80 protein-coding genes, 1 rRNA gene and 1 riboswitch (1 of these 82 cut by a window edge) are annotated in these 109,221 nt (G+C 47.6%); of the genes, 18 read left to right on the top strand and 63 right to left on the bottom strand.

Annotated features, from left to right (window positions below):
• From CXK86_RS26510 to CXK86_RS26475, 8 genes are all read right to left on the bottom strand, one after another.
• A 16S ribosomal RNA gene (locus CXK86_RS26510) occupies positions 1-1,015 on the bottom strand; the annotation flags it as partial.
• A gap of 630 nt (positions 1,016-1,645) precedes the next feature.
• Complete coding sequence (locus CXK86_RS26505) at positions 1,646-2,191, bottom strand: GNAT family N-acetyltransferase (protein WP_076254164.1); 546 nt, start codon at positions 2,189-2,191, stop codon at positions 1,646-1,648.
• A gap of 51 nt (positions 2,192-2,242) precedes the next feature.
• Complete coding sequence (locus CXK86_RS26500) at positions 2,243-3,847, bottom strand: response regulator (protein ID WP_076254166.1); 1,605 nt, start codon at positions 3,845-3,847, stop codon at positions 2,243-2,245.
• Positions 3,844-5,712, bottom strand: coding sequence for a cache domain-containing sensor histidine kinase (locus CXK86_RS26495; protein WP_076254168.1), 1,869 nt, complete (start codon positions 5,710-5,712; stop codon positions 3,844-3,846). The genes CXK86_RS26500 and CXK86_RS26495 overlap by 4 nt, the downstream gene beginning before the upstream one ends.
• 28 nt (positions 5,713-5,740) lie before the next feature.
• Positions 5,741-6,589 (bottom strand): carbohydrate ABC transporter permease, encoded by an 849-nt coding sequence (locus tag CXK86_RS26490; protein WP_076254170.1) that lies wholly within the window; start codon positions 6,587-6,589, stop codon positions 5,741-5,743.
• The gene (locus tag CXK86_RS26485; RefSeq protein ID WP_101314827.1) at positions 6,586-7,536 is read right to left on the bottom strand and encodes a carbohydrate ABC transporter permease; all 951 of its coding nucleotides are present in this window, start codon (positions 7,534-7,536) and stop codon (positions 6,586-6,588) included. The genes CXK86_RS26490 and CXK86_RS26485 overlap by 4 nt, the downstream gene beginning before the upstream one ends.
• 47 nt (positions 7,537-7,583) lie before the next feature.
• The gene (locus CXK86_RS26480) at positions 7,584-8,921 is read right to left on the bottom strand and encodes an ABC transporter substrate-binding protein (protein WP_076254172.1); all 1,338 of its coding nucleotides are present in this window, start codon (positions 8,919-8,921) and stop codon (positions 7,584-7,586) included.
• Positions 8,922-9,183: 262 nt separating this feature from the next.
• On the bottom strand, positions 9,184-11,427 hold the full coding sequence (locus CXK86_RS26475; protein WP_076254174.1) for a glycoside hydrolase family 88/105 protein: 2,244 nt from the start codon (positions 11,425-11,427) through the stop codon (positions 9,184-9,186).
• Between the two features lie 370 nt (positions 11,428-11,797).
• On the opposite strand from CXK86_RS26475, the gene CXK86_RS26470 reads away from it, so the two are divergent.
• Positions 11,798-12,625, top strand: a complete 828-nt coding sequence (locus tag CXK86_RS26470; protein WP_017691152.1) for a methyl-accepting chemotaxis protein — start codon at positions 11,798-11,800, stop codon at positions 12,623-12,625.
• 169 nt (positions 12,626-12,794) lie between these two features.
• On the opposite strand, the gene CXK86_RS26465 is transcribed toward CXK86_RS26470, so the two are convergent.
• On the bottom strand, positions 12,795-13,613 hold the full coding sequence (locus CXK86_RS26465) for an endonuclease/exonuclease/phosphatase family protein (protein ID WP_076254176.1): 819 nt from the start codon (positions 13,611-13,613) through the stop codon (positions 12,795-12,797).
• A gap of 283 nt (positions 13,614-13,896) precedes the next feature.
• Here CXK86_RS26465 and CXK86_RS26460 point away from each other — a divergent pair, with 283 nt between their 5' ends.
• Together CXK86_RS26460 and CXK86_RS26455 are read left to right on the top strand one after the other, a co-directional pair.
• Positions 13,897-15,672 (top strand): SWIM zinc finger family protein, encoded by a 1,776-nt coding sequence (locus CXK86_RS26460; RefSeq protein WP_101314826.1) that lies wholly within the window; start codon positions 13,897-13,899, stop codon positions 15,670-15,672.
• A gap of 5 nt (positions 15,673-15,677) precedes the next feature.
• Positions 15,678-18,698, top strand: coding sequence for a DEAD/DEAH box helicase (locus CXK86_RS26455; RefSeq protein WP_101314830.1), 3,021 nt, complete (start codon positions 15,678-15,680; stop codon positions 18,696-18,698).
• 114 nt (positions 18,699-18,812) lie between these two features.
• Here CXK86_RS26455 and CXK86_RS26450 read toward each other — a convergent pair whose 3' ends face one another.
• A complete protein-coding gene (locus CXK86_RS26450) occupies positions 18,813-19,277 on the bottom strand; it encodes a hypothetical protein (protein ID WP_051450029.1) in 465 nt (154 codons plus the stop codon).
• A 383-nt stretch (positions 19,278-19,660) separates the two neighbouring features.
• Here CXK86_RS26450 and CXK86_RS26445 point away from each other — a divergent pair, with 383 nt between their 5' ends.
• Positions 19,661-20,344 (top strand): type 1 glutamine amidotransferase domain-containing protein, encoded by a 684-nt coding sequence (locus tag CXK86_RS26445; protein WP_076254183.1) that lies wholly within the window; start codon positions 19,661-19,663, stop codon positions 20,342-20,344.
• A gap of 103 nt (positions 20,345-20,447) precedes the next feature.
• Here CXK86_RS26445 and CXK86_RS26440 read toward each other — a convergent pair whose 3' ends face one another.
• The 4 genes from CXK86_RS26440 to CXK86_RS26425 all read right to left on the bottom strand — a co-directional run bounded on the left by CXK86_RS26440 (position 20,448) and on the right by CXK86_RS26425 (position 25,863).
• Positions 20,448-21,407, bottom strand: coding sequence for a 2-keto-3-deoxygluconate permease (locus tag CXK86_RS26440; RefSeq protein ID WP_076254185.1), 960 nt, complete (start codon positions 21,405-21,407; stop codon positions 20,448-20,450).
• A 6-nt stretch (positions 21,408-21,413) separates the two neighbouring features.
• Positions 21,414-22,871, bottom strand: a complete 1,458-nt coding sequence (locus CXK86_RS26435) for a glycoside hydrolase family 1 protein (protein WP_076254188.1) — start codon at positions 22,869-22,871, stop codon at positions 21,414-21,416.
• A 79-nt stretch (positions 22,872-22,950) separates the two neighbouring features.
• Entirely contained in the window at positions 22,951-24,879 is a 1,929-nt protein-coding gene (locus CXK86_RS26430) for a beta-glucoside-specific PTS transporter subunit IIABC (RefSeq protein ID WP_076254191.1), read from the bottom strand.
• A 138-nt stretch (positions 24,880-25,017) separates the two neighbouring features.
• Positions 25,018-25,863 carry a PRD domain-containing protein gene (locus tag CXK86_RS26425; protein ID WP_235200849.1) on the bottom strand — a complete coding sequence of 282 codons (846 nt, stop codon included), beginning with the start codon at positions 25,861-25,863 and terminating at the stop codon, positions 25,018-25,020.
• A 312-nt stretch (positions 25,864-26,175) separates the two neighbouring features.
• On the opposite strand from CXK86_RS26425, the gene udk reads away from it, so the two are divergent.
• The 4 genes from udk to CXK86_RS26405 all read left to right on the top strand — a co-directional run bounded on the left by udk (position 26,176) and on the right by CXK86_RS26405 (position 32,267).
• Positions 26,176-26,808 (top strand): uridine kinase, encoded by a 633-nt coding sequence (gene udk / locus CXK86_RS26420; RefSeq protein ID WP_017691162.1) that lies wholly within the window; start codon positions 26,176-26,178, stop codon positions 26,806-26,808.
• Between the two features lie 110 nt (positions 26,809-26,918).
• Positions 26,919-27,248, top strand: a complete 330-nt coding sequence (gene csaA / locus CXK86_RS26415; protein WP_036674663.1) for a chaperone CsaA — start codon at positions 26,919-26,921, stop codon at positions 27,246-27,248.
• A 356-nt stretch (positions 27,249-27,604) separates the two neighbouring features.
• A complete protein-coding gene (locus CXK86_RS26410; RefSeq protein ID WP_076254194.1) occupies positions 27,605-28,876 on the top strand; it encodes an S-layer homology domain-containing protein in 1,272 nt (423 codons plus the stop codon).
• Positions 28,877-29,324: 448 nt separating this feature from the next.
• Complete coding sequence (locus CXK86_RS26405; RefSeq protein WP_256720196.1) at positions 29,325-32,267, top strand: DUF5704 domain-containing protein; 2,943 nt, start codon at positions 29,325-29,327, stop codon at positions 32,265-32,267.
• A gap of 719 nt (positions 32,268-32,986) precedes the next feature.
• A riboswitch (cobalamin riboswitch) is annotated at positions 32,987-33,179 on the bottom strand.
• Between the two features lie 79 nt (positions 33,180-33,258).
• Here CXK86_RS26405 and CXK86_RS26395 read toward each other — a convergent pair.
• Positions 33,259-34,086, bottom strand: coding sequence for an AraC family transcriptional regulator (locus CXK86_RS26395; RefSeq protein WP_076254197.1), 828 nt, complete (start codon positions 34,084-34,086; stop codon positions 33,259-33,261).
• A 201-nt stretch (positions 34,087-34,287) separates the two neighbouring features.
• On the opposite strand from CXK86_RS26395, the gene melA reads away from it, so the two are divergent.
• Positions 34,288-35,589: an alpha-glucosidase/alpha-galactosidase gene (melA, locus tag CXK86_RS26390; protein ID WP_076254199.1), complete on the top strand. Its 1,302-nt coding sequence runs from the start codon at positions 34,288-34,290 to the stop codon at positions 35,587-35,589.
• Positions 35,590-35,706: 117 nt separating this feature from the next.
• Here melA and CXK86_RS26385 read toward each other — a convergent pair whose 3' ends face one another.
• The 10 genes from CXK86_RS26385 to ytxJ form a co-directional block, all read right to left on the bottom strand.
• Positions 35,707-36,408, bottom strand: a complete 702-nt coding sequence (locus tag CXK86_RS26385) for a response regulator (RefSeq protein ID WP_076254201.1) — start codon at positions 36,406-36,408, stop codon at positions 35,707-35,709.
• A 1-nt stretch (position 36,409) separates the two neighbouring features.
• Positions 36,410-38,011 (bottom strand): ATP-binding protein, encoded by a 1,602-nt coding sequence (locus tag CXK86_RS26380; protein ID WP_257468214.1) that lies wholly within the window; start codon positions 38,009-38,011, stop codon positions 36,410-36,412.
• A gap of 7 nt (positions 38,012-38,018) precedes the next feature.
• Positions 38,019-40,358, bottom strand: a complete 2,340-nt coding sequence (locus CXK86_RS26375) for a histidine kinase (protein ID WP_076254206.1) — start codon at positions 40,356-40,358, stop codon at positions 38,019-38,021.
• Positions 40,359-40,445: 87 nt separating this feature from the next.
• A complete protein-coding gene (gene kdpC / locus CXK86_RS26370; RefSeq protein ID WP_076254208.1) occupies positions 40,446-41,006 on the bottom strand; it encodes a potassium-transporting ATPase subunit KdpC in 561 nt (186 codons plus the stop codon).
• Between the two features lie 61 nt (positions 41,007-41,067).
• Positions 41,068-43,068, bottom strand: coding sequence for a potassium-transporting ATPase subunit KdpB (gene kdpB / locus CXK86_RS26365; protein ID WP_218640809.1), 2,001 nt, complete (start codon positions 43,066-43,068; stop codon positions 41,068-41,070).
• Positions 43,069-43,259: 191 nt separating this feature from the next.
• Positions 43,260-44,939 carry a potassium-transporting ATPase subunit KdpA gene (gene kdpA / locus CXK86_RS26360; protein WP_076254213.1) on the bottom strand — a complete coding sequence of 560 codons (1,680 nt, stop codon included), beginning with the start codon at positions 44,937-44,939 and terminating at the stop codon, positions 43,260-43,262.
• Between the two features lie 59 nt (positions 44,940-44,998).
• On the bottom strand, positions 44,999-45,061 hold the full coding sequence (locus CXK86_RS33080) for a potassium-transporting ATPase subunit F (protein ID WP_353884092.1): 63 nt from the start codon (positions 45,059-45,061) through the stop codon (positions 44,999-45,001).
• Between the two features lie 339 nt (positions 45,062-45,400).
• Positions 45,401-46,597, bottom strand: coding sequence for a spr1629 family repressor/antitoxin (locus CXK86_RS26350; RefSeq protein WP_076254215.1), 1,197 nt, complete (start codon positions 46,595-46,597; stop codon positions 45,401-45,403).
• Between the two features lie 32 nt (positions 46,598-46,629).
• The gene (locus CXK86_RS26345) at positions 46,630-47,388 is read right to left on the bottom strand and encodes a spr1630 family ClpXP-sensitive toxin (protein WP_017691175.1); all 759 of its coding nucleotides are present in this window, start codon (positions 47,386-47,388) and stop codon (positions 46,630-46,632) included.
• A 110-nt stretch (positions 47,389-47,498) separates the two neighbouring features.
• Positions 47,499-48,038, bottom strand: coding sequence for a bacillithiol system redox-active protein YtxJ (ytxJ, locus tag CXK86_RS26340; protein WP_256720198.1), 540 nt, complete (start codon positions 48,036-48,038; stop codon positions 47,499-47,501).
• A 220-nt stretch (positions 48,039-48,258) separates the two neighbouring features.
• Between ytxJ and CXK86_RS26335 the strand changes: the two genes are divergently transcribed.
• The gene (locus tag CXK86_RS26335) at positions 48,259-49,113 is read left to right on the top strand and encodes a hypothetical protein (RefSeq protein WP_076254324.1); all 855 of its coding nucleotides are present in this window, start codon (positions 48,259-48,261) and stop codon (positions 49,111-49,113) included.
• A gap of 116 nt (positions 49,114-49,229) precedes the next feature.
• Here CXK86_RS26335 and CXK86_RS26330 read toward each other — a convergent pair whose 3' ends face one another.
• The 3 genes from CXK86_RS26330 to CXK86_RS26320 form a co-directional block, all read right to left on the bottom strand.
• A complete protein-coding gene (locus CXK86_RS26330) occupies positions 49,230-49,658 on the bottom strand; it encodes a VOC family protein (RefSeq protein ID WP_047841503.1) in 429 nt (142 codons plus the stop codon).
• 167 nt (positions 49,659-49,825) lie between these two features.
• Positions 49,826-50,386, bottom strand: coding sequence for a hypothetical protein (locus CXK86_RS26325; RefSeq protein ID WP_076254218.1), 561 nt, complete (start codon positions 50,384-50,386; stop codon positions 49,826-49,828).
• A 79-nt stretch (positions 50,387-50,465) separates the two neighbouring features.
• The gene (locus CXK86_RS26320; protein ID WP_017691180.1) at positions 50,466-50,693 is read right to left on the bottom strand and encodes a hypothetical protein; all 228 of its coding nucleotides are present in this window, start codon (positions 50,691-50,693) and stop codon (positions 50,466-50,468) included.
• Positions 50,694-50,870: 177 nt separating this feature from the next.
• Between CXK86_RS26320 and CXK86_RS26315 the strand changes: the two genes are divergently transcribed.
• Together CXK86_RS26315 and CXK86_RS26310 are read left to right on the top strand one after the other, a co-directional pair.
• Complete coding sequence (locus CXK86_RS26315; protein ID WP_047841502.1) at positions 50,871-51,746, top strand: CPBP family glutamic-type intramembrane protease; 876 nt, start codon at positions 50,871-50,873, stop codon at positions 51,744-51,746.
• 16 nt (positions 51,747-51,762) lie between these two features.
• Complete coding sequence (locus CXK86_RS26310; protein WP_076254220.1) at positions 51,763-52,524, top strand: MerR family transcriptional regulator; 762 nt, start codon at positions 51,763-51,765, stop codon at positions 52,522-52,524.
• 48 nt (positions 52,525-52,572) lie between these two features.
• Here CXK86_RS26310 and CXK86_RS26305 read toward each other — a convergent pair whose 3' ends face one another.
• From CXK86_RS26305 to CXK86_RS26230, 16 genes are all read right to left on the bottom strand, one after another.
• Positions 52,573-53,445, bottom strand: coding sequence for a sugar phosphate isomerase/epimerase family protein (locus tag CXK86_RS26305; protein ID WP_076254223.1), 873 nt, complete (start codon positions 53,443-53,445; stop codon positions 52,573-52,575).
• Between the two features lie 12 nt (positions 53,446-53,457).
• A complete protein-coding gene (locus CXK86_RS26300; RefSeq protein ID WP_076254225.1) occupies positions 53,458-54,333 on the bottom strand; it encodes a sugar phosphate isomerase/epimerase family protein in 876 nt (291 codons plus the stop codon).
• Between the two features lie 38 nt (positions 54,334-54,371).
• Positions 54,372-57,518 (bottom strand): alpha-mannosidase, encoded by a 3,147-nt coding sequence (locus tag CXK86_RS26295; RefSeq protein ID WP_076254227.1) that lies wholly within the window; start codon positions 57,516-57,518, stop codon positions 54,372-54,374.
• Positions 57,515-59,827: a glycoside hydrolase family 3 N-terminal domain-containing protein gene (locus CXK86_RS26290; RefSeq protein ID WP_076254229.1), complete on the bottom strand. Its 2,313-nt coding sequence runs from the start codon at positions 59,825-59,827 to the stop codon at positions 57,515-57,517. The genes CXK86_RS26295 and CXK86_RS26290 overlap by 4 nt, the downstream gene beginning before the upstream one ends.
• A gap of 45 nt (positions 59,828-59,872) precedes the next feature.
• Positions 59,873-62,092, bottom strand: a complete 2,220-nt coding sequence (locus CXK86_RS26285) for a helix-turn-helix domain-containing protein (protein ID WP_076254232.1) — start codon at positions 62,090-62,092, stop codon at positions 59,873-59,875.
• Positions 62,093-62,271: 179 nt separating this feature from the next.
• Positions 62,272-63,909 carry a type 2 periplasmic-binding domain-containing protein gene (locus CXK86_RS26280; RefSeq protein WP_051447422.1) on the bottom strand — a complete coding sequence of 546 codons (1,638 nt, stop codon included), beginning with the start codon at positions 63,907-63,909 and terminating at the stop codon, positions 62,272-62,274.
• A 129-nt stretch (positions 63,910-64,038) separates the two neighbouring features.
• The gene (locus CXK86_RS26275; RefSeq protein ID WP_083685095.1) at positions 64,039-64,947 is read right to left on the bottom strand and encodes a carbohydrate ABC transporter permease; all 909 of its coding nucleotides are present in this window, start codon (positions 64,945-64,947) and stop codon (positions 64,039-64,041) included.
• Positions 64,948-64,962: 15 nt separating this feature from the next.
• A complete protein-coding gene (locus tag CXK86_RS26270; RefSeq protein ID WP_074093076.1) occupies positions 64,963-65,940 on the bottom strand; it encodes an ABC transporter permease in 978 nt (325 codons plus the stop codon).
• A 314-nt stretch (positions 65,941-66,254) separates the two neighbouring features.
• A complete protein-coding gene (locus CXK86_RS26265; protein WP_076254234.1) occupies positions 66,255-67,667 on the bottom strand; it encodes an alpha-L-fucosidase in 1,413 nt (470 codons plus the stop codon).
• A 1,015-nt stretch (positions 67,668-68,682) separates the two neighbouring features.
• On the bottom strand, positions 68,683-69,741 hold the full coding sequence (locus tag CXK86_RS26260) for a Gfo/Idh/MocA family protein (RefSeq protein WP_076254236.1): 1,059 nt from the start codon (positions 69,739-69,741) through the stop codon (positions 68,683-68,685).
• 250 nt (positions 69,742-69,991) lie between these two features.
• A complete protein-coding gene (locus tag CXK86_RS26255; RefSeq protein ID WP_076254238.1) occupies positions 69,992-70,858 on the bottom strand; it encodes a sugar phosphate isomerase/epimerase family protein in 867 nt (288 codons plus the stop codon).
• A gap of 266 nt (positions 70,859-71,124) precedes the next feature.
• Positions 71,125-72,906, bottom strand: coding sequence for a glycoside hydrolase family 35 protein (locus CXK86_RS26250; RefSeq protein ID WP_076254240.1), 1,782 nt, complete (start codon positions 72,904-72,906; stop codon positions 71,125-71,127).
• A gap of 1 nt (position 72,907) precedes the next feature.
• A complete protein-coding gene (locus tag CXK86_RS26245; protein WP_076254242.1) occupies positions 72,908-74,368 on the bottom strand; it encodes an alpha-L-fucosidase in 1,461 nt (486 codons plus the stop codon).
• 30 nt (positions 74,369-74,398) lie between these two features.
• Positions 74,399-75,163, bottom strand: coding sequence for a copper homeostasis protein CutC (locus CXK86_RS26240; protein ID WP_076254244.1), 765 nt, complete (start codon positions 75,161-75,163; stop codon positions 74,399-74,401).
• Between the two features lie 449 nt (positions 75,164-75,612).
• Entirely contained in the window at positions 75,613-75,804 is a 192-nt protein-coding gene (locus CXK86_RS26235; protein WP_017691199.1) for a hypothetical protein, read from the bottom strand.
• A gap of 189 nt (positions 75,805-75,993) precedes the next feature.
• Positions 75,994-78,777, bottom strand: coding sequence for a glycoside hydrolase family 3 C-terminal domain-containing protein (locus CXK86_RS26230; protein WP_101314823.1), 2,784 nt, complete (start codon positions 78,775-78,777; stop codon positions 75,994-75,996).
• An 830-nt stretch (positions 78,778-79,607) separates the two neighbouring features.
• Here CXK86_RS26230 and CXK86_RS26225 point away from each other — a divergent pair.
• The gene (locus CXK86_RS26225; RefSeq protein WP_076254248.1) at positions 79,608-80,285 is read left to right on the top strand and encodes a PBECR4 domain-containing protein; all 678 of its coding nucleotides are present in this window, start codon (positions 79,608-79,610) and stop codon (positions 80,283-80,285) included.
• Positions 80,286-80,405: 120 nt separating this feature from the next.
• Here the strand turns inward: CXK86_RS26225 and CXK86_RS26220 are convergent, their stop codons facing one another.
• The 7 genes from CXK86_RS26220 to CXK86_RS26190 all read right to left on the bottom strand — a co-directional run bounded on the left by CXK86_RS26220 (position 80,406) and on the right by CXK86_RS26190 (position 86,863).
• A complete protein-coding gene (locus CXK86_RS26220) occupies positions 80,406-81,494 on the bottom strand; it encodes a low temperature requirement protein A (protein ID WP_076254251.1) in 1,089 nt (362 codons plus the stop codon).
• 199 nt (positions 81,495-81,693) lie between these two features.
• Positions 81,694-82,650, bottom strand: coding sequence for a ring-cleaving dioxygenase (locus CXK86_RS26215; RefSeq protein ID WP_076254253.1), 957 nt, complete (start codon positions 82,648-82,650; stop codon positions 81,694-81,696).
• Between the two features lie 86 nt (positions 82,651-82,736).
• A complete protein-coding gene (locus CXK86_RS26210; RefSeq protein WP_076254330.1) occupies positions 82,737-82,964 on the bottom strand; it encodes a DUF896 domain-containing protein in 228 nt (75 codons plus the stop codon).
• 209 nt (positions 82,965-83,173) lie between these two features.
• Complete coding sequence (locus CXK86_RS26205; protein ID WP_076254256.1) at positions 83,174-84,217, bottom strand: SPFH domain-containing protein; 1,044 nt, start codon at positions 84,215-84,217, stop codon at positions 83,174-83,176.
• Positions 84,218-84,293: 76 nt separating this feature from the next.
• Positions 84,294-85,094, bottom strand: a complete 801-nt coding sequence (locus CXK86_RS26200; protein WP_076254258.1) for a TPM domain-containing protein — start codon at positions 85,092-85,094, stop codon at positions 84,294-84,296.
• Entirely contained in the window at positions 85,091-86,122 is a 1,032-nt protein-coding gene (locus CXK86_RS26195) for a TFIIB-type zinc ribbon-containing protein (protein ID WP_047841485.1), read from the bottom strand. The genes CXK86_RS26200 and CXK86_RS26195 overlap by 4 nt, the downstream gene beginning before the upstream one ends.
• Before the next feature lie 36 nt (positions 86,123-86,158).
• Positions 86,159-86,863, bottom strand: coding sequence for a PspA/IM30 family protein (locus CXK86_RS26190; RefSeq protein WP_076254260.1), 705 nt, complete (start codon positions 86,861-86,863; stop codon positions 86,159-86,161).
• Between the two features lie 617 nt (positions 86,864-87,480).
• On the opposite strand from CXK86_RS26190, the gene CXK86_RS26180 reads away from it, so the two are divergent.
• From CXK86_RS26180 to pdxA, 4 genes are all read left to right on the top strand, one after another.
• Positions 87,481-89,163, top strand: a complete 1,683-nt coding sequence (locus CXK86_RS26180; RefSeq protein WP_076254265.1) for a sigma-54-dependent transcriptional regulator — start codon at positions 87,481-87,483, stop codon at positions 89,161-89,163.
• Between the two features lie 166 nt (positions 89,164-89,329).
• Positions 89,330-90,316, top strand: coding sequence for a 2-keto-3-deoxygluconate permease (locus CXK86_RS26175; protein WP_076254267.1), 987 nt, complete (start codon positions 89,330-89,332; stop codon positions 90,314-90,316).
• Between the two features lie 95 nt (positions 90,317-90,411).
• Entirely contained in the window at positions 90,412-91,707 is a 1,296-nt protein-coding gene (locus CXK86_RS26170; protein WP_076254269.1) for a four-carbon acid sugar kinase family protein, read from the top strand.
• Positions 91,704-92,705: a 4-hydroxythreonine-4-phosphate dehydrogenase PdxA gene (gene pdxA / locus CXK86_RS26165; RefSeq protein ID WP_076254271.1), complete on the top strand. Its 1,002-nt coding sequence runs from the start codon at positions 91,704-91,706 to the stop codon at positions 92,703-92,705. The genes CXK86_RS26170 and pdxA overlap by 4 nt, the downstream gene beginning before the upstream one ends.
• Positions 92,706-92,919: 214 nt before the next feature.
• On the opposite strand, the gene CXK86_RS26160 is transcribed toward pdxA, so the two are convergent.
• Complete coding sequence (locus CXK86_RS26160) at positions 92,920-93,843, bottom strand: AraC family transcriptional regulator (RefSeq protein ID WP_076254272.1); 924 nt, start codon at positions 93,841-93,843, stop codon at positions 92,920-92,922.
• 199 nt (positions 93,844-94,042) lie between these two features.
• Between CXK86_RS26160 and CXK86_RS26155 the strand changes: the two genes are divergently transcribed.
• A complete protein-coding gene (locus CXK86_RS26155; protein WP_101314822.1) occupies positions 94,043-97,216 on the top strand; it encodes an alpha-mannosidase in 3,174 nt (1,057 codons plus the stop codon).
• A 117-nt stretch (positions 97,217-97,333) separates the two neighbouring features.
• Here the strand turns inward: CXK86_RS26155 and CXK86_RS26150 are convergent, their stop codons facing one another.
• The 11 genes from CXK86_RS26150 to CXK86_RS26105 form a co-directional block, all read right to left on the bottom strand.
• Positions 97,334-98,188 (bottom strand): aldo/keto reductase, encoded by an 855-nt coding sequence (locus CXK86_RS26150; protein WP_101314821.1) that lies wholly within the window; start codon positions 98,186-98,188, stop codon positions 97,334-97,336.
• Positions 98,189-98,353: 165 nt separating this feature from the next.
• Positions 98,354-99,601 (bottom strand): macrolide family glycosyltransferase, encoded by a 1,248-nt coding sequence (locus CXK86_RS26145; RefSeq protein WP_101314820.1) that lies wholly within the window; start codon positions 99,599-99,601, stop codon positions 98,354-98,356.
• A gap of 181 nt (positions 99,602-99,782) precedes the next feature.
• Positions 99,783-100,232, bottom strand: coding sequence for a hypothetical protein (locus CXK86_RS26140; RefSeq protein WP_047841473.1), 450 nt, complete (start codon positions 100,230-100,232; stop codon positions 99,783-99,785).
• Between the two features lie 382 nt (positions 100,233-100,614).
• Positions 100,615-101,868, bottom strand: a complete 1,254-nt coding sequence (locus tag CXK86_RS26135) for a mechanosensitive ion channel family protein (protein WP_036616263.1) — start codon at positions 101,866-101,868, stop codon at positions 100,615-100,617.
• A 148-nt stretch (positions 101,869-102,016) separates the two neighbouring features.
• Complete coding sequence (locus CXK86_RS26130) at positions 102,017-102,658, bottom strand: polysaccharide deacetylase family protein (RefSeq protein WP_101314819.1); 642 nt, start codon at positions 102,656-102,658, stop codon at positions 102,017-102,019.
• Between the two features lie 45 nt (positions 102,659-102,703).
• Complete coding sequence (locus tag CXK86_RS32785; RefSeq protein ID WP_257468208.1) at positions 102,704-102,829, bottom strand: hypothetical protein; 126 nt, start codon at positions 102,827-102,829, stop codon at positions 102,704-102,706.
• A 26-nt stretch (positions 102,830-102,855) separates the two neighbouring features.
• Positions 102,856-103,731, bottom strand: a complete 876-nt coding sequence (locus tag CXK86_RS26125; protein ID WP_180361873.1) for a carbohydrate ABC transporter permease — start codon at positions 103,729-103,731, stop codon at positions 102,856-102,858.
• A 15-nt stretch (positions 103,732-103,746) separates the two neighbouring features.
• On the bottom strand, positions 103,747-104,616 hold the full coding sequence (locus tag CXK86_RS26120; RefSeq protein ID WP_101314818.1) for a carbohydrate ABC transporter permease: 870 nt from the start codon (positions 104,614-104,616) through the stop codon (positions 103,747-103,749).
• Between the two features lie 141 nt (positions 104,617-104,757).
• Entirely contained in the window at positions 104,758-106,071 is a 1,314-nt protein-coding gene (locus CXK86_RS26115) for an extracellular solute-binding protein (protein WP_101314817.1), read from the bottom strand.
• A gap of 152 nt (positions 106,072-106,223) precedes the next feature.
• Positions 106,224-107,990, bottom strand: a complete 1,767-nt coding sequence (locus CXK86_RS26110) for a response regulator (RefSeq protein ID WP_101314816.1) — start codon at positions 107,988-107,990, stop codon at positions 106,224-106,226.
• Positions 107,981-109,221: the 3' portion of a cache domain-containing sensor histidine kinase gene (locus tag CXK86_RS26105; RefSeq protein WP_101314815.1), read on the bottom strand. 790 nt of this gene lie beyond the right edge of the window; only the last 1,241 of its 2,031 coding nucleotides appear in the window; its start codon lies off the right edge, out of view — the gene reads right to left on this strand; the stop codon is at positions 107,981-107,983. Before CXK86_RS26105 ends, CXK86_RS26110 begins: the two co-directional genes overlap by 10 nt.

The following is a 109,221-nucleotide window of genomic DNA, read 5'->3' as shown; positions in this document are numbered from 1 at the left end:
TCAGAGGGATGTCAAGACCTGGTAAGGTTCTTCGCGTTGCTTCGAATTAAACCACATACTCCACTGCTTGTGCGGGTCCCCGTCAATTCCTTTGAGTTTCAGTCTTGCGACCGTACTCCCCAGGCGGAGTGCTTAATGTGTTAACTTCGGCACCAAGGGTATCGAAACCCCTAACACCTAGCACTCATCGTTTACGGCGTGGACTACCAGGGTATCTAATCCTGTTTGCTCCCCACGCTTTCGCGCCTCAGCGTCAGTTACAGCCCAGAGAGTCGCCTTCGCCACTGGTGTTCCTCCACATATCTACGCATTTCACCGCTACACGTGGAATTCCACTCTCCTCTTCTGCACTCAAGTCACCCAGTTTCCAGTGCGATCCGGGGTTGAGCCCCGGGATTAAACACCAGACTTAAATGACCGCCTGCGCGCGCTTTACGCCCAATAATTCCGGACAACGCTTGCCCCCTACGTATTACCGCGGCTGCTGGCACGTAGTTAGCCGGGGCTTTCTTCTCAGGTACCGTCACCTTGAGAGCAGTTACTCTCCCAAGCGTTCTTCCCTGGCAACAGAGCTTTACGATCCGAAAACCTTCATCACTCACGCGGCATTGCTCCGTCAGGCTTTCGCCCATTGCGGAAGATTCCCTACTGCTGCCTCCCGTAGGAGTCTGGGCCGTGTCTCAGTCCCAGTGTGGCCGATCACCCTCTCAGGTCGGCTACGCATCGTCGCCTTGGTGAGCCGTTACCTCACCAACTAGCTAATGCGCCGCAGGCCCATCCCCAAGTGACAGATTGCTCCGTCTTTCCAGTTCTCTTCAGGCGAAGAAAACAATTATTCGGTATTAGCTACCGTTTCCGGTAGTTGTCCCAAACTTGAGGGCAGGTTGCCTACGTGTTACTCACCCGTCCGCCGCTAACCATCAGAGAAGCAAGCTTCTCTTCAAGTCCGCTCGACTTGCATGTATTAGGCATGCCGCCAGCGTTCGTCCTGAGCCAGGATCAAACTCTCCAATAAAGTATTGAAAAGAGCGATAAGCTCATTTTGAATCTGACGAGATTAAAAATCTCATTTGTGCTCCAGTCGATCCAAGCCAAGGCTTGTCTCAAACTTTTGCGTTCATTCTGCAAGCAGAATGTTTACTCACTCGTTGTTCAGTTTTCAAAGATCAAACTTATTTTGTTACCGAATGTCGTTCTCCTCAGTAACTTTTATATCATAACACTTCCGAACCAACTTAGCAAGCTCTTTTTTTAAGTTTCTTTCGAAGCTTATTTCATTCGCTTGCCGCACCGTGTAAACCGTGTTTTTTGGCCGGAAATAGAATATATCATATACACAACAAAATTACTACTTGTAAAATATCCCATCTGAAAACTGATTATATATTTGATTCAACCTCTTCATAATCTCTTTTCCAATGGCACTATCCTCTTACTATATCCTATATACACTCACCGGTCTAATCTATCTCAATAATTAGGTTGTGAATAGACTCATTCAACATCATTACATTCGTTCTATAAGATAAGAAACATAATACATCTTCTCAATAACACTGCTATCTATTATGTCGGTATCAAATCTAATAATTAAACTCCATAAGCTGTGGGCTTATATAGATTCTGCTTTTCACTTTTTATACTATTAGTCTCTGAACCTGCCCATCACTATCGTGTTGTGATACTGTCCATCCGTGTGTCTACGATCCTTTTTCAAAATACCTTCGATCTCGAAGCCACTCTTTTGGTATAACTCGATTGCCTTTTCATTGGATGCCAGCACGTTCAACGTCATCTTCTCTACACCAGTCTGGTCTGCCCATTCTATCGACTTCTCTAACAAGTTCTTGCCAATCCCATGCCCCCAGAACTCTCGGGCTACACACACGCCGAACTCAACTTTATGGCAAAAGCGCTTCAGCTCTGTACCTTCACATCGGGAGTATCCCACAATCTCACCCGCTACTACAGCAACAAGGAACAGATTCCTTGACTTCTCAGTGTCTAAATGGATGATCCGCCTAAACCCGGCTACGTCAATATACGCTTCACCCTCTTCACGATCCATGTTCTCGGTTTCCCCATCGATTTGTACACGAAGTGAAGACAAGGCCTCAGCATCCTTTTCCTCTGCCGATCTAATGGAGTAAGATAAGCCTTTAATGTAATATTCCTGCTGATCGATCATCATAAGAACCATTCCTCCTCTTCCACTTTATTCAATTACTGTACCTGTATCGCTCTACCCCACCTCAGATGGACTCTTGCCTGTAAGCATTTTGAACACTTGGCTGAAATACGTCGCATTACGGAACCCCGTCATCTCGCTCACCTCATATACCATGTAATGTCCCGACTGCAACAGTTCCAACGCCCTCTGAATCCGGTACCCGTTCAAATAACTGACGAAATTCTCACCGGTCACCCTTTTGAACAGTTGACTCAGATACTTCGGATGTACGAACAGCCCCTTGGCTATCGCTTCAAAACTAATCTCTTCGGCGTAATGAAGCTCTACATACTGTTTCACCTGCTCGATAAGTTTATTGCTTTTCTTCTCGCCCATCTCCTTACGTATCTGTTCCAGCCAGTCGCAGATAATACGATCCATCCAGTTTACCAAATCATGCAACGCATATTTCGATTGAATTTCACGCAGAAAATCACTCATCGCCAGCGGCGGCGTTAACATAGGGTGAAGTCGGTTCCAGCTATGCATCAACGTGTCAAACAGACTGACGGCCACAACCTGTACATCCTGTATCCCAACACATTTCCCCTCTTTCAGCAAAAGGCAAATATGATGCCATACCTCTTCGGCCAGGTCAGGTCGAATATCCGCCCAAGCCTCGTTCCATTGACGAAGCAATAATGAATAATCGGTCACACTTGGTTCTGTTTCCTTTGATGTTTCATAGTGGTAGATACGACTTCCACCTTGGAACTCTGCTGTTTCCACCGCTTCCCTGCTCTCGAGATAGGAATCTATCACCTCACAAGGGTGACTCTTGGATCTTCCGATTCCAGCACTCACTTCAATTTTCAGATACGTAAAGATCTGATCGATCATCCTCTCCACGAGTGGCAGACATTCCTCCAGATGATCTTTATCCCCTAATAGAAGCAACACAAATACCTGATCCGAATAATCAACAATCTCTACCTGACCATTCATGCGCGCCGCTTGCTCCTTCACCGTCTCCTGAATAATATCAGCCGCCCCATAGCGGAGAAGCTGCCAATCCCGTTCTTTCATTCGTGTCAAAAATACGGGGCGATTCAGTTGCAGACTAATGGCGCGTGTCTGGGAGGACATATGAATGCCTATATAGTCCATGCGTTCTTTGGGAAGCTCGTCTGCCCGATATCGCGTAGTCAGCAGTTCGTGAAGAAATTGTTTGCGCAAATACGGAAGTACCCGTCCGACCTCCTGCTTGTACGTCTGCTCCAGTCGCTCATGCCGCTCTCGCACATCTTGTTCCAGTAACACCTCACGCAGCACAGACTCAATCTCCTCAACCTCTGCCGGCTTCAGCAAAAAGTGATTCACCCCCCAGCGCATGGCTGCCCGGGCGTTCTCGAATTCGTCATATCCACTAAGAATGATGATCGGCAAGTGGGGATGATCACGTCGCAACGTCTGTGTGATCTCAAGCCCGGTCATCCCCGGTAGATATACGTCAGTCATAACGACATCTGGATGCATATGGTGAAACAGCTCCAGCGCATCCAAGCCATTGGAAGCAGTGCCTGCAATGCTGAGGCCCAGAGAAGGCCAATCGATATGATCTGTTAATGCCTTTACAATATGAGGATCGTCATCAACAAGCATAATGGTCTTCATCATTTTTCACCGTCCAGCCATAGATTTAATTGCTCGTCGGTCTCAATACGCGGCAGCGTAATGGTCACTTCCACTCCACCTGACTCTCTATCGCTCAGTTGAACGCCATACCTCTTCCCACAATAGAGCTGGATGCGCTGATGTACATTCCGTACACCGATTCCACACGTCTCTTCGAGTTTCCACCCCTCCGGCAAACCCCGACCATTATCCGTGATACGAATGACGATATCCTCATGCGGGCCAACCTCTTCGTGCATATGCACCTGAATTCGAAGTGTGCCTTCTTCAGGGTGCCCGTGCATAACGGCATTTTCGATAAAGGGCTGCAAAATGATCTTGGGAATGTAACAACCGCGAATATGCGGATCGATCTGCTCCTGATATTGAATGGAGAACGGCAGCCGCTCTGACTGGATGTTAACGTAGCAACGGGCATGTTCCAACTCATCACGAACCCTTATAAACAATCTCCCTCCACTCAGTCCGATCCGTAACAACTTACTGAGTTGTACAATCATGCGACTGATATCCTTGGCTTCATAATCAAGTGCGCGCCAGTGAATCATGTCGAGGGTATTGTATAAAAAATGGGGTTTGATCTGGGCCTCAAGCAAGCCCGTCTGGGCTTCACGCTTGGCCCGGCTCTCATCCTTCACCTGTTCCATCAGCGTCGTAAGTTGTGAAGCCATGTGATTGAAGCCATAAGCCAAATGGGCATATTCCTCCGTAAACGAAAGTTGGACCCGGGTATCGAAGTCCCCTTTCTCCAGTTGTCTCATTCGCTTGATTAATTGTCGCAAAGGCCGGATGATCCGCCTTACAAACAGGTACGCCAGCACAGCCGAGCATAATAGTCCCAGCACGGCGATGCCAAGGATCTGCCAGCCCGCTTGTCTGAGCGGAGATAACAGTGTATATACCGGAATAGTCTGTACGAGACGCCACTGAAGCATGGCTGGCCTGGAGTACAGCACCAATTGAGCACCTCCGGGTTGGCCGGAAACTACTTCGTACCCGTCTGCACCATGCTGGACATGTTCCTGAATCCATGCACTATCTATAATAGAAGAAGATGAATTTACAGCTTCACCCGTTTCTTGAATTGTACTTGCTTCATTTCTTCTATCCGCTCGTTCCTTCTCCCCTGCTGGATCAACTCTCCCCATCTGCATTACGACATTACCAGCCGTATCTACCAACAGGACTTTTCCATCAAGCACCATGGGTACATCGGCAAACCTGCGTACGATGTCCGCTCTACTCAGTCGAATGAGCACATAGGCAACCGTCCCTCCACGACTGTCGAAAATCCGTTGGGCGTATCCGACCAGGGATTGGCCCGATTCGTTCTCACGCAGCGGAACCCAAGCGGCATCTGCCTTTTCCAGCGTAGCAAACCAAGAGTCGTGTGCGATGGTGTCCACTGGAAATATGCGATCAGCCATAGTCACTGTCACCTCATTGAAGACATCCGTATACAGTTCGATGGAAGTGATGCCTTCACTCACGACCATGGTATGATCCAGGATTCGAGAGACCTCTCTGCGCTGGTGAATCTGTGCAAGCCTGCCCGTATCAGCCGTTTCGAGCAGACTGGACAGTTCCCGATTGCTTGCCAAAGCATAAGCGGTTCCGGTTACCCCTGTGATGAAATCAAACCCCCGACGTGTGCTCTCGTTCAGAAGAGCCAGACGTGCTTTGCTAATCTCGGCAAATGTGACCGTGGAGAAAGACTGATATGCCAACCAGACAACAACCGAGACAAGCAACAGGTTAAACGCAATAAAGCAAGTCACCATCAACGTGGAGAGCTTGCTTTGCTGCAGCTTTTGATTAATGAATGAAGACCATCTTCCTTTCCCCATGGAAAAATCAACTCGTTTCGTCTTGGAATTACCCTTTGAGCCCAGAGGTCGCGATTCCTTCCACGAAGTACTTTTGACACACAATAAATACAATGAAACATGGCACCAACGACAATACCGACATCGCAAACATCGGACCCCAATCGGATTGAGAGCTGGAATCAAGGAACAGGCGCAGACCCAGCGGCACGGTATATTTGCTCACGTCACTCAAGTAGATCAACTGACTGAAGAAGTCGTCCCATGTCCACAAGAACGTAAAGATCATCGTAGTAACCAGTGCTGGAAAAGCAAGCGGAATGATGATTTTGGTGTAAATTTTCACAGGACCGCATCCATCAATGGTTGCTGCCTCATCCAGCTCTTTGGGCAATCCCCGGAAGAACTGTACCATGAGAAAAATGAAGAAGGCGTCGGTCGCCAGCCATTTTGGCACCACAAGCGGCAGATACGTATTCACCCAGTCCAGGTGGTTGAAGAGAATATACTGCGGGATCAGCGTCACATGATGGGGCAGCATGATCGTCATAAGCATCAGTCCGAAACAGATGGCTTTGAAACGAAAATTCAATCGGGCGAAGGCATACGCCGCCATAGAGCAGGAAATCACATTGCCCAGCACCGCGCCAAGCGATAGAACGACAGAGTTAGTTAGAAACCGGGAGAACGGGTTGCCCTGAATTCCCGACCAGCCATTCATGTAATTTTGCCAATTCCATTCCTGTGGCCAGAACCAGGTCTCTGTAAAGATCATATGTCCCGGTTTGAATGAGCTGCCCAGCATCCAGAGGATCGGGTAGAGCATGACAAAGGCGATGCCTGAGATCAACACATGTTTGCTGACGACCCATGCTGTAGAGTTCCGTTGTCCAATCATGATTTCCCACCATCCTCATAGTGCACCCACAGCTTGCTACTGCGGAATACGAGCAATGTAAATACGCCAATCAGGATGACCAGCACCCAGGCCATCGCAGAAGCATAGCCCATCTGAAAGAATGAAAATCCTTTTTTGTACAGATACAGAGAGTACATTAGGGTTGAGTTCACTGGCCCTCCGCTACCATTACTGATAACAAAAGCCTGCGTGAACGATTGAAAGGATGTAATCAGCTGCATGACAAGATTGAAGAAGATAACGGGTGACAGAATCGGCAACGTTATATAGAAGAATCTCCGCAGGGGACCTGCACCATCTACCGCTGAGGCTTCATCATATTCAGGTGGAATCTGCTTCAAACCTGCCAGGAAAATAATCATGGATGATCCAAACTGCCATACGGATAACAGGACGATGGAGTACAGGGCATACTTCGGATTAGCAACCCAATCGGGCGCCTTAATGCCCACCATGGCAAGCACACTATTGAGTAGCCCGTCCCCACCCAGCATTTTACGCCACAACATTGCAATCGCCACGCTACCTCCAAGCAATGTCGGGATGTAATACACCGTACGGTAAATACCGAGTCCTCGAATCCCTTTGTTCAGCAACATCGCTACAAGCAGCGCGAAAATCAATTTGACCGGTACGGATACAGCGACATACGTGAAGGTGACTTTGAGCGACTGGGTGAACAGTTTATCCGATGTAAACATCGTGGTGTAGTTATCCAGACCGACCCAGGAAGGGGCGGCCAGTATACTGTAATCGGTGAACGAGATGTATAACGATACCAACATTGGACCTAGGGTAAGGAATAACAATCCGACAAGCCATGGGGCGAGAAACAGAAGTGCGACTCCATTATGCGCATATCTCCGTTTGACCCGCCGGGTAGTTACACGCTCGATTCGGGCTTGACTGACCTGTGATGTCGTCATCTTCGCAACCTCCCCGCAGAATTAGAAGTGTGAGACAGTTTCAATCATTATTGACTCGATCCAAGCGTAGCCTTGGCTCCTTCAATAAACTGGGCAATCACATCCGGAGTACTACCTTGACCGAAGGCGATCTGCTCGCTTGCGCTCTTGAAACTTGTGTCCACTTCAGCAAATCCTTGCGGGTATGGCGGGTCAATCTCGCTGGAGTTCTTCGACACAGTATCGATAAATTGGAAAATGGTTTGCTCCGCTTCCGGCAGCGTAGGCTGCATCTGTTCACGAATGCTGGAATTGACTGGCACCCCACGTTCAGAACCAAGAATAGCGGTTGCTTCTGGATCATTGACCATGAAATCGATGAACATGGCAACTTCCTTTGGATGTTTGGTTTTGCCATAACCGGAGAGGAACTGGCCTGGTTTCAGATATTCCCCGATTTGCTTTTCACCTACACCATGCGGAAGCACTTGTATGCCAAGTTTATGATCCTGGTTTTTGTTCACCTGCTGGAATGTCAGCAATTGATTGGACCATGCAAAATCCATGGCGGCTGTGCCCAGTGAGATCGGACGTGTCTCCAGCGCATTGGTTGTGGATGCCGTTATCTCCGCTGTGGTCACTCCACCATTCTCGCGTAGTGCGCTCCACATATCGAACCATTGCTGAAGCTCCTCGCTGGTAGCTGTCATTGTGCCACCGTCGAACAATCCTTTTCCGGATTGCCGAATAAACACTTCAAACATGTTCGTTGTACCGGAAATGTCTGCCGATCCATAGAACCCCTCACCTTTGGCTGCGGCGATCTTGGTCGCAATATCCCCAAAATCCTTCCATGTCCAGCTCTCTTGTGGTTCTTCTATACCTAATTCCTGAAATACGGTGGCGTCATAGATGACACCTGGTGCGTTAACTCCGAGGGTAATTGCATATAATTTATCGTCAATCGAACCGGCTGTAATCATGCTCTGATCATGATCCTCTGTCCGCAGCTCTTTGCTCTCTGCAAACGGAGTCAGGTCAAGCAAGGCACCACGCCGGGCAAAGTCAGTCAAAAAGGCGTAATCCATCTGGATGATATCTGGTGCATTTGAACCGGCTACCTGTGTAGTCAACTTGTCAAAGTAACCATCCCAACCGGAATATTCAGGTTTAATGGTGATTCCCGGATGTTTCTCTTCAAACAATTGGATCACTTTGGTCGTCAGATCATGTCTAGTCTGTGATCCCCACCAGGTCATGCGCAGTTCAACCTTACCTGATGAATCTCCTTCACTTCCACTTGCTTCCCCAGAAGAAGATGTATCGGTGGCCCCTCCAGAACAGGCTGTAGCGAACAATAACAGGGACAGACAGAACAGGGTTACCCACTTTTTTGTAATCATCATAAATGAATTTCCTCCCCTTTTTGCATTTATGGAATCGCTTACAAAACCTATTGTATCGGTCTATTACTGTACATGACATAAACAAAAGTAAGCTTTCCTGTCAAAAAAGTAAGGAGTTACAGGAATCAAAAACCACCAGGAATGATATTCCCGGCGGTGATGATCCCGTCTCAAATATGATTACGGATATACAACCGTATTACGTGGAGCAGAAGACTGTTGTATAGAAACGATAGTATGAAAATCAGACCTCGGTGGTCTGTCAGGAATGTGAGACGGCAGGTGAAGACACCCTGTGTTCAGCCAGATGTTTCTTCATTTTTGCTACTTCAGTTCCTGCCAGCATCATAATGCCTATTCCGTGATTGTCATTGGTAACGGTACGCAAGTCCTGATCATAATACTCTGCCGTAAACGCATATCGTGATCCGCTACACACGCCATGCACACTCCCTTGACGATCAATGGCTTTGCAGATAAGTCCCTTCCAAGCCCGCTCGGCAGCTGTGACGTAAACTTCAGGGTCTTTGAACCAGCCAAAGCGTACACCTCTCGCAAAACCATAGGCAAACATCGCCGTGCAGGAGGCTTCTTCATACGTCTGCGGAACATTCAACACCTGATGCCACAACCCGCTTTCCCCTTGAAGCGCTGCGTACCCCTCACACAGCTCATTGAAGAAATCTATTAAGGCTGGGCGCTCGGGATGCTCTGTTGGCAAAGCTTCCAATACCTCTGTCAAGGAAAACAGTGTCCAGCCATTTCCCCGTCCCCATGGAATCTGCGTTGCCTGTCCGTATTTGAAATCATACACATGGGACATGATCTTGAACTCAGGCATAAACAGATACTTCCGATACAGTGAAAATTGTCTGGCGGCTTCATCCAATGCGGCTGAGTTGCCTGTCACCCGTGCATAACGAACGAGAAACGGCGTGCTCATATAGAGGTCATCTGCCCACATGGTATTCTCGGCATACTCCCCTACACATGTGCGATAAAATGCACCATCCTCCTGCCGTTCCAGGCGGGAAAGCATGAAATCTGCAATCTGTTCAGCAATCGGAAGAAACGTTGGTTCATGACACTCGGAATACGCTTCTAGCATGGCCGAACCAAAAGAACCACAGTTATCCAGCATTTTCAGCATGACCAATTGTTGATTGACTGCCGGGAAACCATACTGCTCCCGATCCCATAAGGAGTATTCATACATCTGGGTACATGCCTGCACATGCTCAGCCGCATAACGTGTAATGTCCGGTCTTTGCAAATAACGCCCCGTCCGTAATAGACCATATACAGTGACACCCAATGGATAATCCCAGCGACCATAATTGGTCACACTGCCCACTGTCCATTTGTTGCTTAACATCGCATTCTCATAATAAGGTCTGATCCAAGCATCCGGTCGATCTAAGCGCCAATACGTCTGTTCTAGACCCGTTTGATACACTCGGTCCGTTCGAGTCAGATCCGCCAAGTCCGGTTCAACCTCCGACTCAAAAGGTCCAACATATAACCAAGACTCTCCATTAGCTCCGTGCACACGCTGAGGAAGTTCCAGTGAGAGCGGCTTACCCGACACGGTTGCGTTCAAATTAAAATGCCAAGGTCCAGCCGTATCGTCATATTCACTTCGGACAAGCAGGTCACTCCGCCCAAAAGAAGCTGGTACATCCACCTCGAACGGACCCGCTTCCTTCACTTGCGCCACAGGCTTGCCGCTAATCCATATACTTAGAGAACCGGAAGATTGACCTGACAATCGCACTGCATTCCCGGTTGAATCGTTATTGTTCAGGTGGGTCCAAGCATAAGCATGCTTACCAGCAAGATTTCCGTATATTCGCTCGAAAGCTGGCTTGGTTTTATCTTCATCAGACCAGCCTGTCTCAGGCAGCCAGTTCAAGCTGACGTCTGATTCTTTTCCAAGCAGGTCCGGTTGTTTACTCGTGGCTGGGTTCGGTTGGGAGAACACCCACCCCGCTTGCCCCTGTCTCTCCTGAAATGGAGCATATACATTCAAAATGCGCACTTTTCCTTCATCTGACCCAAATTGGCAGCCAAATCCGGCAGGGGTGTTTTTCATCTCCAGCCAAATGGTGTTCCAACCAGGCTTGATATCGATGCTGAGCTTCACCGTTGCGTCTGGACTAATCTCATCCATTACGGTAGAGCGATAGACCAACTGCTCATTGAAATAGAAACGAACAGGCCCATAACAGCGGACCAACACGTCCAGATTCCGGTCCTCGTCCCCCCAAACCAATGCAGCTGCGTAGGATATATGGTCTTTAGGTGCATCAGGAAAGCGTTTACTTAAATTCAGATCATAAAGCCCTTTTTCATTTTGCAAAATACCAGACTTCTGGAATACCCGATATACAAAATCAGCCTGTGCATTGGCTCCAATATACCTCTCGGCCAGTACCTTCAACACCTGATCCTGATCTTCTCCAAATCGGTAATACATGCTCTGTGGTTCACTGAAATAGGTCGTCATCGATGGCACACATCCTTCTCCCGTTGAAATAAAGTCTTATATCATAACATTCATACCATCCACACTGGAGCACCAAACTAATATGCAGTAATAAAGTATAGCGCTTAACCTAGGTGGGTAATCCCCTTACCGGGAAATAGGTATGTCCCTTGGTTATCTTCTGAATAGCCGAATAATAATCCCAGTATAACTGACATGTTCGGTGGTGGCTACAGATTTTTGATTACGCTTACAATTATATCGGATTTAGTCGCCTTTTCTCTCTAGGTTAACTTAAATTTAAACAATGGTTTAAAAACGAGAAAACGTTACCGATATAAATACTAGATTGAAAAATTCCACTTTTTGTATCGGGAAGGAAAGATGCACATTGAATACTCTTGAATCTCTGGTAAATGCTATGCCTTTTGTTAGCCAAATGTTCCGTGACGACATATCCATATCCATTAATGATCATGAGAAAGTATTGTATTTTTCCGAAGCAAAAAGTCTGGAGATTGGTGTGAAGGTTGGGGATGAGCTGCATGATGATTATAAACATTTCAAAATGCTGACTAACAGAGATTCCCGTACCGTGGCACGCATGCCTGGTGATCTGCAAGGCAGACCTTTTGATGCCATTCTAATCCCTATTAAAGAGAACGATCAGGTCGTGGGTATATTGGGTGTGAACTACGCACTGGATAGTCACATGACACTGGAAACGCTGATCCGTGAAAATGAAACAACCATTAATGCGCTCGTCGGCGGCATTCAGCAGATTGCGGCACATTCCGAGGAACTCTCCGCGACATCGGAAGAGATTCTGCGCAATTCCAAAAAAGCTTCAGAGAACTCGGTCAGTGTAAGTAAAGTAACAAACGTCATTCGTGAAGTATCGGAACAAACCAATCTGCTTGGACTCAACGCCATGATAGAGGCAGCCCGTGTGGGCGATCAGGGAGCCGGCTTCGGTGTGGTTGCCAGTGAAGTACGTAAGCTGTCAGATCATACGAAGCAAGCAGCAGCTGATATCGAATCATCCCTAGGCAGCGTACAAGATTCCATGAAACATATGGAGCAGGAGATCGGTCAGATTACAACCGCAACAGTGGATCAGGCCAAGCTTGTTACCGAGTTCATGGAAAGTATCGAACAGCTTAGTGAGACAAGCGCGAATCTGAAAAAGTTCGTACATCAGATGCTGGCGCTCGAGTAGTAGGCCAGTTCCACAGTAACAGGAAGAACAAACCATATTACATGTACATAGGAAATCATGTTTGAATGCAAATAAGCCTCCGGCTACACTTCCCTTAACAGGAAGTCAGCGGAGGCTTTGTTTCGTATTTGTGGTGATATCACCTTAATAGTTTATGGTCACACGGCTGTTATATCTCTACAGCGACGCCAAAATGGTCGGACACGACCGGCCCGTTTTTACCGTTCAAGACCACGGTAGAAGATTTAGCCTGAATCGGACGATTGGAGAAAATATAGTCGATCCGAAGATCGCGTTTGTTATCTGCCCAGCCGGCAATGGCCTTCACCACGGTTGCTCCTTCATCCTTTTGCAATGCTGTGGTATACAGGTCATTCCATCCTTTGCTCATCATATAATCATAACCTTCATCACGCACTTCCGCGACATTATTGAAATCACCCATTATATATAACGGCTGGTCCATGTAGGGGGCAAGCTTGCTCTCCGTCAACTCCCACTGTCCCTTGAAAGGTTCCTGCGCATCATCCCACCAGTTATAATGTCCGTTCACAAACCAGGTTGCTTCACCTTGGACGACTGTCTGAATTCCCACAATCTTGCGTGTACGATAGTTGTTATAATCTCGCATGTGGGACACGTATTCCCCAAAAGCCTGCTTAATCGGCGTCCGGCTAAGGATCGCCAGTCCTTCATCGTATTTTTGGAACCCGACATGCGCGGGAATCCACGTCCAGTAATATTGTTCTGTCAGCTGCTGAAGCAGGACGTAGGCATAGTTGTCTTTTTTAATCACTGCATCGGGTTCAGTAGCATAATACATCTTCAGTTCTTCTTCAGAAAGCGCGACTTCCTGCATCGATTGGTTGACCTCCTGCATGGAGATCACATCGAATTGATGTGTATTAATAAAATCAGCCAGCTGACTGATCTTGTTCAGTTGATCCTCTTCCGCCCAAGCGTGTGTGTTTAACGTAAGTATTTTCATATGCTCTCTCCTGTTGTGTGTAATATGGCCGTTTCCCCGGCCTGCATCGTTCCTGAAAGGAATACATACCATAAGCATACACAATATGGTGCAATCATGCATTCCGTCCGCCAGCAGAACCGACGTGTTCATCCTGATTCCAGTTGGTCTAAAATAACTTCAAATTCTTCATAACCCATGCACGGATTGGCTCATAACTGATATGATGGATACAACAAATTTACAACATCACGTCATAGACGTGGTGATTACTGAACCTATGTTTACCCCAGGAGATGGAATGATGAACATACCGAATAACATGAGGATGGATGATGCGCAGTGGCAACAGTTGATCAGGCAGGTTGCAGAGCATTTTAATAACCTGACGATCATGCGCGGATTCCAATATTATAAACAGAAACGTGTCGGACCATTAACCTATTCCGAACAACAAGGGATCTCGGCCGTTGTACAAGGATCGGAAGAGTACGAGGTCACACTAAGCATGCAATCCCTGACTACAAGTCATTGTACCTGCCCGGTGAGTTCCGTATGCAAACATATGACGGCTGTATTAATGAGTTATGCCGAGCAACTGGAGCGACCTGTCCATGCCATTGTGAATGCGCACTCCAGTACTGCACTCAAACAAACGACCAAACCCGTCGGGGCCATGTCCGCAGGAATATCCAGCTATGCAGATGCCGATGAACAACAGGATATGGACATTCCGGACAACCAATACAGCCAGATCAAGGAACGTGCAACAGAGCTTGCTGATCTCGAAATCTCGGAATGGCACGAACTATTCCACTCATGTCTGAGACGGCTGGGTACTGGCACAGCAAGCACATCCTACGTACAGGAAGCAACGGACGAGCTGTATGCCATTAAACCAAGGCTGTCCGCTGCAATGGACCAACTTTTTGAACTACATGTGCAGCTGCACCTCATCCGATTCTGCGTGCCGCCGGCTCGTAATTCAATCACTCATACCCCCGTGTACTTGAGCTACCCTGCCCAGCTCGCGGTGGATGCACTTCAGAAAGACATTGAACGGATCTTTAACCATCCACTAGACCTGTCAGGTCTAAAGGGAAACAAGCTTGAACAACTTTGGAACAGACTGTCTGAAACCTCAGCTTATTTACGTAAACAGATGATGCCTGAGACAGCCAGCATGATGTTCTTCACTCCGATCTATCGACAACTGTGGTTGAACTGGATCGTACCTGAGCTGCAAGGGTCGTGGGACATGTTAGTGTCGGAACAGGCCATCTTAGATGATATAGAACGCAATATAACCGCCGCTTCGTCACCTTCCCAGTCAGGTGGGAGTGTCTTGGGTAGCGCTCAAAATAATGGAAGTAGTAGTGATAGACCAGGCAAAGCCGTAACACTGCCTTTACCACTCATACTCGCGCAGAGCTGGATGCACTTCCATCTGGGGCAAGATGATCAGGCATGGCAGCGACTCATCCATGGAAGCTCGGCCTACGGCTTCCCGCCAGAACAACTGTTGCATTTTCTCCATGTACTCGCAGATTCGGCTGAATGGAAGCGACTTGGGGATTGGTTGGTACAACTTGGCCCCCTTCTGGCGAATCGGCGTAATACACCTTTGAATGATTACATGCATCTATGGGATACGGCCATTCAACATCTGCCCGATGCAGAGAACCGTATGTGGGACACGCTTGTCAGTATGCTTCCCCACTCCCGCCCCGCCTACGAGGATGCTATGCATTCGCGTGGACAGTGGCGCAGATGGATTGATTTTCAGCTGAGTACGGGAACGGAACCTCTCGAATTCCGCGTAGCGATGCTGCAACCAATCGAAAAAGATGCACCTGAGCTGCTGCTTCCCTTCTATCATCAGGCAGTGGAGCGTTATATCGGACACAAAAACAGGGACGGATACAAAGCAGCGGTGAAGCTGTTGAAACGTCTGTCCAAAATCTATAAAAAAATGAAGCAAGAAGCGCACTGGGAGCAATTCATCACCACACTCGCCGTTCGTAACAGTCGGCTGCGCGCCCTGCAGGAAGAGCTTCGGAAAGGTAAACTGATCTCATGAGCTTAATTCATCCTTACACTGAAACGATTGAGGTTCACGTCGCTTTAACCGGATATGGCGATGCTTTGTTTTACGGAGCACTCAACACACACCACTTTGTACCGGGACAGTCGCTTAAGCAGCGATTGTTCGCTTGGCATGCGCCTTCCTTCTACGGGACCGAACTGGAAGTTCGGCAGATTGAGGAGATTGAGCTGGTTGTTCTGCCTGCGGAAGAAGTGATTCCCTTTTTTGCCGAGATGCATACGCTGCTTCATATTGAATGGAAGTGGGACGAACAAGCGGAACATCTGATTCGACTAGCTCCAGCACTGGCATCCTCCATAGAGAAACGAAAATACGTACCTAGCTTCGAGGCATACCGTGCAGGACAGCTTCAGTGGACCTGGGACCCGGATAGCTTGAAAAAGCAGGATCGGGCATCGCTTACCAAAGCGGTTCAGCAAACGGACGAGAGTTATGCCGAAGGACTTGGGGCGGCCTATTCCGCCTTTGTATTCCAGCGCTGGTACAGTTCGGAAGAAGCTGCAACGGATCTGCGGCGTGAATTCCCGCAGTTGTTCCCAGAGCGCGGCACTCTACCCAAGACAGCCGGGATGGATGCTCAGTCCTGGCTCGTATCCATTGGCTGGAAAGCAGATGCCGCACCATTCAGACCCATGCTGCAATTGCAGGAGCCGGACGAGGATGAGCCATCTTGGCGGCTGCGATTGGTGTTGCAGAACAAGCTGGATGCCGCTGTATTGGTGCCCGTCATGCTGGATTCACGGGGCAGACTTGAAGGTGAATGGCCAGAGGTATGGACACCGTTCATTCTGGATCGCTCGGCCGGATGGCTGGATCAGCTGCGTGCACATCTGCCGCGTCTTGGAAGCTCCATTAGTGGTAGGCGGGATGTGCTGAGTGATCCTTTGGGAGATCAGGAAGCCTGGCAGTTCCTGACGCAGGATAGCGGCAGGTTGCTCGCAGCGGGCTGGCAAGTTCTGCTACCTGGTTGGTGGGAAGCAGCCCGTAAGAAGAAACCAAAGCTGCGTGCTAAGGTGCAGCCGGAGGAAGGCAGTGAACGGGGACAGTCGTTCTTTGGACTGGACTCGATTATTCATTTTGACTGGCGAATTGCGATTGGTGACACCGATCTCAGCGAAGATGAGTTCGCCGACCTTGTTGCCCGTAATGAACGACTGGTTCGCTTCCGTGGAGAATGGGTTCCTCTCGACCCCGATCTGCTGGAACAGATACGTCGTGCCATGGGCGGTGTAGATCGGGAACAGGGACTCTCATTCCAGGATATTCTGCACCTGCATCTGCTACACAATGAGCAACGGGAATATCGCAACCAGAAATGGAAGGAAGGACAACAAACCGAGGAAGAGCAGCAACCACAGGATGATCAGAACATTCGGCTGGAAGTAGAACTGAATGAGCACCTGAACCGGGTTATTGCACAACTCGGGGGCGGACAAGGCGGCGCACCTTCCCTGCCCATTCCGACAAGGCTTCATGCCGAGCTGCGATCGTATCAGAAGGAAGGTTTTGCATGGCTTGGTTTCCTGCGCAGATTCGGACTTGGGGCATGTCTTGCCGATGATATGGGTCTCGGGAAAACCATTCAGTTCATCACGTATCTGTTACACATCAAGGATCATGAACCACGCAAGCCGGGACAAGCCCCGGTACTTCTGATCTGCCCAACTTCCGTACTGGGCAACTGGCAAAAGGAAATTAGCCGCTTCGCACCCTCCATTAATGTCAGTCTGCATTATGGCGCACGCCGATTAAGTGGAGAAGAATTCCGGGAGCAGACCGAGCAGGTGGATATTATTATCACGTCCTTTGCTACGGCTACACTGGATCAAGAGATGTTACAAACCTACACCTGGGCATGCATCTGTCTCGATGAAGCGCAGAATATCAAAAACGCCCAGACCAAACAGTCCTTGGCGGTCCGCAGTTTCCCGGCGAAACACCGCATTGCCATGACAGGTACGCCGATCGAGAATAGGTTGTCCGAGCTGTGGTCGATCTATGACTTTATCAATCCAGGATATCTGGGCAACGCCCGGGCATTCCAGACTCGCTTCATCAGTGCCATTGAAAAAGATAAAGATGAGCAGCGCATGCAGGATCTACAGCAATTGGTGAAACCATTCATGCTACGCCGTAAGAAAAAAGATCCCAATATCCAGCTTGATCTGCCGGACAAAAACGAGATGAAAACCTATATTCACCTTACGGGCGAACAAAGTGCATTGTATGACCAGTCCGTACAGGCCCTGATGGATAAAATGAAAGAGCTGGAAGGCATCAAGCGCAAAGGTGCCATTCTATCGGCGTTAACCCAGCTCAAGCAGCTGTGTGACCACCCTCTGCTGTTGACCAAAGAGGCTTTGCCTGAGGAACTGCCTGAAGACGGCGCATTAACATCTGCTTATGACGTGTACAGTCCGCAAGATATGGCGATGCTGATTAGTCGCTCCGCAAAACTGGAACGACTGATGGAACTTGTCCGGGAATTGCGGGACGAAGGCGAGCGATGCCTTATTTTCACCCAATACATCGGTATGGGACAGATGCTGCAACAGGTACTGCGTCAGGAGTTGCAGGAGCCTGTGCTGTATCTGCACGGGGGGACCTCCAAAACGGCACGGGATCGTATGATTGAGGAATTCCAATCCCGTACATTGCCTGAGGATAAGCAACCGTCCGTCTTCATTCTGTCCATCAAGGCAGGCGGTGTGGGATTGAATCTGACCGCAGCCAACCATGTGTTCCATTTTGACCGCTGGTGGAACCCTGCTGTTGAGAATCAAGCCACCGACAGAGCTTATCGGATGGGTCAGACCAAAGATGTTCAGGTGCATAAGTTCATCTCTCTTGGCACATTAGAGGAGCGGATCGACGAGATGTTGGAGAGCAAACAGCAGCTCAGCGATAACATCATCACAAGCTCTGAGAACTGGATTACCGAATTGTCGACGGACGAGTTGCAGGATCTGTTCACTCGGCGTCGTGACTGGTCGGGCTAACTTGGATTAGATGATATATATCATAAAAAAGAGAAACACAAAAAGAGCGAAGTTTCGGAATTTGAATTCCGACTTCGCTCTTTTTGTATTGTTGCAGCAGTTAATCATCCGTTCTTAACGCATGTTACCGATGATGGATGATCTTGAATCCTGCATTTTTTTGACAAAGTTTGTCATGACATCAAACGCTTCATTGCGCTTGTTGGACATGGACTGCAGACGAAGCATGTCCATCTGTTGCGAGTTGCTTGCAGCATCAATTTGACCTTTCAGCTTTTGAACAGCTGCTTCATCCCCGTTTTGCTGGGCGATCTGCAATTGAGAGTTCAAATCCGCGATCTGTTGATTACGGTTCTGTACTTCCTGGATTTGTGTTTGCAATTGCGCATCCAGCAATTTGGCGCGTTCGCTCTGAACCATCATCAAAGCCGTTTCGATATCCATACTGCTAATGTTGATAGGTGTTACGCCAGAGATGTTGGAGACTGAAACTGTGCTCGCTGAAGCTGAAGAGACGATGGATACTGCAGCAACAGCAGCAACCACTGTTGAAGCGAAAAATTTGCCTGAACGTTTCATGAATGTTCCTCCAAGTATATATGTAATTTGTACCAGTTTTTTGTTGGCATCTTCCGCCATTCTAAATCAAAAGAACTAGTTGTACAATCAAATTAACTTCAAATTTGAATTAATTTCGTTTCCCCTTACACACGCCTACCTCCGCTTACAATTTGAGTAAATTAAGCAGGGCATAATAAGTAAAAGTGCATTCTTACAGGCATATTTACTACGACTAGATTGTTCTATACTCCTACGCTTGAAAGTCACATTGGAGATTGACGATACGTTCATGATTTTACTTTAGAACATGGTTATGTTATATTTACTAATAGATTTTACACAATTTAATTTTGTGATATTTAATATAAATTGATGTTATATACTTTACGGGAGGTTTTAATATGAAAAAGATACTGGTTGTTCTAACAAATGTAGATAAGTACGCAACAAAGGACGAGCCTACTGGCTTGTGGCTGAGCGAAGCAACTCATTTTATTGAAGAGTTTGACCATAATGACAATGTTCAGATCGATCTGGTTAGCCCTAAAGGCGGGAACGTACCTCTTGATCCGAAAAGTCTGGGCGACTCTCTGGATGAGAGCACCAAAACCTATTTCGAGAACGAAACGTTCATGAACCAATTGAAAAATACGTTGAAACCTGGCGAAGTGAATGCAAGTGACTACGATGCAATCTACTTCACAGGCGGTCACGGTACGATGTGGGATTTCCCGGATAATGCTGAACTTCAAGAGCTTTCTCGTGAAATCTATGAAAAGGGTGGCGTTGTATCCGGCGTGTGCCACGGAGTTACAGCCCTGTTGAATGTGAAGCTGTCCAACGGCTTGCTTTTGATCAACGACAAAACCGTTTCCGGCTTCACGAATGAAGAAGAAACATTGGCTCAACAAACCGAGTATGTTCCTTTCCTGCTGGAAGATGCTTTGAGAGAACGCGCTGCACAATATGATAAAGCTGCTGCCTTCAATTCCTATGTCACAACAGATGGCCGCGTGGTCACAGGACAGAATCCGCAATCTAGCAAAGCTGTAGCTGAAAGTGTTAAACAACTGCTGGGTCTCTAAAATAAACCGATCGATCCCTCTCCTCCCCCAGGAGATCATATAGATGTACAAAGCAAAACAGCACGTGATCCGTCATAATCTGACAGAACACATGCTGTTTTTTCTAGTGATTTGTTGATGCAGAAGCTTCCGTTGCTGTTCCTCCAGCCAAACGCTTCACGATATAAGGCACGGTCACCGACGTCAGGATCACGGCAAACGCAATCTGAGCGATAGCTGTGTCTACATATGGCGTATACGCCGGATTGAACCCGGCAGCCATCGAAGGCACCACCATGGACAATCCAGCAACCGAACATGTCGCAGCCGCTGCGTAACCTGGTCGTCTTAATATCGTTCGATCGATTCCAATGAGCGGCAACATGCAGATCAGCAAAAATAACACGGTGACCAGCAAGCCGGACAGACTGGACTGAAATGCAATACGCAGATCAATATTGGACCCAAAGCTGGTACCTAGAAAAGGTAGTAGAATCAGTGTTCCCGGAGCGAACATCTTTTGTATGTTGCTATCCAGGTTACCAAGCAGTATCCCGATCAAGAAAGGTACTAGCGTAGCAAGTACACTGAGATAATCGATACCGACGCCACTTGCCGAATTCAATATCATGACCGGAATAACCGGTACGGCGATCAGATTCAGAATGCCAAAAGCAGCACGATCCACATCATCTCCATACGTGTTCATCAAGGCCAGATATAATCCCGGATTACAACTGGTCAGAACGGCAATGAAGGCTACCGCAGAAACTCCCCCGACCCCACTTATGCCAAAAAAGTGTACAAACGCCCATCCGAACAGGCAGCTGATGAGGATGCGTGAAATACAGAGCACCCCTGCTCTCTTCAAAGTCACTAGAAGCTGTGACAAGTTAAGCTGTGTTCCTGATATCAGTAAAATCATACCGATCAGCACCATGGTACCTTTCGATGTGAACAACGCTGTTGTTGGATCTCCGATCTGAAAAAATGATGGAAACACCGTGTTGATGACCGCGGCGGCCAGCATAGGAACAATCAGCAAGCCGCCGGGTATTTTTTGGATACGACCCAAAATGTTCATGGTGCGTTACAGTTCTGCTCCGTTGGTACGGATCACATTCTGATACCAGAAGAAGGAATCCTTACGATATCTTTTCAGCGTACCATTTCCATAGTCATCCTGATCCACGTAGATAAATCCGTACCGTTTGCTCATCTCGGAAGTCCCTGAACTGATCATATCGATGGGTCCCCACATCGTGTATCCCAACACCTCGACCCCATCAGCAATGGCGAGTCCCATCTGTTCGATATGTTTGCTTAGGAAATCAATCCGGTAAGGATCGTTGATCGTTCCGTCTTCATTCAGTTTATCGTAGAAACCTGAGCTATTCTCCAGAATGAAGACAGGTTTTTGATACCGATCATAGACGAGATTAAGCGTATACCGCAGGCCAATCGGATCAATCTGCCACCCCCACTCGTTAGCGGGCAGATGCGGGTTTTTATATACGCTGTGTACATTACCTGCCGTTAGTTCGAGCTGCTCCGTATCACTGCTGGAAATCATCGAGTTGTAATACGACATCCCCACGAAATCAGCCGTGTGTGCACTAATGCTATCCAGATCGCCGTCCTCGATATTCAGCTGGATCTCCTTGTTTTTGAAATACGTTTTACTATAGTAAGGGTACTCGCCTTTATTGAGCACATCGAGATAGAACTGATTTTTCATCTGATCATCCTGTTGCATCTGGAGTGCGTCCTCCGGCTTGCAAGTGTAAGGATACGTTGTAAAATAAGCCACCATACTTCCGATCTGGTTATTCGGATCAATCTCATGTGCCATCTTGGTTGCTCTGGACGCAGCTACAAATTGATGATGCAGCCCCTGGAACAGCATTTCTTCATAATTTGGAGAATCATAATCAATGATTCCCAGCGTTTTGGCCGATGCTTTCACGCTCATGTTGATCTCGTTGAAAGTCACCCAATATTTCACTTTGCCCTTGTAGCGATTGAACAACACATCACAATAGTTCACATACAGATCGATCAGCTTGCGGTTATACCATCCTCCGAACTTGTCCATCAGTACAATTGGCGTATCAAAGTGACTGATGGTGATCAAGGGCTCCATACCCTGTTTTAGACATTCATCAATCACCTGATCATAGAACTCTAGTGCCTTTTCGTTCGGAGCGGCATCGTCGCCACCTGGAAATACTCTGGCCCATGAAATGGAATAACGGAATACTTTGAAACCCATTTCAGCAAACAAGGCGATATCCTCACGGAAGTTATGATAAAAATCGATCCCCCGGCGCTTCGGATATTTCACGGTATCCGGGTCATTCCTGGCCTCTTCAATCATCTCCCAATTCACTCTGATCTGCTTGGTCACTTTGCGGTCGTTCTTCTCGTTAAATTTCATCACTTCAGGGATGGTCAGACTCTTGCCGTCCACATTATAAGCTCCCTCGGCCTGACAGGCAGACAGTGCACCGCCCCATAAAAAATCTTTTGGAAAATTGGAATTCGTCATTTTAGTTTCCTCCTGTTATTACGTGTTATTAAGACCATCTAGCTTGTAACTTGTAGCTTAATGAAAAGATGAGCAGTTCTTACGGAATCAGCTTGATCAAAGGTTCACTCTCCCGGATCGGGCCGCTGGTCGCTGTAGTCAGCACATCTCCGTACTGTTGCATGTTGGTTACCACAATCGATGTAATCGTGTTATATCCTGCTGACGTAATGCCTTCTGGATCAAACTCCACTAATATATCCCCAGCCGTGATTGTCTGTCCTTGTTCGATATGAGCGTTAAAATATTTCCCTTTCAGACTGACGGTATCCACCCCGATATGAATCAGGATCTCGACACCATTCGCAGCTTTCAATCCGATAGCATGTTTGGTACGATATAGTGCTTCGACTACCCCGTCAAATGGAGCATATACCTTGCCATCTGTCGGAACGATTGCAATGCCTTTACCCATCAATTCTTGGGCAAACGCTTGATCCTCCACTTCAGAGATCGGTTTGATCTCCCCTGTCATTGGACTAACGATAAGCATGTCAGAAGACGTGGATGTCAGTGATGATACGGACGCTGTAGTTGCCTCTGTGGCAACGGCTGTTTGATTGCTATTTACTTTATTCGTAGCTTGTTGCTGCGATTTATTTCCATCTGTATCTTCCTTGATGCCAGCCAACAGCGTGAACACAAACCCGAGTACAACGGCGGCAATACAACCAATAACGACATACATGTAACGATCAGAGGAATACGTGCCAATTGCCAATACACCTGGAAGTGAAATTGCATTCGCTGTTGTATGCACCAAGCTGTAGAATCCACCAACTAATCCTCCTGCCAGACAACCTGCGAAAAACGGACGTTTGTATTTTAGCGTTACACCATAGATCGCTGGCTCGGTAATCCCGAACAAAGCGGTGAATCCACTCGAAGCAGCCGCTGATTTCATCGTTTTACTCTTCGTTAGGACAAACACACCGAAGGCCGCTCCAGCCTGAGCCAAATTCGCTGCCAGTGCCGTTGGTAACAGCACGGTTGCACCCAGGGTAGCCACTTGTTGAACCTGAATCGGCATGATGGCATAGTGCATACCAAACATGACCATGATCGGTTTGAAAAATCCAAGAATCGCACCTGCAAGAACACCTGCGGTTGAGAACAATGAGTTAATGCCGTTGGTCAACCAGTCACCGATATATGATCCTACTGGGCCAAGCACGATCAGTTCCACTGGAATCATAATGAACAAAACAATCATTGGGGTAAGCAGGACCTGTAGAAACTTGGGAATCACTCGATTGACGATCGGATACACATAACTCATAATCCATACCGCCAAAATGATTGGAATGACGGAAGAGGAATATTTCATCAACAGAATCGGCATGCCGAGAAAATCAATACTGTTTACACCCGTCTCAGCAATCTGAGCCGCAGCGTTCAAAATGGTTGGGTGCATCAGCCCCGCAGCAAGAGCTACCGCCAAATAGGGATTGGTTTTGAAACGATTTGCTGCACTAACAGCCAGGAAGAATGGCATGAAGTAGAAAATACAATCCCCGATCATGTTAATGATCGTCAGGAAGCCGGAGCCTTCCAGGTAACCCATGGCAGTTATAACGGTAGCCAAACATTTGATCATCCCGCAACCAACAAGTGCTGGCAGAACAGGCGTGAATATACCTGCGATGGTTTCAAGCACTACGTTGACGGGGTTACGTCTCTTTTTCGGTCCACTGTCTGTAGACTCCGTAAGCTCGCCAATCTTGTCAGAAGTTAGATTCTTCACTTCACTGTATACCGCGTCTACTTTGGCACCGATAACAACCTGAACCTGTCCACCGGAATTTTGTGCCTTGAGCACCCCTTCGAGCTGATCCAACGCTTTGAGGTCTGCTTTGTTATCATCCTTTAATACGAATCTCAAACGGGTTGCACAGTGTGTCAGACCCGATATATTTTGCTCGCCGCCAACGAGATCAAGTACGTTTTTAGCCAAGTCTTTGTTGTTCATGACCCTTCTCCTCTACATGAATAAATTGGATATATAAAAAATGACCAAGCCGGGGAATCGTCATTCCCTACGCTTGGTCATGCCTGATCGAATCAGTAACAGTCCAATATGGATTATTCGGTTAGTTTTTCATTAGGTTCATTCCGTTGGTTCATTCGAAATCAATCGTTGGATATGCAGAATCAGATATAATTTTTCATCATCCGAACAGGTCCAGCCGTAATTATTTTTCAGGAAGTCAGCAATCTTCTCCACACAAGCCAGTTCTTTCGGAAACTTCTCCTTCACCATCAGGAACAGAGATTCATTCTCGTCTTTGAGCGATTTACCGCTCATCTGCCTCAGAATGAAATACCGGATATGTGTGGCAAAGCGCATGAAGTGGATGGAATCCTCCTGAAAGTCAATTTTGAGCGCATATTTGATCACGGACAGAATCTCGCCCGTAACTGTGGTCACCTTGGTGGTATCCGTCATCTCTCCCGATCCAACCTGTGCATTAACAAAATGCAGAGCAATCAGTGTTGTTTCGGCTGTTGGCAGAGCGATATCCGTTTTTTCCTGAATCAGCTTCAGCGCAGCCTCCCCCACCCGGGTCTCGTCCGGATAGAGTGTCCGCACTTCCCATTCCAGCGGGTTTTTGATACGGATACCTTCTCTGGTTCGGGTCAATGCAAAACTGATATGGTCGGACAGGGTGAGAAGCAGATTCGGGTTAAATGTTTTATTCAGGATCTGACTGCCCAGCTTGATGACTTCCTCCGCGAGATAAATATCCTCAATCGGAATACTGTTCAGCAGGTCATACATACGGATGTTCTTTGGTGCTACAAATATTTTCTCCACCAAGTCCGTCTCCGTCAGCTCATAGGGCGTTTTCAGAAATCCTACACCCTTGCCTACGACAAAAACCTCTTCGTTATGTTCATTAATAGCGATGGCTACGTTATTGTTTACCTTCTTGATAACCTTCAATGTTCTCACCCCCCAACAAAAATAAAAAAAGACCGAAAGCGATTACAGTAAAGCAATCGAATTCGGTCATGCCTGGTTTCCCCAGTAACAGTCCGTGTTATGAATATAAGTTTATTATAGTGCTGTTTTCGAAAAAGTCAATCATCCAATCTTAGGGAAACATGCCTCTGCAAAGCAGATGAAAAAAACAAAGCGCTGTGGTACAATGAAGGAATTGTGTATTCACAGACAGACATGTGGGTAAAGGTGCTGAATCGATTGTGGATCAGTGCCCTTTATTCATGATTATGCTGCCATTCTAGGGAGGCTTATGGAACAACCATGCTCATTATTGGTATCGCCGGAGGAACCGGCTCCGGTAAAACGACGGTAGCTCGCTCCGTCATAGACCGTCTGGGATCAGGTAAGGTTACGTTTATATCCCAAGACAATTATTACAAAGACCAGTCGCAGCTCACACCTGAGCAACGCCGACTCACCAATTACGATCACCCGTTTGCATTCGATAATGATCTGTTGATTGAGCATCTCACCTTGTTGAAAAAAGGCCAAGCGGCATATGCTCCCGTATATGACTTCACCATAGATAACCGTGCTGCCAATGAGACGGTTGAACTGGCACCGAACCATATTGTCATTGTAGAAGGGTTACATGTGCTGATTGACGAACATCTTCGCAGTCTGATGGACATCAAAGTATTCGTTGATACTGATTCCGATGTGCGGATTCTACGTAGAGTACTACGAGACATTGAAGAACGCGGACGCACGATCCAATCCGTGTACAAACAATATCTCGAAACGGTAAAACCAATGCATGATGCTTTTATCGAGCCATCCAAAAAGTATGCCGATATCATTATTCCAGAAGGCGGACATAATGAAGTAGGTATTCAGATGTTATCCATCCTCACCGAGAAATACCTCACCGGGGAAAATTGGAACGGCGCTTAATTTACTGCAAGCAACACAACTGAAATCCAGATTACGATACAGCGTAATCTGGATTTTTTGTTGATTTTTCATTTATAATAATCCCCATAATTGAAAGGAGATCTCCCCCTATGGCTACTTTTGAAGAGTTCATGCAGCATGACATCCGGGTTGGTACCGTGGTGGAAGCCGAACCATTTCCAAAAGCTCGCATTCCCGCTATCAAAATGACGATCGACTTCGGACCACTTGGCCTGAAACGTTCCAGTGCTCAGATTACCCAGCGATACACGCCTGACATGATCATTGGCAAACAGGTCGTTGCTGTAGTTAATTTTCCACCTCGCCGGATTGCCGGTTTTGTCTCTGAAGTACTTGTGCTGGGCGGCGTGCCTGGTGAAGGCGATGTTGCCTTGCTCACACCGGATAGTCCATTACCTAATGGAACACCGATAGCCTGACTTTATTTTGAGTAAGAAGAATAGGGCTTTTCAAATGTTTGGAAATCGAGTATTCTTGATTTATTGATTATTGAATTGATTATTGAATTGACTATTGATGGAATTACATATGTTGGAGACCTTAAAGCATAAGGCTATGAATCTGCGGGTTCGTGGCCTTTTTTTGTGTTTTTTGAGGAAATATAGGTCTGGAGAAGTAGTAAGGGTTGAGCGGAGAGGAGGAGTTTTGTTGATAAATCATACCAACAGCCTAGTTATACATGGTAGAATATTGATTATTATTACAAATTTAGTATCTAGTAGCCTGAAAAGTACATATCAAGGAGAGAAATTCACAATTGAGAGGAGTAAGATTCATGAAAAAAATGATGATTTCCGGCGTAACGGCATTAGCTTTATTAACAGGGGGTATCGCAGGTTTTGGAGGTGTTGGGAGTTCTGTAGAAGCCGCACAAGCTACAACTAAATTCAAGGACGTTCCAGCTACACACTGGGCATCCGCAGCGATTAATTCAGCCGTGGAACAAGGTTATTTCAAGGGGTATGCCGACGGGACATTTAAACCAAGCTCACCGGTCACCAAAGCTGAAATGGCAAGTATCCTGGGGCGTCTATCCGACCAGCCTAATGCAACGACACAAGAACAAAACAATTTCACGGACATCCCCGAGTGGGCAAAAAGTGGTGTCTCTACTGCTATAGCAAAAGGTTTTATCAACCCTTCTAATTACAAGGGCAAATTGGACGCACAAGGCGCTCTTCAACGAGGCGAAATGGCTACTTGGCTGACGCAAGGACTAACCGTGGTTGATCCTGAGTACAAACAAGCACTCTCTGATGTGACGAACACCGTTGTGCCCGCAAAGGAATATTTCACAGGTAAACTCGCAAGCGCTCAAAAAAATGCAGTAGCCGTTGCCCTGGGAACAGGACTTATGAGTGTGGCAAACGATAAAACATTTGGCGTTGATCGTACCACCACTCGCGCGGAAGTTGCTGTATTGATCGCCCGTTATGCAGCAGTTGCCAAGACAAAACCTGCCGATTTTCAGGGTCTGAACGAACTGCGGGCGGTGGGCTTGACGGGGACGAATTTGGATGTTATTGCGCCTAAGTATCAGAAAGCAGGACCAGAAAAATTTTCTGAATCGTATGATTACAGCAAAGTAACTGGAGATTTCGGGAAAGTTCGTAATCAAGAATTAGTTACAGTAACGAATTATGCAGATCTGAAGGTCAAGAACTGGATCATCGTCAATCCATATGTAAAAGGAACTGAGAGAAGTATCTATTATCCTGTTTTCGTTGATGAAAAAGATAGATTACTAAGAGGCGCTTATTATTCTTTTACAGAGTTTGATATTAGTATTAAGAACTCTATGAATCAACTGCAAGCCGGTAGTCTTATCCATTCCCCAACTATTAATGCTCTAACTTCACCAAGCACCAAAGCTTTTAGCGAGTATGGACCTAAACATATAAATGATTTACTCGGACCCAAAGGCGTGTTTATCGTAAAGAACCCTGTTTACTGGGGCCATGGTCTCTTACATTTTGATAAGTCACTAAATCCTGGAGTACGCCTGACGCTCAAAGATGGAACAAACTATACTGTAGTTCCAAATTAAATTATGAAAAGGGTGTTCCAATGTGCAGTTCTATAAATCATTAAAAAAATTATTAATAGCATATATAACATTGTGTATATTGTTCCAAACCCCTTCAGTTGTTTTTGCTGGAGGGGGGCCTGGAACAAAGCCAGTGTTAGAAGCCTCTCATATAGTCCCTCCATCACCTGCAAAGTCGCAGAAAAAAGTAATCCCCGTTGAGGGCAGTGGAATGTCTAATATCGGTGTTTATGTTTACCAGCTTGATAATTTAAGATGGCGTGTAGATGGAGAGTGCAACGGCCAAACATTAAGCAATAACCCCGATACTAACAAACCAAACTCATCATTAGTCTGCGTAAATCTTTCATTAGATGCACCAAGCTACAAACCCTCTGAGTACTTTGATCATTCCGGTCAGAGGTATTCTAGAAGTGAATTAACTACAATTTCGTTAAAGCCCATGTACATGGATAACACACAATATTACTTACCAGGAAAACCAATCTTGGTTAGTGTGGAATCATTTGACGGTGATACGGTGAAATTTACAACTCAAATCGGAGGTGCGATTGAACCAACAGCCCACAGACCCTATAATCCACCTAAATTCTCTGCCGACTACATATTCAATACGGATATATATTGGCGGGCCTTTGCCGAAATAACCAAAGAGATCAATCTTACCGCTGGCGGGCAACTTAGCTTGAACCAGTCCAAACAACTTAATGCTACGGTCAAGACGAAAACTGGAGATGGAAACTTTGGAGCGGAGACCAATGTAAACACTGGAAGCGGTGGTACAACGACATGGGAATCATCCAATCCTGGTGTTGCTACCGTTAGTAATTCCGGATTAGTCCAAGCTGTCAGTAGGGGAACTACAACCATCACCGTACTGTGGAAGAAAGATGGATTTCAGTTAACTACCACAACAAACATTGGTGTTGAAGAGAACCCAGGTACTGGCGAGGGCGACGGTAACGGGGGCGGTGGTGGAGGTTGCACGCCAACGATTGGACCACCTTCTGCTGGAACCATCATGAGCATGAATGATCTTGATCCAAATGCCAACGGTGTTATAAAGTCAGATAACAGAGATAACGAGACATTCAATGTGTTAAGAGGAATCCCTACTTCCGAGTCACTCTACATAAATGCCTTTGCTGACAATTATCTGTTTAAACAAGCTTGGGCGAAAATGAGCGGTAAAGTTACATACAACTGTAATGTCACAATCTCGTACGACAGAGAGTGGACAGTACCTGGACCAGAGGAATGTGATGATGATGGTTGTACACCAGGGCCACCTGTACCCGCGAACGACACGGTACCCAAGCCATACAACTTCCAGATCACAAGAGACTACTCCTACTGGAAAATTAACAATCTGGAAGTATACAAGATCGCTAAAGCAACCATGAATAATTACGCTTTGCCCGGTGAGACCGTTACGATGAATCCAACAGGATACACACCACCAACACTAGAGTCTAAAAATGATGAAGCCGTAGAAAGCCATGTACGACCAGGACAAACCACTTCAATCTCATATACTCCACCCAAATTAACAGGTGGTTTGAACCAACCTCCCAGTGTGCCTGATGATACATCACGGTTAAAAGGGATAGCTGAATCCAACACACCTCAAAGTAAAGTGAATAATGATTTAGTGAAATTCAACAACACAACCATTATGAATGATGTGGAAGCAACCAAAGATGGCCCAGCGCCATCCAATATTCCTAATCCAACGACGATTGGGCGGGATGTGCTGTACAAACCGGGTAATATGATCAGCAATTCCCTGCTGAATAAAGCAAAAACCACAAGCTCTGGTGAAATCTATTATGATTTGCTACCAGATAACGTGAATGGCGGTTCCAATAAAATATTACCGATTAACGGCATCAACACGGTCACGGTACACACCCCTGTCGTCAACTATGCCTGGGTATCGGATGATCAACCGCATAATCAGAAAACCGTACCGGACCCAACCAGCGCTGCACTCATTCTGGAACGTCCGTTCATTGTGCGAATCCCTACATCGGGACAACACTTGGACGCAGCGAGTTATCCCGGTTATGGAAATCGGGACTATGCCAAATATTTTCGAATCAAACAGGTGCAATTCCCGTTTGATGTCTATAACGCTGACCGGAGTCAGTTTATCCCTGCCAAGACATGGGTTGATATTCCGATCAATCAACTGGATACCACATTCTACCTCCCTGTATGGGTAGACGAAGGCAAGTACCACATTGCATTCCGCAATATTGCAGAGAATGCACCTGCAAACTTTACCGAGCAACAGGATGCCAATACCAATCTGGCATATCATGTCGCAGCAGACACTGTACCGGTAGATGTCATCGGAAGGTTATATGATTTTCACGTCACTGATATCTCTGATTACAACTGGGAAAGTGTATTTCGCAAGCGGTTGGGTAGTCCCGAACCAACGGGCTATAGCTACTGGACCGGGATGAATAGCATTGATGGTGATCCGCGAGGCAACCTGGCTCCATTTGTATTGCCTATTCGACCAGGAAGCCATCCGGTGCAGGGATTCGCTAACGCAACTGTGAAGACAGGGTACCATTTCAAGTTCGATCTGAAGACCAAGGGCAATATGTTTGGCAAACAGGATGGTATTCGAATTACACCCACTTTTGCTTTTGTGAGTAAAGACGGGTCCTCCCGACAAGAAGTGGATCTGTACTACCATCGAGGCCAGGAACGCCTGATCCGTATCGGATCGGTGCAGGATCTGGAGAAACGCTTTGTTGTCCTGAACTCACGTCTTCGAAATGTACCCGGCACAGAGTTAGGCGATACAGCGCGTTACCAGTATACTTATGAACTGTCAGCTGAAGAACGTAATCAGCGTACGTTGGCAGAATATATGGTTCGCTTGGTCGATCAGACTTCTCATCAAAAAACATGGGTAGGTCGTTATGATTGGATGATCCTTTCCGCTCCGATTAGGACACTCATTGGACCTAAAACGGACATTCCTTCTGGGGTCAACGCGGACCGAGCCAATGCAGCAATCCAGCGTTGGTACGGGGAGTACAGCTTGCCAGCCGATGTATATGCTGTACCAAAAGGGACGGATCTCGAACCCCTCGCCCGACAAAATCAGCTGGATGAGAAATCGAAGATTTTTCTAAAGAATGGTTATATCGTAGTCAACTTCAACATGGAGAGCCTGCGGAATGGAAATACAGAGGCGCCCCATCTGCAATACATTCATGCACCACTGATAAATCAATGGCAGATGGAAGGTTTCAACAAAAAGCCAACAGACAGTCAAGGTAGAACCTGGCCGCTGAAGGATGGCGATATTGTCTTTTACCATGCTGATCAGTCTAGCCGGAATGACTTCCAATCCCAAGTACCACACTAGTTTGAATCTCTCATGTCAGTACGACTGGCTAAGCAGATGTAGCCAACTACATGTGGACAGAAGAGTCTATATGCGGAGTACCTCTCCAAAATAGACTGACTGTCTTTATAGCGATAATCACCCACTGAAGCAATCAATAAATATATGATGAAATAGCCATGAAGTGCCAGACTGAGTACTATACAGCCTGCGCAAAACTATGGTGTACTGAATGACATAGGTGCACCGAACCACATACGATAAAGCATTCACAAGTGATTCCGCTGTCACATCCCAACTACACACAACATGCCTGTTATACAACAAAAGGGTTATCCTGAAAGTCATCTATGGACTTCTGGCGTAACCCTTCTTGCATCATTCTCATTTTATAACCTTACTTAGACTATAAAGAAAACCCGCACATCCGTATTATCCTGACAGCCTTTCTCCAGGAGACAGGTAGGTTAGCAGGAACGTCAGGAACGTGATGCCGAACAATAGGACTACCAGTTGTAATAATCGTTTAACGATATATCTGCTCAAGTGCTCTAACGTCCTTCCACAAAACTTTATGTATGTGCCATGATGTTCTTCATCCACAGCTCCCCTGAAAACTTATAAATTCTATCAAAAAAAGCGTCCATCTCCGTGTTACTGGATGAGGACGCCTTAAATAAACAGATTTTCAGAAAAAAATCATGCTCTCTAAACACCTTCCTATCTCCCGTAGGGTACTACTGTGTTTCCTAAACCTGGCAGGTCTCCTGGCTCCAGAATCATCGTCACTTGCAGCCCCTTCCCGGCTTACACCAGTGGATTATCGCTACCTGACTCCTCTGTTACATTGGCGGGACCGCGCCGGTATTACACCAGACTTCCCTATTAAGCTTCCACCCTGACGGGCAAAGCACCAAGTTCTACATATTCAATTACACTTCTGTATCAGTATAGCGGGGGACGACGTTTAATGATCAAAACTTTTCTTTTAAATTTGAAACACTAGATGCGTCTAATCTCGATTTCTCGAACCCTTTGGAGACACACCCGTCACTCGCTTGAACATCTTGGAAAAAAGTAATGGGTCCGTATAGCCGACAGAATGGGCCACTTCACTGACCGACAGCCCTGGATTCTGAAGAAGTTCGGCAGCCCGATTCATACGGTACTCCAGAAAAAAGGACTGTAGCGACATGCCATATCGCTCTTTGAACAATCCCGATAGATACGTGCGATCCAACCCTACAGCTTGGGCAATATCCAGAATGGAGGTTCGCTGGCTGTACCTGTTCTCTATAAACTGCACCGCCTGTCGGATGTACGTCTCTTTGTTCGAAAGAAGCTGTCCTATTTCTTCCTCTACAGGCGAAGAAGAGATTAATTCTGCCATCAAGCGGTACAAGAGACTCTGGTTCAACACATCGCCTCCCGGTCGCGTGGAAGCCTGGACCATCTCCGTATACAACTGTTCCATCGTATTTGTATCATGGGCATCATATATCGGGCGCTCCGGGCTCAATTGGGCACGTTGCATGAATGCTTTGGCTTGTACGCCTTTAAAACCAAACCACGAATACGTCCAGGGCTCCTTCGGATCTGCCTCATAATGAATAAGTGTATCTGGTAGAATCACAAAGCCCTGTCCCTGAGTCAGCTTGTACTCCCGATCCCCCATGTACACGGTGCCCCGTCCTTCATGGATGTAATGCACAATGTAAGAATCACGTACACCGGGTCCCCAATAATGCGCAGGATCACAGGCCTCCCACCCGAAAAACAACAACATCAGCTCCATCTGTGTCCAGCCTGCGGGAACCACATTCATCTCAATGCGACTCATTTTTAGCCCTCCATCCTGACTTCGTTCCGCTTACCTCTTTATTTAATAATTTATATTATAACAGCTAAAATACTTAAATATCAGTTGAAAGCGAAAACAAAAATGGGATTATGCCATGTTTGAAAGGGTTTGAGCCATAGTTATATGTGCCGAATCGGCCTATAGTTGGGGTACAACATTTTTCAGGGAGGCTAAACTTAAATGAATAAAATTACATTTCTCGGTGCAGGCAGCACCGTCTTTGTTAAAAATGTATTGGGTGATGTCATGATGACCGAAGCACTGCAGGATTTTGAACTGGCATTGTTCGATATCGCTGCTGAACGTTTGAGCGATTCAGAGCGTTTGCTGACCAGTCTGGCCCGTTCACTCGGAAGTCGTTGCGTTGTAAACGTATATCATGACCGCAAAGAAGCACTGCGCGGGGCCAAATATGTCATCAACGCCATCCAGGTCGGTGGATATGATCCATGTACCATTACGGACTTCGAGATTCCGAAGAAATACGGACTGCGTCAAACGATTGCAGATACACTCGGTATCGGCGGAATTTTCCGTAATCTTCGTACGATTCCGGTCATGCTGGATTTTGCCCGAGATATGCAGGAAGTATGTCCAGATGCGTGGTTCCTGAACTATACCAACCCAATGGCCGTGCTTACCAACGTCATGAACGTACATGGTGGGATCAAAACCGTAGGATTGTGTCATAGTGTGCAGGTATGTGTACCACATCTGTTTGATGCACTGGGGATCGATCAGACGGGTGTCGTAGCCAAAATTGCAGGCATCAACCACATGGCATGGCTGCTCGAAGTCACAAAAGACGGGCAGGATCTGTACCCCGAGATTAAACGTCTGGCGAAAGAAAAACAGAAGGAACAGCATGACGACATGGTTCGTTATGAACTGATGCAGCGTTTTGGCTATTATGTAACGGAATCCTCCGAGCACAATGCTGAGTACCACCCTTACTTCATCAAACGGAATTACCCGGAGTTGATTGAACGCTTCAACATTCCATTGGATGAGTATCCACGCCGCTGTGTGAACCAGATTGAAGGCTGGAAAGAAATGCGTACCAAGCTGTTTGCCAGCGAAAATATTGAACATACCCGCAGCCGTGAATACGCATCGCATATTATCGAAGCGATGGAGACGAATAACCCGTACAAAATTGGCGGAAACGTTATGAACAACGGACTGATCACCAACCTGCCTCGCGAGGCTTGTGTTGAGGTACCTTGTTTGGTGGATGGATCAGGAATCAGCCCTACGTACATTGGGGATCTGCCTCCACAACTCGCGGCATTGAACCGGACAAACATCAACACGCAACTGCTAACAATTGAAGCGGCAATCACTGGAAAAAAAGAACATATCTATCACGCCGCCATGCTTGATCCACATACAGCTGCGGAGCTGTCTATCGATGACATCGTAGCGATGTGCGATGAGTTGATTGAGGCTCACGGCGACTGGTTGCCAAAATACACGTCATAATACAAAAGCACCGTTTCCTTTGCAGCTAAAGGGGACGGTGTATTGTTCGTTCTATAGCGCTCACCCGCCGAAGCGTACATCACATCATTTATAAGAAACGCCCCGCTCCATTAAACCTTATTCTGCAGGAAGCAAAAAGCGATAACCAATGCCAGGCTCCGTTTGAATATATCGGGGATTCGTCGGATCTTCCTTTAATTTTTTACGCAGATGTCCCACATATACCCGAAGATAATGGCTGTCGGACTCATGATGATGCCCTCCCCATACTTGCTGCAAAAGCTGACGCTGGGTGATGATCTTCCCCGCATTCGAGGCGAGCACCTTCAGCATCTCATATTCCGTCGGGGTTAATTTGACCAAAGTCCCCTCCAGTTCGACCTGCCTTTGGGCCAGGTCAACCGTTAGTGATCCGAAGCGCAGTATTGGCTCATCCGTCGTTTTGGCTACATGACGCAGCGCCACCCGAATACGGGCGACCAACTCACCCATTCCAAATGGTTTGGTCACATAATCATCTGCACCACCATCCAACGCGGCAATTTTGTCTCCCTCCTGATCCTTCGCTGTCAGCACAATAATCGGCACTTGTGACCATTCGCGAATCCGGCGAAGGACCTCCATGCCAGACATGCCTGGTAAACCAAGATCAAGGATGATCAGGTCCGGATGTACAATACTGGCCTGAATAACGCCCTCTTCGCCATCCCCACACTCGTGGAGTTCGAATTGGTGTGCCTGAAGGGTGACCTTGAGCAATTTGCGAATCTGCGGCTCATCATCGATCACCAGTATGCGAGCCCCTAGTGGTGCGTTCATGTTATTCTTCAACCTCTCCTTGTTCTGAATAGGGAAACCGTGGTCCGTGAGCCTCCATGGGGATATCTATGCGCATTCTCGTTCCCCCGCCCGAATTCGGCTCTGCTACTATGGTACCTCCGTGGACTTCCACAATGCCTTTGCAGATCGCCAGACCAAGCCCCGTTCCTGTGACATGCTGAGTAGACTCCGAGCGATAGAACTTATCAAATATACGCAATCTTTCCGCTTCCGGTATACCGATGCCTTGATCAGCAACCATGATCGTCAATTGATTCGGACTTCTATCATTCGCCACAATGATGACAATCTGGGTCTCGTCGGGCGAATATTTGATGGCGTTGCTGACGATATTGACCAGTACCTGCTCCAGCAATACTTCATCTCCGTAAATGAAGGCCGGATCATCAGGCAGTTCAACTTGAATGTTACGATGCGGACTGAATTCCCGAACCTGTGTCAGTACAACGCTGATCATGTCCCCCACTTCACACCATTTCCGATTCAGTTGCAACATGCCGCTCTCCAGCCGAACCATACCCAGCAGATTCGTGACGAGACGATTCATACGCAAAGCTCCATCCCGAATGTTGCCTGTTAATTCTCTCCGATCCTCGGGTGTAAAAAGTATATCATTCTCCAACAATCCCGTAGCCGAGCCGATAATGGCGGTTAGGGGAGTACGCAATTCATGGGAGACAGAATCCAGCAGTGCTGTGCGTATGCGCTCCGATTCAGCAGTGATCTGCGCCAATCGGGCCTCTTCCGCCAGCTTCACTCGGGCAATGGCACCTGCGGCCAGTCCTCCGCATGCTTCCAGCAAACGAAGCTGTTCTTGCTGTTCTTGCTGCTCATGAACCTCACCAACGTCCATGCTCACAGCGAGCACGCCATGAATCTGCTCCTCTGTGCGTAGCGGCACGTAAAGTCCGGGAGATTCCCGTAAAGCGGATGATCCCTTACCTGCGATCTGTCCGTGATTATACACCCATTTGGCAATGGCAATCTCCGACTCTCCATCTCCCCAGCCATCCTTTTCCCCTTCTGATGCGGGTGCAGAAGAGCTTGTAACCAGCAGATCCCCCTGCCCATCCGGAAGATAAACAGCTGCTGGTTTGCCCAAGGTGAGCGAAACCTGGGTTGCAATGTTAACCAGCAACGTATTCAGATCCGTAATGGCTGTCATCTGACGACTCAATGCGTATAGGGAGTTAGTCGTGGCCTCGCGTGCTTTTACCATCTCCAACTGTTGTCGCAATCGACCTGCAAGACTGGCTGTCAGGATCGCCACCGCAAGATATACAACAAAGGAGATGAGATATCTCAAATCCTCAACCGTAAAGCTCAAATATGGCGGGACAAAAAAGAAGTCAAACATAATGACGCTAAAACTCGCGGCATATACAGCTGGCCCCATTCCCCAATACACGGCACTCACCAGGACGGGAAACAGATATATAAGCGCTACATTAACCAAATCACCACTCATGCCGATGGCATGAAGCAGTAAAGTTAGCAGCGTCACCCCGAGGGTCACCCATACATATGCCGGAACCCGTTTCCCGTGGGCTGCCTGCGTTTCTTTTTTTATTTGTTCAGACAATATCCATTCACATCCCGCTCAGTTCATAATCATAATCTGCAACGATTAATACATCCAGATGCCGCGACAAGCGTACAAGTCGGTTGACCACCGACCCTGAGCCGCGATAGCCATTCAGCCACCACACCCGTCTTGCCTGCCCGACCACCAGCTGGGTTGCTCTTGCCTTCGATGCCTTTCTTGCCAAAATCTCAGGTACATCGCGCAGTCTTGGACTGTGATGAATATGAAATTGACCACCAAGCCGAATTGTCAGCTGCTCCAACGCTTCCAGATGGCACTTCACTTCGTCACTCATGGACTCACCGATGTGGATATGATGTACATGCCAGATGGCTTTTAGACGATAAGCCATGCGGAATCCGCGCCGGATCAGCCGCTCGGCATGACGATCACTGCTTACACATACAAAGACCGCTTCCTGTCTGCGCCAAGGTCCTCGAAGTGCAATTTTGGCCTGCTGTGTTTCAAGCCGTTCATCGACATCGTCCGCCAGTTCGCGCAGGGCAAGTTCTCGCAAGGCAATCAGATTGCCAATTTTGAAGAAATTCGCAAGGGCTTGCTCGACCTTGGCAGTTGCATAGATTTTACCCTCCCTCATGCGCTGCCGCAAGGCTTGGGGTGCGACATCAATCAGCTGCACCTCATCCGCCATCTGAATGATCCGATCGGGTACGGTCTCGCGGACACGAACACCTGTAATATGTTCAACGGCATCATTCAGGCTCTCGAGATGTTGTACATTCATTGTAGTAATCACCGAGATGCCTGCATTCAGCAGGAACAGAACATCTTCATAACGCTTTTGCCGAACACTCCCGGGTACATTCGTATGCGCCAGTTCATCCACAAGCACCACTTCTGGGCAAAGATGCAGAATAGCCTCTGTGTCCATCTCTTCCAGATGCGCCCCCTGATAAACGCGTTGCGCGCGAGGGATCACAGACAGGTGGCCCATCTGCTCCACGGTTTCCGCCCGCCCATGGGTCTCCAGCAAGCCGATCTGCACATCGATGCCCTTGCGGAGCAAATCATTGCCTTCCCGCAGCATCATGTAGGTTTTGCCTACACCTGGTGCAGCTCCGATATATATTTTGAATGTGCCGCGCTGAATCTGACCAATCTGTTCCTTCATTTCCTGCTCGCTTAGTCTGCGGTATGTCAGATACTCCACATCGTTAACTTTAGCCGGAACCACACGTTCACCCTCCCGGGCCGCTCGATCAGCAACCAGAAACAGATCGACACCACGTAATCTGCGTAACAGCGAGTTAACAACGGACCCTTGCAACAGTTCCTGCCAGCGTGTACGCCGGGAGTGTCCCATCACAATCCGGGTAATCTGGTGCTCCATGGCGTAACGCGCCAGCGTAGACGGGATGTTACGACGGTTTAATATAGACAGCTCCTCCATATGGCCGCCAAACTTCTCTACCAACTTGATCATATTACGCCGAAATACGATTGCCTCCTTGGTTAATGGATGCTTCATATTCCGGAAAACAACGGCGCACAAATCACCATTCAGCCGTTTGGCAATCTGTTGCCCACGCCGGATATAGATGGAGCCATTCCAATGATATTGCGTGGACACCAGAATCCGTTCCATGATGCCTGTTGTGACGGTAATTCCCATCTCCTCCCGATGCTCACGCAGGGATTCATTCACCCCTTCTGCAACCAATCTCAGGGCCAGTTCGCGCAGAATACCCAGATTGCCTTGACGAAAAACTGCTTCTCCCTCATGCCCCTTCAGATGACCTTCTGCCAGACGGCTCAGTATGGTTTCTGGTGTGACGTCTATCAGCTTCACTTCATCCGCAAGCTCCAATGTATCGGCAGGCACCGTATATTCTGCTGCGATCCCCGTAAGTTGTCGTGCCAGCTCTGTATAGCCTTCCAGCTCATACACATTCACCGTTGTCATGACACTGATGTTGTTTCGGAGCAAAAACTGAATATCCTCCAGCCGGGTAGCATACCGAGCACCTTCTCTGTTGCGATGTGCCAAACCATCCACCAGCACAACCTCCGGATTACGTGCCAATAGTGCATCCAAGTTCAGATCCTTCATCTCTACATCATCACTCTCGCGTAACCAGTGAATGCTTGGAATCCGTTCGAGTGCGCCAAGCTGCTCTACCGTTTCCGGTCTGCGCATCGTGGACACGGCACAGATGACCACATCAATGCCTTGTTGGCGCAACGTGTTCCCTTCCCGCAACATGTGATACGTTTTGCCCGATCCGCTGACTGGGCCGATGTAAATTTTGAGGGTACCCTGCTGCAGCTTCGTAATCATCTTCAACATCTCTTCCGGTGACTTGCGCTTGAAGCTGTCTTCCATCCGTCCCACTCCCCCTTTCCTTTAAAAATATGAAGAAAAAATGGAGAAAGCCCCTCCCGATATATCGAGAGCAGGCTAATATATTCGTTAATTCAGTTCTGCTGTCAGCGCCATATTCAGAGCCGTTACATTCACACGCGGTTCCCCGAATATACCCATTTGCCGACCTTGCATATGCTCATTTACAAGTTGCACAAGCTTCTGTTCACTAAGCCCTGTAGCTTTGCTAATGCGTGGGATCTGTGCCTCAGCGGCTTCGGGAGAGAGATCCGGGTCAAGTCCAGAGCCTGAACCCGTCACAAGATCAGCAGGGATCTGCTTCAATCCCGGATTTTCCTGCCTAAGCTGAGCAATCTTTTCTTTCATCTCGCCGATATACTCCTCCGAGACTACAGCGCGATTGGAACCGGCTGAAGCCGTTGGATCATAATTGGCATTTGATGCCCGGGGCTGGAACAGCCCCGGCGATTGGATTTCCTGCGCCAGCAGGGACGAGCCGATGATTTTCTCGTTTTGCGTAATCAGACTGCCATTCGCCTGCGCAGGAAAGAGAAGCTGGGCTACACCAGTCGTTACAAGCGGGTAGATTAGGCCGCATATCAGCATAAGCACAACGGATAACCGTACGGCGGGCAAGAACATGTTCATACAGATCACTTCCTGAATTCATTAGGATAGAAGGACAATTTTGATAAGCGTTGTTATCTCGTTAAAGAATCCTCGACAGAACCATATCAATCAGCTTAATGCCGATAAAAGGTACAATCACGCCACCTACGCCATAGATGAACACATTGCGGCCAAGCAACCTTTCGGCTGACATCGCCCGATACTTAACCCCTTTCATCGCGATGGGAATAAGCAGCGGAATAATAATGGCGTTGAAGATCAGCGCCGACAGGATCGCGGACTGCGGTGAAGCCAGATTCATAATGTTCAGTGCCTGAAGTTGTGGCATGGCGAGAATAAACATGGCTGGAATGATGGCAAAATATTTCGCGATATCATTGGATATCGAAAAAGTTGTGAGTGCGCCGCGTGTAATCAGCAGCTGCTTGCCAATGGAGACTACCGACAATAATTTGGTCGGGTCGGAGTCCAAATCAATCATGTTGGCCGCTTCTTTGGCCGCCATGGTGCCCGAATTCATCGCCAGGCCCACATCGGCCTGCGCAAGAGCAGGAGCATCGTTGGTACCGTCGCCCGTCATGGCGACGAGCTTGCCCTCCTGCTGCTCTTTTTTGATCGCCGCAATCTTGTCCTCGGGCTTCGCTTCGGCAATAAAATCATCCACACCCGCTTCCAGCGCTATGGTCGCTGCGGTCAGCGGATTGTCGCCTGTACACATAATGGTCTTAATGCCCATGGCGCGCATCTCAGCGAACTTCTCTTTCAGCCCTGGCTTCACAGTGTCTTTCAGATATATCACACCATAGATTCGTTCATCGATGGCCACAGCAAGTGGCGTGCCCCCGGCCTTCGCAATGCGATTTGCAATCTCATCCAGATCACCAGGTATGCGGCCTCCTTCGGAAGCAATATGACGTTTGATCGCATCTACCGCACCTTTGCGGATCTTCATTCCGCTACTCAGGTTCAGACCGGACATCCGGGTCTCTGCCGTGAACTCCACATTTTCCGCATTTGCATACTCCGTCTCAGCCCAGCTCTGGCCTTGTTTGCCTGCCAGTTCCACAACAGAACGTCCTTCCGGGGTCTCATCTCGCACAGAAGCCTGTAAAGCAGCTTGCGTCATCTCTGACAAAGTAATTCCCTGAACGGGAATAAACTCAGATGCCATGCGGTTTCCGTATGTGATCGTTCCTGTTTTGTCCAGAATCAGCGTGTCGATATCCCCAGCTGCTTCCACCGCTTTACCTGACATAGCGAGCACATTGAACTGTGTAACACGGTCCATCCCGGCAATACCAATGGCGGATAACAATCCACCAATTGTGGTTGGGATCAAGCAGACGAGCAGTGCGATCAATGTCGCCAGATCCAGTCGAATACCCAGGTAATTCGCCATCGGAACCATCGATAGAATGACTATTAGAAAGATCAGAGTTAATACGGCGAGCAGGGTTGTCAGCGCTATTTCGTTTGGTGTTTTCTGGCGCTGTGCACCCTCAACCAGAGAGATCATCCGGTCAAGGAATGACTCACCTGGATCGGTCTGAACACGCATGACGATGTAATCGGACACGACGCGGGTACCTCCGGTAACCGAGGAGAAATCGCCTCCTGCCTCCTTGATTACCGGGGCGGATTCTCCCGTAATGGCCGATTCATCAATGGAGGCCAAGCCTTCCATAATCTCACCGTCTGTCGGAATCAGTTCACCGACTTCCACACGGACCATATCACCTTTTTTCAACTGGGTCGAAGACACTTGCCGGATTGTTCCATCCTTCTGCACCAGATTGGCCAGGGTGTCCGACTTCGTCTTACGTAACGTATCCGCCTGAGCCTTACCTCTACCTTCTGCAAGTGCCTCCGCGAAGTTAGCAAACAGCAGCGTGAACAACAAAATGAAAAACACGGCAATGTTGTACCCGCGCCCACCCTCGGATGCGGTGAACAGATCGGGGTTGATGCATAATAAGAGCGTAATGAATGTACCCACCTCGACAATAAACATGACCGGATTTTTGATCATGACCACCGGATTCAGCTTCTTGAACGCATCGAGTGAAGCCTGAAGTATCATATCCTTGTTTAACGACCGTTTCGATCCGGGATCACGTTGAATATTACCGCGGTTGTTATCTGGCTCATTGCCCTTCGTTCTAAACATTTCTGTATCCATGTGTTGCATCCTCTTCTTTCGTTCGACTGCATTCATCGTGTACTGCCACCTCCATACGTTACATCCTTGTGCTGATCCATCTGTCGTATCCCTCATTGAATCATCGCCAGATGCTCTGCAATCGGTCCAAGAGCAAGCGACGGGAAGAATGTGAGTGCACCGACTACAATGATCATCATGACCAAAATGCCAGCAAACAGAGGTGTGTGTGTCCGCAACGTGCCCGTAGTTACAGGCACAACCCGTTTGGTGGCCAGTGAACCCGCAATAGCCAGCATGGCGATCATCGAAACGTACCTTCCCAGCAGCATAACGATACCAATTGCGATGTTGTAAAAGTCTGTATTGGCATTCAGTCCGGCAAAGGCCGATCCATTATTGGCTGCACCCGAGGCAAAAGCATAGAGAACTTCAGTCAGGCCATGCATGCCCCCGTTCGAGATGGACGCAATAGCTTCAGGCCGCATAAGCGCGATTGCCGTTGGCACCAGAATAATCAAAGGATGAATGAGCAAGGCGATGGATGCGAGCTTCACTTCTTTGCCCTCGATTTTTTTGCCCAGAAACTCAGGTGTCCGTCCCACCATTAATCCACAGATAAACACAGCCAGAATCACATACAGCAGTCCGTTGATCAGCCCTACCCCTTTTCCCCCAAACACGTTATTGAGCATCATCTGAGCCAGTGACACCAGACCTCCAAGCGGAGTGAGCGACTCGTGCATATTGTTGACTGAACCTGTTGTAGCCGCCGTCGTGACCGCTGTGAATAAGGCCGACTCCGGTATGCCGAACCTAACCTCTTTCCCCTCCATATTGCCTTGAAGACCTACTACATCCAGCGCGGGTACACCGCGATATTCGGAGACAAATACGGTGGTCAACATCACTAGGAAAAGAAAACTCATCGCCGCGAACAATGCCCAACCCTGCTTCCGGTTATTGACCATCAAACCGAAGGCGTATACCAGTGCCGTTGGCAGCAACATCATACAGACAATATGCACCAGATTGCTCAGGGCCGTCGGATTCTCGAATGGATGTGCAGCATTGGTTCCAAACCAGCCGCCACCATTCGTTCCGATGTGTTTGATCGACTCCAGTGAGGCGACCAGTCCACGTGAGATCGTCTGCTGCGCGCCTTCCAGCGTGGTTGCGTTCACCGCTCCCGCGAGTGTCTGAGGCACCCCCTGGAACACGAGGAACAAGGCCACGATGAAGCTCAGCGGTAAAAAAATTCTCGTAATCGACCGTACAAGGTCGACGTAAAAGTTCCCCAGTTCATCCCGGCGGCCTATCAGCCCGCGAATGAACGCAATAGCCACTGCAAATCCCGTTGCTGCCGACGTAAACATCGGAAACGTCACGGCCAGCATCTGTGACAGATACGACAAGGCGTTCTCGCCCGTATACGACTGCCAGTTCGTGTTGGTCATGAAGGATACGGCCGTATTAAATGCCTGCGCCGCTGGCATATTGCCGATGCCATCCGGATTGAGCGGTAAATATTTTTGCAGCCGTAGCACCAGAAACATCAACACCAACATTACAAAGTTGGAGAGGAGAACAGCCGTGAGGTACTTTTTCCACCCCATGGATTCGTTCTCGCGTACTCCCATTACTCGATAGAACAGTCGCTCCGGTCCGCCAAAAATCCGATCCAACCCCGTTCGCTGTCCATCAAACACGTTCACTATATATTTTCCCACCGGTTTCACCAGCAGCAGGATGATAAGCAGCGTCACCGCTACTTGCACTACACCGATACCCATATCCGCATTTCCTCCCTATTCGACGTTCACTTGTTCGTGCATTACGCACATTGTCAGCATCAGAATTTCTCCGGCTTCACCAGCACATAACCGAGATATATCACCAGTGCGAGCACAATCATACCGATGACGATCATTTGGCATCCCCCTCTCTACCCTCAAGCCTTCTCGCAGAATTTCACGAATCCCCAAAACACCGCAAACAGCAGCACAACCAATCCAATCATCGTGGCATCATTCACCATGCGCCCTTCCTCCCTCTCTCTACCGTTCTCTGCACCTGCTACATGTAAAATCGTAATATGAAACGCTGTAAAAAAGGGGTAAAGAAATGCCTACATGGGTGTAAAAAAAACGTAAAAAAGACCCGCTCTCCTCAGCAATGGGCTGAAAAGAACGGGTCTATCATCATTTTATACGGAGCAATCCATTACGTGCCAATCTATTACCTACCCGTCATTTCAAGAGCTACGTGTAGGCATTTCCCTAACATTTTGAATACTAGTTTCAGGCTTGTTCGTCATGTACTTGTTAAAAAAGTCGGTGTTTATTCCTGTCATATGATGAAAGAAGGAAGTTTCCACTTTCCAATCCTCCTCAATCATATAGCGGATATCCACAAGACCTTTATTGGAAAGCAGATCAATAATGGTTTTAATTCGCATCGGCTTTTGAAGTGGAATCTCCCTGTCGAAAGGCTCCTTTTCCAGATATCCTCTTCGGTGCATCGCCGCATAGAAATTACGATGATCCTTAGCTTCCATCATTCCTAGATGTGCTGCTCTGTATCCCAGCACTTGTAGGGAAGTCTTCCATTTATTTTTCAAATCAAGATATTGATCGGGATTCGTCTTATAAGTGATTTCATTCATGTCCGATGAAAACTCTTCTTCGGGCAATAAAAATGCACCCGCAAACAGATTAGCTTCATTTTCAATCAATTTGTGTTCTTTTCGGTCCAGATTGACAAATTCAAGACGATAATGAAGCAACAAATGACCAAGTTCATGTGCAATATCAAAATTCCTACGAACCGCAGAACGTTTGATGTTGCCCAGTATGATAAACGGACGATCATTTCGTGTCCAAAGACTGTACGCATCAATTTCTTCACCAATCGCTTTTTCAAAAACATATACACCACTTTTTTCGATCCGGAACATCAGGTTCTCATTCGTGGATGGCTCCATATTCAGCCGTTGTCTCGCAAGATGGGCAACATAATGGATCTGGGTCGTACGATCATCGTCTGTATGGTTCATATACTCAATTGCCTCTTCCCGCAATTGGATAATATTCAGTGTGGGAAGGCTGATCTGAGCGGTAATATAATTAATGAACGTGTCCAGATATTCTACATGCTTTGCTTCTGTCTGTGTCTTGGATATCACATTCATCACTTTCGAACGATAGGCAATGTTCATAACATCAATGTTGGCTGCGTTATTACGCTGTGTAAGCATATCTTTCGTATAAAAATACTTGCTTTTTACACTGAAAATGCGTTTCAACTCATTCACAATTGGCACCTTCGGAGAGGTATAAGCATTTTCATATTGCCAGACTGCTTGTTCTGTCACACCTAATTGTTCAGAGAGCTGTTTTCTCGAATACCCATGCATGATCCGCAAATTGGTCAAATTTTCACCAACGAACATGCTACTCCCTCCTTACTGAACGACACAGGGAATCACCCCCGCTGTTCTCCTTCCAAAATTTCAATATCATAAGCTGCCGGATCAACGATATCTTCCACATCAGGCGTAAGCGCCTCCCGTTCACTATCATCCAGTTCAGCACCAGAGATGAGGTCTGATAAATCTTCTATAAAATAAGCGATATTATCATGCGGATTAGGCAGATAATGCTGAACCTTCGAAATTTGGTATGCATCATCAATAGCATAAGTGAGTATATGAAACTCATTATATGTAGATGCAAGATGTTCAAGTTCTTCTTTCACACGGCTGACCTGACTCTCTGAGATTGGAAAAGAAAGTTGCTCAACCCTCTCCAACTCACCATGTTCATTACGGCGTGGTTGAATCAAAGAAAATTCCAGATCGTTATTAATCTTGGAGAGATCGTGTAAATAGGTACGGAAAGCACCTTTGTTGTCAACGCCCGTAGGTAGCTTGGCACTGGAAAAACTATTCTCATTAAAGTAGGCTGCGTTCTTTATCAGAAACAGAACTTTTGATTCTTCATGTGTGAACTGGAGATAATCCCATGTTAAACCTGCTTTGGATTTCTTGTGAGTGAATCCTTGTTCACCGCAATAATCTGCGATTTTGCTCTCAATAAAATTTCCCTTTGTCCAGGCAAAGGCTGAACTAATCTTCATGTTTCTCTTCCGATCTTTACGGTGATCAATATATTCGCGGTATCCTTCAACAATAGCATCAACAAGCATCTGACTATGTTCCGACTTGAACTTATATTGTTCCATATAGATCACTCCGATTCATAAATATGAAGACAAGTTATATTTTAATCGAAGTTCGTGTGCAAAGATATGATTTTTTTTGATATTTTTAAAGTAAACCTATCTCATACACTTCATCCAAATGGATTCTCTGCCCACTGCAATAATCTCTTCTTCGTGATTTTGCCATGGGAGGTATGATGGACGACTTTTCCCTGATCGAGCAGAAGCACCTGTGGTGACTCATGATGAACCTCGGTCTCTTCCGCAATGTAGCGGGATAACGAACGGTTTTCAATCACTTTGACGATGCGGTAGTCCATAGGTTGTTTGGGATCTGATGCATGGGTGCCTACAAACGCCATAAACTCTCTGTACGCTCTCGCACTGGTCGGACAAGTTGTGCTGTGTTTTAGGATAAGCACCGGATGATCCTGCGAGCGATGAAGCGCGTCTTCCCAGTCATCAGGTTTATGCAATTCACGGACATGTTCGCTGAGCATATGTTCCGAGTCTGACCCTGCACGTTTGCTAACCACCGAACCGATCACAATGCCAAGCGCCAAGCCAAAAGCAATCCCGAGTCCAAGTTGCTTTGTAGCCGTACCAATGCTGACTCCCATAGCCGTTCCTATAGCAAGCCATACGGCTTGATGATTTACTTTTTTCTTCATGCAGATCTTCCCTTCCTGAAATATATATATCAAAGGCATCTTCCCACCATATATTCTGATCAAATTATAGCATAGGCCTCTGTGAGCAGGCGTTGATAATATTCATCTCCGAGTACAGATTTCAGTGATTGGATTTATGCAAAATGCTCATTTGTGATACACTGGTTGTAATTTGGAAACGATGAACATGAAGAATGGATTGGAAGGGCGGAAATTCCATATGACATACGCATTTATGATTGAACCGCAGGATTTTATTGCGCTGGATAACGAAGATGAGCTGATTGAGAAATGTCAGGAGTGGGGCCTGCTTTCTGGTAAAGCGACCAAACTCAAAACGTTCTATTATAAAGGAAACGGATTAAACATGCCGTGCACCATCATTGGATATGTGGATCACATGGCAGCTGTTATTCAACTGGATAATGGACAAAAACATTGTATTCACCCGTCTTATCTGAAGGAAATGCAAGCGTCCAGTTACAGCGCCAGAAGCATAAGTAATGCCGGATCAGATCGAAGCACAGAATCGGCAACTTCGGATACAATCGCACCAGTCGCTGCTGATGTTACGCCAACTCCAGATGCCCTGGTTAACCCGGATGAAATTCCGCCGGATCTGGATGATTCGGACGACACGGACACAGATGAATTCTCCTCGGGGATGAAGGGTGATCCGGATGGGCTCGTAGAAGAGTATGTTGGACCTCAGTCTGGGACAGCCAGTGAAGCCAAACCCAAAGCCAAAACAGCGAGCAAAGCTAAGAGCGTCAAGATTGATCTGCCCGAAGGTAAAGTGAAGATGAGTGCCGTTGTCAAAGAGTTCACCACCGTACCGAATCACTTCTCTGACAATGACGATGAAGTCATCATCTATGAAGCAGTTACCATTACGGAGCCAGACGTCATTGATGTTGGGGAAGCCTGGTCAAGCCACAGTGCCACCGTTAAGAAACAGGAACTGGAAGTGGGCGACGTTATCACGTTTGAAGCGAAAATTATTAAGAAGAAGCTGACACGTAACCCGGTTCCCTATAAAATCAACAATCCTTCCAAGATTCAGAAGGAAGACTAATCAAGGAAGATTAATCACGAGTCATTACAAAAAAAGCAAAAAAACCTCCACAACTACTCAAAGCAGATTGCGGAGGTTTTTGCCATTTGAAGTTTATATTAGTGAAGAGTACACTCTTAAGCTTGTCCCGGCGTAGCACTGATCTGAAACTGTACGCCAAACTTATCGACAACCGAACCGTAGGCTGGACTCCAGAACGTTTCTTGTATCGGCATTTTCACTTCGCCACCGTCTTGCAACTGGTTGAAAATCGCTTTGGCTTCATCCGCCGTATCCGTGTTCACCGTAACCGTAACATGATTACCTACAGTGTACGGCATGCCTGGAAACGTATCAGACAACATTAATACCGAGCTGCCAATTTGCAAAGAAGCATGCATAATACGGTCTTTCGCTTCTGGTGGGATGGGGTGATTCGGGTCAGATGGACCGTCGCCAAATGTTTGAAGCGCGAGCACTTCGGCTCCAAATGCCTTTTGATAAAAATCTACCGCTTCACGTCCATTACCGTCTGTAACCAGATACACATTCAAGCTGATCGACATGCGTTCTTCATCTCCTTGGGCTCTTGTAATTATACGATTCACGCCACTTGCGACATGAGTATATATGAACAGGTTGTCCTTTGACAAGCGTATATTTCTGCGCTCATCTCTGCGGACCTTTACACGATTAGGGTTACCAACATATTCTTAATCCATCCCTCTCTCCACTACTTCTTACGCTTGCGTATATAGTAGAGAGCAGTGATCAGAACACCCGGAACCAGTGCTGCAAAACTGGCATAGATCAGACACCATTTCAACAGGGTACATATCGGAGTGAGTTCAGCAAGCACAGGCGTACGTTCAGGATAACGATGCATGATCAGGGACGCACCTATATTTTCAAGCATGTCTATAGCCCAACCTAAGACCGGAATCAGATTCACCCAACGCCAGCGACTTTTTACCGGAAGCACACGATAGAGTATCGATAACAGAACAACTAAGAGGAACAGATAGGCTAAGGGCCATATGAGATCAAATGTGAACCGTGCCTGAATATAGGCGCTCCGCCCTGCTTCACCATACTGCTCAGCCATCTGATAAAGATCATCCGCAGTGTACAGAAAAGAGGAATCCGGGGACTGTCCACCACCTGTGGCCTCCTCCGACTTTGCCGCCTGCCAGGGCAGAATAAATGCAATGAAACAGGCAAAAACAACAACCGCAGCTGCAACCCATTTCCAATTCACCCGCTGATAGAACCAACCTGACACTTTATTCAGCACGTTCCGTCCCCTTTCCGATAAAAAAAAGACCACTCTCCCGAATCCTGTCGGTAAAATGGTTGTGTTCAATCCTATGAAGTTATCGAGCTTGAACGATGTTATCTATTTCACTTTTCAATAAGAGGTATCGGTGAACACTTCTCATGATCGGGACCTTCGTTAGTTTGTTCTTGTCCACGTACAGTTTCATCTGGTCTTTGGTCAAACCAAGCAAACTTCCAGCTTCCGATACCGTCAATACTACCTCGGGGTTCGTAGCATTAAACGTCCTCTTTACTTTCTGATTCCAGTCCTCGAATACCTGCATAGATCAGTGACATCTCCTATCCATAGCCAGTTATTATCAGGCTGAATATATCCAGTATACCACACTTGTGCTGCTCGTAACTTAATCCTTGCGCAGAACCATATTCTGATAGGCATATTTCCTGCTTGACCCTGACGTTAACTCGAGGGTTTATACTGGCTTCAGGAGGGGATTAGCATGAGTATGTCACCTGAACATGTAACCAAGAAACGACGCAGCAGTGGAATAGCCATTATTGGAATGAGTTGGTTGACGATGACATTGGGTCTGTTTTTTGCTACACTCGCAGGGGAGTTTGTCAGCACTATTGTTGCTGGTGAATGGATGGTTCATCTCATCCAAGCTGTTGTAATTATTAGTATCGTATTGCCCGTACTACTCGTCATTCGAAGGCACTTCCATATGAAGTCCGTTCTTCTTCCTCTGACAGGAAAAAGCATAATTCACTTGCTCTTTGGCGCATTATTTGCCACTTCCCTGGCCTTCATCGGGTTAGCGATAGCCAGTATGAACAACTGGATTACGATTACGGAGTGGCACTTCTCAGCCGAGTTCTTGCTTGCTGTTGCACTTAATAGTTGTATTGCTTTCTTGTACGAAGCTTTGCCAGAGGAACTATCCATGCGAGGCATGGTCTATGATGGATTACGCTTCAGACTGCGACTTCCTGTGTTTTTCGCTTATGTAACTCAAATCATACTCTTTCTGCTGGTTCCGATGAGTGTCAGCCTATTGCAAGAGCTCGTCGGTATGGATGCCGGAAACCGGATAACCTTGGATTATATGATCCTGCTATTGACCTATGGTATCACGTTACAGCTTCTGCGCAGTTTGACCGGATCTTTATGGGCCTCCATCGGATTTCATATCGCTTACCTGGAGGTAGCCAGATTCGTTGTTATGCCAGGTGATAGACCAGCATTGTTAAACTATACCGCGCAAGATAACGGGTTGGCCGAAATATTTATTTTGTATATGATGATAATCTTCGTCGGTGGGATCATTCTGGCGGTGCTCAATGCATGGCGCTGGTGGAGAATACATAAATCATGAGGGAGGGTTCTGCCTGTTGTATACCGTTGGACAACTATCCAAACATACCGGAGTATCCATCCGAACACTGCATTATTATGAAAAGCTGGGTTTACTGCGACCGGCCCGTAATGAGAACAATCAGTATCGATTATATGGTGAAAAGGATATTTTACGGCTTCAGCAGATTACCATTTTGAAGAAAATGCATTTTAAATTGAATGAGATTGGAGAATTCCTCGATCAGGATGCTGCTCGCTCTGAACCAGAGAGTACCCTTACTTTATGGAATAATACGTTGGAACAACAACTGGCCGTCGTTAAGGAACAGCAGGAGAGATTAAGCAAGGTCGAGCATCTTCTTTTTTCAACCCTATATGCCATCAGAGCATCTGGTACAATCAGTCTGGATGAAATGTTGGGTTTCATCCGTGAACTGGATCAGCCTCCGGGCAAGTTCCGACAAGATGTTTTTACACCTGAAGAAATGGAATCGTTACCTCTGAATAATCAGAACAATTCAATATCCATGGAATGGGCTGATATTCTTAAAGATGTCCATACATGCAAGATGGAACCTCCGGATTCCGAAGCCTCACGGTTACTGGCCATTCGAATCTCTGATTATGCTGAAAGGGCTTTTCAAGGGAATGCAGAATTGGCAGAAAAATATTGGGATTATATCACCCCAGAGGATGATCAGTCAGCTCGTGTATATGGTATGACAACGGATACCATGCGTTACATCGAAATGATCCTGGATCGATGGGCAGTCCAGAATCCTGATGATCAACAATAAGAGCCACTTCGAAAAGTGGCCCTTGATCCATTCCCTCGTTATGCTTCGTTACGCCTCTTCCCAGAAGCGGCGCAGGTTGTCCATGGCGATTTTGGATGCGGATTTGCATTCCTCCATGCCTTCGAACTCCACCGTAATGTTGCCATCATAACCGGAGTCTTTGATCAGCTTTACAATTTTACGAATTGGAATGTCACCTTGTCCAACGATGGCCCCACGCAGGAAGTTACCGTTGGCCGTCGTAAACCATTCACCCTCACCTGGATGCTCATCATAAGGACGGAAGTAAAAATCTTTAAAGTGGACCAGAGAAGCGTACGGCAGATTTTTCATGACACCAATGATCGGATTCTCATCCACACACATGAAGTTTCCAATATCGAGTGTTGTTTTGAAGTTCGGACGATCTACAGCATGCAGAACACGCTGCACCCGATCACTCGCCTGCACGCTGAAGCCGTGATTTTCAATGGTTGTCGTGATGCCAAACTGCGCGGCATAGTCCGCAATGATCTGGCTTCCCCGCACCATCAGCGGCAGATTTTGCTCGAACCAGGCGATGGTCATCTTCTCCTTTGGCAGGGTAAACGCCGTGACGTCATGACGCAGATGTTTTACACCCATCCGGTGTACGACATCCACATGTCTTTTGACCCGAGCCATCTCCTCTTCAAACGCCTCTTCCGTCTCCTGCACGAAGTTCGCTGGCAGCGAGTAGTTGGACAGTTCAATATCCTTAGACGCTGCCCGTTCCCGAATCGCATCCGCCAGATCGTGATTATCCTCAACAGTGTAACCGTAAGGAACCATTTCCATATGCTCGCCGCCGTTCGCCGCAATCCAGTCGATCACATCCAGCACCGTCATCTCACCCGAATTCAAATCGTTCAACAAACTATACGTGCTCAGGCCCACTTTCATCTGCTCAGCTCCCTATCGATATTGTTGGATAAATTGAACCGCTTTGCGAATGTCCTGCTCCGGTTGATGGCCTACTTCACGTTCAATCGTCAGATAACCGGTGTAACCAATCTCCTGAAGCGCTGCAAAGTATCCATCAAAATCAACGCCACCCTCGCCCAGCGGCACCTCACGGAAGAAAGTCCCGGAAGAGACCATCTCGGCAATCTTATCGTGATCCATAGGGGCATAACCGACCGCTCCGTATACGTCTCGTGGGTCAACTTCCTTCAGCCGCACACCATCCTTCACATGAGTATGTACGATGTAATCCTTGAGCAGATGAACGCCCCGCGCCGGATCATCTCCGGTCACCATCACCATATTCGCCGGATCAAAATTCACCGATACTCCGTTGGTCGATAACGTATCCAGGAATCCTTTCAAGTCAGCAGCCGTTTCCGGTCCTGTCTCAATGGCAAAGTATGCGCCAACACTTTTGGCGTATTGGCCCAGTTCCTCACAAGCAGCATGCAGTGTGGCATAAACTTCTGATGAAGGGTCATGTGGAACAATGCCGATATGTGTAGTGACAATGTTGGTGCCTAGATCGAGGGCCAGATCCACGATCCGCTTCGACTTCTCTACTTTCCACGGATTATCTTCCTTGACCTGAAACCCATGTCCGCCCAGATCACCGACCAATGCTGAAATTTCGAGACCCAACGAATCGATGTAACTCTTCAGCTCCTTGCGCGCCGCAGGTGACAAATTTTCAGGGTCCATCTCTCCCTTGACGGCGTAGATCTGCACACCTTCTGCACCTACGTCTTTGGCTTTGTTCAACCCTTCCCGTCCCCCTACGCCAAAGCTATCCACGATGACACCAATCTTATTCGTTAATTTCATGTCATACCTCCTGTGATTGAGTGAGTAACTCTACGTTCTCATGTAAATGTAAGGTTCGACTCATTACTGATATCAACAAGTTTCACCGACTTGATCTCATACGGTTTGAATGTCAGTTCAATTGTGCCGTTTGAACAAGCCAACGGATGGATCTCATCCTCCAGCAGATTAATGATGGACGCTTTGATTTCCTTTTCAGCCCACTGAACCTGCACCGTTTCCCGACCTCCGGATGATTCGTAGAAACGTAGTACTGTTCCGGAACCGTCTTCCGCTGGCTTGATTGCATCCAGAATGACATGCTCACTGTTGAACTGAACCCAAGCATGTTCAGCTGGCAAGTGACCGGAAGACTGACTCGCTGCCACAACTTCGACCGGATGATTCAGCTCCATCGCCCGGCGAACGACGGCAGCTTGTCGCCAATCTCCCTGGTGTGGCAGGATCGAATACGTGAATTCATGATCGCCCTGATCGGCATGTTCATCCGGCCATTTCGGAGCACGAAGCAGAGACAGGCGGATCGTCCGATCCTTGATGTCATACCCGTACTTGCAATCATTCAGCAAACTCACACCGCTGTTGCCCTCCGAGATATCCGCCCAACGATGTCCACAGACCTCGAACTGCGCCTGCTCCCAACTGGTGTTGTTATGAGTTGGACGCTCCAACGCTCCAAACGGAATTTCATAAGCCGCTTTGGCTGCCACCAGGTCCACCGGAAATGCCACCTTGAGCAGTTTATGGCTCTCATTCCAGTTCACTTTTGTACGGAAATCAACACGCCGCTGGTAACGATGCAAAATGATATCCTGACTGATCTCCGATTGATTCAACTTCCAGACAAAGCGTAGTACATCTCGCGTAGCCCCGCGCTGTACAATCTCTCTGGAGATCAACTGCACCGCACCAGCTCGCTGAGATTCAAATCGTGGATCGATATCCCATGCATCCCAGTACGTCGGTTTGTCGTGGAAAAACTGCCACTCATTCGCCCGATCACCAGGCTTCAGCCAGTCACGTCCTACCGTTTTGTCATACCATCGGGTGATCTCTCCCAAGTCATTGAACTCAAGGGTATAGAATTCGGTTTCCCACGTGGAAGGGAAGGATTTTTCTTCTCTTACTGGAAGGATAACATCCGATGCTTCGCGCAGCCATATGGTTGTATACCCAAAAGCAGGAATCGACGGAACATGCACGAGCAACGTATACTTGTCTTCCTTTTGTTCAAGATCACAGGCCAGACGGTTTCCTTGACGATCAAATGCTGCCATCCTGGCGAGGTGAGCATCCCCTGTAATGGTGATATTTTCTCCGCGTTTCCAGCCGAGGCTGTTGAATATAATGTAAGGAAGACCATCGAGTTCATCTGTTGCAATGTTCTCCGCAAGGGTATCCAGCGTTTCCCGCAGTGCGGATGTACCCAGTGCAAATACTTTCGTGTACTCGTCGGTGGACGTTACGTAAACTTCTGGAATCGACGTTCCCGGAATAATGTCATGGAATTGGTTGAGCATAATCAACTTCCAGCCTTCATCCAGATCATTCTTCGTGCGCGCGCCGTAAGCCCCGGCAAATTGCCCCCAGATTTCCGCTTCCCGGTACAATACCTCTGCCTTACGGTTGCTACGTTTGTTCCTTGCATGAGTTGTATACGTTCCGCGATGCAGTTCCAGATACAAGTCCCCGTGCCATTTCGGCAACGTCGGATTATTTAATGATATGTCTTCAAAAAAAGCCCCTGCTGTGCTGAATTTACTGATTGGCTGTCCAACCATCAAATGGGATCGCTCCGCAAACTCCACCATCTCATTCGTCACGCCACCACCACCATCGCCATGTCCGTAAAGCAACATTTGCTCAGGGTGCACATCCTTTTGTTTAAATGATTGCCAATGTTCATCCACATCTTTGGGACGCGTATGTTCATTCACCCCATGATTCAGATATGCCAGCACGGAAGTGCCATCTATGCCTACCCAGTCGAAGAGGTCATACGGAAACGCATTGGTATCATTCCAATTCAGCTTGGTGGTCATAAAATAAGGAATACCCGCGAGTTTCAGCATCTGCGGTAAGGAAGCGCAGTAGCCAAAGGTATCCGGCAGCCACTCGATGTTGGAGCGTTTGCCAAACTCCGCCTGATAGAAGTTCTGTCCATACAGAATCTGCCGAACTAACGACTCGCCACTCGGAATATTCAGATCCGGCTCGACCCACATGCCTCCGACCAGCTCCCAGCGGCCTTCAGCAATACGGGCTTTAACTCGCTCGTACAGCTCCGGGTAATGATCCTTCACGAAGGCGTACAACTGCGGTTGGCTCTGGGAATACACAAAATCCGGGTACGTATCCATCAAGGTGCACATGGTCGAGAACGTGCGACTGGACTTGCGAACCGTCTCACGTACAGGCCACAGCCAGGCAATATCAATGTGGGATTGTCCAACCAGATGCATGAAGCCACTCCGATATTCCTCCGGGTCTTCCTGCTGTACTGACTGTGCTAATACATATTCGAAGTTCTGTATCCAGGTTGCATCATTCCAGCGTTCCGGGTCATTGTACATGTTATCCATCACCTGATGAATAGCCTGAACAAGTGCCATCCGCTTGGGTCCCTTCTCGTTATATGCCCGGAGCGACTCGGCGAGTACCGTCACGCTGTACATCAGGCTCTGCAGTGGCTGATTAACATGAACCAACGCTGCCCGAATGCCCTGAATAGGCGGCTGAATAACGGCTTGTCGGTTGAGTGGATCATGCGGCTCCGGAATCGGATCGTAGAGTTCAATCTCCAACTGCGGTGTATTTCCTACCCGACTTCTCGGAAGGGGTACGAACCCGTGATTCCGGTCCAGTCCGTGATACGGCATGTCATTCACCTTCAGCAGCCCTTCTCCTCCGGCCTCGAAGATCAGTCCAACAGCCTGATCCTGCCATTCCGCCGGAATCTCCACACGTTTGCTCAGAAAATACGTCGTTCCATGTACGCTGTTCAGCGGATTCAATCTTTGCATAGCCTTGTCTGCCTGCTCATCTTCATTTACTTCTGCCTGTTCGTACTCGTATTCCCCTGGCCGAATGTATCTGGCCCTCTGCATCTCCCACGCTGGAAGCTCGATCGTATCCAGCCATTGTCGGTGCTTCAGATCTTCGATGAATCGCTGAATTCGAATCATACCTCCACCCCCACCTTCTGGATGTGCAGACTGCAGGCGGTCCAATCCATAGAATTGCGGCCAACCATGAGCCTGAATTCACCCGGTTCTACGACAGACTGGAGACGGGAGTCGATCAGTGCGAGGTGTTCTTTTTGCACAGGGAATGTAACGGTCTGGGTCTGTCCTGGCTTCAGATGAATTTTACGAAAACCCTTAAGTGACATTTCAGCCCGCGTAACCGAAGCCGACACATCCGTGATGTACAACTGCACAACCTCACTTCCCGCAACCGCTCCGGTATTCGTGACTTCAACCATCACCTGTGCCTCATCTTCTGGCCCAATTACGCCGGGCATTACTCTTACATTCTCGTATTTGAATTCGGTGTAGCTCAGTCCATATCCAAACGGATACTGCGGCGCCAGATCCATCTCCAGATACCGTTTGCCACGAGTGCGTTTGGCATGATAGTAGACCGGAAGTTGCCCAACATGCTTGGGAATGGAGACGGTAAGGCGGCCAGATGGATTCACATCGCCAAACAGAATATCCGCAATCGCGTTACCACCTTCCTGTCCGGGGTACCACGCTTCCACAATCGCATGGACATGCTCATCAATCCAAGGTTCAGCAATGGGGCGGCCGTTAATATACACAACGATAACGGGTTTCCCAAGCTTATGTACCTCCTGCACCAGTTCCAATTGAACACCCATGAGATTCAGGGAAGCCCGGTCAATGCCCTCGCCACACTCCATGTCGTTCCATGGATCATCGGTCACCACAGACGCACCTGTCCGCAAGTCGATCGTACCTTCACCAAAATCGCGGGCGCTGGACCCGCCCATCACCATCACGATGGCATCTGCCTGTTCCGCACAAGCCAGCGCTTGCGCAAAGCCCTCTCTGGAGTCGCCTTTAATCCGGCAGCCAGGCGCGTACAGCACCTGACCCGAATCCGCGCCAAGCTTGCGCGTAATGCCATCCAGTACGGTGACGATCTGCTCTCTCGGTTGTGGCGAGGTATAGTCCCCAAGTTGGTTATAGATATGGTTCGCGTTCGGACCAATGACAGCTAGCTTTGGACCTGTTTTGGCAAGCGGAAGAGTATTTCCCTCATTTTTCAGTAAAACAATCCCCTCTTGTGCAACTTCCCTCGCCAGCTGTGTATGGTCTTCACATCCGATGACCTGTTCTGCAAAGTCAGGATCTACGAAAGGTTGTTCAAACAGACCAAGTCTGAATTTCATCTCTAGCACTCGCCACACAGCCAAGTCCAGATCCTTCTCTTCGATCAATCCCTGCTCAAGCGCCTGACCAAGATGTTTGCGGTACATGTACCCGGACATTTCCATGTCTACACCTGCCTGAAGGGACTGTGCCACGGCCTGCTCCCCGTTCTCGACGGTGTTATGTCCATGGACCAACATCTGAATGGCACCAAAATCAGTAATCACAAACCCATCAAAACCCCACTGCTCGCGCAGAAGGTCATTCAGCAGATACGTACTGGACGTGCACGGTACACCATCAATCTCGTTATAAGCGGTCATGACGGAACATGCCCCGGCTTCCACTGCTTTTTTGAACGGCAACAGATCTATTTCATGTAATTCACGTAATCCCATATGCACAGGTGCTGCATTACGTCCACCCTCTGAGCTGCCATAAGCCGCAAAATGCTTAAGTGTAGCGACAATCGTCTGGTTGGAGTCGAGCCGATCACCCTGTAGTCCCTTCATGGCTTCTACTGCGAATTCACCGATTAAGTATGGATCTTCGGCAAAACATTCCTCCGTCCGTCCCCATCTCGGGTCACGTACGACATCAAGCACCGGGGAATACGTTGCCGCTCCCCCCTGGCTCCGGGTCTCCACAGCGATGGCTTCACACATCTTGCGGTACAGCTCCATATTCCACGTACTTCCCACCATTAACGGTACCGGAAAAACTGTTGCCCCGATCGCCATATGCCCGTGGGAACACTCTTCCCCAAACAAAATGGGTATGCCCAGCCGGGAATGCTCCATGGCATACTGCTGAATGACATTTGTGGCAACGGCTCCCTGCCGTGGGGTAAGCCCCGTTTCCAGCGTCACTTCGGTCCATGGATCGGCCCGAAGCACACCGTACAGAGAACCGACACCCCCCTGTTCCATGTACGTTTTGAACTCTTCCGTCACCTGTACTGTACCATCAGCTGCTTTATTATACGTCTTCCACCCCATCGGCTGAATGAGTTGTCCAATCTTCTCTGCCGTTGTCATCCGTCCGATCAGATCCTGAACCCGTTCCTGAATGGGAAGCGAAGCATCTTTATAGTCCATATGCACATTCTCCTTATGCGTTCGGAATTAGTTAGGCGCATGCACTCACATGGCTTTGCGGTAGTCACTTGGTGCCACACCCACCACGTTTTTGAAAGCCCGGTTGAAGGAATTATAGTTTGTGTATCCCACTTCCTCACTGATCTCCTGAATAGCCTTATCGGTCTCCTGCATGAGCAGCTTGGCTTTTTCGATGCGATGACTAATGAGCAGATCCACAAACTTCTCCCCAATCTCATCCTTGAAAAGCTTACTCAGATACTTCGGATTAATATCGAATAGATCACTAAGGTAGTTCAGTGACAGATCAGGATTGTTGTAATGCTCTTCGATGTATTTGCGAATCTCCAGAATATGTGATCTGTGTTTTCGGGAACAATGCAGCGTCTGCATCTGCAACGCCAGTTCTCTGAACCCTTCCCAGCACAGCTCACGCAGATCGTCTAACGTCTCCCAGCCCTCCAGCCTTGGAAGAAGTGGGGTGAATATAGCGGCCCATGACTCCTGATACTCTCGTGGAAGTTCGGCGAATTCCCGATTGTAATGTTGAAATAACAATTGGATTGTATTCATAATCTCCTGACGGGACAGAACGGACTCACTGATTTGTTCAAACAGTCTCTCAAAATGCTTTTCCCAAACATCGTCCGACAAGCGCATCGCCTGTACCAGCAGGGAGATGGTCTTCAGGAACTCATACACATCATTGGTCGAATTCGGCACATCACTACACGGAATGATGCGATTTATGCCCAGTACAGCCTTGTACTCCAGCGCGTGCACAGCTTCTTTCACTGAAGCTCTCAACCCCCGAATATCAACAGCAACCCGACCAACACCAATGGTCACGGTGAAGTTCAGATACTGATCGATTCTGTCCAGATAACCAGCGAGTAATCGATGCTCAGTCTCCTCGGCCTGTTCCATTTCCGGAATCCAGAGGATGGCGTACAGACGCTGATCGGAGATCCATTCAGCCCATACTTCCGTTCCTTCATGACGCGCACTCTCCTGCAGAATACTGGATAACACAAATTTCAGGAGGGATTGGTCCTGATGATGATACTCCGTCACAAATGCATCATACCGATCCATCTCGACCACCATGACGGCCCAATGATGCTCCAGCTCAGGCAGTTTGAACTTCTTCATCTCCGCTGTCAGCTCCGTGCTCGTAAAGTCTCGTGTGCCCTCCAGCAACTCCTGAAAGAACATTTTTTTCTGCAAAATCAGATTCTCTTCATGCTCCTCCTGATATTGTCTCGTCTGATCAATCATGCGTTCCAACGTTGTATGGATGAATCGAAACTCATTCTCTTTGCCATAGTTGAGCCCCGATTGCTTCTGCGAAGAGACGGTCTGAATTAACGTGACAATCTGCTGAATCGGCTTGTAGTTTCTACGGGTCACGTAGATCACCCACACCACCCCGATCAATACAACCACTACCGCAAAGGCAAACCAGATATTATAAAATTGCAGCGTCCATTTGATGATTTTTCCATTATTGAGACCTGTCTGCACTTTCCAACCGCTATAACTCGACGTAAATTCGGAGAAGACTTCTCCCGATGCGGTTTTAGTAGAAGCTGCAGCCCCTCCTGGCATGCTGCTATCCCACAGATTGCCGCCCGCACGGTTGAAGATGTTCACAAACGTAAATTCCGGATCATACATCTGCATAATGGATTTTCTCAGGGTACTCAGGTCCACGTTTGTGACCACAAGTCCTTTGCCGTTTCCTACACTGCGCACAATTGTAATCACTTGCTCAGTCGCTTGCGATGGAAAAGCCCGGAACGCTCGTGCTCCTGCCCATTTCTGTTCATCCCTTGACCGGCTATCTGCAATAAAGTCTGCATCCGGGAACTCTTCAATCGGAACAGCCTTCCCGTTACTGAAGACCGTGCCATCCCCGTATCGAACGAGATAAATCGAATCAATCAGCGGATACTCTATTTTCAATTCATCAACCACCTGGACCGCCTGAATGCCGGCATACACATCATCGCTGCCAGATACCGAGAAATAATTCTTCAAGTTAGGGTTGGTCAAAATCTCACGCAGTACCTTGAAGTCGATGGAACGTAGGGAGTTGTCCAGATATTGAGTAACCTGTGAGGCCAGAAATTCATTGGCCTTGAGCGCTTCTCTACGGTTCTGTTCATTGAATACTTGAAAGAAAATAAAGAATAGAATGGTCGTCACAATAAAAAAAACAGGCAGATACGATAACAGCAAACGCCTAAACCAATTGTTGTTCATCTCCGAGATCCCCCCACCGTTACTGTTCATGCTGAATGACGACAAACAAACATCTGTGCTGATCGCTAATTTTCCATAAATATTCAGTACATTATATCGGATGACGTGGGGTTGTCATAGGAGAAGACCGTCCCGGTCACGGGTGACAGACGGGACAGCCTCTATATTGAATCCTTCAATTATTGATTTTTCTCAATGGCACGCTGGTAGATCTCAAGGTAATTACTCAGTCCGAGACCATCGAAGCCTTTGACATACGAATCCCATTCCTTATCAATGCTTTTGCTGCCAATAATGAACTGTGCCATATTCGTCTGCACATAATCCTTAATGGCCGTAGTCAGTTGTGCAGCTGATTCCGTATCCTCCGGACGGATAAACACGTTCGCAGGGTATACTTCTTTGGGTGCATAAGGTTCATACACATTGGTTGCTTGAGCCAGACGTGTACCATAACCCTCTGCTTCTAATGGATTCTGTCCTTCTGCAAACAGATTACGGAACGTGTTGGACAAGTCATGTGCTCCGATCTGTGACCAGCTCTCGTTCACAACAACGTTTGGATCACGCTCAGGCAGGTTGTAGTAGCTGTATTTGGCAGGCTCACCATTGATGTTTTTCTCATCGGCATCTGCCTTCTTCCAGCCCTTTCCTTCAGTTGGTCCATACTCCGCGTACAGCGCACCTTCTTCACTGAACATGTAGTCTACGATTTTGATGGCGGCAATCTGCTGTGCTTCTGTCGCTTTGTTCGTGATGGCAAACTCAAACTCACCTACGCTCTGCGTGGCGCCTGTCGTCTGCACTCCATCTGGTCCTTTCAATGGAGGAACAATCTCCCAGTGTTGATGACGGGTGATATCTTTGTCATAAGTATTCACGAGATAACTGACCAGCGCCGTTGTAATGGAGCCGACCACTTCATCGCCTTCCTTGTTCCCCAGCTGTCCAATCGCCTGATCATTCTGTGTAAAGGAAGCCGGATCAATCAGGCCATCTGCATAGAGCTTGTTCATGTACTCCAGCCCTTTCTTCCAGCCTTCCTGATTGGCGGCAAAACTCACCTTGCCATCGTTCACGATCAGATATTTGTCGTTGTCATTGTATATAAAGCTATTCATCAGGTAGGCATCAATGTTGCCATTCCATACATACTTGTTCGGTGCGCCTGTAAGTGGAATCTCGTCCGCTTTCCCGTTACCGTTTGGATCTTGTGTCTTAAACGCCTTCAGAACGGTATACAGTTCATCAGTTGTGGTTGGCATTTTCAGAGCCAGATTATCGAGCCATTCCGTGTTGATCCAGTATTTCTGTGCATACGTACAGTGGTAACATTCATTGAAGATAGGCAGCGCATAGATGTTGCCGTCCGGTGCCGTAATGGCTTCTTTGAAGTATGGTTTCTCTTCCATAATCTTGGTCAGATTCGGACCATACTTCTGAATCAGATCTTGTAGCGGAAGGAACACGCCCTGTTTTCCATAGGTTTGAAGGTCTGAGGTGGTGAACTTGCCGTGAAGAAATACTTCCGGATAATCACCACTAGCCAGCAGCAATTGTCTGCGATCCTGCAAGGCGTCCGTTGGGGCCAGATCCCATTTTAGGGTAACGTCGAACTTGTCTTCGATAAATTGGGTGAATTCATTCTCTTCCATGGACGCTTTGCCTTGCGGAGCAAAGAGGGTCATGGTTACAGGACCGCCGCTCTCCCCGCTACCATCGCTACTTCCACCCGACTCCTCGGATGAACTGCATGCGGACAACAAAGCCATCGAAGCAAAGACCAGAAACAACATCGAAATCCAAGATTTTCTCAATCTGACTCCTCCTTTTTGTTCATAACGGCAAATTATTGACTTGTACTGCACGTTTATAAAATCGACCCCGGAAGCCGGCGTGTTCCTTCCACCTCCTTTCAAAAGGCAACCAGGCTTAACTCACAAGGATTAACCTTTGAGGGAACCAACCATGACCCCTTTAACAAAATGCTTCTGTACAAATGGATACATGATCAGAATTGGAATACTCGCGACAACGATCAGTGCATATTTCAACACCTGCTCGAACCCTTGGTCTCGCATCTGTTGGCTGGTATTGGCGAGCATCGCCGGATCAGCAGCGTTGAGGATTAGCAGATTGCGAAGCACGTATTGTAAAGGGAACAACTTCTCGGAACGCAGGTAGATCAGTGCATCAAAGTACGCATTCCAGTGACCGACGGCATACATGAGTGTCATGACCGCCAGAATGGGCTTGGATAAGGGAAGAACTACACTGATCAGATACCGGATATCCCGGCAACCATCCATTTCTGCGGCCTCACCAAGCTCTTCCGGGATGGAAGATTGGAAGAACGTCCTTGCCACGATGACTTGGAACACCGCGAGCGCCCCGGGCAACCACATCGCCCAACGTGTATCCAGCAGGTGTAAGTCTTTCATCAGGAGGTAGGTGGGAATCAGACCGCCATCAAAGAACATCGTGATCATCATGAAAATGATAATGGCTCCTCGTCCATAGAACGACTTGCGTGACAAGGGATACGCCAGCATGACGGTCAGTGCCACGTTAATGAACGTTCCCACCACGGTGTAGATGATCGTGTTAAAAAAACCGAGCATAAGCTGTTGGCTTTTGAAAATGGAGATGTACGCCTTGATGTTAAAGTCTACCGGGAACAGCCACACCTGACCGGATGTCACGGCTCGTGAAGAGCTGAACGAAGAACTGATGATATACAAGAGTGGATAAAACACCGTTAGCAGTATGGCGAACAGAAAAATATAGTTGAATGTCATGAAAATGCGGTCACCGAGCGGGTCCTTGATCCGGTTACGATTAATCAGGTTGAACATGGATAAGCTCCTCCTTTACCACAAGCTGTTCTGGGATACTTTGCGCGATATGCCGTTGACGATAACCAGCAGGATCAGGTTGATAATGGAGTTGAAGAACCCTACTGCCGAGGAGAAGCTGAAATTCGCCCCGATCAGACCCACCTTGTACACATACGTGGAGATGACCTCCGAAGCGCTTGTGTTGAGTGGATTCTGCATCAGGTATATTTTCTCAAAGCCCACGCCCATAATGCTGCCCAGACTCAGAATCAGCATGATAACGGTGACTGGAACGAGCGACGGGAGGTCGATGTGCCATATTTTCCGAAGCCTTGATGCGCCGTCCATCTTCGCTGCTTCATAGAGAGATGGATCAACACCAGCAAGAGCTGCGATATATATAATTGATGAATACCCCATGCCCTGCCACACACCTGACCAGACATAGATCGATTTGAAGTATTCCGGTATGCCCATGAAGTTCGTCATCGGGAAGCCGAGCAGTGTGAACAGCTTGTCTACTACGCCCACATGCGGGGAGAGCATCAGAATGATAATGGATACCATAACAACCGTTGAGATAAAATGCGGAGCGTAAGTGACCATCTGCACGGTCTTTTTGAAGTAACCCGTTCGAATCTCATTCAGCGCCAGCGCCAGAAGGATCGGAATGGGGAAACCAGCAATTAAGGAATAAAAGCTGATGCCTATCGTGTTTTTGATTAACAGCCAGAAGTTTGGAGATTGGAAGAAGGCTTCAAAGTGTTTGAATCCGACCCACGGGCTTCCCCAGATTCCTTTGACTACACTGAAGTCCTTGAAGGCGATTTGGACACCCACCATAGGGATGTACTTGAAGATCAACAGATACAATACCGGGGGCAACACGAGCAGGTAGAGTTCCCAGTGTTTCTTGAGGCTTTTGATGAATGGATGCTGCCGCTTGGGCTCCACATGTTTCCTCTGTTGGAGTTCCATCTTGGCGGGTATGCTTTCCGTAGCTCGACTCATTTGCGTCACTCCTTCTACACCTCAAGTGTAATAATACATTACATTTACATCCCTTAAACATCCTTTTTTCTGTTCCTAGTTCCTTGTTTAACAAACATGATGTAAACATTCATATCAGGTAGCGCTTTCTTGATTTGATAGTACATCGCACGGTAAACTTTTATCAATTTGCAATTTTCTCCGACTTCTCTTTATTCCACAAACCCTTGTGTGACAAGCGATTGCGAGCCGTTTCTATTGGTGATTGTGTCCCTTATGTATGAATAAAAAAATCCCGGAGGCTGTTATATCTCCCCCGGAATTGACATGGCGTTCTATGCGCTTGTGACTAGCCTGAACGTATGTGTGATGGGTGTACCACTGGTTGCAGCGGATTGGGGCAGTTCCACGAGAAGTCCGTCTTCTGTCAGCTGATACGAAAGTACGTCATCGCTACCGACGAGTTCGATCCGCTCTACCTTTTCCAGATAAGGAATGACCAACTGTGGTTGTACGGTCTCATTCTCGTTTCTGTATATACGGAAGGCATATACGGTGTTGATCTCTTCCTTCTGGGTGAAAGCCCAATCTTTCGTATAATATGGCCCGCAGATCCGGGTTCCATAGACGCCTTCTCCATGAGTACCCAACCATTCACCGAGGCCCTTGATGCCTCGAATTGCCCCTTTTGGCAGACGCCCATCGGGTTGTGGTCCTACATTCAGCGCCAGGTTACCACCCTTGGACACGACTTCGAGTAGAATATGTGCCAGCTGTCTTCCCGTTTTATACTGATCATCGAATCCAAAAGCAAAGGAGTTCCCCACCGTAATACAGCTCTCCCATGGAATGTTCATCGGATGTTCCGGTATGGTCTGCTCGGGGGTAACGATATTCTCATACGGCCCACCCACGGTGCGATCTGCGGACAGAAGCCAAGGTTGTGTGGTCTGACGCGCCCGTTCCACGACTTCTCCCAACCTGATATCTTGACCATGGCGACCTTCGCGCACCCAGCCGGCATCCAGCCACAGACATTCGATCCGCCCGTAATTCGTCAGCAGCTCCATGATCTGCTCATGTGTGAACTCCACGAATTTCTCCCACAGCCACGGATACTTATGGGGATCATACGAAGGGCCGCGCCACATATGACGTCCACGCTCCATGCCCGGTGCCCAGTAATACGGGGTATGCCAGTCCGCTTTGGAGAAATACGCTGAGATACCCAGTCCTTTGGCCCGAAAAGCGTCAAACAGTGCTCGACAGATGTCCGCATACTTATGGGTATGAAAAGGCGTGTCCTTGCCCGTAATCCGGTAATCCGTCGTCTTGGTATCCCACATGCAGAAACCGTCATGGTGCTTGGTGGTGAACAGGAAGTATTTGAACCCGTTATCTGCCGCCATCTGTGCCCACTCCTCGGGCTGGAAACGAATCGGATTGAAGGTTTTGTTCAGATCGAAATATTCCCGTTTGAAATCTTCCATGTCATCCGTCCAGTCGATGTCATCGCGCGACCAATCGCCATCCTCGTCGCTCAGCGCCCAGGATTCCACAAGACCAAGCTGGGAATACGGCCCCCAGTGCATCATCAACCCCAGCTTCTGATCCTTGAACCACTCCAGCCGCTCATTCAGCAGCGGATCTTCCGGTTTGATCCACTCATCCTCTTTGCTAAAATTGTGCACCCCGGCTTCGACGATCTTCTCTTCCTGCTCCAGTACGGTTTCTTTGGTTTCGCTCATCCTGTTTCATCTCCTTTGGATTAGATAAAAGATAAACCATGCATGTTACGCCTGGTCACTCCGATTGCAGTACCATCTTTCGATCGCTGTTATCCCCGGATTTCTTTTATTTCACTTTATAATTGTTGGAAATACGGTGATAAAGGCGAGCGCTTCGCTTCTTCAGATTGGTTCTGCACTCTCCGTTTTGGCGTAAACGCTAGTTTAACTATTAAGGGGCGTAGTAACTTTGTTATTTTGAGTACGGTGCCCTCTCCAATTACTATGGAACCCCTTATTTCCCTTGTTTCTATAGGGAAATCCAAGGGCAGAGAGAGTGCGTTCCGTTGTTTTGGATTGGTTTTGCGTTCTCTGTTTTGGCGTAAACGCTTAGTTTAACTGTGAGGGGCACAGTAATTCTGTTATTTCGAGTGCGGTGCCCTCTCCAATCACTATGGACCCCTTATTTCCCTCGTTTCTATAGGGAATACAAGATCAGAGAGAGTGCGATTCGTTGTTTTGGATTGGTTTTGTGTTCTCCGTTTTGGCGTAACGATTAGTTTATATAGGGTATGCCTTCAACTTCAGTTCAGGGAAGATTTACGATGATGGATGTCAGTGCGTTTATAACGTCTTGAAATCCAAGCCCGTTTATCCTGGTGAATAGGTAGAGAATTTTCTAAGGAACACAGGGCGTCTTATTTAGCCTTTTGTTCCTCTTTTTAAATTGTAAGGAACATCAGACACGTTATTTCCCGAAATTAGGTGGTAAAAACGCTGTATACTGCTGCTTATTCTGATATAGCATGTGTCAGATTCCTTAGATTTCGGCTAGCGCTCCGAATCCTTAAATAAGACGCCTCAGATTCGTTAGTACTCGCTCCCTGCTCTACTCCAACCGCGGGCCAAGAAGCCGACTCCGAATCCCGCCCCGAGCAGAGCTTTTCATTGAAAAGGAGCGAAGTGCTCATAACTTTTAATGCCACGGGAGTAGTAAAGTATCAACGTAGCGTAACAACGCAATACAATCCTACCTTTACAGCGTGATTTCGCGGCCCTGACGGGCTGATTCATAGATGGCACAGAGCATTTTCATCACTTCGACGCCGTCTTCGACGGGGCTAAGTGTTTCTTTGCGGCCCTGGGTACTATCGATAAAATGGTTGATTTCATTGCGGAACGAGCCCATAAAATCGAATGATTTGAAATCGACCTGTGGGGTCATGTTCAAAATGGTGTTGAATTTCTCGCCAATGATCGAAATTTCCGGCTCCAGCTCGGCACCGCCTTTGTCGCCATATAGTTTGACCGAAGTCTCATCCGCTTTGGCATGGAGCGTGAAACTGACATCCACGAGTAGGCTTGCGCCGTTCTCGAAACGAATCAGGGCATTTGCCATATCCTCAACGGTGTTCTGTTCTGCATCATAGTCCGCTGCTTTGTAGAACGATAGATTGTTAATGTTCGAGCGGTTTCCTAATCGATTGGATACGTTAGCGGAGACGGATTTCACCTTCGGTCTGCCCATCAGATACCAGCATATGTCGATCACATGTACCCCGATATCGATCAGCGGGCCGCCGCCGGAGCGGTTGATATCCGAGAACCAGCCACCCGGATTGCCCAGACGACGCAGACTGGAGGCTTTGGCATAATAGATCTCGCCCAGTTCACCCTCGTCGATAAACTTCTTCAGAATCTGTGCATTGTCGCTATAGCGGCGAACAAAACCGACCTGAAGCAGCTTTCCGCTGCGGTGAACGGCCTTCTCTACTTCGAGCGCATCCTCAACGGTTTGGCATAGTGGTTTCTCACACAGCACGTTTTTGCCCGCGTCCAGAGCAGCAATACTAATCTCCGCATGGGAATCGTTCCATGTACAGATGCTGACGGAATGAATTTCGGGCATTGCGAGCAGTTCCTTATAATCGGTAAACACATGAGGTGCATTATATTGCTTCGCGACTTCAGTGGCACGTACTGCATTCAGGTCACAGATGGCGTATATTTCAACCTCCGGGTTACTGGCGTACGCTTGCAAATGGCAATCGGATATGGATCCGGCACCGATAACGGCGACTTTCAATTTGGGCATAGTGCTGATTCCTCCATCGTTTTCATATGAATTGACTCAAGAAATTATACTCGGCTTAACGTAACGACGGTGAATGCTTGGACTTTCGGCCGCTGTTGTCTGCAAATTTCTTTTATTGACCGCTCTAGCGGTTGAAATCCGCAGACAAAGGCGGTCGCTAACGCTCCTACAGTTCCAAGCTTCCCCTCTGTTACTCACGCCTTCTTTAACATTTGATTCAATTTTATTCATTTAAAACAAGTACTCAGCCCTATGCCTCTTCCCATAGGCGGCGGACGTTATCCATGGCAATGCGTGAGGCGGTTTTGCAATTCTCCATGCCTTCAAATTCAACCGAGATATATCCGTCATACCCGGATTGTTTCAACACACGGAATACCTCAAGCATGTCGATATCGCCATGGCCCACAATGGCACCGCGCAGGTAATTGCCATGCGAGGTTTGGAACCAGCCTTCACCGGGATTTCGGTAGGAAGGTCTCCAGTAGAAGTCTTTGGCGTGCACGATCGACGCGTACGGAATGTTATTTTTCACGGCACTCACCGGGTCTTCATCCACACAGAGGAAATTGCCGACATCCAGCGTGGTCTTAAAGTTACACCGCGCCGTTTCGTGTAACAAACGCTGAATTCGCTCACTCGACTGCACATAGTACCCATGGTTCTCCACGCTTGTTGTAATTCCAAAACCCGCTGCATAATCGGCTATCCGCTGACAGGCTTTCACCAGTACCGGTAGGTCGATCTCGAACTGTGCTACAGTTCCCTCTGGTGCAGGGCGGAAAGCCACGTCATGACGCATCAGCTTCACGCCGAGCGCATCAGCCACATCCACATGTCGCATCACATTCTGGATCTCTTGCTCCAACGCTTCGGCGTCCTCCTGAACAGCGAAGTTTGCGCCGATGGCGTAATTGGAAATATCGATCCCTACCTCTTTTGCCACAGCTTTAATCTCATCAATCAACTTCGGGTTATCGATCAGACTGAACCCCATCGGCACAATCTCCACATGTTCCCCACCCTGATCGGCGATCCAACGAATGGCATCCGGTACGGTCAATTCTTTGCGATCCAATGCTTGTTGCAGACTGTAGGTGCTGAGTCCAACTTTCATTTTTCCTCATCCTCTCCTGTAGGACGTGTCTCAAAACTCACTGAAGTGCATCTTTTACCGCCTTTTCGCCCCCTGCTGCGTCACTTTCCCTTGACGTGCCCCGGCACGCCTGCGGAAAATCTCCTTGCTTGGAACGAAAATTCGGCAAAATCTGCGTCCTTCGGAGTTTTCAGACACGCCCTAGTCGATGTCCATACCCAACGTATACCTTTTTCTGGCGGACACGACAATTGCCAATAATCGTTTGGCTCACCTATTTTCCTTTTCTAGCCCAAATCCGGTGTATCCACGAACATTACGGCCAGATCAGCCGTCTGATGTAGCTCAAATACCATGATTTCATTCTCACCTTCATGTAGGAGCGGAGCAGGTACATACAGTGTTTTTTGCGGTCCTTTATTCCAGTAGCGTCCCAGATTGATTCCGTTTACAAATACAACCCCTTTGGTCCAGCTATCCAGTCGCAGAAAAGTATCTCTTACATCCTTGATATGAAAATTCCCCCTATAAAAAGCAGGCCCCTGTGCTTCATTAATTGTTTCGTTAATTGCTTCGCTAATCACATCGCTGAATTTTAAATCCGACAGATCGGTTAATGGCAGACAATGAATCGTCCAATCATATAAAAATTGAAAGCCATGTCGCACCCCCTCCGTAATCCCCTTCGGATCTCTCAGGTATGGGCCATAGTTGATTCGCCCCATATTTTCGACAAGGATCAATAGTTCTGCGCCCTCTGGCGGCACTTCAAAGGATACCGATAATTCCGTATTGCCCCGTTCGAGCACACCTTGAAATTGCCCATCAACAAACACAAGCGCACGGTCACGAACCTCCTGAACCACCAGTTCCTGTCGCTCCCTTGGCCCGGATATTCGGGTCTGATAACAAATAAAGCCATAATCCTGACCCAGCTTCTCCATCGGTTCCGGATTCATGCGTTGTACCGGGACTGATATCCGGTCCATCTGCGCCAGTAATGACGCCTGTTGGGTCAACTCCACCCGCCCATAGGCGATGGTCCCCTTCGATTCTGGCAGCACAATCTCACCCAGACCTTCATCGCTATACCGAGCAATAAGGTCCCTCACCGCATGGAATTTCGCTGTCGGCTCCCCTGATTCGCTGAGCAGTGAATCGTAGTCGTAACTTGTAATTGTGGGTTCATATTGATCCTTCTGCTGACAGTTCGCCCCGTTGTAAAATCCAAAGTTTGTTCCACCGTGGAACATATAAAAGTTGACTGAGGCTCCTGCTCGAAGCATCTCTTCAAACACACCAGCCACATCTGAGGCTTCCCGGGTATGATGCGACTCACCCCAGTGATCGAACCAGCCGTTCCAATACTCCATGCACATTAAAGGTTCGTCCGCCTGATATTCACGCAACTTGGCGAACGCTCCCTCCGTACCTGATCCAAAATTGACCGTAGCCAGATGCCCCGGTACCGATCCTGCCTGTAACATGTGATCGGTCGGTCCGTCCGAGGTAAATAACAACACATCCATACCGCGTTCCACCATGCCATCACGTAAATATCGCAGGTAACTGGCGTCATTTCCGAAGCTGCCGTACTCATTTTCAATCTGCATTGCGATGATCGGTCCGCCATTGGTACTAAGAAGGGGTTTTAATTTGGGCAAAAGCACATCATAATAACGATCCACATTCGCCAGAAATTTTGCATTATTACACCGAAGACGGATATCATCATCAGCAAGCAGCCAGGCAGGTAATCCGCCAAACTCCCACTCGGCACATATATAAGGACTTGGACGAACAATCACATGCAGACCCACATCTCCCGCAATGTGAATAAAACGTTCCAGATCAGCCATCCCTTCAAAACAATACCGACCCGGCTGCGGCTCATGGACATTCCACGGCACATACGTTTCCACCGTATTGAAACCGCAGGCTTTCAACTTGAGTAACCGATCCTCCCAATAGTCGGGGACCACTCTGAAATAATGGATGGCACCCGACAAAATCCGAATGGGCTCGCCATCATACATAAATTGTGAACCTTTATACGTCAGCACCGCCATGTTACAACCCTCCCCGCTCGCTCAGATATATGCCTATTCCGGACAACGTAGGGCACCATCTGGATTCATGAATGCTTAAACGCATCTTTCTCGATGTGACCTGTGAGAAACAGCAAATTCGCTTATGCCCCACCACCGTCCCCTTGTAAAACTCTTCCCAACCACCATCTGCCCTCTGCGACTCCAGTGTAAAACGTTCAATCCGTTGGCCTGTCTGGATATGTTCCATCAGCACCAACCGATCAAACGATCGTTCCTCCCGCAAATCCAGCTCAATCCAAGCCTGCTCTGTTCCTTCGTGAGGACACCAATACGTATCCCGGCGTTCCGTCAGCACTTCCGATACGGCATGTTGTTCATCCATCGTCTCCGATGCTTTTACCAGCGCCTGCAAGGCGAAATTTTCCTGAAAAATGGTGCGCAGTGAATCTCCCAATTCCTGTAGTCGCTCCACATCCCGCTCGTGAATGAGACCACGCATATCCGGTGGCAGATTGAGTAAAAAGGTGGCGTTGCCCCCCACTGCGCCGTAATAGACGGCGAGCAGTTCTTCCAGTGTTTTGACCTGATCATCTTCACTGGCATGATAGAACCATCCTGGGCGAATCGAGGTATTCACCTCGGCAGGGTACCAGATCAGTTGGTCACCTTGGGAACGAATAACCTCTCGGCTTCCCAAATCACTGTCCTGCGTATTGATCCTTGTGGCAAACTCACCATCATCCACCTGTTGCGATTGCTCCTGAATTTTCTCATTATCCTGCATATGCGCTGGCACAACGCTCCATTCCGATTCCCGCGTATGCCCCGCCTCATTGCCGCACCAGCGAACATCCGGGCCACATACCGAGATGACAGCTTCGGGCTGAAGTTCACGAATAAGCGCATAATAGACGTCCCAGTCATAGACCTGCCTTTTGCCATTCGGACCCTCACCACATGCACCATCAAACCATACACAGAAGATGTCGCCATAATTCGTAAGCAGCTCGCGTAACTGTTGGAGGAAAAACTCGTTATACCTCTCCGAATCTCCGTAGGAGGCTTCATGACGATCCCAAGGAGACAGGTACACGCCAAACTTCAACCCGCCCTCACGGCAGGCATCGGCGACTTCCCGAACCAAATCCCCCGTACCATTCCTCCACGAACTAGCCGCGACCGTATGCGGTGTATACTCACTGGGCCACAAACAAAATCCATCATGATGCTTACATGTCAGAATCAGCCCCTTCATCCCCGCAGCCTTGCACGCCTGCACCCATTGCGTTGCACTCAGTTCAGAAGGATTGAAAATCGCCGGGTCTTCCTCCCCAGTGCCCCATTCCTGATCCGTAAATGTATTTACCGTAAAATGAATAAACGCGTAGAACTCCATCTCCTGCCACCTCAGCTGGCGTTCGGACGGGCTGACCTGTGCTGCGGACTTAATCCATTCGGCTGGTTGCAGTTCATAATTCATGGCGTATCACTCCTTTTATTTAGCGCATCCCTATACCATTGGACCACCCTTGCTTGGACCACTACTCAGTGCACTACTGTCCATGAATGGCCTTGATGCAAGCAATAACTGCTGCTTGGCTTCTTCAACCAAATGTGGATCCATGGGATAATTAAAGCTGCCTTTGTACCTCACGCCTGATCCCATATGGATTTCCGTGATACCCGTCTGACTCACTAGCGTTTGAATTCCCTCTATGGTGACCCCCGACCCTGCCATGACAGCGATGTTCAAGATTTGCCCCAATTGCTGAAGCTGTTTCAGTTCTTGCATCGCTTCAGGTGCTGTCTGTTTTCCTCCCGATGTAAGTACACGCCCCACGTTGCCCAATGTGTTAATGGCCTTGAGCGCCTCAGTCAGGCTTGTGCTCACATCAATAGCACGATGAAACGTAACGCCCAAACCCTGAGCTTCGGCCATACATGATTGCAAGGATATGAGGTCGACTTCACCATTTCCGGTGAGGGCGCCGATCACGATGCCAGCGGCTCCAAGTTCCCTCGCCACGCGTACATCCTGGGTCATAACGCGGATGTCATCTGCGCTATAGCGGAACGAGCGGCTATGCGGACGGATCATGACATACACCGGAATGGATACTCGGGATACCGCATGCTCCATGACACCATAACCGGGGGTAAGTCCTCCTTCAGACATCGCAGACACCAGCTCAATCCGATCAGCCCCTCCCTCCTCAGCTGCTTTGGCATCTGCCGCATCCACAGCAATGACTTCCAATACAGGCTGTCTTTCCATAAGGATCGCTCCCTTCACTTCATCGTAGATTATTCTAGAACCGTTAACCCGTATCGATAGACATCACTCGAACTGCACACAGCCTGATCCATGACATAAAGGACCGACTGAACGCTTCATCAGCGCTCCTGCGGTCCTTCTTCATCATTATGGGCGACGGTCAGCTTCCAGATCCCAATTTGCAAAGGCTGACCGTCCTGAACGATATATGGTTTGTCGGCAATGATCTTCATGATTGGATTCTCCTTTGGGGACCGGAATGGGCTAGCAAATAGAGAGTGCAACGGACATCATATACTTTGTTTGATGAGTTTTGTTATTTTTGTTATTTATAATGTTATTATCAATTAGCAATAGTCTAAAACGTTAGGATCAGAACGTCAATACAAAAAAGACACCCCGAGGGTGTCTTCGTGTCTTGGATAACCTTCTGGTTATCCGAGCTTTTTCTATTTTCTACGCCGAGCCTTCGTCATTCGATTAAACATAATCAGTGCAGCAATGATCATGGCTATCATGGCAATATTACTCGCCACTTCTTGTGATAATCCGAAAAGAACTCCCAGGTTAGTCACCAGGCCTCTCACAATCAGCGCCACCACAACCAGCAGGATTGGACTCAAAAAATTATAATTTCTCATTCCTCGCAACACCCCTGACCCCATTGTTCAGAACTACGAATCTCATAACACTATCATAACAGTAGCTATTCTGTGTTACAACAAAGGACACCTGCGTACAGTGTCCTTTGTCATATACCCACGTATTCTGCTTTCGATGACAGAACAACCTTTCGATTGCTCTTATCACCTGATATTTCCGATTATCTTCTACACCTGCTTGAATTCGATCCAATCAATCTGGAGACCTGGTTTGGTGAAGTCCAGTTTCAATTCATACAGTCCTGCTTCAAGATCTATTTTGACAAGTTTCTGTCTGATCCATTTGCCTTCCGTACCATTTGTTTGGATGGTGGTTACCAACTGGTCATTCAGGAGCAGGTTACATGCACTTTGAGCGAGTTCCGGCTCAGGGGACATGATCTGTACGATAATCCGATAATGGCCGGCCTCGCTCACTTTCATGTAGACGGGTTCAGCTACTGCAGGTTTCACCTGTGCGTTCTCAACCAGATCCTGAGCTTGTGCAGCAGATAGGGAGGCATTCGCTTGGAACGAAGCGACATTCTCCACGATCTCATGTTTTCTGCCGGACACCGGTGCATTCATGATGAACTTGCAGATATTAATCGCCGAGCGTTGCAGCTCTCCGCGAGTCAATGTTCCATTTTCCAAGGATTCAATCGTGTTGTCGTCCCAGCCATTGATCTCTGCGCCGTAGTTCGGTACAACCATGTAGAGATCATTCTGCGCACGAATCATCCAGTTGGTGTATTTGCGATCAGCCTCTCCACCTTCGGTCACATCATTCATAATCGCCCACCAGTCGGTCATTACGATTCCGTCGAAATTCCATTCGCCACGCAAAATCGTGGTGTTCAGGTCGTAGTTGGATGCCGCCCAGTGTCCGTTAACCGGGTTGTAGGAGGTCATGATGGAGTTTGCTCCGCCTTCTTTTACAGCGATTTCGAACCCTTTCAGGTAAATTTCACGCAGTGCACGTTCGGAGACAACAGCATCTACTTTACTGCGGTGCTTCTCCTGGTTGTTGCAGGCAAAGTGTTTCAGTGTGGCATTGGAACCACCCTTCATGATACCTTTCGTACATGCTGCCGCAAATACACCCGAGATCAGTGGATCTTCGGAGAAGTACTCAAAGTTCCGGCCATTAAGCGGGCTCCGGCGGATATTGAGTCCAGGTCCGAGCAGGGTATCCACCTGATTTCTTAGCAATTCCTGTCCTTCCATCACATACAACTCTTCAACAAGATCCTTGTTCCATGTCGCCGCAAGCAACGTACCAATGGATACCTGTGTTGCCTTTTCGCCACTATCCATACGAATACCGGACGGGCCATCTGCCGTACATGCTACCGGAATACCGTAGTTAAACAGGCTGTCGCTGACACCACCAAATGCAGATGCTGTTCCCGAAGTAACGAGCGGACTGCTCATGCCTTCGCCACGGACAATCGCCGCCAGATCCTGATCACTCAGTTGAGCGATGAAGGTTTCCAGACTCACTTTGCCAGCCTTAACGTCACTCAGCTTGTGGCCCTGGTTACCTGTCTGCTCCAGCGTTTGCGGGAGATTCTGCTCGATCCGGTTTGCCATGGATATCTTACGTTTCGGTACTTCTGCATAAGTCAGTTCATAAGATCCATCTTCCTTGCGCGTACCTGGTTTCATCCGTGTAAAATCTTCAGTTGGGGCCATCGCTTCTTGCAGTTGCTCCACCAATTGAAGGGATTCAATCACATATCCATCCTGGCCATCAATGCTGATATGCTGCACTTGTTTCACACTGGTTCCTACATGCAGTCGGTATGTGCCTTCTTCCAATACGTACGCGGAAGCAAGACCTGTAACACCTGCATCATCGTAAGATGCCATGGCATGGATCGGGAAGCTGATCGTCAGAAGTTCTGACTCGCCCGGCTGCAACAATCCTGTTTTGCCAAAAGCCACCAAAGCCTTCACCGGTTGTCCCAGTTTGCCTTGTGGTGCTTCATAATAAACTTGCACAACCTCTTTGCCCGCATATGTTGTACCTGAGTTGGTCACATTTACACGAACTTCAATGTAGGTTTCGCCGTCTTTGGACACTGATTTTGCTTCTTCGTGTTGGGCCAAAAACGTCGTATAAGACAGGCCGTAACCGAATTCAAACTGAACGCGCTCAGGTCGAAACGTTTCGAAATAACGATAACCTACATAGATATCTTCCTGATACAGGTTCTTGAACTCATTGCCGTAGTTGCTTGTCGAAGGGTAATCTTCGATGGAATATGCAATCGTATCTGTCAGTTTACCGCTTGGTGTAACGTCCCCCGCCAGCACATCGGCAATCGCATTACCACCCTCCATACCGCCATGCCAGGAGTAAATTACGCCTTGGATCGGATGTAGATACGTTTCGTTTAACCAGCTCATGTCGATGATATTTGAGACATTCAACACAACGATTGTGTGTTCAAACTGCGACGTAACTTGCTTCAACATCGCTTTCTCATCTTCTGTCAGTTGGTAACTTCCTGGCGCATCCGCATTATCCTGGTCTTCTCCTGCTGTACGTCCAATAACGATAATGGCTTTGCTAGACTTGCTTCTGGCCTGTGCAACCAGTTCATCCGTCAAAGGCATTTCTTTCTGATTCCATGGCTCAGCCGCCCATACTTTTCCGCCATCATCAAATGGATTTTCCTCAATCCACTTCTCATAGACAGCTGCCAGCTCTTCATTAACAGTAATATTCTTTTTGCTGCGAAGACCATCTAACAGATTCGTTGTATAAGCTACATGAACACTACCGCCTGAACCCGTGCCGCTCCGATAATAATTGACTTGAATGCGACCAAAAACTGAAACGTTTTCGTTTTCACGAAGTGGAAGCACTTGGCCTTCATTTCTGAGTAAAACGGCTCCTTCAGCGGCAACCGTACGACTAAACTCTGCAAACCCTTCCAATGGAACTCCGATTTGATGTGTGCTCAATGATTTCCCTCCTGATTGTCATCCCCATATCTACGAATCGCTATATATAAAATGAACTAACAAAACGTACATTCGGCCACTACTAGGACAGAACAACCCTTCGATCACTCTTATCCCCCGATTTCTTGATTCCCTTTTCCTAAAGGGAGAAATCCGTTGATAAAGGCGAACGCTTATGCTTCTTCAGGTTATTTCTGTCCTCTCCGTTTTCATGTTTGTTTCTTACGCTCATTTTATATAAAAGATATTCTATGATCTGGTAGATTCACTTGTACATAGTCTCATATTAACAGATTCTATAGAAGAAATTAAATTAGATTTGTGCTTTTGAGAAGAAATTACCCTAACGTCAAAAGTTGCAGACACAATTACGCCGTTCCACGATGTAAGAACACGCTCATTCAATCAATTATTCGTTAAGAATACAATGATTCAAGGATAATATTTAGGGAATTAATTCCGATAAACGTATGGATAATACCTCCTATTTCGTTGAACTAAAAGGCTTTTGTGGTATACTAGTGATATCAACAAATTAGGAGCGTACTGTGCTCACCAGGGTTGCAACCCTTGGTTCCACTCCGCAGTGGACTTTAAATAAGATGCGGAATAGAGTAATTAGTTGCATAACACACGGTAATACGGAATATACTATATTTGGACCCTTAGGGTCACTGGGGAAGGCGACCCCTAGTTCCACTCCGCGGTGGACTTTAAATAAGACGCGGAACAGAGCTTTTAGTCGCCACCATATTATAATTGTGAAGGCGCTGGTTCTATCTACCTAGCGTCTTTTTTAGTTTGTAAATAGAAACTGTGAGGGAACCTATATGCTCGAAAGGATATCACATGTCCACGACTTACACTCACTAGATGTAAAACCAAGAATAGATCAGATTAACCTAAAATTGCTCCTCGACTACTACATCAGCTATCTATTACCATATCGATTTACATACAACTTGGGAGACGGCTCCGTACTTCACTTAGATTTTAACAAAGAAAACTTTTGTCATCTTGTAGGCTTACAAAGTATTGTCAATAAAACTTTGAAGGAACGCGCAGCTTCAAAATATAAGGGCATGCCAGGTTTCAATGGTGTTATGAACGGTATAATTACGTTTGAAGATTTAAAAAAGAAAAACAAGGGTGGATTCAATAGTGTAAAAAGTAAATTAGTTAATTTCCATCTCATTCCCAAGCTACTTATGTCTTCAACACAAGTCGTTTACTACACTCAACCTGTTAATAGTATTAATTGTGCCCTATTAATATTTGATGTGTATCACAATGCTTACATCCATCTTGGAATAGATAAAATAGTGGAAGGAACATATGTAGCAAGAACGTTTCTTATCGAACCGATAACACAAATAAATTCGGGCACTACGTTCATTGATGGTCAAAAAGGACCCATACCCATTGTTAAGACCTTAAAAATGTTAAGACCCGATACACAAGTAGCCTCTACTGCTATCAACATCTCTGAATCATCAGATAACTATTAATGGTGTCTCATCTGGAATCGATTTCAGGTACAAACTAAATAACCGTTCTCCGGTATACTACTGGAAAACGGTTATTTAGTTTGTTTTGCTACCTAGAAGGCTATAGAATTCTTTGATATATTAAGTCGTAAGTTTCGCATACACCAGGAAGAATAACATGTCTTCGCCCATGATGACATAACCCGGAACCTGGTAGACCAGATCAACAAGGACAAATGCCACCAGTAACCCCACCATGACTGCCAGATGACGTGGCCGGAGTCGTAGATGTGCGTGTCTGTAACGGTGGAACACAAGTGATGTCGACAAGAAATACAGTAACGCTGATCCAAATACAAACCCCAGCATGAACACATAGTTTAACTGATTCTGATATAACAGCTGAATTGAGGCAGCGATCATACTCATAGAGATGTAGATGAACAGATGGCCGTATATGATCGCTTGCCCGGCAGTCTGAATCTCTTTGCTGACTTTTTTCTCCACGTTGTCGAAGTATTGCCACCATATCGCAATGACAAAGATGGACGTAAAGGCGGCAAACAGAATGGATTTCATATCCCAATGATCGGCTTGCAGCACAGCGATAATGCTTACCACCGATTCACCCAGCAGGATGAGTGTAAAGAGCGCGAAACGTTCCAACAAGTGATGGGTCTGAACCGGTACCTTCACCAGATTTTTGCGTCCGATCAACGGAAGTACGATGTCCACAGCAATCCCCGCATACAAAATCACGTAGCGTAACCAGGAATCGAAGAACAATGAACCTGATGAGATCAAAATCCCAATGAGGAAACAGGTACCCAAGTAACGAGCCGCTTGCTGCTGATGCTCGCCTTTTGACTTGTGAGCCGTCAGATACTGAATCGCCGTAAATGCCCGTGAGCCGATATATCCAATGAAGAAGGACAGGTAGTATTGGTCAAAATGGGTAGAGAGGCTTGCCGTCATGACCATAACGGACAGAAGCTGAAGGATGAGGAATATTCGATGGATCAGGATATCTTGACCATAGCGGTTAATAAACAAGGTCTGACCGACCCATGCCCACCAAACAGGGATAAAAATAAGCACAAACTTCATTAAATATTCAAACGTAATTACTCCATGTTCGGCATGTAACAGGACATGACCTGCTTTGGAGACCGCTGCTACAAAGAGCAGATCGTAAAACAGCTCCAGCCAGGTAACCTTTTTCTCCATCATCCTTCGTTGCTCCTTTAGGTTTTTCATTACACATACACTTCGATGACGAGTAACCCTTCAATCGCTGTTACCCCCAGATTTTTTTGATTCCCTTTTCCTAAGGGAAAATCCGGGGATAGCGTATACTTCCGATGTAGCTTTCTTTCAGAAAGCTTTTAGGCGAACGCTTCGCTTTTTCAGGTTTTTTCTAGAACTCTTATTAATTCGCAGCTGTAGCAGGTACGAGCGTTCTTACCACAATCGGTTGCAGATTGTCCTCAATTTGAGGGCGGTATTTCTCAAACCATTCAGGCAGCATCAATTTTTGTCCAAGCGAATCAGCAGGTTCATCTTTGGCAAAGCCCGGAGGATCTGTAGCAATTTCAAATAGAATGCCGCCAGCTTCTCTGAAGTAGATTGCGTTAAAGTACTGACGATCCCGCACTGGAGTCGGTTGGTACCCGTAATCACGTACAGCTTCACTCCACTGTGCATGCTCTTCATCGTCTTTGGCGCGCCATGCAATATGGTGCACGGTTCCTGCGCCGCCCATACCCAGAGCCATACGGGTCACTGGAACATCTACGACATTACCGATATCCCCGCTGGACCGGAAACGAGCATACTCTTCATTTTCACTCACTCTGACAAATCCCAAAATTTTCTCAAGAGCATCCATCGTTCTTTGCGGGTTAACACTGAACAGGACAGCACCACCGAAGCCTTTAATCGCTTTATCGGTCGGAATCCCTTCATGCGCCCAAGTGCTGATTGCTCCCTCTTCCCGTTCAACAAGCTCAAGCCGCAGGCCTTCGCCATCTTCGAATTGAAGCAGGTCTTCATTGAAGCGACTTGTTTTGGTTACCTCAATGTTATACTGTTCCAGCCGATTCTGCCAGAAGCCAATCGACCCAGGAGGAATGACATAGGAAGTGATGCCGACCTGACCTCCGCCAATTTTGCCCCGTGGTGATCCAGCCGATGGGAAGAAGGTAATGATGGTACCTGGGCTTCCGTGTTCATCTCCAAAATACAGATGATATACATCAGGTGCATCGAAGTTGATTGTTTTTTTCACCAGACGAAGTCCCAGAACTCCGGCATAAAAATCAACGTTGGCCTGTGGATCTCCTGCGAAAGCTGTAATATGGTGAATACCTGCTGTTTGAATAGTCATGATTAATTCCTCCTTGGTTTGGTAAGTGATTTATAGTAAGTTTGTATTATCTTTAAATTAAGATATATGATCTAGCGAATTATATTTTAATTGTTATTTTGATTGGCCTGTTCTTGTTTCAATTTATCAGGAGTCACGTCATCGCCGTTTGGATCATAGATGGTTGCATTCAGCAGAATGTCGTTGACCGAACCGCGAAAAGTTTGCAGATATTCCTGGCGAAGACGAACCTGTTCCTCTTTTTCCATCTCCGTCAATCCGCCCTCTTTAGCTTTTCTTGAAAGTTCATTTATTCTGGTCAATGTTGGGATCATCATCTTGATCTCTCCTCATGTAATGGATTAAAGATATTTGTTTGGGTTGTTATTTATATTTAAATTAAATATCTTAAGTTAAAGATAAATGATTTGTGATCGGTTGTCAACTCTTTTATCAAAATTAAATATATGAATCCAAACAAAAAAGGGCTAGCTCCGCAGTAATTTCACTTACTACGAACCTAGCCCTACATGTATTGATTTGATTAGCCCAGCTTTTGACCACAATTCGGACAGAAGTTGGCTCCTTCATTTTTGGCTCCACAGTTCGGGCAGAAGTTTGGCTTCTTGTTGCCTTCTGTAGATGAAGAGTTACCTGAATCACCGTTGCTATTTCCCACTGGTTTCTGATCGCTATTCTGATTCTGAGACGAATTGGAATTATTGTTCTGGTTTTGGCCTTGATTCTGGTTCATGTTTTTCATCATTTCATTGGCCATGTTCATGCCCATCATCATGCCCGCCATATCCGAAGCCGCGCCGCCGCCCTGTACTTTACCGGATGAGATGCCGTCTGTCATGCTGACCTGCTGATACTTTTGCAGATTACCAATCATCTCATGCGAAGCGGTCTTTGTAATCATATCCTGAATCTCTTTTGGATAGTTGAAGCTCATCACTTGGAAACCGGTAATTCCAATGCCGATGTCCATCATCTGCATATCCAGATCTTCCTGAATCCCTTTGGCAATATCCGATGCGTTGGCCTGCAGGTTGAACATATCCTTCCCTTCGCGGCTAATCCACTTCATTAGAAGCTGATCCAGCACAGAAGTGATTCGGATTTTGACATCCTCGACCAGATAACTCTGCTTAATGCCTGCAATCTTATCAATCAGGGTAACATAGTCACTTACTTTGAAATTAAATGTTCCGTTGGCCCGAATTGGCATCCCGCCCGGGAGTTGTGGTGTTGGAATCAACACCGGACTTTGTGTGCCCCACCGCACGGTGAACTCTTTTGTATTTACAAACAAGACTTCGACCCGCATGCCACTGTTGAATCCAAATTTGAATCCTTTTAATGTAGAAAGGAATGGAATGATCTCGGAATCGATATTAAATGATCCTTCGTCCTCGAAAATGCCTTCCACTTTACCGTTATTCAGGAAAATGGCGTCCTGACCCGAACGGATGATCAGTTTACTCCCCTTCTTGATCTCTCGGTTGCTCCACTTCCAAAATATCATGTCATCTCTGAACTCTTCCCATTCCACCACATTCGAAAATTGATTTCTGAAAAATCCCATACTAATTCCCATCCCTTCTATAGTAAGCATTGTGTGCCATCATGCCTGCGTTAAGTTATTACGAGTGTCCGTGATGTTAGAACGATCGGCTGCTACCGCTATGGGAATGGCCACCTCGAGTGGTGCCTCCACCGCCGCCTCCGCCACCGTTGTTATTGTTCTTCTCAATCTTGCGTTTGGTGACAGTTGTACGAATGTACCGATCCTGACGATCAATTACACTGGAATTACTGGAATCCTCATATGTTGCACGATTGACAGTAACTCGCCCGCCAGAACGATGGGTCATTATACCAACTACAATTCCTCCGATTGCCACGGATACAGCAAGTTGAAACCACGTATTGAAGAGGATATTATCCGGGTTTACCCCGGGCTTAAGATCCATATATTCGTAGGAGAGCTCCAGATATTTTTCAAAAGCCAATCTATAATTTCCATCCGATACATCTGGGGCAATTTTGGCCGTAATTTTATCGGCTCTGCCATTATCGATGTACTCTTCCCCTTTGTAAAAACCAGCCAGATACATCTTCCGATTGTACATGTCTATTGTAAGAATAACTGCGTTTCCATGCGTTTTATCGTAACCAAATCCCTGATCGTCATAAAAGTCTTCGGTAAGCAGTTTTTCACTTTTATGCTCCTCGTTATTGGAGGTATAGATTACAAAGTCTGTCTGCCGTTCCGCGCCATACTGATTCGCAAGTAGATTCAGTTCACTTATTTCCTGCTCACTCAGCAGGTCGGCCTCATCGTAGATGAGATTTTTGCTCTCCGCTGCGGATGCCGATGACATGGGAATCAACGGAGCAACAAGGGTGATCATAAGTAAAATGAGCGTAGCCATCACGGCCAGAGGGGTTCTTTTTCTCATAAGAATCCACCTCCCATCATCCAGGAAACCAGCTTCAGTGACAGTAACGAGACCGCAGATACCCCTGCGAACCATCCAGCCACTTTGGCTTTGCTGATCGGCGGTTTACCGACCACTTTACCTGTCTGACCATTCATGGCAAAGGTATACTGTGCCCGATTATAGTCATAGTTGACCATCCAAACCGGGAGCAACACATAGTCCGCGTTTTTGAGCGTAGTATCAATCTGTTTGTCCGTGTAGCTCACACTGCTATAACCGGATACGGTTGAGGCAATATAAGAATCAATGTACGATCTTGTTTTATCCTTCGCCCGTGGGAAAAGTTCCTCATCTGTATAACTGTATTTTTCCGCAATGTACCCCGCCAGATACGGGGTCTTGAACAATTTCAGCTGGTTATATGGGAACGGCTCCAGCTTATCCATCAGTTCATCCTTCATTTTCTCCGATGCATCAATGGGCAGATTCACGTAATTCAGCCGAATCCGGCGGTATATATCGAAATGCTGTGTTTCTGTGTAATGGTAGTCGCCCTGTGTGTAGGATCTGACCTTGGTGCCACGACCATGCACTTCGATTTTGTTATGTAACTCGTACAACCAGAACGGCACGTACATGCCGGTAATGCTCTGAATCCGATCGGCGGACATGAAGCCACTTGGCGTTAAAAGGCCGTTTTTGCACCACTTTTTGAAAGCCTGCTTGGCTTGATCCTTGTTGATCGAAAAGGGAATCACCATCGCAGGGGCCAGATTGCCCGTCAGCCGATCACTGAGTACAACCGCTGCACCGCAGAAACTACATGTCGTCGCACTGGTCTCCGGTTCTGTCACAATGTCAGCTCCGCAGCTGTTACAGTGGTATTCTTTGACCTCGTTTTCGGTGAATACTTGTCTTTTCAAGGGATCGGGGATCTGCTCTATGTTGTCCTGGCGGCCGCAGCTGGGACAGGATAATGCACCTGACACACTGTCAAAGATCATACCACTGCCGCAGTTTGGACATTTATATTCAATAACCGGCATCTGCTCACCTCAATGTTAACGAAATGGTGTAACGTATTACTTATTATTCAGCTTTTCCTGAATCGCTGCGAGTTCTTCCTCTGCACTTGGCGACGCATTCTCATTATTACCCGCATCTGCGTTCATGTCCCTCTCCAACCGGGCAATTAATTCGTCCAAATCATCTTCCTGTGTCCCAGCACGAAGTTCTGCCAAAGCCTCTGCTTCGTTCAGCGCCTGATTCGCCTTGTCTTCCATGGCCTTCAATGCAGCATCAGCTCTGCCCGCAGATGCATTCCGTTCGTTGGTCTGTTGCTGCGCCTTTGCATCTGCCATGCGACCTTTCAGTTCTGCATGTCGCGCTTCCAGTTGCCCCAGATCTGCAACCAGTTTATCGTTCATATGCTTCATCATCTTGGCTTTGGCGGAAGCACGTTCATAGGCGGCTTGTAATTCATTCAATTTGTCAGCCAGCTTCACTTTCTTCTCCAGAAAACCACGTGCCTTGTCTTCGTCTCCAGACTCCGCTGATTTTTCCGCATACCGCTGTAATTTCTTGACCTCGGCGCTACACTCATCCAATGCTCGCTTCGCCCGGCTCTCATCCGACAGCACCGCTGTCGTTTCAGCCTTCACCTGACCCAGATCACTGCTCAGGCTTCGCATATATTCATTCACACTCTTCTCCGGGTCTTCCGCCCGAGACAACATGTGGTTCACATTGGCCTTCATCACGTCTCTAAACCTCGATAAGATTCCCATTACTTGTTCCTCCTCCGAAAAGTTCATATGTATACTATAATACATGAATACGGAGACATACGTTTCACATTTCACGATGGCAAGTGGAGTTACTATGATCCAAATACGTACTATAAAACGTAATATAAGAAAAGACGAGCACTTTATAGTGTCGCCTTATAATCAAAAAATCCTCTCCTAATTCTCAGTATCTTTCTTCCTAGTTCACAGTCCTTTAATGAACAGCACACTTTCCTCTGCAATCCGATTTGGATCGGTAACGCCACATCCTCTTCCCTCTGATACTCCAGACATGGACGGCCTTCACTCCACAGCACCCTGCACGGGAACTTCCCAACAACATCCTTAATGATGTGATCCGGCTCAGCCACTTTATGAATGTCTCCCATATGTAATCTCCTCATTTCTCTATACTTATCGTGTGCAATTATGCATTAATTTTGAAATACATAACGATTCGATTCAGTGTACTTCATCACATTCCACTCGGAGAGTTATGAAGGCATAACACACAGGCATTTTGCAGATACAACAGGGCTGGTTCCCCCATAGGTGCCATTCCTTCGCAAGTTGGCTATAATAAGGGGATCAAAGTTTTCTATAAAGGCAGGAAAATTATGCGTACACGAGTTCACTTTATTGCTCCCTACGAATCGATGATTCCTATTATACAAGAGTGCATTCCTCGCTTTCCCCAGTTAACCATTCAGACGGACGTGGGCGACTTGGCAAACGGTGTGGAATTAGCAACTCAAGCTGAGAAAAACGGTGCAGAGATTATCATCAGCCGCGGCGGAACCGCCCAACTCATTAAAAAAGCAGTGACCATTCCCGTCATTGATGTGCAGTTATCGGGCTATGATATGATTCGTTCACTTACACTAGCAAGCCAGTTTAACGGCCAAACAGCTATTGTTGGCTTCTCCAACATCACCTCTGGTGCACAATCGATTATTGATCTGATGGATCTGCCCCTCAAGGTCTATACCATACATAGCTCGGAAGATGTGGCACGATTACTCTTGGAGTTGAAAGCTTCCGGGTACCGACAGATTGTCGGAGATGTGATCACCGTCAACACCGCGAAGACTTATGGTCTGGAGGGATTGTTGATCCAATCCGGCCAGGAATCCATCCTTAGAGCGATGGAGGATGCGCAGTTGGTCTATCGTTATTTGAGCAAAAATCATGCGATATCGATCATCCTGAATGACCTGGTTACACGGGAACATCCCAATTTAGTTATTTTAAATGAACGGAATGAGGTTGTATTTGAGAACCTGACCGATTTTGGGAAAAATCCGCTGACCGATAATCACATATATCTGACCAATACCAGTCTGGAGTTCCATCAATCCCAGATCCAAAATGTGTTCATGGTGGACGATTACCAGCTCACGGTTAACGCCTATGAAACGACCCTGGACAACAAGAACTACAAGGTATATATGCTGGAAAAAGGACAACCCTATGCCTTTGCACAATTCGGCATAACAACGTTTACGGACGCATCGATGGAGCCTATCGTTGCCGAATCCCCTGCCATGCAGGCGGTATTACAGAACATTCGGGCACTCTACGAGAATCATGAACCGATCTATCTGCGGGGTGAAGCAGATTCCGGTAAATCTTTTCTGGTCAAACATATTCATCAGATGTACTCAGGTGGCGGACTCTTATTACAGATGGATCTCTCGCAAGTTCCGCCCGGTCATTTGCACAAGATACCACTCGCCAAGGTTAGAAATGTAGAGATTAACCACATGGAAACACGTATGGAAGATCCAGAGTTGCTCGCCTTTATCCAGAGCTGCCTTCAAAACCAAATAGGTGTGTTTATACTCGGGGAACAGATATTGAACCCGCAGTGGTCACTTGATCTGGAGCTTAATACAATCATGATGCCAAATCTTGCGGATAGACCGGAGGATCTGGCTCCACTGATGCAGCATTTCCTGACGGATTACTACCACAAATACGGAACTACTGCGGTGAGAATCAAAGAAGATGCTCTACAGCTGATCCAAGATCAGATCACACATATGAATGTCAACCAGCTGAAACATCTGATCAAGCAGGCTGCACTCAACGAACAAGATTATGTAATCACCACGGCTACCTTGTCCCGCTTGCTGGATCAGCAACCTTCTTCAAGCCCAATGAAGTTGAACGGTACGCTGAAGGAGATTGAGAAAGAAGTTATTCAGTTCGTGCTTCAGGAGGAAAATAACAATCAATCAAAGGCCGCAGAGCGTCTGGGGATTAACCGGGCCACATTATGGCGTAAACTTAAAGATTAACTTTAAGTTTGCGTCTTTTTTATCGCTTTTATGTGTTGCATTTTTAAACAGTTAACCAAGCATTTAAAATTTACAATAATTTATTGTTGCTATATTAAACGATATGGGATAATATAATCCCTGCAAGCGCTTCATAAAAACGATTACTTCATAAGGAGCTACTACTATGAACATTAAAGCAACTTTAGATCGCATCCCTGGCGGTATGATGGTCGTTCCCCTGTTACTTGGTGCAACCATTAATACATTCTTCCCAAATGCCCTGCGCATTGGCGGATTCACGGAAGCACTTTTTGTTAACAGTGCCAGTACTTTGATTGCCCTGTTCCTGTTCATTGCGGGTACACAGATTACGTTTAAAACAGCAGGTTCCTCTGTCGGCAAAGGTTTGACCTTGCTTACGTTCAAATGGGTGATTGGTGCAGCCCTTGGTTTTATCGCTATATTGTTCGCGGATTCAAACGGGTTATTTCTCGGCCTGGCCCCGCTTGCCATTATTGCTGCGATGACTAACTCTAATGGCGGTTTGTACATTGCTCTCGCCGGCCAATACGGGAAAGAAGATGACAAAGCAGCCTACCCTTTCCTCGCTCTCAGTGATGGTCCTTTCCTGACCATGGCAGCGCTCTCCATCTTTGGTGCGATGGGTTTTGCAAACGGTATGTTTTCCCCTATGGCCTTTGTCGCGGTATTGCTTCCGCTCATCGTTGGTGTCATTATTGGTAATCTGGACCGCAATCTGGGGGAATGGCTGCATAAAGGCAGTGACAAACTTGTTCCGTTCTTTGCATTTGCTCTGGGTATGAACATTAGCTTCTCCTCCATCATTCAAGGTGGTCTTAGCGGAATTTTACTGGGTGTGTTAACCGTGTTATTAACGGGTGGAATCGGTTTCCTGCTCTTTAAAGCCATCGGCTGGAACCCTATCGTTGGTGCTTCCGAAGGTTCAACTGCCGGGAATGCCGTAGGTACACCTGCTGCCATCGTGGCTGCTAATGCTTCATTTGGCCCAATTGCCGAGATTGCTACGGTGCAAATTGCAGCGAGCGTTGTAACAACAGCCATCCTGTTGCCGATCTTCATCGGGTTCCTCTCCAAACGATTAGAGAAATCAGGTGGAGTCGAGAAATACAATCAACGACCAACCACATAAATGGGTATCACCTGATTTAATGTGCTTAATCTGTGCTTAATGGATGATCTGAACGGACTTTTTATTAAAATGTGCTTACAAGGAGGGATGACTGCATGAAATTAGCCATTATTGCAGATGATTTGACCGGTGCCAATGACAGCGGGGTGCAGCTTGCCCGTCATGGCTTGAAGACCAGTGTTCTTTTTAATGTAGATGAAGGCCCTCTTACACGTTACGATGCCGTCGTCTTTGATACAGATAGTCGTTCCATATCCTCGCAGGAAGCGTATGACCGTGTATACCAGGCTGCTGAATTGCTGACGAACAACGGATTTGAGACGATTTTCAAAAAAATGGACTCCACCATGCGTGGTAATATCGGCATCGAGATTGATGCTGTATATGATGTCGTAAAGCCGGACTTTATGATGATTGCCCCGGGATATCCAAAAAATAACCGGACGATATTGGAAGGAATTCATTACCTGAACGGCGTTCCGCTGGCAGATACTGAAATTGCCCATGATCCGAAGACACCTGTAACGATTTCCTACCTTCCGGACTTGTTGAAACAACAGACCAAGTACGAAGTTGGCGAGATCACCGTCGCCGATCTGGAAGCCGGGCAGAATCATATTCGCACCAAGCTAGAACAGTTGAAAACAAATAACATTCCGTATGTAATGGTGGACTCCACCGAAGAAAGACATCTGGAACTGATTCTGCAGATGACTCGTGAGTTGGAGTATACCTTTACTTGGGCAGGTTCGGCGGGCATTGCCAATTACCTCCCCGCACATTACGAGTTGGAATCCAGGGCTGCGTCACTTGATATCCCGGAGAATCCCGGTCCAATCCTAACGGTGGTTGGCAGCGTGAACAAAAACTCCCGCGAGCAGCTGCATCGCTTGATGCGCAAGTCCCGCGTAGCTTCAGTCTCCTTCCATTCCTTCAAAGCGGTATCCGCGACCGCAGACCGCGCGGAAGAGATGGAACGTGTCTATAACGAGGTTCGAGACAAAGCGCTGGAAGGACAAGATGTTGTCCTCTACTCCACCGCTGAACAGGTGGATATCGAACTGGCACGAGCAACGGGCGAAATTCGTGGTCTCAATCACACGGAAGTCAGCAACGAGATTGTACTTGCGATGGGTGAGATCTGTGCCAGACTGCTGGAAGAGGGATTGTTCAAAGGGGTATCCATGACCGGTGGCGATACAGCAAAACAAATCTGTCTGAAATGGAATATTAGCGGCTTCGAGTTGCTGGATGAGCTTGAAATCGGCGTGCCGATCTCCAAGTTTATCGGGATTGATGATCTGCATGTGATTACCAAAGCAGGCGGATTCGGTAAACCGGATGTCTTTATCCATGCGATTCAAAAATTAAAAGGGGGTATTCTTGTATGAAACCTACAATTGGAATTACGATGGGCGACGCAGCAGGTATTGGACCGGAGATTATTATGAAAGCACTGGGTCATCAAGAGATGTACAATCAGTGCAATCCACTCGTTATCGGTGATGCGAAGATTCTGGAGCGTGTGTTGCCTGTCATCGGTTCAAGTCTGATCGTTAACGCGATTCAAGAGCCTTCTGAAGCCAAGTATGAATTCGGTACTGTGGATGTGATTGATCTGAACCTCGTTCCTGCGGATCTGGAATACGGTAAAGTATCTGCCGTGGCTGGAGATGCAGCATTCCAGTTTCTCGCCAAGGCCATTGATCTTGCCAAAAAACAGCAGATTCACTCCATCTGCACCGCGCCTTTGAATAAAGAAGCTCTCCATCAAGGGGGGCACCTGTATCCGGGGCACACCGAGATTCTGGCTGACCTGACGGATACGCAGGACTTCTCGATGATGCTGACCACGCCTAATCTGCGCGTTATTCACCTGACAACACACATGGGTCTGATCGATGCCATTGCAAGTATTAACCCGGAAAGAACCTACACCGTCGTGAAGCTTGCTCATGATACGTTGAAAAAAGCAGGCTTTGAGAATCCGCGCGTTGCCGTATGCGGAATCAATCCTCATGCCGGGGAGAACGGCTTGTTCGGTAATGGAGAAGAAGAAGAGAAACTGCAGCCCGGCATTGAGCGTGCACAGCAGGAAGGCATTAACGTCGTTGGTCCACTCCCGGCGGACACACTCTTCTTCCGCGCTGGTCGCGGTGACTTCGATATCGTCGTAGCTTGCTACCATGACCAAGGCCATGCACCGATCAAGGTAATGGGCATTGAGGAAGGCGTGAACATCACCGTTGGTCTGAAAGGCGGTATCATCCGTACGTCTGTTGACCACGGTACGGCCTTTGATATCGCTGGCAAAAATATCGCAGATGATAAAAGCATGCTGGCTGCCATCCGCTCCGCTATTGAGCTGGCGCCGAAGGATCAAGTTTAAGAGTAGCCGTCATACGGGGACATGAGTGAGAGAGTGAGTCTGGTCAGGAGGACCATCTCCAGGTAGACGTATCTTTATATAGAAGGAAAAAGAAAAAGGCATTCCCTTGTAACTTAGAGGGTTTGCCTTTTTTATTAGTCCTCTATACATTCTTGGCTGTCGCGATTTATGCAACACATCTCCACTGACATCCCCAGATTATCTCTGTCTTCAATCAGCGCTCAGGACTACCCAAAGATATCAGTTCACGCTCACTCTGTGAATGTCTGCTACGGCGATATGCGCTCGGTGACATGCCATTCAGTTTATTGAAAATGCGATTGAATTGAGAGAAGCTGGCGAAGCCACACTGTGCAGCAATTTCGGTGATTTTTTGGTTAGAGTTCAGGAGCATCTGTTGGGCGTTACGTATTCGGGTCATCTGAATATACTCGGTAAACGTAAAACCTGTGACTTTGTTAAACTGACGGGATAGATGATGAGCACTCACGAAAAACCGTTTGGAGATCTCTTCGAGCGACAGTTCATTCTGATAATGACTGTGAATATACGATGCAATGGCATACATCCGCTGCGACATAGACGAACCTGTCTCTTCACGAACGTAGCTATTCTCAGCCGAGTATCGATGGATCGCACACAGAAACTCAACAAACTTGCTATGGATCGCGACTGAATGAAGTGCGGAGGGATCCTGTGATAGAGCATAGATTTCATTTAAAGGGTTCAATACCGCCTGGCGCCGTTCTTCTGTAAATCGGAATATAGGGACCGGTTTATCAAAAATCGAGAACAACTCTGTGTAACCGCTCTCAAGACCAGGTGTATTACGTGGCATGGCAAAGGTGATCATCAATCGTTTCGGCGGAGCACCCTTCGGATATTGCGTTTTATGCAGCAATGAAGGCCGCAACAGAACGATATCCAGAGGCTGGATCTCATATAAACTACCTTCAATGATGTGCGCAGCTGTTCGATCAAGAAGGATACAGATTTCATAGAAATCATGGAAATGCTGAAATTCCATATTCAGTTCATGGGAGCGCTCGTCATAATCCAGATGATAAAAAAGTGAATCTCCAGGCTGGTTCACATGGATCGCATATCCTTGCTCGTATGCCAAAACCGATGGTGTCATGGACATGCCCCCTATCCTGATTCTAATGATTTTATTTTAGCATGAAATGCAATAAAAAGACGTTATTTTCAGCATACAATACATAGTTTCGCCCATTTCTCTTTTGTTATGATAGAGTTGATATGTTAGCGCTTGCAGTATTATCACTCCAACAACGACTACAGCCTGTACTTACTACAAACCAAGGTGGGAAACCAACATGAAAATGAATTCCTTGTATACTCGGATCCATACCATTGTGAAACACTTGGAACGTGCACGACTGACCTCAAAAACATATATCCCTGAGCTTTATCATAAAGAAAGTGGTTACCACTCCTGGGAACTGGTACATGAGGACCCTTCCTCCTGGAACGTATTCCGTAAGGGTGATGGCTGGGGTGGCAAAGATGTACACAGCTGCTTTAAAACCCGCATTCGAATTCCGGATCATCTGGAAGGAAAAAAGGTCGTGTGTACCATCGTTACTGGTGCTGATGACATCTGGAATTACGATAATCCGCAATTCTTAGCATTCCTCAATGGGGAACTGATCTGCGGTCTAGACGTGAACCATACGGAAATTGACCTGACACCCGCTGCGGCAAAAGGTGATGAATTCGAACTGGCATTATATGCGTATTGCAGTACGTCTGCCGCGGATGTTTTTCTAAATGTATATATCGCCGAGCATCATCAGCAAGTCTCCGATTTGTATTACGATCTCAAGGCTGCGCTGGATGCTGCGGATCTACTGCGTGAGGATGATCTGGAGCGCCTGAAGTTGGTCGAACATCTGAATAAAGCCGTGAATCTGCTGGATTTGCGCCAGGAAAACAGCTCAGAATTCCATGCATCGGTACTGGAAGCGCGCCGATATCTGCAAGATCATGTCTATGGTGATATCCGCCCTGCCGGTGATCACATCCCTACCGTGCACTGTATCGGACACACGCATATCGATGTGGCATGGCTGTGGACGCTGGATCAGACTCGGGAGAAGGTCATTCGTAGCTTCGCGAGTGTATTGTATCTGATGGACAAGTTCCCAGAGTATACCTTCATGTCCTCTCAGCCCCAGCTGTATGCGTACTTGAAAGCAGACTACCCATCCCTATATGAGAAAATTAAGGAAAAGGTGGCCGAAGGCCGCTGGGAAGCGGAAGGTTCAATGTGGCTGGAGGCTGATTGTAACTTGATCTCGGGTGAATCCATGATCCGTCAGATTATATACGGGAAACGTTTCTTCAAGGAAGAATTCGGCGTAGAGAACCGTGTGCTCTGGCTGCCGGATGTATTTGGTTATAGTGCAGCGATGCCGCAGATTATGCGCAAGAGCGGCATTGATTATTTTATGACAACCAAAATTGCCTGGAATGATACAAACCAGATTCCAAACGACACGATGTACTGGCGAGGAATCGACGGATCAGAGGTCCTGACCCATTTCATCACAGCAACAGACTATGACAAACACCCTGATTTCAGGCAGCGTCGCTTCGAAACGACCTATAATGGTCGGTTTAATGCTTCGCAAGTAAAAGGTACGTGGCAGCGATACCAGAACAAAAACATCAATGCAGATGTCCTGCAATGTTTCGGATTCGGAGATGGCGGCGGTGGACCAACCGAAGAGATGCTGGAGCATGGCAGACGACTTGATATTGGACTGCCGGGTGTACCCGCAGTGAAACGCACCTTTGTACGCGAGTTTTTCGAGAAGCTGGAGCAAAATCTGGCTGATGTTCCTTCCGTTCCTCGCTGGTCGGGTGAGCTGTATCTGGAGTATCACCGGGGTACCTATACTTCCATGGCGCGTAACAAACGGTACAACCGTCATAGCGAATTTGCGCTGGCTGATGCCGAGCTGTATGCCATGATTCATCGTCAGGCGAATGCACAGGCGGCCTATCCAACCGATGCACTGGAGCATGCATGGAAGCTGACGATGCTGAACCAGTTCCATGATATTCTCCCGGGCAGCTCCATTGAGCAGGTATATGTGGATTCCAAGGAGCAATATGAAGAAGTGCTACGTGTCACGGATGAGCTGAAAGACAGTGCGCTGAACGGCATTGCAAGCCAAATTACATCTGATGGCGAAGCCATTGTAGTATTCAACACGACCGGATTTGTACGGACGGATGTGGTTGAACTGCCTGCTTTTGCGAGAAAAGTAACCGTCTATGATGGAGATCGCCCTGTACCAAGCCAGCGGACTCCCGAGGGAGGCCTCGTGTTCCTTGCAGAGAACGTGCCTGCATCCGGGTATAAATCTTTCCGAATCACACCAGATCTAACAGACGAGCTTGTCGCGGGAGTTTCGGTTGCACAGTGGGAAGCAGATCGGCGCCATATCCACACACCTTGGTACGATATTCACCTGAATGAAAGTGCCGAGTTCACATCCGTATGGGACAAGCTGGAGGGCCGTGAGCTGCTCCAGTCTGGCAAGCGTGGTAACGTGCTGCAAGTGTTCGAGGATCGACCTGCGGAATACGAGGCATGGAACATTGACGATTATTATGAACAGCATATGTGGGAGATTAATGACCTGCAGTCGCTGGAGTGGGTTGAAAGTGGGCCGGTACGTTCCGTGCTTCAAGTGAAGCGACAGTTCCTGGACTCGGTCATTGAGCAAACGATCATCTTCTATGCGCACACGCGCCGGATTGATTTCCGTACGTTTGTGGATTGGAAGCAGGAGCATTTGCTGCTGAAAGCCGCTTTCCCGCTGGATATCTGGAGTGAAAAGGCCGTCTACGAAATCCAGTACGGCAACGTTGAGCGTGCTACCCACCGTAATACCAGCTGGGATCAAGCCCGGTTTGAAGTGTGCGGGCAGAAGTGGGCCGATCTGGCGGAGAACGGGTACGGTGCTGCTCTGCTGAACGACTGCAAATACGGATATGATATTCATAACTCGGTGATGCGACTGTCGCTGATCAAGAGCGCAACGTACCCGAATGAAAATGCCGACAAAGAGCAGCACGTATTCACCTACGCGCTCTATCCGCATCAGGGCGACTTCCGTGAAGGACGTGTCATCCAAGTTGCTTATGATCTCAACCGTCCGCTGGTTGCCCGTGAAGTAAGTCCGCAAACCGGTACGTTGCCGGGAACATGGTCAATTGCATCGGTCGATCAGGATAATGTCGTGCTGGAGGTTATCAAAAAAGCCGAGAACAACGATGATATGATCATCCGAGTCTACGAAGCACATGGCCGCCGCAGCCGTGCTTCCCTGCAATTGCCTGAGGGAGCAGGTGCTACGGCGTACGCGTGTGATTTGCTCGAGAATAACGAAGCGGAATGCGCCGTGGAAAATGGTCGAATTTCTTTTGATATCAAACCGTATGAGATTCTGACCTTCCGTATCCCTGCTGAACAGTAAACAGAAATTACGCAACATGAAAAACTGCAACATTGCTTAATATGCTTCAACAATAAAGCAATAAAGGGCTGCCACCTGTCATATCTGACATGAGAGCAGCCCTTCATTTGTCGTTCTTTAAAATTCTTCGTACTCGCTTGGGTCCTGATCCCACAAACGTCCATCTGGACGATTAAATGCAGAGATGACCTGCATCTCTTCTGTGCTCAACTCAAAATCGAATATATCGATATTTTCCTGTTGATGCTGCAAGGAGCCGGCTTTCGGAATGGGAATGGAACCCAGCTGAACATGCCAGCGCAGAATAATCTGGGTTGGCGTTTTGCCATGCGTTTCCGCAATCCGAAGAATGTTCTCATCCTTCAGAATATCCTGTACGGCATCATTGCCACGTCCAATCGGACTCCAGGATTCGTTCACGATGCCATGCTTTGTATCCTGTTCCCGCTGATCGGCTTGGTCAAAGAACGGATGCAGCTCAATCTGATTCAGACTCGGCGCTATCCCCGTTTCCTTAATCAGCCGATCATTGTGCTCAGGCAGGAAGTTGCTGACTCCAATGGATCGGATATATCCACGTTTTTTGGCTTCGATCAGTGCTTGCCATGCCTCGACATATATGTCCTTTTTCGGATTGGGCCAGTGAATCAGATACAGGTCGTAATAATCCAGATCCGCTCTGTACAGGGATTCCTGGATCGCCACAAGTGCTTTATCATGAGCGTGATAACGCCCCGGCAACTTCGAGGAAATGAGTAGTTCTTCTCTGGCGATGGAGCTTTGTTTGATTGCTCTGCCCACCGTTGCCTCATTCTCATAGTTATACGCCGTATCAATTAATCGATAACCCGCATCCATTGCGGACGCGATCGATTTAACGCCTTCTTCACCTTTTAAACTATAGGTACCAAATCCAATTGCAGGCACTTTCAAGCCATCGTTCAATGTATATTCCGGAATTTGATGATTCATCTGAAGACTCTCCTTTGCAAAAGGTATACGAACAATATGGTAAAAATAATGCCCCTCTCCGTTTATCTACCCCTCCATAGGCGCTTGAATCAATTGGAAGTCACCACTCCATTTTAGTCGGGTGACGGCTTCCTCTTCTAGCTCTCATGAAGAACGGTCTCCTTTTCATTCAAACGAAGAGATGGGCGTGGCCGATAACCGTTGATTGCCTATAAAGTTCTTAATAGCCATAGCAGCCTGCTTATACCCGCCAGCATCGCGTAACGTTTTCCCAATAACCTCAGCATGCTCCTTGTAGGAGGCATTACCGAGCACTTCTAATACTGCGTTTCTAAGCACATCGGGTGTAAGGTTATTTTTGTCCACGATGACCCCTGCTCCCAACTCCTGTACCCGGCCTGCTACACGCGGCTGATCCGATGTTAATGGAAGCATGATTAATGGTACATTGTAATACAAAGCTTCGCTGGTACTGTTCATGCCTGCATGGGTCAGAAAAGCATCTACACACTGCAACACTTCCAGTTGAGGGACATAGGGTCTTATGATGAAATTGTCAGGAATGAGATCAGCAATGGGCTCTATATCGGTATCCTTCCCAGAAGACAAGATAAACTGCACAGGCAAATCACGAAAGGCCGTAAAGCAAAGCTTATAAAAATCAAGATCCTTATTTAAAATGGTTCCCATCGAAATATAAACTGCCTGTTTGTAAAGAGCATACAGAGATTCGTTTGCAAAGCCTGGCGCATCCTTTCGGGGGATAATAGATGGGCCAGTGAATACAAAGCTGTCATCCAGCTTCTCCCCCATGGGTTGAAAATAACGACTTGTATACACAATCTTCAGTTGTCCTGAATGCTCTAAAAGTTCCGCCAGGGAAGGTACAGCCACATCGAACTGGGAAGCTATTTGCTGGGACACTTCCACGATGCTGTTATATAGCTCCTTGACCTCCTCCGTATCATCATTCAGTTGATTGTCTGACCCAAGAGGCTCCACAAAAACAAAGGTGCTGGTTGAGCATACCGTTGGTATACCTAGCTTCTCACCTAGAATTTGTCCTCCCCAGCCTATGATGGAGTCAAAAATGATATAATCGTAGGTTTCATCATTTTTGATCAGATTCAGAACATCTGGTATAAAGCGTTGAATAACTTTTGCCAATATCATATATAAAAATTGGTAAGGATGCTTGAGTTCAAATGGCTTCATACCGGGGTTGTTGAGCAGGGTTGCCTCGTTGAAGGAATAGGCCTTAAATTGTGCGCCTAACGCTTCAATCTTCGTCCGGTATTTTTCGGTACAACAGTAAACCACTTCATCACCGTTCTCTACCAGTTCCTTGATTAATCCAAGCGACGGATTGATATGGCCTTCTGCAGGGATCATCACAACTAATACACGTGCCACGGCACTCACCTCCATTAAATTTTCCAATGCACTCAAGTGGGGGATATGGTAACCCATTCTTCCAGACCATTGGCTTGAATAAATAAAACTCTACTACCTCATTGAGGCGGTAGAGTTCCTATTCATGAGACGGAAGCATTAAAGTCTACGATACCTAACGTTTTTTACTCTCACGAGCTGGTCACGGCACCCAGACATCCCTTTTATAAAAGGTTACGCTGTAAGCATCGGTATCGCTGTATCGTCCATCTTTGCTTATCACTTTAAAATATACATTATTGTAGTCGACAAGAACCGTATCCGCTCCTGACGTATTCGTAGAAGAAGCAACCAAATTTCCAGCGCTGTCATAGGCGTACAGATCGTAATCATAGCCGGAAGGAGAACCCAGCACGACAGATTTGCCATGCCCTCTGAATGTAAAGTAGTCTACATCTGTCGGGGATGATAGATAAGACCAAGCACTTCCACCCCAGTAAGCCGGACCGTAGGGAGTGGCCACCGTTTGCGTTGGGATTTTATACGCGCTGCTCAAAGTGTCATTCGACTCGTAATTATCCGCCAAGGCCGTACCCACAATCGATCCTGATAAAAGCGTTATCATAATAGCAGAATACAATGTTTTCTTCATTTCATTCTCCCTCCATTTCTTTTGAAAAGTTAGCACGCCAAAGAGACTTCATGCTTTTCCCTCGTTCATAGACACGCCTGATCAGAAAAAGCTCCAAATCACCCCTTTCAAAATATGGAATTAATTAGATTATAATGTAAAGAAATACATATTGTCTACTTGTTTTTGCAGACATTCTGTTTTGTTATCTTGCACTGAACCCTATCCCATGAACTGACCGTCAGTCTCATAAATAAAGCACTTGGATGTGTTCCTGTGATTTTAAAATTAGCCAACTTGTTAGGACTCCACATATCCTCACCCGTGGCCGAAATGGAGGTGCATCCAAACGTAAAAACGACCACCAATATGGTGGCCGTCACATCTATTTTGATAAATCTTCTTAATACTCTCGCGCATATTGCTTATCCTCTTTCAGCTGCACAATGTCATGTCCAGTTGGATTCTGGAAGGCCCGTAGTCCAAATGTTGACGCCACCGCGAAGATATGGTCAAAGATATCCGCCTGAACGTTCTCATATACACCCCAGTTGATATCATTGCTGAATGCATAGATTTCCAGAGGCAGCCCGCGATCTTCCGGTGCTAATTGTCGCACAATCATCGTCATATCTTTATTGATTTTTGGATGATTCCTCAAATATTGATGGATATATTCCCGGAATACACCGACATTTGTCAGTTGTCTGCCGTTCACGTTGCTTTCGGTATTCACCTCGTGCTCCATGTTGTACGCTTGAATTTCCTTTAATTTTTCCGTGACATAATCAGTCAGGTAGTGGATTTTCTCAAATTCAGCCACCATCTCTTCCGTACAAAAACGGATACTGCTGATATCAATATAGATACTCCGCTTAATCCTTCTGCCACCGGACACCTGCATCCCTCTCCAGTTACGGAACGAGTCCGAAATGAGGGCGTAGCTGGGAATCATCGTAATCGTTTTATCAAAATTCATAACCTTTACCGTATTCAATGTAATGTCGATGACATCACCGTCCGCATTATACTTTGGCATCTCGATCCAGTCACCAACGCGCACCATATCGTTCGACGATAGCTGTACACCCGCCACGAGGCCCAGGATCGAGTCTTTGAATACGAGCATTAATACCGCCGATAACGCCCCAAGTCCACTAAGGATAATGAGCGGGTTCTGTCCGATCAGGCTGGAGATGACGATAATGCCCCCGATAATGAACAGGACAATCTTGGCTACCTGAATGTAACTCTTGATTGGGCGAATCTTCGACACCTCATAGGTACGATAGATATCATCGAACACATTCAGCAGAGCATTCAGAACCGTAATCATGATAACAATCATATAGGTCATTGCTGATTTTTCAATTATGGCCTGATAGGGCGAGAAAATATAAGCAGAATAATAGATTATAATGGCTGGCACAAGATGCGACAGCTTCTGAAATAAATTTTTCTGAACCACAATATGGCCCCACTTGAAACGGTTGTTACTTACGATACGATGGACCGTCTTCAGTACCACTCGCTTGGCAATCACATTCGCCAATATCGAGATCACTGCTATAAAAATAATCATAATGATGTTTGAAAGATAACCAATGGAGGGTCCACTCATGCCGAGTTCTTCTAGTTGATTTCTGATAAAGTCCATTGTTTCCTCCTGACATAATCTAGTTTAGCCTATTATTATAAAGTAGTTTGAGAGGGCAAGCAAAGTTTGTGCTCCCGCTCCGTTCTTCCTATGTATTATATATATTAAAAAAGGACCCTGTCATTCAAAGAATGATGGGTCCACTTGATTATGTCGTCTTTGCATCATGATCACGAGAAATGTCCAGCAACTCACTCACCGTCACCAGACGGTACCCTTCCGCGACCAGTTCATCCACCAGCACACGAACCGCCTCCACCGTCTGGGAACGATCCCCGTACCCGTCATGGAATATGAGCACGCTGCCGGGTTTCACCGCAGACCGGGTATGCTCCAGAATGTGCTCAACGCCGGGATTGTCCCAATCTCTCGCATCACCGTTCACCGCACCAATCGTACGATATCCACGCTCCGCCGCCAGAGACAATATATCATCGTTTACGCCAAAATACGGCGGTCGGAAGCAGCGGGCAGGTTGCCCCGTAACTTTTTGAACAAGATTTTCTGCACGTTGCAGCTCCTCTCCGGCTTCCTCCAGCGTCAACTTGGTCAGATCCGGATGCGTGTACGTATGGTTGGCGATCTCATGCCCTTCACGGTGCACCTCCGCCGCAATCTCCGGGTGGTTCTCTATCTCTTGGCCAATCATGAAAAACGTCGCCTGCCCACCGGCACGCCGGAAAATCTCAAGCACTTGAGGTGTATAGACCGGATGTGGCCCATCATCAAACGTGAACGCCACAACCTTTTCCCGAACAGACTCCTGCTCTACCATCACGATATTGACCATACTATAATGACCCCTCTCTGAAACTGACTGGCTATATACCCCTTATTATTCCATGACCACAGGCTCCGGTCTAGTCCAGAGATCACACCTTGCGAAATCCCGAATCAAGTCGATATCTACCAGAAAGATAGTACAAGCAAGCGAGCGAGCAGCAAGCCCTTCTACCGCCACGCCCTCCAGTCCAGCCCAGCCTCCAGCTAACCTTTGATCGCACCTGCGATCATACTCTTTTGCACCTGTTTGTTCAGCAGCAGATAGATGACCACCGTCGGCACCGTCGTAATCATCAGTCCAGCACCAATGATACCCCATTGCGTAATGTACGTTCCCACCATCGACATCATGCCCACCGTCAATGTCTGGTAAGCCGTGTTATTGATAAACGTTACTGCAAACATCAGCTCATTCCAGCATGACAGAAATGTGAAGATGGCTACCGTTGATATAGCCGGGGTTACCAGAGGCAGGATAATGGAGAAAAACGTCCGGTATATGCCGCAGCCGTCGATAACCGCCGACTCCTCCATCTCTCTTGGGATACCTTTGAAAAAACTGCCCAGAATGAATACAGCCATCGGAATGCCAAATGCCACATAAGGAATGATCAGAGACCAGTAGCTGTTGAGCAGGCTCAGATTCTTCAAAATAATAAACAATGGCAGCAACGCCGCATGAATCGGCACCATCATGCCCAGCAAAATGATTGTCATCGTCAACCCGCTGAGCTTCCAATTCATTCTCGTGATTGCGTATCCCGTCATGGAGGACAAGATCAGTACCAAGACAATGGAGGCTGCAGTAACCAACACACTATTCATAAAATAGGTCAGCACATGGCCGTCGGACATTGCTTTGGTGTAGTTGCTCCACAAAAACGTTTTGGGTAACCCGGCCACATCACCGCTGAAGATCTCACTGTTATCCTTCAGGGAAAACAGCGCCAGCCAGATGAGCGGGTAGATCTGTACAATCGCAACGAGGATCAGAAACGCTTGCAGGAACACTTTCCCGATCGGTCCGGAGATGGACCTCGGCTTGGGCTTTTTTTGCAACATGACTTCTACGGTACTCATGCCTTATGCCTCCCTCTACTCCGTTTTGAACAATGAATTAATGAGGATCGTACACACCAGACATTCCACAATGATAAAGACCGAGATCGCACTGCCATATCCATACCGGAACGTATCAAAAATGGTAGCGTACATCAGCGTGCTCGGCACTTCAGTGGTGTAGAACGGCCCGCCGCCAGTCAGCACATAGATCAGGTCAAACACTTTGAATGCACCAATGACCGAAAAAACAAGGCTTACCTTCAGAATTGGCTTCATCAGCGGGATCATAATGGACCACGCCGTCCGAATACGGGAAGCACCATCCATTCGAGCCGCTTCGAGCACATCCTGAGACACGGACTTCGCACCTGCATACATCAGCAGCATGTGATACCCCACGTACTGCCACAAGGTTGGAATAAAAGATGCCGCCAGCGCGGTGTCCTTCTGCCCCAGCCAGTCCTGCGCCAGGCTGGATAAACCGATACTTTGCAGCAGCACGTTCAGCAGGCCGTAATCGGCATTGTAGATTTTTGACCACAACTGGGCAATAACCACCGTCGAGATCAACACCGGGATGAAATACACGGTCCGGTAGAAACCTTCCCCCTTGACGTTGGACGCCAGAATCAGTGCGAGCACCAGCGAGATCGGCAGTTGAATGAACACCGAAGCACCCGCGAATAACAGGGAGTTCTTGACCGAATTCAGCACCCGGGTATCCTTAAACATCTCCACATAGTTGTCCAAGCCGATAAATGTACCCCTGCCCACGCCGTTCCAGTCCAGCAGACTGTAATAACTTGAGACAAAGATGGGAATAAGCACAATTCCGCAGAAGAGAGTCAGTGTGGGCAGTACAAAGACGGCTATCGTGCCTTTATTGGAAAATACAGAGTTCATTGTTGTTCTCCTCTCAAAGGCGTGACCGGGATACACCGGACCACGCCTCGTTTGGGTTCATCTTCATTGTTAGCAAGCTTCAGCTTGTCAAGCTCACGAGCGTACACATGTAAGCACTGCGCGCATATTAGCCTGCGCGACCTACAGGCTCAGCTCTGTTGGTTTGAGCTGTGCCATCTGTTTGCAGAACTCCTCCGGTGTTACATCGCCGGCAAGCAGCTGGGCAATCAGGTTTTTGTGCGCTTCGGCAGACTCCGCTGGCAGAATGTTATCCCACCACGCGATGAATGAGGTCGCCGTTTTCATAATATCTGCCGCAGACAGATCAAGGGAGGACAGGCTGGATGTGTCGAGTGCATCTGTCTTCCAGCTTGGCAGGCCGGCTCCAGCCAGGAAACCTTGTGTACCAAGCTGTTCGCTCAGATACATGAGGAATTCCACGGCTTCCTTCGAATGTTTGGTATTCTGGTTGATGTAGAAACCATCGACGGCTCCGCCGAAGATTTCGGTATTTGTGCCTTTGCCATCTTCAAACACCGGGAACGGAATCACTTTCACTTTGCCTTTGACTGCGGAGGACGGGTCCTCAATTCCAGCATTCACCCAGTTGGCCTGGAACATCATCGCCCCGTTACCTGCATTAAATGCCCCAAGCATCTCGTCATAGCTCATACTGAACATGCTGCTGTTGAACGCTCCTGCTTGCGCAAGCTGCTGCATTTTAGTCGCGGCGGCTACAAAGTCGGGCGAATCCCACTTCGACGGATCTTTAAAGGCTTCCATCACCGCAGCATTGCCTGCCTGACGCATCGCAATAATGTCGTACCAGTACATGCCCGGCCAGCGGTCCTTTTCCCCAATCACAGCCGGGGTGATCCCCGCCGCTTTCAGCTTGGAGACTGCATCCAGCAGTTCGTTATAGGTGGTCGGAATCTTGGCACCCGCCTGCTCGAACAGTTCCGTATTCACGTAAAGGTTGGCGATATGTGTGTACACGGGCAATGTGTAGATTTTGCCGTCCATATTGATCGCCTCAGCCATTCCCGGACCCATTCGTTCTTTGATATCGTCCGTCAGGTAACTTGAGATTTCCAGCACATTGCCGGATTTGATGTACGGCTGCATGAAACTCCCGCCACCCATGCCATAGAACAGGTCTGGCGCCTCACCAGCCGCAATCGATGTTTTGACTTTGGTTTTATACTGTTCTCCTGTCGTGCCCGTACGTTCAACCTGGATGTCCGGATGCTCGCTGTTCCATTTCTCAACAATCTCGGGCAGCAGTTTGGCCGAAGGATCGGTATTGCCAACTGATTGATCCCATAGCGTCAGCTTGATCTTTCCATCGCTCTCCCCCTGTGTACCACTGGACGAACCGGATGAACATGCCGCCAGACTGCTTACAATTCCCAGAGTCAGAATTAGACTTGCTGATTTTTTTAATAGCGCTTTCATCTCTATGGACCTCCCTATGTGTTTTAGTTCGTTCTAGCCCATATTTTAGGCGAACTGTGCGTTGTTCTCCATTTAGAAAACAGGCATCGATTTGTAATATTCGAACATATGTGGAATTGGAACTGGTAGTGTGGGGGGTACATTCTCGTTTTTCAGGTTTTTACATTCCGATATTCGTTCATGGACCGACCGATATGTTTTTTGAACAAGACGCTGAAATAATGCGGGTCCGGGATGCCTACCTGCTGCCCGATCTCATACCCCTTTAAATCGGTCTGCTTCAGCAACGTTTCGGCCTTTCTCATACGAAGCTGCGTCATATATTCCACAAATGTCTGCCCGGTCTCTTTTTTCATCAGCCGTCCCAGATGGCCCGAACTTACGTAAAAAGCAGCCGCGGTGCTGGAAAGTCCCACTTCCGCATTGCCCATGTTCTCTTCAAGATAAGCCATCACCCGGTCGATCAGATTGCCTTCCTTGGCCTGTCGCTTGGCTTGTATGACATCCGATACGGTGCGGACATGCTGCTCCAGCATGCTTTTTAGTTCGGGCAAATGATCTGCTGTAAAAATGGCCGCAACGGCCTCTTTGTTCAATGCGTGCTCTCCCTCAATCTGCTGCTCTATGGCAGCACGCTGGCACTCCGTAACCACGTCCATGGCTGCCATCCGAAACTGTGAAACGTCCGAAAACGGCACAGACAGCATACGCTCCAGCAACAATACGGCTTCTTCCCCCGCACCAACACTGACGTAAAATTGCAGTTGTTGGAGCAACTGAGCATCCGAGTGGTAGGGCCTCTTACCGTTTTCGATGACCAGATCCTCGAAGCAAATAACCTGATTTTTCCCCACAAACGCCTGATAATCGAGTGCACGACAAGCTTCCCGGTATCCCACACAGGCCCTTCCCCATCCTGATTGCCATTGCCCAATCCCTACGGTCACATCAACTTCACACCCTTCGAGCTTAAGTGTATGTTGAAGTTCTTCCTGAAGCTGCTGTACCTGATTGGTAAATTCCGTATCCGCACCAAGTGAGAGCACAACTATCCGGTTATGCGGGTCCATGACGATAATGGTTTGTAAATCCTGCGGATAAAATGCCTGCACCTGCTTCATGCCTACCATTCGCAGCAAAATATGTATTTCCTCAGCGGGTTGTCGATGGGCTTCTGTTTGATGCTGGCTTAATTGGGGCTGACCATGTTGTTGTTGGGGTCCTCGATGTGCTTCATGTGTTTGGTGTGTTTGGCGTGTTTGGTGATATGGTTCGGACAGATGTGGATATACCTCTGGTGCAGCTATCTTCGCTTGCGGTACAGCAACCTCCACCTCCATTACTGCGATGCGCAATCCTGGTTCGCCAGACGAGATAGGAATGCCGAAGAAACGCCCCTTCTCTTGTAGTTCATCCTCAGGTATCACATCACTTAACCATTGATTTACAAACCTCTCCCTGAGATAAGGCAAACTCTGCTTCATCTCCTCCCGCAGCTTCATCAGCTCGTACTCACGCCCCATCTCCTGCTCGATTGCCACTCGCAGCTTCGTCGTAACCTGTAATAACTCAGAAGCACGGATGGGTTTCAAAATAAAATCGGATATGCCCAGCTTCACACTCTGACGAGCATATTCAAATTCATCATGTCCCGTCACAACCACGATTTTTATGTTCGGGTAACGCTCCATGAGGATGCCACTTAGTTCAATGCCGTCCATCTTTGGCATGTATATATCCGTGAACACGATGTCTGGACGCAACAACTCAACCTGATTCAAAGCCTCTGCAGCATCGGAGGCCTCGCCAATGATGGTCATGCCTTGCTGCTCCCAATCGATACGCATGCGCAGCAGATTTCGGATGAGGTACTCGTCATCCACAATCAATACCTTTAATGGTTCCACAGTTAATTCCATGATTCATCGGCTCCCTTCAGGATCGTTATGATAATGGTTGTTCCTTTTCCAACTTCGCTCTGCAGCTTGAGTCCATCTTCTCTGTCATAGAAAATGCGAAGCCGCTCCATCGTTCCCCACAAGCCAAAGCTTGGATTGTGTTTAGAGTTATAGGTAGGATTAGAAATATTAGATGAGTTTGAGCGATTAGATGAGTTAGAACGGTTAAACATGTTCATTTCTGTGCGTTGAACCTGCTGTACTTCTTCCTCGGACATGCCGACTCCGTCGTCAGTGATCGTTAGAAGTACTCCCTCCTTGGATCGACAAGCTTGGATGCGTATCGTGCCCGGGCTGCCTTTGGGACGAATACCGTGATACAGCGAATTTTCCACCAACGGCTGGAGCACAAGCTTGGGAATCATCACTCGTTTACAGCCTGAATCGATATCGTACTGCACCTCAAATACACCGGGGTATCGCACCTGCTGGATCGTCAGATAATTGCGTACAATCTCAACCTCCTCGTGCAGTGTAATCAGTTCACGCCCTTTGCTGACACTCAGCCGATAATAACTTCCGAGCGCTTCTAACAGCTCACATACCTTTTCGTTCATGCCGGACATCGCCAGGGAGGTAATGGAATCAAGTGTGTTATATAGAAAATGCGGCTTGATCTGCGCCTGAAGTGTATTCAGCTCTGCTCGGCGGATCGTCTGCTGCTCCTGAATGATGCGTTTCAGCATCTGGTCAATCTGCTCAATCATCTGGTTGTATCCTCCATATAGCTGTGCGAACTCGTAACTGTTCAGCTCAACCGTCACTTTGCGGAAGTTCCCACTTGGCGCTTTCTGCATGGAACGAAGCAGCTTGTGAATCGGCTTAATGATGCTGCGTGAGATGATGAACGAACTGACGAAAAAGACCGTTCCATTCACTGCCAGTAGAATCAACGCAAGCAGCACCATGGATTTATTACGGGTATCCGTAGCCCGGTATGGGCTCATGCTGATGAATTTCCACTGATCATCACCAGCCGAACGATAGGTAACCGCATATTCCTGACCACCCGATTGCAATGTGATGAAGCCGGAAGATTGCTCTTGAAATGTTTGTTTTAACTTGGCCTGATTGGCCTCTAACATCTCGTACATCCCTTCCTGTCCAGAAGCCGCAGATATGGATTCGCCGGATACAGCAGGCACGGCCTTCTTTCCATCGGTAGCGTTGGTTGCAATCACCCGCTGATGCT

This window comes from Paenibacillus sp. BGI2013 (assembly GCF_002843485.1).
GTDB classification, from domain to species: domain Bacteria; phylum Bacillota; class Bacilli; order Paenibacillales; family Paenibacillaceae; genus Paenibacillus; species Paenibacillus amylolyticus.
Note: the sequence above shows the minus strand (reverse complement) of the source record. Positions and strands in the feature narration are given on the sequence as shown.

Coding starts and splice junctions, on each gene's coding strand:
- CXK86_RS26505 (WP_076254164.1), bottom strand. CDS start 2,191: ATGATGATCGATCAGCAGGAATATTACATTAAAGGCTTATCTTACTCC.
- CXK86_RS26500 (WP_076254166.1), bottom strand. CDS start 3,847: ATGATGAAGACCATTATGCTTGTTGATGACGATCCTCATATTGTAAAG.
- CXK86_RS26495 (WP_076254168.1), bottom strand. CDS start 5,712: ATGGGGAAAGGAAGATGGTCTTCATTCATTAATCAAAAGCTGCAGCAA.
- CXK86_RS26490 (WP_076254170.1), bottom strand. CDS start 6,589: ATGATTGGACAACGGAACTCTACAGCATGGGTCGTCAGCAAACATGTG.
- CXK86_RS26485 (WP_101314827.1), bottom strand. CDS start 7,536: ATGACGACATCACAGGTCAGTCAAGCCCGAATCGAGCGTGTAACTACC.
- CXK86_RS26480 (WP_076254172.1), bottom strand. CDS start 8,921: ATGATGATTACAAAAAAGTGGGTAACCCTGTTCTGTCTGTCCCTGTTA.
- CXK86_RS26475 (WP_076254174.1), bottom strand. CDS start 11,427: ATGACGACCTATTTCAGTGAACCACAGAGCATGTATTACCGATTTGGA.
- CXK86_RS26465 (WP_076254176.1), bottom strand. CDS start 13,613: ATGAAAATACTTACGTTAAACACACACGCTTGGGCGGAAGAGGATCAA.
- CXK86_RS26460 (WP_101314826.1), top strand. CDS start 13,897: ATGAACATACCGAATAACATGAGGATGGATGATGCGCAGTGGCAACAG.
- CXK86_RS26450 (WP_051450029.1), bottom strand. CDS start 19,277: ATGAAACGTTCAGGCAAATTTTTCGCTTCAACAGTGGTTGCTGCTGTT.
- CXK86_RS26445 (WP_076254183.1), top strand. CDS start 19,661: ATGAAAAAGATACTGGTTGTTCTAACAAATGTAGATAAGTACGCAACA.
- CXK86_RS26440 (WP_076254185.1), bottom strand. CDS start 21,407: ATGAACATTTTGGGTCGTATCCAAAAAATACCCGGCGGCTTGCTGATT.
- CXK86_RS26435 (WP_076254188.1), bottom strand. CDS start 22,871: ATGACGAATTCCAATTTTCCAAAAGATTTTTTATGGGGCGGTGCACTG.
- CXK86_RS26430 (WP_076254191.1), bottom strand. CDS start 24,879: ATGAACAACAAAGACTTGGCTAAAAACGTACTTGATCTCGTTGGCGGC.
- udk (WP_017691162.1), top strand. CDS start 26,176: ATGCTCATTATTGGTATCGCCGGAGGAACCGGCTCCGGTAAAACGACG.
- csaA (WP_036674663.1), top strand. CDS start 26,919: ATGGCTACTTTTGAAGAGTTCATGCAGCATGACATCCGGGTTGGTACC.
- CXK86_RS26410 (WP_076254194.1), top strand. CDS start 27,605: ATGAAAAAAATGATGATTTCCGGCGTAACGGCATTAGCTTTATTAACA.
- CXK86_RS26405 (WP_256720196.1), top strand. CDS start 29,325: ATGGATAACACACAATATTACTTACCAGGAAAACCAATCTTGGTTAGT.
- CXK86_RS26395 (WP_076254197.1), bottom strand. CDS start 34,086: ATGAGTCGCATTGAGATGAATGTGGTTCCCGCAGGCTGGACACAGATG.
- melA (WP_076254199.1), top strand. CDS start 34,288: ATGAATAAAATTACATTTCTCGGTGCAGGCAGCACCGTCTTTGTTAAA.
- CXK86_RS26385 (WP_076254201.1), bottom strand. CDS start 36,408: ATGAACGCACCACTAGGGGCTCGCATACTGGTGATCGATGATGAGCCG.
- CXK86_RS26375 (WP_076254206.1), bottom strand. CDS start 40,358: ATGGAAGACAGCTTCAAGCGCAAGTCACCGGAAGAGATGTTGAAGATG.
- kdpC (WP_076254208.1), bottom strand. CDS start 41,006: ATGAACATGTTCTTGCCCGCCGTACGGTTATCCGTTGTGCTTATGCTG.
- kdpB (WP_218640809.1), bottom strand. CDS start 43,068: ATGATACTTCAGGCTTCACTCGATGCGTTCAAGAAGCTGAATCCGGTG.
- kdpA (WP_076254213.1), bottom strand. CDS start 44,939: ATGGGTATCGGTGTAGTGCAAGTAGCGGTGACGCTGCTTATCATCCTG.
- CXK86_RS26350 (WP_076254215.1), bottom strand. CDS start 46,597: ATGTTCGTTGGTGAAAATTTGACCAATTTGCGGATCATGCATGGGTAT.
- CXK86_RS26345 (WP_017691175.1), bottom strand. CDS start 47,388: ATGGAACAATATAAGTTCAAGTCGGAACATAGTCAGATGCTTGTTGAT.
- ytxJ (WP_256720198.1), bottom strand. CDS start 48,038: ATGAAGAAAAAAGTAAATCATCAAGCCGTATGGCTTGCTATAGGAACG.
- CXK86_RS26335 (WP_076254324.1), top strand. CDS start 48,259: ATGACATACGCATTTATGATTGAACCGCAGGATTTTATTGCGCTGGAT.
- CXK86_RS26330 (WP_047841503.1), bottom strand. CDS start 49,658: ATGTCGATCAGCTTGAATGTGTATCTGGTTACAGACGGTAATGGACGT.
- CXK86_RS26320 (WP_017691180.1), bottom strand. CDS start 50,693: ATGCAGGTATTCGAGGACTGGAATCAGAAAGTAAAGAGGACGTTTAAT.
- CXK86_RS26315 (WP_047841502.1), top strand. CDS start 50,871: ATGAGTATGTCACCTGAACATGTAACCAAGAAACGACGCAGCAGTGGA.
- CXK86_RS26305 (WP_076254223.1), bottom strand. CDS start 53,445: ATGAAAGTGGGCCTGAGCACGTATAGTTTGTTGAACGATTTGAATTCG.
- CXK86_RS26300 (WP_076254225.1), bottom strand. CDS start 54,333: ATGAAATTAACGAATAAGATTGGTGTCATCGTGGATAGCTTTGGCGTA.
- CXK86_RS26295 (WP_076254227.1), bottom strand. CDS start 57,518: ATGATTCGAATTCAGCGATTCATCGAAGATCTGAAGCACCGACAATGG.
- CXK86_RS26290 (WP_076254229.1), bottom strand. CDS start 59,827: ATGGACTATAAAGATGCTTCGCTTCCCATTCAGGAACGGGTTCAGGAT.
- CXK86_RS26285 (WP_076254232.1), bottom strand. CDS start 62,092: ATGAACAACAATTGGTTTAGGCGTTTGCTGTTATCGTATCTGCCTGTT.
- CXK86_RS26275 (WP_083685095.1), bottom strand. CDS start 64,947: ATGTTCAACCTGATTAATCGTAACCGGATCAAGGACCCGCTCGGTGAC.
- CXK86_RS26270 (WP_074093076.1), bottom strand. CDS start 65,940: ATGAGTCGAGCTACGGAAAGCATACCCGCCAAGATGGAACTCCAACAG.
- CXK86_RS26265 (WP_076254234.1), bottom strand. CDS start 67,667: ATGAGCGAAACCAAAGAAACCGTACTGGAGCAGGAAGAGAAGATCGTC.
- CXK86_RS26260 (WP_076254236.1), bottom strand. CDS start 69,741: ATGCCCAAATTGAAAGTCGCCGTTATCGGTGCCGGATCCATATCCGAT.
- CXK86_RS26255 (WP_076254238.1), bottom strand. CDS start 70,858: ATGAAAGTTGGACTCAGCACCTACAGTCTGCAACAAGCATTGGATCGC.
- CXK86_RS26250 (WP_076254240.1), bottom strand. CDS start 72,906: ATGGCGGTGCTGACGTATAAAGGTTCACAATTTATGTATGATGGCGAG.
- CXK86_RS26245 (WP_076254242.1), bottom strand. CDS start 74,368: ATGAATTATGAACTGCAACCAGCCGAATGGATTAAGTCCGCAGCACAG.
- CXK86_RS26240 (WP_076254244.1), bottom strand. CDS start 75,163: ATGGAAAGACAGCCTGTATTGGAAGTCATTGCTGTGGATGCGGCAGAT.
- CXK86_RS26235 (WP_017691199.1), bottom strand. CDS start 75,804: ATGAGAAATTATAATTTTTTGAGTCCAATCCTGCTGGTTGTGGTGGCG.
- CXK86_RS26225 (WP_076254248.1), top strand. CDS start 79,608: ATGCTCGAAAGGATATCACATGTCCACGACTTACACTCACTAGATGTA.
- CXK86_RS26220 (WP_076254251.1), bottom strand. CDS start 81,494: ATGATGGAGAAAAAGGTTACCTGGCTGGAGCTGTTTTACGATCTGCTC.
- CXK86_RS26215 (WP_076254253.1), bottom strand. CDS start 82,650: ATGACTATTCAAACAGCAGGTATTCACCATATTACAGCTTTCGCAGGA.
- CXK86_RS26210 (WP_076254330.1), bottom strand. CDS start 82,964: ATGATCCCAACATTGACCAGAATAAATGAACTTTCAAGAAAAGCTAAA.
- CXK86_RS26205 (WP_076254256.1), bottom strand. CDS start 84,217: ATGGGATTTTTCAGAAATCAATTTTCGAATGTGGTGGAATGGGAAGAG.
- CXK86_RS26200 (WP_076254258.1), bottom strand. CDS start 85,094: ATGAGAAAAAGAACCCCTCTGGCCGTGATGGCTACGCTCATTTTACTT.
- CXK86_RS26195 (WP_047841485.1), bottom strand. CDS start 86,122: ATGCCGGTTATTGAATATAAATGTCCAAACTGCGGCAGTGGTATGATC.
- CXK86_RS26190 (WP_076254260.1), bottom strand. CDS start 86,863: ATGGGAATCTTATCGAGGTTTAGAGACGTGATGAAGGCCAATGTGAAC.
- CXK86_RS26180 (WP_076254265.1), top strand. CDS start 87,481: ATGCGTACACGAGTTCACTTTATTGCTCCCTACGAATCGATGATTCCT.
- CXK86_RS26175 (WP_076254267.1), top strand. CDS start 89,330: ATGAACATTAAAGCAACTTTAGATCGCATCCCTGGCGGTATGATGGTC.
- CXK86_RS26170 (WP_076254269.1), top strand. CDS start 90,412: ATGAAATTAGCCATTATTGCAGATGATTTGACCGGTGCCAATGACAGC.
- pdxA (WP_076254271.1), top strand. CDS start 91,704: ATGAAACCTACAATTGGAATTACGATGGGCGACGCAGCAGGTATTGGA.
- CXK86_RS26160 (WP_076254272.1), bottom strand. CDS start 93,843: ATGACACCATCGGTTTTGGCATACGAGCAAGGATATGCGATCCATGTG.
- CXK86_RS26155 (WP_101314822.1), top strand. CDS start 94,043: ATGAAAATGAATTCCTTGTATACTCGGATCCATACCATTGTGAAACAC.
- CXK86_RS26150 (WP_101314821.1), bottom strand. CDS start 98,188: ATGAATCATCAAATTCCGGAATATACATTGAACGATGGCTTGAAAGTG.
- CXK86_RS26140 (WP_047841473.1), bottom strand. CDS start 100,232: ATGAAGAAAACATTGTATTCTGCTATTATGATAACGCTTTTATCAGGA.
- CXK86_RS26135 (WP_036616263.1), bottom strand. CDS start 101,868: ATGGACTTTATCAGAAATCAACTAGAAGAACTCGGCATGAGTGGACCC.
- CXK86_RS26130 (WP_101314819.1), bottom strand. CDS start 102,658: ATGGTCAATATCGTGATGGTAGAGCAGGAGTCTGTTCGGGAAAAGGTT.
- CXK86_RS26125 (WP_180361873.1), bottom strand. CDS start 103,731: ATGAGTACCGTAGAAGTCATGTTGCAAAAAAAGCCCAAGCCGAGGTCC.
- CXK86_RS26120 (WP_101314818.1), bottom strand. CDS start 104,616: ATGAACTCTGTATTTTCCAATAAAGGCACGATAGCCGTCTTTGTACTG.
- CXK86_RS26115 (WP_101314817.1), bottom strand. CDS start 106,071: ATGAAAGCGCTATTAAAAAAATCAGCAAGTCTAATTCTGACTCTGGGA.
- CXK86_RS26110 (WP_101314816.1), bottom strand. CDS start 107,990: ATGGAATTAACTGTGGAACCATTAAAGGTATTGATTGTGGATGACGAG.